110 protein-coding genes, 1 pseudogene and 1 riboswitch (2 of these 112 cut by a window edge) are annotated in these 114075 nt (G+C 53.4%); of the genes and pseudogenes, 85 read left to right on the plus strand and 26 right to left on the minus strand.

Annotated features, from left to right (window positions below):
* The 9 genes from R70331_RS02090 to R70331_RS02130 form a co-directional block, all read left to right on the plus strand.
* Positions 1 to 1317: the 3' portion of an HD-GYP domain-containing protein gene (locus tag R70331_RS02090; protein WP_042172451.1), read on the plus strand. 216 nt of this gene lie to the left of the window's left edge; only the last 1317 of its 1533 coding nucleotides appear in the window; its start codon lies off the left edge, out of view; its stop codon occupies positions 1315 to 1317.
* A 209-nt stretch (positions 1318 to 1526) separates the two neighbouring features.
* Positions 1527 to 1910, plus strand: coding sequence for a NusG domain II-containing protein (locus R70331_RS02095; protein WP_042172453.1), 384 nt, complete (start codon positions 1527 to 1529; stop codon positions 1908 to 1910).
* A complete protein-coding gene (locus R70331_RS02100; RefSeq protein WP_042172455.1) occupies positions 1894 to 2457 on the plus strand; it encodes a Gx transporter family protein in 564 nt (187 codons plus the stop codon). The genes R70331_RS02095 and R70331_RS02100 overlap by 17 nt, the downstream gene beginning before the upstream one ends.
* A gap of 19 nt (positions 2458 to 2476) precedes the next feature.
* The gene (locus R70331_RS02105; RefSeq protein ID WP_042172457.1) at positions 2477 to 3337 is read left to right on the plus strand and encodes an ATP-binding cassette domain-containing protein; all 861 of its coding nucleotides are present in this window, start codon (positions 2477 to 2479) and stop codon (positions 3335 to 3337) included.
* Positions 3313 to 4191 (plus strand): energy-coupling factor transporter ATPase, encoded by an 879-nt coding sequence (locus R70331_RS02110; RefSeq protein WP_042172459.1) that lies wholly within the window; start codon positions 3313 to 3315, stop codon positions 4189 to 4191. The genes R70331_RS02105 and R70331_RS02110 overlap by 25 nt, the downstream gene beginning before the upstream one ends.
* Positions 4184 to 4975, plus strand: coding sequence for an energy-coupling factor transporter transmembrane component T family protein (locus R70331_RS02115; protein WP_042172460.1), 792 nt, complete (start codon positions 4184 to 4186; stop codon positions 4973 to 4975). The genes R70331_RS02110 and R70331_RS02115 overlap by 8 nt, the downstream gene beginning before the upstream one ends.
* A gap of 19 nt (positions 4976 to 4994) precedes the next feature.
* Positions 4995 to 6920: a peptidase U32 family protein gene (locus R70331_RS02120; protein WP_042172462.1), complete on the plus strand. Its 1926-nt coding sequence runs from the start codon at positions 4995 to 4997 to the stop codon at positions 6918 to 6920.
* 189 nt (positions 6921 to 7109) lie between these two features.
* Positions 7110 to 8420, plus strand: coding sequence for an aspartate aminotransferase family protein (locus R70331_RS02125; protein WP_042172464.1), 1311 nt, complete (start codon positions 7110 to 7112; stop codon positions 8418 to 8420).
* Positions 8421 to 8461: 41 nt separating this feature from the next.
* The gene (locus R70331_RS02130; protein ID WP_156131063.1) at positions 8462 to 9346 is read left to right on the plus strand and encodes a UbiA-like polyprenyltransferase; all 885 of its coding nucleotides are present in this window, start codon (positions 8462 to 8464) and stop codon (positions 9344 to 9346) included.
* A gap of 1143 nt (positions 9347 to 10489) precedes the next feature.
* Here R70331_RS02130 and R70331_RS02135 read toward each other — a convergent pair.
* The 4 genes from R70331_RS02135 to R70331_RS02150 form a co-directional block, all read right to left on the minus strand.
* Complete coding sequence (locus R70331_RS02135; protein WP_042172466.1) at positions 10490 to 11470, minus strand: polyprenyl synthetase family protein; 981 nt, start codon at positions 11468 to 11470, stop codon at positions 10490 to 10492.
* An 18-nt stretch (positions 11471 to 11488) separates the two neighbouring features.
* The gene (locus tag R70331_RS02140) at positions 11489 to 11938 is read right to left on the minus strand and encodes a hypothetical protein (RefSeq protein WP_042172468.1); all 450 of its coding nucleotides are present in this window, start codon (positions 11936 to 11938) and stop codon (positions 11489 to 11491) included.
* Positions 11939 to 12126: 188 nt separating this feature from the next.
* On the minus strand, positions 12127 to 14007 hold the full coding sequence (locus tag R70331_RS02145; protein ID WP_042172470.1) for an FAD-dependent oxidoreductase: 1881 nt from the start codon (positions 14005 to 14007) through the stop codon (positions 12127 to 12129).
* Positions 14008 to 14057: 50 nt separating this feature from the next.
* Positions 14058 to 14963, minus strand: coding sequence for a hypothetical protein (locus R70331_RS02150; protein ID WP_042172472.1), 906 nt, complete (start codon positions 14961 to 14963; stop codon positions 14058 to 14060).
* Positions 14964 to 15429: 466 nt separating this feature from the next.
* Here R70331_RS02150 and R70331_RS02155 point away from each other — a divergent pair, with 466 nt between their 5' ends.
* The 6 genes from R70331_RS02155 (at position 15430) to R70331_RS02180 (ending at position 20044) form a co-directional block, all read left to right on the plus strand.
* Positions 15430 to 15633, plus strand: a complete 204-nt coding sequence (locus R70331_RS02155) for a CsbD family protein (RefSeq protein WP_042172474.1) — start codon at positions 15430 to 15432, stop codon at positions 15631 to 15633.
* Between the two features lie 61 nt (positions 15634 to 15694).
* The gene (locus R70331_RS02160; protein WP_042172476.1) at positions 15695 to 15961 is read left to right on the plus strand and encodes a hypothetical protein; all 267 of its coding nucleotides are present in this window, start codon (positions 15695 to 15697) and stop codon (positions 15959 to 15961) included.
* A 143-nt stretch (positions 15962 to 16104) separates the two neighbouring features.
* Positions 16105 to 17502, plus strand: a complete 1398-nt coding sequence (locus R70331_RS02165) for an ATP-binding protein (RefSeq protein WP_042172478.1) — start codon at positions 16105 to 16107, stop codon at positions 17500 to 17502.
* 118 nt (positions 17503 to 17620) lie between these two features.
* Entirely contained in the window at positions 17621 to 18895 is a 1275-nt protein-coding gene (locus R70331_RS02170) for an MFS transporter (RefSeq protein WP_042172479.1), read from the plus strand.
* A gap of 21 nt (positions 18896 to 18916) precedes the next feature.
* Positions 18917 to 19579 (plus strand): NAD(P)H-binding protein, encoded by a 663-nt coding sequence (locus R70331_RS02175; protein WP_042172481.1) that lies wholly within the window; start codon positions 18917 to 18919, stop codon positions 19577 to 19579.
* A gap of 84 nt (positions 19580 to 19663) precedes the next feature.
* On the plus strand, positions 19664 to 20044 hold the full coding sequence (locus R70331_RS02180) for a RidA family protein (protein ID WP_039869407.1): 381 nt from the start codon (positions 19664 to 19666) through the stop codon (positions 20042 to 20044).
* 84 nt (positions 20045 to 20128) lie between these two features.
* Here R70331_RS02180 and R70331_RS02185 read toward each other — a convergent pair whose 3' ends face one another.
* Positions 20129 to 20887 carry a TspO-related membrane protein gene (locus tag R70331_RS02185; RefSeq protein ID WP_042172483.1) on the minus strand — a complete coding sequence of 253 codons (759 nt, stop codon included), beginning with the start codon at positions 20885 to 20887 and terminating at the stop codon, positions 20129 to 20131.
* A gap of 211 nt (positions 20888 to 21098) precedes the next feature.
* Here R70331_RS02185 and R70331_RS02190 point away from each other — a divergent pair, with 211 nt between their 5' ends.
* From R70331_RS02190 to R70331_RS30250, 3 genes are all read left to right on the plus strand, one after another.
* On the plus strand, positions 21099 to 23546 hold the full coding sequence (locus tag R70331_RS02190) for a glycoside hydrolase family 31 protein (RefSeq protein ID WP_042172485.1): 2448 nt from the start codon (positions 21099 to 21101) through the stop codon (positions 23544 to 23546).
* 251 nt (positions 23547 to 23797) lie between these two features.
* Positions 23798 to 26887 (plus strand): DEAD/DEAH box helicase, encoded by a 3090-nt coding sequence (locus R70331_RS02195; RefSeq protein ID WP_042172487.1) that lies wholly within the window; start codon positions 23798 to 23800, stop codon positions 26885 to 26887.
* A 27-nt stretch (positions 26888 to 26914) separates the two neighbouring features.
* On the plus strand, positions 26915 to 27637 hold the full coding sequence (locus R70331_RS30250) for a hypothetical protein (RefSeq protein WP_052418884.1): 723 nt from the start codon (positions 26915 to 26917) through the stop codon (positions 27635 to 27637).
* Positions 27638 to 27767: 130 nt separating this feature from the next.
* Here R70331_RS30250 and R70331_RS02205 read toward each other — a convergent pair whose 3' ends face one another.
* Positions 27768 to 28502: a GTP pyrophosphokinase gene (locus R70331_RS02205; protein ID WP_442950564.1), complete on the minus strand. Its 735-nt coding sequence runs from the start codon at positions 28500 to 28502 to the stop codon at positions 27768 to 27770.
* A gap of 350 nt (positions 28503 to 28852) precedes the next feature.
* On the opposite strand from R70331_RS02205, the gene R70331_RS02210 reads away from it, so the two are divergent.
* The 4 genes from R70331_RS02210 to R70331_RS02225 all read left to right on the plus strand — a co-directional run bounded on the left by R70331_RS02210 (position 28853) and on the right by R70331_RS02225 (position 31577).
* Entirely contained in the window at positions 28853 to 29638 is a 786-nt protein-coding gene (locus R70331_RS02210; RefSeq protein WP_042172488.1) for a zinc ribbon domain-containing protein, read from the plus strand.
* Between the two features lie 82 nt (positions 29639 to 29720).
* On the plus strand, positions 29721 to 30569 hold the full coding sequence (locus R70331_RS02215; protein WP_042172491.1) for a TrmB family transcriptional regulator: 849 nt from the start codon (positions 29721 to 29723) through the stop codon (positions 30567 to 30569).
* Positions 30570 to 30611: 42 nt separating this feature from the next.
* Complete coding sequence (locus tag R70331_RS02220) at positions 30612 to 30917, plus strand: hypothetical protein (RefSeq protein ID WP_042172494.1); 306 nt, start codon at positions 30612 to 30614, stop codon at positions 30915 to 30917.
* A gap of 57 nt (positions 30918 to 30974) precedes the next feature.
* Entirely contained in the window at positions 30975 to 31577 is a 603-nt protein-coding gene (locus R70331_RS02225; protein ID WP_042172496.1) for a xanthine phosphoribosyltransferase, read from the plus strand.
* Positions 31578 to 32179: 602 nt separating this feature from the next.
* Here the strand turns inward: R70331_RS02225 and R70331_RS02230 are convergent.
* The 3 genes from R70331_RS02230 to R70331_RS30255 form a co-directional block, all read right to left on the minus strand.
* On the minus strand, positions 32180 to 33127 hold the full coding sequence (locus R70331_RS02230) for a diacylglycerol/lipid kinase family protein (RefSeq protein WP_042172498.1): 948 nt from the start codon (positions 33125 to 33127) through the stop codon (positions 32180 to 32182).
* Positions 33128 to 33236: 109 nt separating this feature from the next.
* On the minus strand, positions 33237 to 33575 hold the full coding sequence (locus tag R70331_RS02235) for a DUF4870 domain-containing protein (RefSeq protein ID WP_042172500.1): 339 nt from the start codon (positions 33573 to 33575) through the stop codon (positions 33237 to 33239).
* Positions 33576 to 33706: 131 nt separating this feature from the next.
* Positions 33707 to 34255, minus strand: coding sequence for a hypothetical protein (locus R70331_RS30255; RefSeq protein ID WP_052418885.1), 549 nt, complete (start codon positions 34253 to 34255; stop codon positions 33707 to 33709).
* A 443-nt stretch (positions 34256 to 34698) separates the two neighbouring features.
* Between R70331_RS30255 and R70331_RS02245 the strand changes: the two genes are divergently transcribed.
* From R70331_RS02245 to R70331_RS02275, 7 genes are all read left to right on the plus strand, one after another.
* Positions 34699 to 34887 carry a hypothetical protein gene (locus tag R70331_RS02245; protein WP_039869425.1) on the plus strand — a complete coding sequence of 63 codons (189 nt, stop codon included), beginning with the start codon at positions 34699 to 34701 and terminating at the stop codon, positions 34885 to 34887.
* Positions 34888 to 35290: 403 nt separating this feature from the next.
* Positions 35291 to 36334 carry a cytochrome c oxidase subunit II gene (coxB, locus tag R70331_RS02250; RefSeq protein ID WP_042172503.1) on the plus strand — a complete coding sequence of 348 codons (1044 nt, stop codon included), beginning with the start codon at positions 35291 to 35293 and terminating at the stop codon, positions 36332 to 36334.
* Between the two features lie 129 nt (positions 36335 to 36463).
* A complete protein-coding gene (gene ctaD, locus R70331_RS02255; RefSeq protein WP_042182040.1) occupies positions 36464 to 38302 on the plus strand; it encodes a cytochrome c oxidase subunit I in 1839 nt (612 codons plus the stop codon).
* Positions 38303 to 38308: 6 nt separating this feature from the next.
* Complete coding sequence (locus tag R70331_RS02260) at positions 38309 to 38935, plus strand: cytochrome (ubi)quinol oxidase subunit III (protein ID WP_042172504.1); 627 nt, start codon at positions 38309 to 38311, stop codon at positions 38933 to 38935.
* Between the two features lie 3 nt (positions 38936 to 38938).
* A complete protein-coding gene (locus R70331_RS02265) occupies positions 38939 to 39265 on the plus strand; it encodes a cytochrome C oxidase subunit IV family protein (RefSeq protein ID WP_042172506.1) in 327 nt (108 codons plus the stop codon).
* Between the two features lie 159 nt (positions 39266 to 39424).
* A complete protein-coding gene (gene ctaG / locus R70331_RS02270) occupies positions 39425 to 40345 on the plus strand; it encodes a cytochrome c oxidase assembly factor CtaG (protein ID WP_042172508.1) in 921 nt (306 codons plus the stop codon).
* Between the two features lie 25 nt (positions 40346 to 40370).
* Entirely contained in the window at positions 40371 to 40835 is a 465-nt protein-coding gene (locus R70331_RS02275) for a DUF420 domain-containing protein (RefSeq protein WP_042172510.1), read from the plus strand.
* A gap of 1045 nt (positions 40836 to 41880) precedes the next feature.
* Here R70331_RS02275 and R70331_RS02280 read toward each other — a convergent pair.
* A complete protein-coding gene (locus R70331_RS02280; RefSeq protein WP_042172512.1) occupies positions 41881 to 42663 on the minus strand; it encodes an MBL fold metallo-hydrolase in 783 nt (260 codons plus the stop codon).
* Positions 42664 to 42916: 253 nt separating this feature from the next.
* Between R70331_RS02280 and R70331_RS02285 the strand changes: the two genes are divergently transcribed.
* From R70331_RS02285 to R70331_RS02325, 9 genes are all read left to right on the plus strand, one after another.
* The gene (locus R70331_RS02285; RefSeq protein ID WP_156131064.1) at positions 42917 to 43645 is read left to right on the plus strand and encodes a hypothetical protein; all 729 of its coding nucleotides are present in this window, start codon (positions 42917 to 42919) and stop codon (positions 43643 to 43645) included.
* Between the two features lie 16 nt (positions 43646 to 43661).
* The gene (locus R70331_RS02290; RefSeq protein ID WP_042172517.1) at positions 43662 to 44057 is read left to right on the plus strand and encodes a GntR family transcriptional regulator; all 396 of its coding nucleotides are present in this window, start codon (positions 43662 to 43664) and stop codon (positions 44055 to 44057) included.
* A 16-nt stretch (positions 44058 to 44073) separates the two neighbouring features.
* Positions 44074 to 45003: an ABC transporter ATP-binding protein gene (locus tag R70331_RS02295; protein WP_042172519.1), complete on the plus strand. Its 930-nt coding sequence runs from the start codon at positions 44074 to 44076 to the stop codon at positions 45001 to 45003.
* A gap of 3 nt (positions 45004 to 45006) precedes the next feature.
* Positions 45007 to 45909 carry an ABC transporter ATP-binding protein gene (locus R70331_RS02300; protein WP_042172521.1) on the plus strand — a complete coding sequence of 301 codons (903 nt, stop codon included), beginning with the start codon at positions 45007 to 45009 and terminating at the stop codon, positions 45907 to 45909.
* Positions 45902 to 47209 (plus strand): ABC transporter permease, encoded by a 1308-nt coding sequence (locus R70331_RS02305; RefSeq protein ID WP_042172523.1) that lies wholly within the window; start codon positions 45902 to 45904, stop codon positions 47207 to 47209. The genes R70331_RS02300 and R70331_RS02305 overlap by 8 nt, the downstream gene beginning before the upstream one ends.
* Positions 47210 to 47253: 44 nt before the next feature.
* A complete protein-coding gene (locus R70331_RS02310) occupies positions 47254 to 47445 on the plus strand; it encodes a hypothetical protein (protein WP_042172525.1) in 192 nt (63 codons plus the stop codon).
* Between the two features lie 109 nt (positions 47446 to 47554).
* Positions 47555 to 48790, plus strand: a complete 1236-nt coding sequence (locus tag R70331_RS02315) for a TraB/GumN family protein (RefSeq protein ID WP_042172527.1) — start codon at positions 47555 to 47557, stop codon at positions 48788 to 48790.
* A gap of 138 nt (positions 48791 to 48928) precedes the next feature.
* Positions 48929 to 49129, plus strand: a complete 201-nt coding sequence (locus R70331_RS02320; RefSeq protein WP_156131065.1) for a hypothetical protein — start codon at positions 48929 to 48931, stop codon at positions 49127 to 49129.
* An 11-nt stretch (positions 49130 to 49140) separates the two neighbouring features.
* Positions 49141 to 49337, plus strand: a riboswitch (cyclic di-AMP (ydaO/yuaA leader).
* Positions 49338 to 49449: 112 nt separating this feature from the next.
* Positions 49450 to 49869: a hypothetical protein gene (locus R70331_RS02325; protein ID WP_231576390.1), complete on the plus strand. Its 420-nt coding sequence runs from the start codon at positions 49450 to 49452 to the stop codon at positions 49867 to 49869.
* 130 nt (positions 49870 to 49999) lie between these two features.
* Here R70331_RS02325 and R70331_RS02330 read toward each other — a convergent pair whose 3' ends face one another.
* Positions 50000 to 50239 carry a glutaredoxin family protein gene (locus R70331_RS02330; protein WP_039869454.1) on the minus strand — a complete coding sequence of 80 codons (240 nt, stop codon included), beginning with the start codon at positions 50237 to 50239 and terminating at the stop codon, positions 50000 to 50002.
* Entirely contained in the window at positions 50236 to 50562 is a 327-nt protein-coding gene (ytxJ, locus tag R70331_RS02335; RefSeq protein ID WP_042172532.1) for a bacillithiol system redox-active protein YtxJ, read from the minus strand. The genes R70331_RS02330 and ytxJ overlap by 4 nt, the downstream gene beginning before the upstream one ends.
* 165 nt (positions 50563 to 50727) lie before the next feature.
* Between ytxJ and R70331_RS02340 the strand changes: the two genes are divergently transcribed.
* Entirely contained in the window at positions 50728 to 51369 is a 642-nt protein-coding gene (locus R70331_RS02340) for a ThuA domain-containing protein (RefSeq protein WP_042172533.1), read from the plus strand.
* A 116-nt stretch (positions 51370 to 51485) separates the two neighbouring features.
* Here R70331_RS02340 and R70331_RS02345 read toward each other — a convergent pair whose 3' ends face one another.
* Positions 51486 to 52397, minus strand: coding sequence for a CHAD domain-containing protein (locus R70331_RS02345; RefSeq protein WP_042172536.1), 912 nt, complete (start codon positions 52395 to 52397; stop codon positions 51486 to 51488).
* Between the two features lie 233 nt (positions 52398 to 52630).
* Here R70331_RS02345 and R70331_RS02350 point away from each other — a divergent pair, with 233 nt between their 5' ends.
* Complete coding sequence (locus tag R70331_RS02350) at positions 52631 to 53545, plus strand: lipoate--protein ligase family protein (protein WP_052418886.1); 915 nt, start codon at positions 52631 to 52633, stop codon at positions 53543 to 53545.
* Positions 53546 to 54040: 495 nt separating this feature from the next.
* On the opposite strand, the gene R70331_RS02355 is transcribed toward R70331_RS02350, so the two are convergent.
* Entirely contained in the window at positions 54041 to 54820 is a 780-nt protein-coding gene (locus R70331_RS02355) for a carbon-nitrogen family hydrolase (protein ID WP_042172538.1), read from the minus strand.
* Between the two features lie 196 nt (positions 54821 to 55016).
* Between R70331_RS02355 and R70331_RS02360 the strand changes: the two genes are divergently transcribed.
* The 8 genes from R70331_RS02360 to R70331_RS02395 all read left to right on the plus strand — a co-directional run bounded on the left by R70331_RS02360 (position 55017) and on the right by R70331_RS02395 (position 61337).
* On the plus strand, positions 55017 to 55445 hold the full coding sequence (locus R70331_RS02360) for a MarR family winged helix-turn-helix transcriptional regulator (RefSeq protein WP_042172541.1): 429 nt from the start codon (positions 55017 to 55019) through the stop codon (positions 55443 to 55445).
* Between the two features lie 43 nt (positions 55446 to 55488).
* Positions 55489 to 56124, plus strand: a complete 636-nt coding sequence (locus R70331_RS02365; protein WP_042172543.1) for a nitroreductase family protein — start codon at positions 55489 to 55491, stop codon at positions 56122 to 56124.
* Between the two features lie 30 nt (positions 56125 to 56154).
* A complete protein-coding gene (locus tag R70331_RS02370; RefSeq protein WP_042172545.1) occupies positions 56155 to 56451 on the plus strand; it encodes a putative quinol monooxygenase in 297 nt (98 codons plus the stop codon).
* A gap of 157 nt (positions 56452 to 56608) precedes the next feature.
* Positions 56609 to 57787, plus strand: coding sequence for a pyridoxal phosphate-dependent aminotransferase (locus R70331_RS02375; protein ID WP_231576391.1), 1179 nt, complete (start codon positions 56609 to 56611; stop codon positions 57785 to 57787).
* A 22-nt stretch (positions 57788 to 57809) separates the two neighbouring features.
* Positions 57810 to 58193: a hypothetical protein gene (locus R70331_RS02380; RefSeq protein WP_042172549.1), complete on the plus strand. Its 384-nt coding sequence runs from the start codon at positions 57810 to 57812 to the stop codon at positions 58191 to 58193.
* A gap of 111 nt (positions 58194 to 58304) precedes the next feature.
* The gene (locus R70331_RS02385) at positions 58305 to 58631 is read left to right on the plus strand and encodes an ArsR/SmtB family transcription factor (protein ID WP_042172551.1); all 327 of its coding nucleotides are present in this window, start codon (positions 58305 to 58307) and stop codon (positions 58629 to 58631) included.
* A 107-nt stretch (positions 58632 to 58738) separates the two neighbouring features.
* The gene (locus R70331_RS02390; protein ID WP_042172553.1) at positions 58739 to 60514 is read left to right on the plus strand and encodes a SulP family inorganic anion transporter; all 1776 of its coding nucleotides are present in this window, start codon (positions 58739 to 58741) and stop codon (positions 60512 to 60514) included.
* 124 nt (positions 60515 to 60638) lie between these two features.
* Complete coding sequence (locus R70331_RS02395; protein ID WP_042172555.1) at positions 60639 to 61337, plus strand: DUF1361 domain-containing protein; 699 nt, start codon at positions 60639 to 60641, stop codon at positions 61335 to 61337.
* Here the strand turns inward: R70331_RS02395 and R70331_RS02400 are convergent.
* Positions 61313 to 61660 carry an MGMT family protein gene (locus R70331_RS02400; protein WP_042172557.1) on the minus strand — a complete coding sequence of 116 codons (348 nt, stop codon included), beginning with the start codon at positions 61658 to 61660 and terminating at the stop codon, positions 61313 to 61315. The two genes, R70331_RS02395 and R70331_RS02400, sit on opposite strands and share 25 nt — an antisense overlap.
* Positions 61661 to 61711: 51 nt before the next feature.
* Between R70331_RS02400 and R70331_RS02405 the strand changes: the two genes are divergently transcribed.
* From R70331_RS02405 to R70331_RS02450, 10 genes are all read left to right on the plus strand, one after another.
* The gene (locus R70331_RS02405) at positions 61712 to 62224 is read left to right on the plus strand and encodes a DUF2569 domain-containing protein (RefSeq protein WP_042172559.1); all 513 of its coding nucleotides are present in this window, start codon (positions 61712 to 61714) and stop codon (positions 62222 to 62224) included.
* Positions 62225 to 62355: 131 nt separating this feature from the next.
* A complete protein-coding gene (locus R70331_RS02410; protein WP_042172561.1) occupies positions 62356 to 63900 on the plus strand; it encodes a spore germination protein in 1545 nt (514 codons plus the stop codon).
* Entirely contained in the window at positions 63897 to 65054 is a 1158-nt protein-coding gene (locus R70331_RS02415; RefSeq protein WP_042172563.1) for a Ger(x)C family spore germination protein, read from the plus strand. Before R70331_RS02410 ends, R70331_RS02415 begins: the two co-directional genes overlap by 4 nt.
* Positions 65055 to 65059: 5 nt before the next feature.
* Positions 65060 to 65263, plus strand: coding sequence for a hypothetical protein (locus R70331_RS02420; RefSeq protein WP_042172565.1), 204 nt, complete (start codon positions 65060 to 65062; stop codon positions 65261 to 65263).
* A 24-nt stretch (positions 65264 to 65287) separates the two neighbouring features.
* Positions 65288 to 66391 (plus strand): GerAB/ArcD/ProY family transporter, encoded by a 1104-nt coding sequence (locus tag R70331_RS02425; protein ID WP_042172567.1) that lies wholly within the window; start codon positions 65288 to 65290, stop codon positions 66389 to 66391.
* A gap of 150 nt (positions 66392 to 66541) precedes the next feature.
* Positions 66542 to 67168, plus strand: a complete 627-nt coding sequence (locus R70331_RS02430) for an alpha/beta hydrolase (protein WP_042172569.1) — start codon at positions 66542 to 66544, stop codon at positions 67166 to 67168.
* Between the two features lie 29 nt (positions 67169 to 67197).
* Positions 67198 to 67494 carry an antibiotic biosynthesis monooxygenase family protein gene (locus R70331_RS02435; protein WP_042172572.1) on the plus strand — a complete coding sequence of 99 codons (297 nt, stop codon included), beginning with the start codon at positions 67198 to 67200 and terminating at the stop codon, positions 67492 to 67494.
* A 14-nt stretch (positions 67495 to 67508) separates the two neighbouring features.
* The gene (locus R70331_RS02440; RefSeq protein WP_042172574.1) at positions 67509 to 68354 is read left to right on the plus strand and encodes a phosphotransferase family protein; all 846 of its coding nucleotides are present in this window, start codon (positions 67509 to 67511) and stop codon (positions 68352 to 68354) included.
* 223 nt (positions 68355 to 68577) lie between these two features.
* The gene (locus tag R70331_RS02445) at positions 68578 to 70689 is read left to right on the plus strand and encodes a glycosyltransferase family 39 protein (RefSeq protein ID WP_052418887.1); all 2112 of its coding nucleotides are present in this window, start codon (positions 68578 to 68580) and stop codon (positions 70687 to 70689) included.
* A gap of 28 nt (positions 70690 to 70717) precedes the next feature.
* Complete coding sequence (locus R70331_RS02450; RefSeq protein WP_042172577.1) at positions 70718 to 71701, plus strand: glycosyltransferase family 2 protein; 984 nt, start codon at positions 70718 to 70720, stop codon at positions 71699 to 71701.
* A gap of 84 nt (positions 71702 to 71785) precedes the next feature.
* Here R70331_RS02450 and R70331_RS02455 read toward each other — a convergent pair whose 3' ends face one another.
* The 3 genes from R70331_RS02455 to R70331_RS02465 all read right to left on the minus strand — a co-directional run bounded on the left by R70331_RS02455 (position 71786) and on the right by R70331_RS02465 (position 74630).
* A complete protein-coding gene (locus tag R70331_RS02455; protein WP_042172578.1) occupies positions 71786 to 72352 on the minus strand; it encodes an FAD-dependent oxidoreductase in 567 nt (188 codons plus the stop codon).
* Between the two features lie 65 nt (positions 72353 to 72417).
* Positions 72418 to 73947, minus strand: coding sequence for a sensor histidine kinase (locus R70331_RS02460; protein WP_042172579.1), 1530 nt, complete (start codon positions 73945 to 73947; stop codon positions 72418 to 72420).
* Positions 73944 to 74630: a response regulator transcription factor gene (locus R70331_RS02465; protein ID WP_042172580.1), complete on the minus strand. Its 687-nt coding sequence runs from the start codon at positions 74628 to 74630 to the stop codon at positions 73944 to 73946. Before R70331_RS02465 ends, R70331_RS02460 begins: the two co-directional genes overlap by 4 nt.
* Positions 74631 to 75074: 444 nt before the next feature.
* On the opposite strand from R70331_RS02465, the gene R70331_RS02470 reads away from it, so the two are divergent.
* From R70331_RS02470 to R70331_RS02480, 3 genes are all read left to right on the plus strand, one after another.
* A complete protein-coding gene (locus R70331_RS02470; RefSeq protein ID WP_042172581.1) occupies positions 75075 to 76238 on the plus strand; it encodes a glucose-1-phosphate adenylyltransferase in 1164 nt (387 codons plus the stop codon).
* Positions 76239 to 76259: 21 nt separating this feature from the next.
* Positions 76260 to 77363, plus strand: coding sequence for a glucose-1-phosphate adenylyltransferase subunit GlgD (gene glgD, locus R70331_RS02475; RefSeq protein WP_042172583.1), 1104 nt, complete (start codon positions 76260 to 76262; stop codon positions 77361 to 77363).
* Between the two features lie 106 nt (positions 77364 to 77469).
* The gene (locus R70331_RS02480; RefSeq protein ID WP_042172584.1) at positions 77470 to 79899 is read left to right on the plus strand and encodes a glycogen/starch/alpha-glucan phosphorylase; all 2430 of its coding nucleotides are present in this window, start codon (positions 77470 to 77472) and stop codon (positions 79897 to 79899) included.
* Positions 79900 to 79992: 93 nt separating this feature from the next.
* Here the strand turns inward: R70331_RS02480 and R70331_RS02485 are convergent, their stop codons facing one another.
* Positions 79993 to 80472 (minus strand): GAF domain-containing protein, encoded by a 480-nt coding sequence (locus R70331_RS02485; protein WP_042172585.1) that lies wholly within the window; start codon positions 80470 to 80472, stop codon positions 79993 to 79995.
* Positions 80473 to 80680: 208 nt separating this feature from the next.
* On the opposite strand from R70331_RS02485, the gene R70331_RS02490 reads away from it, so the two are divergent.
* From R70331_RS02490 to R70331_RS02500, 3 genes are all read left to right on the plus strand, one after another.
* Positions 80681 to 80983, plus strand: coding sequence for a hypothetical protein (locus tag R70331_RS02490; protein ID WP_042172587.1), 303 nt, complete (start codon positions 80681 to 80683; stop codon positions 80981 to 80983).
* Positions 80984 to 81144: 161 nt separating this feature from the next.
* Positions 81145 to 81699: a GNAT family N-acetyltransferase gene (locus R70331_RS02495; protein WP_042172589.1), complete on the plus strand. Its 555-nt coding sequence runs from the start codon at positions 81145 to 81147 to the stop codon at positions 81697 to 81699.
* 17 nt (positions 81700 to 81716) lie between these two features.
* Positions 81717 to 83222: an MDR family MFS transporter gene (locus tag R70331_RS02500; RefSeq protein ID WP_042172591.1), complete on the plus strand. Its 1506-nt coding sequence runs from the start codon at positions 81717 to 81719 to the stop codon at positions 83220 to 83222.
* A 103-nt stretch (positions 83223 to 83325) separates the two neighbouring features.
* Here R70331_RS02500 and R70331_RS02505 read toward each other — a convergent pair whose 3' ends face one another.
* Complete coding sequence (locus R70331_RS02505) at positions 83326 to 83793, minus strand: MarR family winged helix-turn-helix transcriptional regulator (protein WP_042172592.1); 468 nt, start codon at positions 83791 to 83793, stop codon at positions 83326 to 83328.
* A gap of 379 nt (positions 83794 to 84172) precedes the next feature.
* Between R70331_RS02505 and R70331_RS02510 the strand changes: the two genes are divergently transcribed.
* A complete protein-coding gene (locus R70331_RS02510) occupies positions 84173 to 84904 on the plus strand; it encodes an ABC transporter ATP-binding protein (RefSeq protein ID WP_042172594.1) in 732 nt (243 codons plus the stop codon).
* Positions 84883 to 86199: an ABC transporter permease gene (locus R70331_RS02515; RefSeq protein WP_156131066.1), complete on the plus strand. Its 1317-nt coding sequence runs from the start codon at positions 84883 to 84885 to the stop codon at positions 86197 to 86199. Before R70331_RS02510 ends, R70331_RS02515 begins: the two co-directional genes overlap by 22 nt.
* Before the next feature lie 74 nt (positions 86200 to 86273).
* Here R70331_RS02515 and R70331_RS02520 read toward each other — a convergent pair whose 3' ends face one another.
* Positions 86274 to 87536 (minus strand): BaiN/RdsA family NAD(P)/FAD-dependent oxidoreductase, encoded by a 1263-nt coding sequence (locus tag R70331_RS02520; RefSeq protein WP_042172597.1) that lies wholly within the window; start codon positions 87534 to 87536, stop codon positions 86274 to 86276.
* A 186-nt stretch (positions 87537 to 87722) separates the two neighbouring features.
* Here R70331_RS02520 and R70331_RS02525 point away from each other — a divergent pair, with 186 nt between their 5' ends.
* From R70331_RS02525 to nadE, 3 genes are all read left to right on the plus strand, one after another.
* Positions 87723 to 89396, plus strand: a complete 1674-nt coding sequence (locus tag R70331_RS02525; RefSeq protein WP_052418888.1) for a two-component system sensor histidine kinase NtrB — start codon at positions 87723 to 87725, stop codon at positions 89394 to 89396.
* A gap of 119 nt (positions 89397 to 89515) precedes the next feature.
* Positions 89516 to 89950, plus strand: coding sequence for a BrxA/BrxB family bacilliredoxin (locus R70331_RS02530; RefSeq protein WP_042172598.1), 435 nt, complete (start codon positions 89516 to 89518; stop codon positions 89948 to 89950).
* 99 nt (positions 89951 to 90049) lie between these two features.
* A complete protein-coding gene (gene nadE, locus R70331_RS02535) occupies positions 90050 to 90859 on the plus strand; it encodes an NAD(+) synthase (RefSeq protein WP_042172599.1) in 810 nt (269 codons plus the stop codon).
* Between the two features lie 79 nt (positions 90860 to 90938).
* Here the strand turns inward: nadE and R70331_RS02540 are convergent, their stop codons facing one another.
* The gene (locus R70331_RS02540) at positions 90939 to 91772 is read right to left on the minus strand and encodes an alpha/beta hydrolase family protein (protein ID WP_042172601.1); all 834 of its coding nucleotides are present in this window, start codon (positions 91770 to 91772) and stop codon (positions 90939 to 90941) included.
* A 195-nt stretch (positions 91773 to 91967) separates the two neighbouring features.
* On the opposite strand from R70331_RS02540, the gene acpS reads away from it, so the two are divergent.
* Together acpS and mutY are read left to right on the plus strand one after the other, a co-directional pair.
* Positions 91968 to 92360: a holo-ACP synthase gene (gene acpS / locus R70331_RS02545; protein ID WP_042172603.1), complete on the plus strand. Its 393-nt coding sequence runs from the start codon at positions 91968 to 91970 to the stop codon at positions 92358 to 92360.
* Between the two features lie 115 nt (positions 92361 to 92475).
* Positions 92476 to 93729: an A/G-specific adenine glycosylase gene (gene mutY / locus R70331_RS02550; protein ID WP_042172605.1), complete on the plus strand. Its 1254-nt coding sequence runs from the start codon at positions 92476 to 92478 to the stop codon at positions 93727 to 93729.
* Positions 93730 to 94251: 522 nt separating this feature from the next.
* On the opposite strand, the gene R70331_RS02560 is transcribed toward mutY, so the two are convergent.
* Complete coding sequence (locus tag R70331_RS02560; RefSeq protein ID WP_042172609.1) at positions 94252 to 94860, minus strand: superoxide dismutase; 609 nt, start codon at positions 94858 to 94860, stop codon at positions 94252 to 94254.
* A gap of 595 nt (positions 94861 to 95455) precedes the next feature.
* Here R70331_RS02560 and R70331_RS02570 point away from each other — a divergent pair.
* The 5 genes and pseudogenes from R70331_RS02570 to folE all read left to right on the plus strand — a co-directional run bounded on the left by R70331_RS02570 (position 95456) and on the right by folE (position 99513).
* Complete coding sequence (locus R70331_RS02570) at positions 95456 to 95875, plus strand: GNAT family N-acetyltransferase (protein ID WP_042172613.1); 420 nt, start codon at positions 95456 to 95458, stop codon at positions 95873 to 95875.
* A 199-nt stretch (positions 95876 to 96074) separates the two neighbouring features.
* A complete protein-coding gene (lepB, locus tag R70331_RS02575; protein WP_081947439.1) occupies positions 96075 to 96692 on the plus strand; it encodes a signal peptidase I in 618 nt (205 codons plus the stop codon).
* A 65-nt stretch (positions 96693 to 96757) separates the two neighbouring features.
* Positions 96758 to 98507, plus strand: a pseudogene (gene queG / locus R70331_RS02580) (tRNA epoxyqueuosine(34) reductase QueG).
* Between the two features lie 102 nt (positions 98508 to 98609).
* The gene (locus R70331_RS02590; protein ID WP_042172618.1) at positions 98610 to 98867 is read left to right on the plus strand and encodes a YneF family protein; all 258 of its coding nucleotides are present in this window, start codon (positions 98610 to 98612) and stop codon (positions 98865 to 98867) included.
* 52 nt (positions 98868 to 98919) lie between these two features.
* On the plus strand, positions 98920 to 99513 hold the full coding sequence (folE, locus tag R70331_RS02595; protein WP_039869558.1) for a GTP cyclohydrolase I FolE: 594 nt from the start codon (positions 98920 to 98922) through the stop codon (positions 99511 to 99513).
* Positions 99514 to 99630: 117 nt separating this feature from the next.
* Here the strand turns inward: folE and R70331_RS02600 are convergent, their stop codons facing one another.
* Together R70331_RS02600 and R70331_RS02605 are read right to left on the minus strand one after the other, a co-directional pair.
* Entirely contained in the window at positions 99631 to 100815 is a 1185-nt protein-coding gene (locus R70331_RS02600) for a Fe-Mn family superoxide dismutase (RefSeq protein ID WP_042172620.1), read from the minus strand.
* A gap of 204 nt (positions 100816 to 101019) precedes the next feature.
* A complete protein-coding gene (locus tag R70331_RS02605) occupies positions 101020 to 102060 on the minus strand; it encodes an alpha/beta hydrolase (RefSeq protein ID WP_042172622.1) in 1041 nt (346 codons plus the stop codon).
* 226 nt (positions 102061 to 102286) lie between these two features.
* On the opposite strand from R70331_RS02605, the gene R70331_RS02610 reads away from it, so the two are divergent.
* Positions 102287 to 103030: an IclR family transcriptional regulator gene (locus R70331_RS02610; RefSeq protein WP_042172623.1), complete on the plus strand. Its 744-nt coding sequence runs from the start codon at positions 102287 to 102289 to the stop codon at positions 103028 to 103030.
* Positions 103031 to 103297: 267 nt separating this feature from the next.
* The gene (locus R70331_RS32270; protein WP_052418889.1) at positions 103298 to 105067 is read left to right on the plus strand and encodes a response regulator transcription factor; all 1770 of its coding nucleotides are present in this window, start codon (positions 103298 to 103300) and stop codon (positions 105065 to 105067) included.
* A 96-nt stretch (positions 105068 to 105163) separates the two neighbouring features.
* On the opposite strand, the gene acnA is transcribed toward R70331_RS32270, so the two are convergent.
* Positions 105164 to 107908: an aconitate hydratase AcnA gene (acnA, locus tag R70331_RS02620; RefSeq protein WP_042172624.1), complete on the minus strand. Its 2745-nt coding sequence runs from the start codon at positions 107906 to 107908 to the stop codon at positions 105164 to 105166.
* Between the two features lie 332 nt (positions 107909 to 108240).
* Here acnA and R70331_RS02625 point away from each other — a divergent pair, with 332 nt between their 5' ends.
* The 7 genes from R70331_RS02625 to R70331_RS02655 all read left to right on the plus strand — a co-directional run.
* The gene (locus R70331_RS02625; protein WP_042172625.1) at positions 108241 to 109269 is read left to right on the plus strand and encodes an amidase domain-containing protein; all 1029 of its coding nucleotides are present in this window, start codon (positions 108241 to 108243) and stop codon (positions 109267 to 109269) included.
* Between the two features lie 19 nt (positions 109270 to 109288).
* Positions 109289 to 110383, plus strand: coding sequence for a D-alanine--D-alanine ligase (locus R70331_RS02630; RefSeq protein WP_042172626.1), 1095 nt, complete (start codon positions 109289 to 109291; stop codon positions 110381 to 110383).
* 53 nt (positions 110384 to 110436) lie between these two features.
* Entirely contained in the window at positions 110437 to 110754 is a 318-nt protein-coding gene (locus tag R70331_RS02635; protein ID WP_039869572.1) for a hypothetical protein, read from the plus strand.
* A complete protein-coding gene (uvsE, locus tag R70331_RS02640) occupies positions 110751 to 111758 on the plus strand; it encodes a UV DNA damage repair endonuclease UvsE (RefSeq protein WP_042172627.1) in 1008 nt (335 codons plus the stop codon). Before R70331_RS02635 ends, uvsE begins: the two co-directional genes overlap by 4 nt.
* Before the next feature lie 124 nt (positions 111759 to 111882).
* On the plus strand, positions 111883 to 112767 hold the full coding sequence (locus R70331_RS02645) for an inositol monophosphatase family protein (RefSeq protein ID WP_052380594.1): 885 nt from the start codon (positions 111883 to 111885) through the stop codon (positions 112765 to 112767).
* A 15-nt stretch (positions 112768 to 112782) separates the two neighbouring features.
* Positions 112783 to 113061: a hypothetical protein gene (locus tag R70331_RS02650; RefSeq protein ID WP_042172628.1), complete on the plus strand. Its 279-nt coding sequence runs from the start codon at positions 112783 to 112785 to the stop codon at positions 113059 to 113061.
* A gap of 113 nt (positions 113062 to 113174) precedes the next feature.
* Positions 113175 to 114075 carry the 5' portion of a stalk domain-containing protein gene (locus tag R70331_RS02655; RefSeq protein ID WP_042172629.1) on the plus strand. It continues 401 nt past the right edge of the window, so only the first 901 of its 1302 coding nucleotides appear in the window; it begins with the start codon at positions 113175 to 113177; its stop codon lies beyond the right edge, outside the window.

The following is a 114075-nucleotide window of genomic DNA, read 5'->3' on the forward strand; positions in this document are numbered from 1 at the left end:
GCGGCTCTGCTGGACCCGCAGCCTGCACTGGCCGTGCTGGAGAAAGCCTATCTGTACACGCATCAGCTGCCCAGGCATGCGGTCATACGGATTCTCGGGCCGCATCTTATGGGACTCTCTGTGCCGGCGGCTCTGATGACGAGCTGGATGATTCATGCCGGTCTGCTTACTATTCCTTACTTTTATCTGGTAATGGCCTTAGCCGGGGCCGTTCTGGTTGCCAGTATGCATGCACTGATTGAATTTTATCTCACTTGTTCAGCTATCATTCCGCTAATTAAGGAATTCAGAAACCGGGCAATGGAGCTGCACAATGTCGATTTTTCGCTGGAGGGGCATGTCTTTGTGCCAATACGTCCGAAATTTCTGATTAGCTGTATGCTGATTGGAACGTTTCCGCTGTTTTTGTTTATTATGGCAACCCATATCCGCATGAACAATACTGGAACTGGCATGCTGGTCGGGTTTCAGAACTACTGGGCCTGGGCTGGAATGGTGCTGCTGATCGGAACCTTCTTCTCCTCAGTAGCGGCCTGGCTTCTTACCAATAGTGTGCAGCATCCGATTAACGAGCTGTACAAGGCTATGAATAATATCAAAGAAGGACGTCTTTTGCAGGTGCAGGATGAATATTCTGATGAATTCTCAAAGCTCGTAGCCGGCTTCAATATGATGGTGCGCGGACTGCAGGACCGTGAGCAGCAGAGCCGGCAGCTGCTGGACAGCTATTTTACAACACTCGCCGTTGCACTGGATGCACGGGATTCTTATACAGCCGGACATTCGCTGAGGGTAGCTGAATATTCGGTTATAATCGGACAGCTTGCCGGTCTGACCGGCCAGCGCCTGGATGATCTGCGCAAATCGGCGCTGCTGCATGATATCGGCAAAATCGGCGTACCCGACAATGTCCTGTTCAAAGAGGGCAATCTGACAGATGAAGAGTTTGACCAGATCAAAAGCCACCCGGTGCTTGGAGAAAATATTCTGCGGCAGATTGAGCCGATGGAGAAGATGGCACCCTATCTGGAAGGGGTACGCTCCCACCATGAACGCTATGACGGCAAAGGCTATCCAGACGGGCTGGCGGGGACCAGCATTCCGCTGCACGGGCGGATTATTGCTGTGGCTGATGCCTATGATGCGATGACCTCAGACCGGCCGTACCGGAAAGGGATGGATCATGAGCAGGCGCTGGCTATTCTGGAGAAGGGCCGGGGTAGCCAGTGGGATCCGCAATTCGCCGGGTTATTCCTGGCATACTTCGGGAAAAATGTAACTGCGGACAAGAGAGAGTGTCCGGGCCGTACCGGATAGCAGCAGGCGGCGGGGCCGGCCTTGTACCGTGTATTTGAAACGTAAGCGGATACCATCCAGATTCTGGGGGTATCCGTTTCTCCTTTGCGTGCCTATTTTGTGAACGTCTGCTTAAAACCGACAATTAACGACTACATTCATTGAAGGTTTAAGGGGAGACCGTTATAATTATTAAGTCTGGTTTTTAATTAAAAAATAAGGAGAATTTTATGAAACGCGCAGATGTGTGGCTTATTTCCATCGTGCTGATTGCTGCGCTTGCTTTTCTCGTTCCAAGATGGCTTGGCGATGATAAGGGCGGGCCGGGCAAGAATCTCGTGGCCAATATAACAGTGGACGGCAAGCTGTTTAAGACCGTGCAGCTTACAGAGGAAGAACAGAGTATTGAGATCCGTACCGAGCGCGGCTATAACCTGCTCAAGGTGCATGATTACGGCATTGAAATGTATGAAGCGGATTGCCCCGATCAGGTGTGCCTCGGCTTCGGCCGGATTACCCAGCCTAAACAGACCATTGTCTGTCTGCCGCACCGGGTGCTGGTAGAGATTGCAGGGGATTCGGGAGGAGATGAAATCGATGGCTATGTCCAGTAAGGAATCGGCTACAGCCTTGAAGCGGACAGTAATTATTTCAATCTTTGCAGCTGTTGCTGTTGTGCTCAGTATAGTAGAGGCCCAGATTCCTCTTGCCGGAATGGGCCTGATGCCCGGCGCGAAGCTGGGCTTTGCCAACATTATGATTTTGACCTGTATTTACTTCTTGCGCGGGCGCGATGCATTCGTACTGGTGATTCTGAAGACCCTGCTTACTGCATTTCTGTTAGGTACTTTTTCCAGTCTGCTGTTCAGCCTGTTCGGTTCCCTGCTCAGCTTCGTGGTTATGTTCCTGCTTGTCCGCTTCAGCGGCAAAAGACTGAGTGTCATCGGAATCAGCATTGCCGGCGGACTTGCCCACAATACCGGACAGCTGCTGGCTGCATCCATGGTATTCAATTCAGCAAGTATTCTGTATTACCTGCCGATTCTGCTGGTTACCGGGATCGTAACCGGAATTCTGGTCGGCTTTGCAGTGCGTTATCTGGTGGCTTCGCTGTCTAAGATTTCGCTGTTTGAAGAGTTTTTGGACGGACGGAGCCACTAGCTGCGGAAGGATGACGAACATGAAGGAATTGTACAATACAAATGAAGCCGCAGATGAAGCAGTCATTTCTCTGGAAGGGGTAGCATTCGGGTATGATCCTGAGCACCCTATTCTGCATGATATCACGCTGTCGGTTCCCCGGGGCCAATGGGTAAGCATTGTCGGCCCGAACGGCTGCGGCAAATCAACACTCGTTAAGCTGCTGAATGCGCTGCTTCCCAAGAGTGCCGGGGAGATTATGATCAGCGGGCAGCGTTTGGAAGAAGATACGATCGGCTCCATCCGTGAGGGCATCGGCATGGTCTTTCAGAATCCCGATAACCAGTTTATCGGGGCTACGGTAGAGGAGGATATTCTCTTTGGTCTGGAAGGGCAGTGCTTAACCTACGAAGAAATGGACGTACGCCTGAAGCAGTATACAGAGAAGCTGGGAATCAGCGGGCTGCTGTCCAAGCATCCGGGTGAGCTGTCCGGCGGACAGAAGCAGCGGGTGGCGATTGCCTCTATTCTTGCCATGAAGCCAGGCATCGTCATATTTGACGAGGCCTCTTCCATGTTAGATGAGGGCAGCCGGAATGAGCTGCTGCATATTCTGCAGGGCTTGCGTAACGAAGGCTACACGATCCTGATGATTACGCATGATGCCGACGAGATTCTGGCGTCTGACCGGGTGCTGGTCCTTCACGGGGGCAGCGTGGCGGCCGATCTGAAGCCGGAGGAGCTGTTTCTCGATCACGAGCTTCTGGCAAAGTGCCATTTGCGCGAGCCGTATCCCTGGCAGCTTGCCCGTGAATTGCGGCGCTTAGGGATCGAAGCGGATGTTCCCGCCAGTGAAAAGGAGCTTATAGAGACATTATGGCCATACAACTACAGCAAGTAAGCTATACCTACGCTGACCGGAGCCTGTGGAGGCAGACGGCGCTGCATGATATTAATCTCAATATTGCCAAAGGGTCGATGGTAGGCATTGCCGGAGCCACGGGCTCCGGTAAGTCCACTCTGCTGCAGCTGTTCAACGGGATTCTCAAGCCGTCCCAGGGGACTGTCAAAGTGCTGGATGTGACCATTCAAGCGGGCGAAAAAGCGCCGAGGCTGCTGCCTTTGCGCCGCAGGGTCGGCCTGGTTTTTCAGTTCCCCGAGCAGCAGATGTTTGAAGAAACAGTAGAGAAGGATCTGATCTTCGGGCCGCTCAATTTCGGAATGAGCCCGGAGGAGGCTAAAGTGCGCGCCCGCCAGTCTATGACCGATATGGGGCTGGATCATGCGCTGCTGGAGCGTAACCCCTTCCGGCTAAGCGGCGGGCAGATGCGTAAGGCTGCTATCGCTTCCGTACTGGCGATGGACCCGGAGATTATTGTTCTGGATGAACCGACAGCCACACTGGACCCGCTCAGCCGTGCTGAGCTGATCGGTCTGCTGGAGCGGCTCTGCCGTGAGCAGGGCCGGACTATTGTTATTGTAACCCACCGGATGGACGAGCTGCTGCCTTATGCCGATCACTGGGCGCTGCTTAAGGAAGGCCGGCTGGCCTTTCAGGGGAGCGGGCAGGAGCTTGCGGCTGACCCGGACATTCTGGAGAGCTGCGGTCTGAGTGTGCCGCATTCGCTCCGGTATTGGCACGCGGTTGCCCGGCGGTTCGGCCTGGAGGGCGAGAAGCCCTGCCTGACTGCAGAAAGCCTGGCTGATCGGATCGCTTTGCTGCAGGCTGAAGGAATGAGGGATCGACATGAATGAACGTCTGCTGCTCGGACGCAGCATAGAGACCGGCTCTTGGGTACATAAGCTGGACGCAAGGTCCAAAATAACCGGAATGCTGCTCTATCTGGCTATTATTCTAATCTCGCATTCATGGGCAGCGATGGGGCTGCTGGCAGTATTCTCGGTAACAGTGATGCTGTCAACGCGTATCCCGCTCAAATATTTCATTAAATCGGCGAAGCCGTTGCGTTTTTTGATGCTGTTTATTTTTATTGTACAGATGCTTTCGGTAAAAGAAGGTGAAGCCTGGCTGACCCTTGGCTCCTTTTCCCTGTATGAGGGCGGTTTGCGGCTGGGTGCTTTTTCTGTAATCCGGATGCTGTTCCTGGTTACCTTTACCTCGCTGCTGACGTTTACGACGACTCCGGGTAAGCTGAATCAGGGGCTGGAGGGCATTCTTTCCCCGTTCAAGAAGCTGGGGCTGAAGCCTGACCGGCTGACGATGATGATCGGACTTGCCCTGCGCTTTATTCCGACGATTCTGGATGAATCGCAGATTATCCTGAAGGCACAGGCCTCACGGGGGGCGGATCTGAAGGAGCTGCCGCTCAAGGAAAAGGGACGGATGCTGGTATCGCTGCTTGTACCTGTAATCACAAGCGCCTTCCGCCGGGCGCAGGATCTGGTCTATTCCATGGAAGCGAGAGGCTTCCGTATGGATGCCCCGCGCACCCGGTATCACCGCCTGAGGTGGGGCACAGCTGATACTTTATTTGTCATTATGTTCATCATCATGGGAGTTGCAGTAGCTGTACTGTAATATTTAGGAGGAAGCGAGCATGGCACGTTTTTTTAATGGCAGGGAAATTGAATTATTGGCACCGGCAGGAACGTTTGAAATCTTCAAGGAGGTTGTTCAGTCAGCCTGTGATGCGGTTTATTTTGGCGGACCGGTCCTGAATATGCGGATGATGCGCAAGGGCTACAACCTGTCGCATGAGGAGATTGCCCAGGCGCTGGTGATGGCTCACAATCTTGATAAAAAAGTTTATGTTACCGTTAATAATCTGTTCAGTGAAGAAGACGTGGAGGAAGCAAGAGAGTATCTCAGATTCCTGGATGAGGTTCAGCCGGATGCGCTGATTGTGCAGGATATGGCTGTGCTGGAGCTGATCCGCGAAATGGGCCTGACCGTTCCGATCCATGCTTCCGTTATGATGAATGTCCACAATCTGGAGATGATCTACGCGCTGCGTGATCTCGGGGTCAGCCGGGTGGTTACTTCCCGTGAGATGGACCTCCAGACAGCGAAGCTGCTGGGGCAGAGAAGCGGAATGGAGCTGGAGTATTTCATTCACGGCGATATGTGCTCGGTCCACGGGGCCAACTGTTATTTCAGCTCCCAGGTGTTCGGAATGAGCAGCAACCGGGGCAAATGCATGAAGCCTTGCCGCTGGGATTACCGGATCAAGAAGGACGGCTATGTGTTCCCGGCTGAATATCCGCTGGCAGTCAAAGATATGTTCATGTATGAGCATCTGCCGGAGCTGATCGAATCGGGAATTACCTCTTTCAAAATTGAAGGCCGGATGCGCGATAAGGAATTCATGGTTATGCTGGCTAACAGCTACGGCGAGGCGCTTGACCGCTATATTGATGATCCGATCGGCTTTGACCGCAATGTAGATTCCAAAATGCTGCACAACAACCGCAAACGTGACTTTTCCACTGCTTATGCTTTTGGCAAACCGGGATTATCCAATATCAACCGCCGTTATGAGGGCACAGGCAAGTTCTATAGTACAGGTAAGGTATTCAGTACGCCTACGGCAGAGCGTGAGCTGTCGGAGAGCCGGGTTGTGGAGCTGCGCGAACGGATGGCAGAATTGAAAAAATCGCAATCCGCCAAGCCTGAGCTGGCAGTGCGTGTTAACAATATGGAGCAGGCGAAGCTGGTGCTTGAGCTGGGAGTAGAGCATCTGTATCTGCCGGGTGATGTGTTTGAGCCGGATCTGCCGTTTACCAAGCAGGATATTAAAGAGCTGGGCGCCATTAAAGGACAGACCAAGCTGTACCTGGGGATGCCGCGGATGATGACGGAGCTGCATTTTGACCAGTTCAGCCAGCTGCTGGGCGGAGAACGTCTGCCGGTTGACGGTCTGCTGGTTACGAATTTAGGTGCGATCCGCCGCTTTAAGGATATGGGCTACCCGATGATCGGGGATGTTAACCTTAACGTATACAACCATCTGGCCGCAGAGCTATACACAGAGCTAGGCTTGCAGAAGCTGACGGTTTCACCGGAAATGACAATGGAGCATTTTGCCGCGTTCACCTCCCGGAGCAATCTGCCGCTTGAAGTTGTCGTACACGGTACGCCGGCACTGATGTATATGGAGCATGACCTGTTTGAGAATACAGAGGTGATGGAGCCGATCGGTGAAGAGGATAACCTGCATGTAAACAATAGTGTACTGGTGCTCAAGACAGATAAAGGTGAAAATCCGGTCTACCGTGACCAATACGGACGCTGCCATCTGCTGTTCGCCAAAGAGCTGTGTTATCTGCCGGTGCTGGATGAAATGAAGGGCCTGGGAATTTCCACGTTCCGGATTGAGGCCGCTACTTATAGTGCAGAGGCGCTGCGGGCTATTATTACAGCCTATCAGGCTGCTATTGGCGGAAACGGGAATAAAGAGGACCTGCTGGGCGGGCTGAAGCCGGTATATGCAGGCTACACCCTGGGATCACTTCAGTTTAATTAATATTTCAAATTTAAAATCATACGCGGATGCAGTGTAATGAACCAACGCATGATTGTATAAGTGGCATTTTTCACAAGGGCAGGTCCGGATTAAAAAAAGGGTCAGCATTCTTTTCTTTTCCCCCTAAGCTTAGTTACACACGATATAATAGTAAGTAGACTTTTACCGAAGGAAAGCGAGGGCATCTTCATGGAACCAACATCATTTATCGGCAGAGAGGCTGTCGCCGCCAAGCGCAAGCAATATTTCTATCCTTGTACCGCACATTTTTACCGGGATGCCCCGCAGATTGTCCGCGGAAGCATGCAGTATGTCTATGATGAGAACGGCAAGGAGTATACGGATTTCTTCGCCGGTGTCTCTGTGGTGGCCTGCGGTCACTGCAATCCGGCTATTACAAGCCGTACCGTTGAGCAGCTACTGCAGCTCCAGCATACGTCAACTGTGTATTTGACCCAGCCGAGCGTTGATCTCGCTGAGCGGCTTGAAGCGGTGCTTCCAGGGAATCTGCGGCGCAGCTTTTTCGTAAACAGCGGCTCAGAAGCAAATGAAGGTGCGCTGCTGCTGGCCAGAATGCATACCGGACGCAAAGGATTTATTGCGCTGGAGAGCGGCCTGCATGGCCGCACCAATCTGACGATGAGTGTGACTGGCCTGCAGATGTGGCGGACTGATAACTATCTGGATGAGGATGTTACTTTTATTGAGCGGCCGTATCATCCTGATTTGACTCTGGAAGAGGCGGCAGCCTTGTCCATTAAGAGCCTGAAGCGGGTCCTGGAAGAAAAGGGTGATACGATCGCTGCGATGATTGTTGAACCGATTCAGGGCAACGGCGGCATGATTATGCCGGCGGCTTCGTATTTCCGCGAGGTCAAGGCGCTGCTGGAGCAATACGGCGTGCTGTTGATTGATGATGAGATTCAGACCGGATACGGCCGTACCGGCGCCATGTTTGCTATAGAGCATTTCGGAGTCGTTCCGGACATTATCAGTATGGCAAAAGCGCTCGGCAACGGCGTGCCGGTAGCAGCCTTCGCCACAACAGACGAAATTGCTGCTTCGTTGAACCGTCCATCGGCATCCACCTTCGGCGGTAATCCGGTCTCAGCAGCTACGGCGCTGGCTGTGCTTGATTATATCGAGGCTGAGCAGCTGGCTGCCCGGGCAGCGGAGCTTGGCGGGCGTCTAAAAGCCGGGCTGGAGCAGCTGCGTGAAAGCTATCCTGCGCTGGTCACTGATGTGCGCGGGGCCGGCTTCATGCTTGGTGCCGAGCTGGCCGGCAATGCGGCAGTCAGTGCTGCTGAGCTGACCGATGATGTGCTGGAGGAGATGAAGGACCGCGGCTATCTGATCGGGAAGAACGGCGTAGGCCGCAATGTTCTCGCCTTCCAGCCGCCGCTAATTGTTACAGCGGAGAATATTGACGGTATGCTGAAAGCGCTGGATGAGGCGCTGCTGCAGGCCTCACGCCGCTTGTCTGCAGCTAGGCAGGCTTAAGCAGCCGCCGGGGACGGAATCAAAGGTAAAGGACGAATACTATGGTAATTATGAATGCTTTTAAAACGACAGCCCTTAAGCTGAAAATGTTCAGTGAGCTGGTCATGTTCTCACATACTCTTTTTTCTCTGCCGTTTGCAGTCATCTCAATGGTCTGGGCTGCCGGAGGCTGGCCCTCCGGGCATATGATGCTGTGGGGGCTGATCGCCCTGATTGGAGCGCGTAATGGCGCCAATGCTTTTAACCGGCTGGTTGACCGGACCTTTGACAAGCAGAACCCGCGGACGGCACACCGGCATCTGCCGCAGCAGCTGCTGGCGGAGAAGGAAGTTGTCCTGTTTATTATTATTAACTATGCTGTCTTTATTGTTGCCTCAGGTATGCTGAATCTGCTCTGCCTGATCTTGTCGCCAGTGGCGATTGTCCTGATCTCCAGCTACTCTTACACTAAACGGTTCACATTCCTGAGCCATTTGTATCTGGGCTTCGTGATTGCCTCTGCACCAATCGGGGCATGGTTCGCTGTGACCGGGAACATTGCCTTTACACCGTTCGTTATCGGCACGGTCGTTATGCTCTGGATTGCCGGGTTTGACATCATCTATGGTACCCAGGACATCGAGTTTGATCGGCGGCATGGCCTCTGGTCAATCCCGAGCTTCTTCGGATTGAAAAATGCGCTCCTGATCTCAAAAGGCCTGCATTTCATCATGGTCATGCTTCTGCTCTTCCTGTACCTCTGGCGCGATCTGGGCTGGATGTATCTGGTGGGCATCGGCATAGCGACCCTGCTCCTGATGACAGAGCATCAGATTATCAAGCCGGCGAACCGCAAGCTGATGAAGGTGGCTTCTTATAATTTGAATCAGGTAATCAGTATGGTGATAGTACTGTGCACGCTGATTGATTATTTTTATATTAGCTAGGGGGGGCTTGCGTTCGCGCTGGCGCTCGGTAGGGGAGGCTCTGCTGCGAGGAATGTTTGGACTTCCGGCCGCTGTTATGTTTGGATTTCCTCATTTAACCCGCTGTCCGCGGTAGAAATCCAAACATACCATATGCTTCTGAGGCGAGCTTTCCTTCGGAAAGCTATCTGGCGGACGCTCCCGCTCCGTAAGGCTCAAAATTCCTCTCCGCTCGCTCTCACCTCGCTTGGCTAACAACAAAAAGACAACAGGCCTGCCCAGTTTTTGGGGCAGCAAGGGCGCGTAAAGGCTGGCTACGCGGCCTTTTTGCTGTATAACAACTGCTAAAGGCAAAGGCAAAGGCAAAGGCAAAGGCAAAGGCAAACAGCAACCGCCACCCCGCAAACCGCAAACCGCAAACCGCAAACCGCAAACCGCAAACCGCAAACCGCAAACCGCAAACCGCAAACCGCAAACCGCAAACCGCAAACCGCAAACCGCAAACCGCAAACCGAAACCGCGAACCGCAAACCGAAACCGCGAACCGCAAACCGAAACCGCGAACCGCAAACCGAAACCGCAAACCGCACCCCACACCCCACACCCCACACCCCACACCCCACACCCCACACCCCACACCCCACACCCCACCCCACACCCCACACCCCACACCCCACACCCCACACCCCGCACCCCACACCCCACACCCCGCACCCGCACCCCGCAACACACCTGACTAAACAATGCTCGCGGACGCTTTGCTGCGTTCACCTGGTTTAGCAAACGCAGCATTTAGTTCGATTTTCGCCAGCTAAATCCCTTATTTCGCAATAAATATAGCTACTAATTGGAAAATATCCACCTAATCCAGCATATAACTTCCTTTGACCGCAAAAATGGTAAAATTAACTGGACTTTTTCCCACTAACACTCCTTTCCTGATGGTTTACTGAGAATTAGGTAGCAAAATTCCACCTAAATAGTTTGCGTAATCCCAGTTAGCGCAATCCAAATTGGCGTGATCCGAATTAGCAGAATCCACAATTGCCGGAAGGCAATAGGCACTGAAATGCAAAAAAAAAGAGCCCGAAGGCTCTTTAATAAATAGTTAAAATTTTACACGTTTAAAAGCTGGCTTAAAGTGTTTATACATACCTTAATATCTCAGTAGTCACGGCCGGCAAAATACTGAAGCAGCGTCTCCAGATCGGCGTGAGCCGGGTACTCAGAGAGCTGCTGCACAATCGCTGCAGCCTGATCCAGATAGCTCTGGCTAACCCCGGCAGTGCGGGTAAGGGCATCACTGGCGGTGATGAGGCCGAGTACGTGAGAGATTTCTTCCTCTGAGGAGTCAGGACCAATCCTGCGGATCTCAGGATCGAGCGCAGGGTTCTGAAGCGCAAACAGCACAGGAAGGGTTACCTGGCCGTGCCGCAGATCACTGCCGGCAGGCTTACCCAGCTTCTCAGCAGACTGGGTGAAGTCAAGCAGATCATCCTGGATCTGAAATGACATGCCCAGCGCTTCGCCGAAACGGTAGAGAAGCTGCGCGACTTCACCGGGGCTCTCTGTGGAGAGTGCGCCGACCCGGAGGCAGGTAGCCATTAGCATTGCTGTCTTGTTGAGTGATTTCTCCAGGTATTGCTCGAGCGTCATATCATAATTGAAGGCATGCTCCATCTGCTGGTACTCACCGAGGCAGAGCTGAGCGGTAGCTACGGATGACAGGTCATGGACGTAGCGGTTTTTGTCCCCGGTATATTTGCTTAGCAGCTCGATAACTCTGGCTGACATGTAATTGCCGATGTGGACAGCAGACAGGACGCCTGTCTTTACATGTAAGGCAGCTTCGCCGCGCCGCAGCCCGGCATCGTCGATAATATCATCATGGATCAAAGAGGCGGCGTGAATAAATTCCGCAGCCGCAGAGAGCTGCAGCGTTCGGCGTCCGGGAGGCTTACGGCCGAACCGGCCGCCGACAATTACCATCAGCGGACGCAACCGTTTACCACCTGAGCCGATCAGCTGCAGAATACTCTGGGCGAGCTGCGATTTTTTGGGTACATCCTTATCACGGGCCACTAAATTTTCGATTTCACGGTTAATTTGGTTCAGGTCAATGTGTAAGGCTTCATGCAGCTTCATCTATCGGATTCCCACCTGTCAAATGGCTTTGCTTGTGCGGCTTCGCTGCCTGCTCTCCTGGAGAAGGAACTCATCGATTCCAGCCGCCGGATCATACGCTGCGAAGTCTCCATTTGAACGTCTGATCTGCATTTTCTTTAGGGTTGGAGCCATGTAAGCGACCAGGTCCAGCTCACGGCATTGCACGGCGAACTGCAGATAGAAGCTGTATAAATAATCTCCGTCCAAAATGTTGCGGGTAAGGCGGTGATGATGCGGGACACATTCCATATGGCGCTGTGCAGCCACGGTAAGAATAGTATAAATACCGAGTAAATGGACCTTGCGGTCATATTCCAGATCATGGCGTTCCAGTACCGCGAGCATCCGCTCACATTCCGCCGGAGAGAGGTCCAATTGAATACCGGCGACGCCAGACATTTCAGTCTGCAATTGCCGGAAGGTATCTTCAATGAGTTGTCTGTTCATTTAGCTTCTCTCCTTCATGCCGGTTTTGACGGAAGCATCCGTTACCCTGAATATCCCAACAAAACCAGTCTTTAAAACCTTGTTAAACAAGGAGAGTAATGTGTCGCAGGGACACATTACTCCTTGGAATACCTTATTCAAATGTAGCACAGATGCGCTATGAATTGCTAAAAAGAGATTGATTTACATCAGTCCGTGTACACATACCAGCGTCGTACGAGCGGGATTCTCTTCCACTGCTTCTTGAGCCAAGGCAGAACGTAGTAGTCAAGACCGAAGATGCTGCCGGATCCGCCGATAGTGGCAATTGCTGCCGCGATGTACCAGAGCATTTCCGTCGAGGCCATCTGGCTCGACCAGATCATAGCTGCCATAGCTATTGTTCCTAATGAAGCAAGAGCTGTGAACAGACCAACAATAAGCATAATACCGAAGACGATCTCGGCACAAACCATGCCGATTTGGAACCATTTAGCCAGGAACGTGTAAGTTCCATCGTTGTTGTAGAACATCAGATCCATGAACCAGTTCGTTGTATTGTGTACAAAGTCTGGAACCCAGAGAGCCTCTACCGCTTCTTTGGCTGTAGATACCGCCGAAGCTGCCGACTGTGCATCTACGGTCTCTTTAACTGCATCAACAGCTACACTGGCCGATGAAGCAGCGTCTGTAGCGAATGGAGCAGCAGGAATCAGGAAGATTTTATCCGGATCAACCCAGATTTTCTTGATCTTATCGATACCTTCATACAGCCACATACCCCCGAGGAGCATACGCAGCGGCACGAGCCAGAAGTTAGGCGAACGCTTGGAGAAGTGGCCGCCTAGGAAGCTCTTGCGGTTTTCTACATGGAAGAATTCGTGCATCATATAAGTCCATACTTTATTGAAGCCCACAACCTGGGACAGGTAGAACATATTAATAAAGTGTTTGGACAGCATAGCCATAAAGCCGGTAAGCATGAACATCTTGCTTGGAAGTCCAACGTTTGCTACACCATAGCGGCTGCCGATAGAAACCATCGTGCCGTGGAATCCTGGTTTGTAGGCTTTCTTAGCTGTGCCTTTGATGTCCGCTGTAATATTTCCGGCAATGATTGGAGCAGCTTGCTCAGCATTCTCAACCATTTGCGGTACTGGGCGGGTTTCGCCTTCAGGAATGAAGAAGATGTTATCTCCGACAACATAAACGTTCTTGTGGTCAACACTTTCCAGATGTTCATTAGTAACAATACGCTTGCGGCCTTCTTGTTTAACATCAAGGGTGCCTACGATTTCGGAGCCTTCAACGCCGGCAGTCCAGACAATAGTCTGAGCTTCGACAACGTTCTTCTCGCCGAGGGCAACACTGCCTTTGCCTACTTCGGTAATCTTGGCGCCAGTGACGATTTCTACTTTCAGCTTCCGCAGATGCGCTTCGGCCTTCTGGATCAGCTTATCAGGCAGAATTGGCAGAACCTTAGGAGCCATATCGGCAACAACCAGACGAACTTCAGAAGGGTCGATATAGAACTCTCTGCACAATTCATCGCGCTGTTCAGCCATTTCACCAACGAGCTCGACACCGGTAAAGCCGGCACCAATGATCACGAAGGTCAGCATTGCACGGCGTACAGCCGGATTTTTTTCCTTGGCCGCTTTGGTGTACATATCGCGGATTTGACGTTTCAGCGCTACCGCGTCGTCATAGGACCAGAAGGAGAAGGTATTCTCTTCAGCTCCAGGAATTCCGAAGAAGGTCGGTTTGCTTCCTGTGCCGATAACCAGGTAATCATAAGCATAAGTAGCTTTATCTGATTTAAGCTTCTTGTTCTTGAAATCAATGTTGCTGATCTCGTCAAGAACAACATCAACTTTAAGACCTGCAAAGATTTTCTTCAAATCGATCTTGATTGAATCCTCAGGCGCGCGGTTCGCTGAAACCTCATGCAGCTCAGTCAAAAGAGTGTGATAGGGATTCCGGTCGATAAGTTTAATTTCTACATCTTTGTCGTTCTTAAATTTCTTTGCCAGTTTCTTAGCCGTGAGTACGCCGCCGTAGCCGCCGCCCAAAATGACTATTTTCTTCAAGAGAAATTCACCTCATTCGTCTGATTAGCTGCAAGAGGAGAGCGAATTACTTATTTCGCGCCTTCGAGTGCTTTTTCTGCAAGTGTAAAGTATTCGCCTACGTGGATCGATACGCCGGAAATAGCGTCAGTTTTGCCTTCAGCATCCAGGGCAGGAGCTGCACCTTTGTTTTCAAGGAAATACTTTTCAGCCTGGGCAATCTGCTCATGCCATTCGGATTGGGCACCGCCGGCTTTCATGCCGTATTTGCCGTCAACGGAATATTGCTTCTTGTCGTCGCCAGCAGCATTCACGCCGCTGAATTTAACAGCTACAACATTACCGTTAGCAACAGTCAGGGCAACAGTGGATTTCCAGCCGGAAGTAGCATCCATTTCGCCTTCAGCAGTGTAGCCGCCGTCTTTGTAAGAACCGGCTTCTGCAGGACCGGCAGCAAGAGCAGCCTGTGCAGCAGCAGTAAAGTCGTTAACGTGTACGGATACGCCGGAGATAGCATCAGTATGTCCTTCAGCATCAGTAGTGATTGCAGCAGGATCTTGTTTTTCGATCAGGTATGCTTCAGCCTTAGCAGCCTGTTCATGCCATTCTGCTTGAGCGCCGCCCTTAGCAACAAGACCGTAGTTACCGTCTTCGGAAACTTTCTTCTTCAGATCGCCTGCATTTTTAACGTTGAACGCATTCCAGTCAGCCTTGGTGATTTTTCCGCCTTCAACTGTCAAAAGCGCGTAAGTCTGCCAGCCGGTTTCAGCATCTGCTTCAATAGTACCAAAGTAAGTGCCGTCCTGATATTGTCCTGCTTCAGCCGGAGCGTTGGTTGCCGCATCCGTTGCTGCTGGTGCAGTTGTTTCTGCAGGAGCATTGGTAGGAGCAGTGTTCGCAGCGTTGTTGTTTCCGCAGCCTGCAAGCAAAGTACCGAGAACCAGAGCGCTTGACAAAATTACAGAAGCTTTTTTCATTTGTGATGACCTCCAAATTAGTTTAAAATATATATATTAAAATGTAAAACATTTTAATAGACTTGGAAGTGATATTTATCACGTTATAAATGACAAATGTCACTCTTATTATCGGTAATAGATCTGTTTTGTTGCAGTCCTTTGACACTTATCAGTAAACATTGTGTAAAATTTAAAACATCTTCTTTCTGCTCCGAAGGCATTTTAGCATAATAAAACGGTGATACATGTGAAAATAATCACTTAAACCTAAAATAATTTATCTGTATCTAATTTATCTATATTCGGATTATATCAAATTTTAAAAGATTTGAATACCTTAATTAATAGACTATTATGTGACAAAATCCGACGCCGGCTCGCAGCCGTCCAGATTCACCGGAAGCAGCGGCGGGTAATACATCCATAGCACGTGAAACTCTGAATATACCTAACTACCAAAGGGAAACTAAGGAGATGAACATGTATGGACAGCAACGTATTTAAAGGAAAATGGCTTCAAATCAAAGGTGAGGCCAAGAAGCAATGGGGCCAGCTAACCGATGACGATCTTAATGTAATTGATGGTGAAAAAGATAAATTAATCGGCAAGCTGCAGGAACGGTACGGCCACACCAAGGATCAGGCTGAGCAAGAGTACCGCAACTGGGAGCAGTCTGTCCGCAAATAACGGGTTAATACCCGGGATAAGATAATACGCTAGTCACATTCGCATGAAGAGGCGGTGTCCCATGTACAAACCGACCGTCGTCGCAGGCAGGATTATCGAAGTACAGGCTGACAGGGTGCTTACGCAGCAAGGGGATATGTTCTGTACTTACAATCCCCGGTATTATAAGCTTCCTGATGCAGAGCTATGGACACAGGCGGAAGGTGAGCCGGATGAGGTGCATGAACCTGTTATTGAAAAAAACAGGGGATACCAGGTGCCTAAAAGGCGCTGGAACAGGATGCTGCCTTTGTTTTCGCCTCAGAAGAAGAGCGCAAATCGTATATGATTTGTGCTCTTCTTCTTTTTATATGCATTTATTATTACTATACATATATACAGCACGGTAGAACTGTGGTTTTATGGATTCAATACTAGTATGATAGTATGGATTGAAGGGTTTTTATTTTCTTGAGCTGTGGGAGTGGGGCTATGGAATATCTTAAGATCTTTTTTGTTAATACAGCACTGCTGATAACATTGGCTTATCTTGGTAATTTAATATATAAGCATACCATTACATACGCCCCGGAGCGGGTAAAAAAGATATGCTGGGTGCTGGTAGCTATTTTTGCCGGCTGGATCAGCTCCTTTTTCGGATATAGGCTGGATGAGAATGTCATCTTTGATTTGCGCATTGTGCCGCTTATTATTTCAACGCTGGCGTACCCTCACCCGTTCATTCTTATCATAATCGGTGTAGGAACTGCTATTACCCGCCTGACCTTTGGCATTAATGAAGCAGCAATGGCTGGTGTAATTAATCTGTCCATACTCGGCTTTGTCTGTGCCGGCCTCAGCCTGTGGGTGAGCCGCTCTGCCGCTTCACTGCGGTTCAAAAGGCTGACAGTAATTCTCATCGTTAACCTGATCAATACAGTTAACATCCTTATCTTCGGTGTTATTCCCGACAAGATCTATCTCACAGAGATTATGCCTGTGACCTTGGCCGGCGGCCTGGTGCTCAGCCTGCTGTTTGCCCTGATTATCCGCGACTTTCAGCTGGAGCTTATGCGCAACGGCCAGATTGTCCGGGCGAATGAACTGCTATACACCCAGACTGAGGAGCTGCACAAGAACAAGATTGCTCTGGAGGAACGGGCTAAACAGCTGATGCTGGCCTCCCAGTACAAATCGGAATTTCTCGCTACGATGTCCCATGAGCTGCGCACGCCGCTGAACAGCATTATCAACCTGTCACAATTAATAGAAGAAAGCAGCGATTCCCTGAGCCCCGAGGAGGCCCGCGAATATGCAGGAATTATCCACCGCTCGGGCGGGGATCTGCTTATGCTTATTAATGATATTCTTGATTTGTCCAAGGTTGAGGCCGGAAAGCTTGATATCAGCAAAGAAGATTTGAGTGTCAGTGAAATTTCGGAGCTGCTGTCCTTGCAGTTCAGTGTGGCTGCGAAGCTGAAAGGGCTGAACTTCGAAGTTGCGCGGGATGATGAGGTTCCGGATATTATTCATTCCGATCCCCAGCGGGTACAGCAGATTCTGCGCAATCTGCTTGCTAATGCGGTTAAGTTCACTGCGGAAGGGGGCATTACCCTTCATATCCGTACAGTGGAGCATAAGGAAGGGGCCCTGTCCCGGCGCTGGATCGTATTTGATGTGCAGGATACCGGCATTGGAATTGCCGCCGAGAAGCATGACCTCATCTTTGAAGCTTTTCAGCAGGCTGATGTGACAATCGGCCGCAGGTATGGGGGAACGGGGCTTGGCCTGTCCATCAGCAATGATCTTGCAAGACTTCTGGGCGGATTCATCACGCTGCACAGTGAAGAGCAGCAGGGAAGCCGCTTCTCCCTCTTTCTTCCCCTGTAGCTGCAGATGCTGTGATTTCTTAAGCCTCCAACTTTCTTTGTGACTTTGCTGTATTGACTTGGGGTTGATGCTGAGTAGAATGAAGCCAATGCCGCATCAAAGGAGTGTCTACCGCCCCATGAACATCATGAGAAACAGGCTGCCCGGTACCCGTCCCAAACGAATCCGCAAAGCTTCAGTCAACCGCAACAATTTGAAAATTGCTACAATTGAAGGAATTCCCTCGACGATCTTCCAGGTACTGCTGCAAGGGCAGTTTTTGACGGGATTTCTGCTGTACTTGGGAGCAAGCTCCAGCCAGATCGGATTTGTGCTGGCGCTTACCACACTGGTCAATGTTGCGCAGATTGGTGTTGCTTTCCTGATCCAGAAGCTGCCAAGCCGCAAGTGGGCCATGGTTATTTTTACGGGCCTGCACAGGCTGCTGTGGGGTGCAACCGGACTGGTGCCATTCCTGTTTCCGAAGGAGCACTGGGTTACTGCCTTTATTATTTTATATACAACCGCTTTTATTTCCAGTACAGCAGGCGGAATGCTGTGGAACTCTGTTATCAGTGACCTTGTTCCGGCACGGGTGAGAGGGCGTTATTTCGGGATCCGCAATACCTTTTTGAATGCGCTGGGCAGTCTGGTGATGTACGGCGGAGGCGTTATGCTGGACCGTTATCCCGGAAGCCAGGGCTTTCTCATTATTTATATTGTGGTGTGGGTCTGTGCAATTGCCAACATCATCGTGTTCTGCTTTTATCCGGATGTGCCGTTTGAGAAGTCGGAGGAAAAGTCATTTCTGCCGATGTTCAGAAAGCCGCTCCACGACAAGCTGTTTATGAAATCGACGCTGTTTCTTGCGGCCTGGCTGCTGCTGCAGAACCTGACGGTTCCACTCTATTCCTACGTTATGCTGCAGCTGCTGAATATAAACTATGAGACACTTTCGCTGCTCAATGTGTCGCAGACCGTGTTCATGATGGCCAGCTTCTATGTATGGGGCAATCTGAATGCCAAGTACAGTAATAAACGGCTGCTGCTCTGGACACTGCCAATCATTGCGTTATCCTCATTGATGTGGGGAATGCTGTCCGTGCTGCCGATGCTGCCGGTTCTGTTCGCGGCACATATTATTTTTGGTATGGGCGTCGGAGGCTTTAACCAGCTGGCCTTTAACTTTATTATCGGAGATACCCCGAAGAAGGAACGGCCGATGTACATGGCGATGTATGCGGCGCTTACCGGGCTGGCAGCTTTTTTTGGGCCGCTGCTCGGGGGCAGAATATACGAATGGATCGTTGACTGGCCGGAGTGGACGCAAATCTACGGAATGCAGATTATTGTCGGGGTGCTGATGCTAACCCTTGCTCTGCTGCTTGGACGCCGGATACTTCGGGACGAATAACTGGGAAGGTGAGGGATCTGAATGACAAGGATAGCGGTAGTACTGGGAGCTACAGGTCTGGTCGGTGAGGCAGTGACACGAGAGCTGCTGGCTGGTGATTGGGATGAGGTGCGTGTACTGGTCCGCCGCGAGCTTGCGCTGAAGGATTCCAGGCTTAAGCAGACGCTAGTAGACTGGGAGCAGCTCGGACAGTATAAAGAGCAATTCGCCGGAGCTTATGCCGTCTTCTGCTGTCTGGGCACGACCATCAAGAAAGCGGGCTCCCGGGAGAAGTTCGAGCGGGTGGACCTGCATTATCCGCTGGAGGCTGCTGCACTCGCCCAATCAAGCGGTGTGCAGCAGTTTCTGGTGGTATCCTCGATAGGGGCAAACGCCAAATCAGGTAACTTTTACATCCGGACCAAAGGTCTGGCTGAAGATGGACTGGCTGCTGCCGGCTTCCGCGGCCTGCATATTTTCCGTCCTTCACTGCTGCTGGGGGAGCGGCCCGAATTCAGGCTGGGCGAACGCGCTGCTGCTGTGCTCATTAAGGCGCTGGATTTCGCAATGACCGGCAGGCTGGCCCGTTACCGGGCCATTTCGGGTGCTAAGGTCGCCAAGGCTATGGTGAATATTGCACTCGCGGATACAGGCGGGACGCATATTTACACCAATGAGGTTATTCACGTGATCGGCGGACGGTAAATAGGATGAAAGTTTGCAATAAGCAGAGCCGAAGCCGTACAATGGGACATAATCATCTGTACATAATGACAGGAGGAATATGTGATGAGTAAAAAGCAAATCGCCACAACAGCGGCACCGGGCGCCATCGGACCGTACAGCCAGGCTATTGCCGCAGGCAATTGGGTATATACTTCCGGACAGCTCGGCCTGAACCCGGAGACGGGGGAGCTTGCTGAAGGGGTGCAGGAGCAGGCCCGCCAGTCGCTCAATAATGTGAAGGCAATTCTTGAGGAAGCCGGCGCTTCGATGGAGCATATCGTGAAGACGACCGTATATCTGAAGGACATGAACGATTTTGCAGCAGTTAATGAGGTGTACAGCTCCTTCTTTACCGAGCCTTATCCGGCCCGCAGTGCGGTTGAGGTAGCGCGACTGCCGAAGGATGGTCTGGTTGAGATTGAAGCGGTAGCACGCAAAAAATAGAAATACAGACAAGCCCGCTGAACCGGTCTAACCCGGTCAGCGGGCTTTTTGTGCTGCTGTTAAGGCTTTATTCTGATTAATGCCTCAGGCTCTCCTGCGCATTGGTGTAAGCTTCAGCCACAGGCTGTACAACAGAAGTAAGGCGGCGGCAATGGAAGCGGTGATAAAGATGTTCTCTGTTTCCCGCTGCTCCAGTGCGATAGCAATAAAGGCCCATACAAACACCAGCGGGAAGATGCTGTCACGGTAAGGGTAGCTGACCAGTACGGCGAGCAGTGTGCCGACAACAAGCATGATGACCGCCCACACTGTACCGTCCAGGCCAAAGCCGCCCCAGTCATTCTTTTGCAGCACAATAGATACATTAACAATGGTGGCGACACAAATCCAGCCCAGGTAAATGCTGAACGGCAGACGGATCAGCCAGCTTTCACCCGTGGTCGGACGGTCAATCATTCTGGTCTTGCGGTAAATGACGATCAGGGAGATCAGCAGCAGCACCATGGCGGCCAGTGACAGCTCGATGTATAAATAATGCCACAGAATCAGCCAGCTCATATTAAAGACACAGCTAAGGATGAACCAGATGCCGATGGACTGAACCGAATCTCTGGAGCCCGTAGCGGAGCGGAACTGGTAGATCACAAACCCGGCCAGCAGCAGATAAATGAGTGACCAGATGGAAAAAGCATAGCCGGCCGGAGTAAGGTAAGTATGATACTTGTCAGAAATTTCACGGGTGCTGTTCCCGCCCAGCGGCAGCGTTACAGACAGGGTGTTAACCAGGATAACCCCAAGGAAGAACAGCAGGTTCCCCCACTTAAAAGGATTGTTGCGCGTCATAATGAATTCACTCCCTAAGCTTTGTATTGTAGCATGTCAGTTCCTGACCTGCTTCTTGACCTACATAGAATATACCCGCTTTATTTGCTATTCAGACTAACTCCGGTAAAAAAATGACCTGCAGGTCATAAAATTCACGGATAGCACGCCGTCAAGTCGGGGTAATATGTATTTATTACTAAAGGTGCACGCAAGGAGGGAGAAAGCGAAGATGGAGAGCAGTGAGGCAATTCGCCCTGAAAAAATGGGCCCGATCGTCATGACCGAAACCTGGAATACCCCGGGGAGTGTGGAGTCCTGGGAACGCTCAGAGAGTATTTATATTGTCAGGGGCGAGCGGGCAGGCATTGTGTTTGTCTTTTTAAATGACGAGATCTTCCGGATGAAGCTGTTCCACGGCAAGGCTCCTGATCTGACTACATCGCCGGCTGTACTGGCAGAGAGCTGCATACCGCACCTCTTCCCGGTGGAGGAGACGGAGGAGCAGCTGATTTTTACGACTAGCAGCATTCGTCTGATTATAGAAAAGGCCTCCTTTCTGATCCGGGTGGAGAACATGGCAGGCCAAATTGTAATGCAGCAGAACCTGACGAGCTGGAATCCGCGCGGGGCAAGCCATGCCGAGTATGATATGCAGCCGGATTCGCATTTCTACGGGCTGGGTGAGAAGTCAAGCTTCCTGGATAAGCGCGGCGAGCGCTATACGAACTGGAATACCGATGTATTCGCTCCCCATCTTCCGGAGATTGAGGCGCTGTATGAGTCCATTCCATTGCTGATCCATATGCACGGCGAGCTGACCTACGGCTTGTTCCTCGACAATACGGGCCGGAGTGACTTTGATATGCGCTCGCACGGGGTGGCGTTTACGATCGGCTGCTCAACAGGCGAGTATGATATTTATTTTATTAACGGGCCAGAGATGAAGGATGTTGTCAAAAAATATACCTCCCTCACGGGAAGGATTGCGCTCCCGCCTAAATGGTCGATCGGCTACCACCAGTCTCGCTACAGCTATATGAATCAGCAGGAGGTGCTGCAGCTGGCCCGGACCTTCCGCGAAAAGAACATCCCTTGCGATGTAATTTATCTGGATATTCATTATATGGACGAGTACCGGGTGTTTACGTTCGATCCGGTTAACTTTCCCGAGCCGCAGAAGATGATTGCCGAGCTGGGTGAGCTTGGTGTGCGGATTGTGCCGATCGTTGATCCCGGCGTCAAAAAAGACCCGAAATACGAGGTGTACAAGGAAGGTGTGCTGAACAAGCATTTCTGCCGCAGGCTGGAGGGGGATATCTTTTTCGGTGAGGTGTGGCCGGGTATCAGCGCCTTTCCGGATTTCAGTGACAGCCGGACGTCCGAGTGGTGGGGCGATCTGCACAAATATTACACGGACCTCGGCATCCAGGGCATCTGGAATGATATGAATGAGCCGGCGGTTTTTAATGAGTCCAAGACGATGGATCTCGATGTCATGCATTTCAATGACGGGCGTCCGGTTACCCATGAGGAGTACCACAATCTGTACGGGATGATGATGTCAAAAGCAACCTATGAGGGGCTGGCGGAGCATATGGCAGGTGAGCGCCCCTTTGTACTGACCAGAGCCGGGTATGCCGGTATTCAGCGGTATGCCGCTGTGTGGACCGGGGACAACCGCAGCTTCTGGGAGCATATGGCGATGGCGATTCCGATGGTGCTTAACATGGGGCTGTCGGGGTTAGCTTTTGCCGGTCCGGATATCGGCGGCTTTGCCCATCACACCTCGGCGCAGCTGCTGGTACGCTGGACACAGATGGGTGTATTCTTCCCTTACTGCCGCAACCACTCCTCAATTGGAACAATGCGCCAGGAGCCCTGGTCGTTCGGTGAGGAGGTCGAGGATATTCTGCGTGAATTCATCGGCCTGCGCTACCGCTGGATGCCGCATATCTATAACCTTTTCCATGAAGCAGAAATATGCGGCCTGCCGGTTATCCGTCCGCTGATCCTGGAATATCCGCGCGATCCGCATGTAACCAATCTGTGTGACCAGTTCCTGCTGGGTGAGAATGTGCTGATTGCCCCGGTCTACCGTCCGGATACAGACCATCGCTCAGTGTATCTGCCGGAAGGCTGCTGGCTGGATTACTGGGACGGTGAGGTGCACGAGGGCGGACAGCATATCCTTGCGGCTGCACCGCTGCATATCATGCCGATGTATGTGAAGGCGGGAACCTTTACAGCAGAGGGGCCGCTTAAACAGTATGCCCAGGAGGAAACGCCGGAGACGGTTATTTTCCACTTGTACGGTGGTAAGGCGGAGAAGGATTTCGCAGCAGCATTTACGCTGTATGAGGATGACGGGCACAGCTTTGCTTACCGGAAGGGGACTTATTCCCAGATTGCTGTGGAGGCTAAGGGTACTGGAGACGGCCTGCTGTTGAACTGGTCCTATACAGCCGATGCCTACCAGTCTCCGCGGGAGATGCTGCGCTTTGCGCTCTGCTATCCGTTTTTTGCTGCAGATGATGTGGACGGGCTGCCGGAGATCAGTCTGGATGAGCTGAAGGAAGGACGCCAAGGCTGGGCCCGTAACGGCAAAAGCGGCGCCATTATCATTCAGGTTCCGGATGAGCGCAGCGGCGGGGAACTGCGGATCAGAGCGGGAAATTAAAAGAATGGATGAGGGCTGCCTTTTATCAGGCAGCTCTTTTGTTGCTTGTGCGGGGAACAGTGATGCGGGCTGCCATTTGGCGGACTCCTTTTAATCCCAAATTATCCAATCCTGACTTGGCCGGTGCCTCATTAGACACGCTATGTTTCAATTTCTAATTAAAATTGCAGAAAATATGCAGAAACGTTTTTAAATCAGGCCTTTTTCGTATAAGATGAAGGGATGAAGAAAAAGTAGACAGGAGATCACCAATGATTAAGCATCTGTATGCAATATGGCTAGGGGACGTTTTGTTTTGCTTCTCCGGTGAAACCTCGGAGCCCAAGGTCGACGCGTGGACACGCGTGGTCAAGAAGCTGGAATTCCGGGGCGGGGGGCGTCCTTTTGCGGGTGCTGCACTGCGGCTGGCAGAAGTGAAATACCCGGTGACGGCTGCGGCCGAAGGAAGAACGGCGCGGCGCGGACTGCCGGGGCGTACACTCGAAGGGCTGGCGCTGGGGCCGAAGGAAGCCTTTGATCTGCTGCTTGCCTGGGACGACGAGCTGTGCCGTACCCAGGGGATTGAAGCCGGCGGCGAGATGCGCTACTGGGCGGTTGCCGCGCGGTTCGCACTGGAGCTGATGGCGACAGGAGGGATCGTGCCCGGCGCAATGCCGCCGCGGCCGATCGGCTCACGCCGCCGCGGCGGGGAGCAGGCGGCTTCCGCCTGCTGGTCCCCGGCTTTCCGCCGGGAGGCAGATAAGGAGTTTTTCCTGCAGCTGGCAGCGTCAATGCCGGTGCTAGCGCTCGGGGCCCATGTTGCTGAGGAGAGTGACTTGTCATCGCGTGAAGATGCAGGCGGATATGTACTGTATTCCTTCCTGCAGGCAGTCATGACTGCAGAGATCAAAAAAATCATCGCCGGCGCAGAAGGGGAGCTTAGCCCTTATAAGGCGAATTACCGCCGTGGTTATTCTCCGCTGACCGAGCTGTGGTGGAACAGCCTGCTCACCGGCAGCCGGGAGATTCCGGTTCAGGGAACCCCTGCGGAAGTGTCAGAGCTGCTGGCTGAGGTGAATACGGCTGCGGCGGGTGGAATGCCGCGGGCCGCTGCGGAGGAAGAACAGACGGGCCAGCTTAGTCTTGGCCTGCGGCTGGAGCCGCCGGCAGACGAGAGCGAGCTGTGGCAGCTGACCTTCTGGGCGGAGAGCCGGGAGGAAGGGGAATTCTGGCTTCCGGCAGCAGCCGTCTGGAGCAGCCCGGAGCGCGAGTTCACCCTCTGGGGCAAGCGTTACCGTAATATCCAGCAGCAGCTGCTGGATGCGCTGGGCCGGGCTGCGGGAATATCGCCCGACATCCGGCGGGCGCTGAACGTCCCTGCACCGACAGGGGCCGAGCTTGAGCCGGAGCGCCTGTACTTCTTCTTGAAGGAGAGCGTGCAGCAGCTGCGTGAACGGGGAATTACGGTGCAGATGCCGTCACGCTGGAGCCGCGAAGGGCGGCGCCGGATCGGGATGAGGATGAAGATGCAGCCGCCTCAGGGCGGGATGGACGGACCTGTACAGCCGTCACTGGGGATGGAGGAGCTGATCTCCTTCCGGATTGAGGCTTCGCTTGGCGACAACCCGATCAGTGAAGAGGAGCTGAATGCCCTGGTGGAGGCGGGAGTGCCTTTTGTACGCTTCCGGGGCGAGTGGATTGAAGTTGATCCGAAGGAAATCCGCCAGGTGCTGAGATATATGAAACGCCATGAGGGCGGCGAAATGCCGGCCGCAGACTGGATGCGTCTGGAGGCTGAGGACGGGGAAGAACGGCTCTGGAAGGGCATGTCGGTTACTGGTATGGAAACGTCCGGACTGCTGGCTTCGCTCATGCACGGTGATATTCTGCGGAATATACCGCCGCGTACAGTACCGGATGGCTTGCATGGAACGCTGAGGCCTTATCAGGAGCGGGGCTATCAATGGCTGGCAGCACTCAGCGGTCTAGGCTTTGGGGTCTGCCTCGCAGATGATATGGGGCTGGGTAAGACGATTCAGGTCATTGCCTGCCTGATGGAACGGGCATTAACGGCTCCTGCTGAAGTGAAGCATGAGCCGGCGCTGATTCTTTGCCCGACCTCTCTGCTGGGCAACTGGCAGCGTGAGCTGCAGCGCTTTGCACCGTCGCTGAGTGTGCATATTCACCACGGGGGCAGGCGGATACGCGGAGAAGGGTTCGCCGAGCTTGCTGACAGCCATGAGATTGTCTTGACCACTTATCATCTGGCCGGAAGGGACAGCGAGGATCTGGCAGCAGTGCGCTGGTCTACAGTTGTGCTGGATGAAGCGCAATATATCAAGAATCACCGCACCAAGCAGGCGCAGAGTGTGATGAAGCTGTCTGCACCTCACCGGATTGCCATGACAGGCACACCTGTCGAGAACCGGCTTGGCGAGCTTTGGTCGATTTTTCACTTTTTGAATCCGGGGTATCTCGGTTCCTACCACTCCTTCCGCCAGCGTTATGTATCGGGGGAAGGCGGGGAGCGGCTGCAGGAGCTGCACCGGCTCGTCTCGCCGTTTCTGCTGCGCAGGCTCAAAAGCGACCCGGATATTTCCAAGGATCTGCCGGAGAAGCTGGAGCTGAAATCCTACTGTCCGCTGACCGAGACGCAGGCAGCGCTATATCAGGGCGTGGTGGACGAGATGCTCGGTGTCATCGGCGAGCGCTCCGGCATGGCCCGCCGCGGGCTGGTTCTCTCCTCGCTGACCAAGCTGAAGCAGATCTGCAACCATCCGCAGCTGTTCCGTAAGGAAGAGGGACGCAGCGGGCGCAGCGAGCAGTCCGGCAAGATGGAAGTCATGTTCGAGGTGCTGGACAGTATTGCCGAGCTAGGGGAATCCGCGCTGATCTTCACCCAGTACGTAGCGATGGGGGAGCTGCTCGTAAACAGGCTGGCCAAGCGATACGGTGAGACACCGCTGTTCCTGCACGGGGGTATTCCCAAGCGGGAGCGTGATGAGATGGTACATGCGTTCCAGGAGGGCGAAGGGCCGGCCTTCTTCGTACTGTCGCTCAAGGCAGGCGGGGTAGGCCTAAACCTCACGAGGGCCAATCATGTGGTGCATTATGACCGCTGGTGGAATCCGGCGGTAGAGAATCAGGCGACGGACCGGGCTTTCCGGATCGGCCAGCACAAAAATGTGCAGGTGCATAAGCTGATCTGCCAGGGCACCCTGGAGGAACGGATTGACGAGCTCATTGAGCGCAAAAAAAACCTTTCGGAGCAGGTAGTCGGCTCCGGGGAGAATTGGCTGACGGAAATGTCCAACCATGAGCTGCAGGAGCTGATTGAGCTTCAGGGCCAGGACTGGATGTAGAGTACGGTAAGTATAGGGGGATTAACAATGGGCAAGCTGCCGGAATTACGGCTTATTATAGAACCTGGAATCCTGAAGACGGCAGCGTTACAGGGGAGCAGTATAGGCGTGGCCGAAGCGGCTCCAGAGCAGGCTTTTTCCTGTGAGGTTCCGCAGTGGTCAGCAGCACGGAAGACGGAGGTGCTGCGGCAGCTTGCCGAGCATCCCGGAGAGCTGTATGACCTGCTGCTGGGCAAAAGAAAAGGCATTGCAGCGGGGATCCAGCTCCTTCCCCTGGAGCTGGATCAGGCTGATTCCGGCTCCGGGCAGCTGCCCGGATGGGCAAGGAGGCAGCTTGAGGAGGAGCCGCTGCTTGCCTTCAAGCTGCGCGGAATGAGCAAGGAGGAGCTGCTGGGCGGAGTGTTCGCCCTCTGGGCCGAGGAGGAATATCCCCCGCAGGAGGACGGCGCTACAGCTCCGGCCAGCATGCTGGCTGCGGAGCTGGCCAAGCTGGAACGGAAGGGGCCGGCGGTAACGACCGGTGAATGGCTGGCCGAAGCGGCTGCCGAGGGCTCGCTGCATCAGCCGGGACCCTTATTCCATGAGCTGGCCGCAAAGCCCTTTCCGGCTTCTCCGGCAGTAGCCCCGCCTGCTGAGAACTGGAGGGAGCTGCTGCCGAATACTCCCAAGGCAGGCGAAGGCCTGGCCCTGATTATGCGCAAGGCGGCTGAATCAGCTGTGCGCCGGGCGTCTGAGCTGGGCAGGCTGTAGCGCCTTCCCTGAGTGTAGCTGCAGCCAGACAATAAACAAGGCAGTGCCGTAACAGCTTTTTTGCTGCCGGGCACTGCCTTATTTAGTGTCTGTTAACCTTACTCCGCAGGTGCGGAAATGTCTGCTGTCCCTACTCTTCCGCCTGCTTATCCGCAGAGCGGCTTCCTTCAGACAGCTCAAGAATCTCGCGGCGCAGGCGGAGCATCTTCTGATCCAGCTCATCTGCGGCCCGCGCGGCCTCCTTCAGCTCCTCGGCCACATGCGGCGGCAGCTGCTTGTCGAATTTGTAATAGAGAATATGCTCCATACTGGCCCAAAAATCCATCGCCAGCGTCCGCAGCTGTATTTCGGCCTTGACCCAGCGTGTCCCTTCGAGCAGGACGAGCGGGATGGCCACAATGATGTGCAGGCTCTGGTACCCGTTCGGCTTCGGCTGGGCAATATAATCCTTAATCTCGAGCACCTTGAGATCCTCGCGGACGCACAGATGATCGACCAGCCGGTAAATATCCTTCACAAAAGCACAGACGATCCGCATGCCTGCGATATCGTGAATGTGTTGCTCCATATTATCGAGAGTGAAGGTATGACCTTTGCGTTCCATCTTGCGCAGGATACTCTTCGGTTCTTTTATCCGTGATTTGACATGCTCGATCGGGCTGTAGCCGTCACGGACCTGCCATTCTGTCTTGACTACATCAATTTTATTCTCAAGCTCGTTCAAGGCATGGCGGTATAGTGCAGGCAATGACTTGAAATCCTCCAGCCTTCTGGCAAAATCCTCACTGCTCTGCCACTGCTGCATATCCTTTACATGCACCTGCAGCTGATTCAGCGTAACTTGCGTACTGTCGTCTTCTTTCACTGAGACTCTCCCGGGTTTCATTATTTGTGACTGTTTTATTTTAACCGATTTTATGCCCCGGAAGCAAAATAAAGCCCGCTTCCGGGCATACCGCTGACAGATGCGGGCGGAGGCTTCAGGAAACAGGCTATGTGAAAAAAGAAACATTTCTGCCGGAGAAGCGTATTAGCACACATAGATAAGTTGAACGTGAGTTTAGCAATATACACAGAACGACAAATAATGAATCTATTCGAGACATTTGGTATGATAGAAGCACGTTTTAAGGTTATAGAGCTTTATACAGGCTTCATATGAATCATTATGGCTATTAATCAGCCCTGTTCTCATCTGGAGAAGGAGGAACTACTATGAATTTTCTGCAACGCATCAAAGACAGTGCCAGCCGGGTGAGTGAAAAAGCGCAAAGCTCGGTGGAAATCGGCAAGCTAAACGGGCATATTTCCGATATTGAACGCGAAATGGAACTCGAATTTATGAAGATGGGACAGCTGTTCTATGAAGGCTACCGTTCCCGGGACATGTCGGTGGCTGAGGGAAAGATGGTTGAGCTGTCGAAGGGGTGCCTGAAGCATCAGGAGCAGATTGATGAGCTGCGCTACAGAATTGCTGAACTCAAAAACGAACGGCTCTGTGTATGCGGCAACGTAGTCGCGCTCGATGCTAATTTCTGTCCGAAATGCGGACATAAGCTGGAGGAGCCCGTAAAAAAAGAAGCGCCGGCGGTAACCATCCGCACGATTCATGAGGACGAGGAAGATGAGTTCTACGGCGAAGATGAATTAACCGAGGAAGAAAAAGAGCTTGCGCTCCGGTCAGAGCCGCGGGGTGTATACAATGAAGTGCTGTATGATTCAAAAGAATCCGGGCAGCAGGAGCCTGAGCCGCAGGATTATGAGAGTAAAGTCCATGACAGCGGGCGGGACCGCAGGGATGCGGATGAGCTGGAGCGTGAGCGCGAACGGCAGCTTGAGCTGGACCGCCGTATCCGGGACTGGAAATCGGGCGGGACCCCGGAGGAAGCGGCAGCCTACAGCGAAGAAGGCGTGCGTGATATGGTCAAGTGCCAGATCTGCCGGGCTGATCTGCCAAAGGGCTCGATGTGGTGTCCGCGCTGCGGCTCGGAACAGATCTGATATAGAAGCAGCGTGTTAACATGTAACGCCGAACCGCAGATTCACAGAATAAGTTTATAGGCATACTAGGAGGACAACATAGATGGAACAGTTGCTGCTGCATCTGCGCAATTTGGGGTTCACAGAGATGGAGTCCAAGATTATGGTCGAGCTGGCTACCAAAGGCGAGGCTTCGGGCTACGAAGTGGCAAAGCAGCTGGGCGTATCCAGATCCAATGTGTACGCGGCGCTTCAGCGTCTCACACAGCAGGGTTATGTACGATGCGGGGAAGGGGAGCCTGCCCGTTACAGCGTGCTTGATCCGGAAGAGCTGGCTACCATGATTTCCGGCCGGGTTCAGGCTTCGCTGGCTTTTGTGGAGAGTGAAATGCCGCGGGGCGGCCCGGTCAGTCCGTCCTTTTACAATATTGAAGGGGACCGGAATATGCTGGGGGCGCTGATCCGCCAGCTGAATCTGGCCGAGAAGGAAATTGTGGTCGATGTATGGCGGGAGGAAGCTTCGCTGCTGCGCAATGAGCTGGAACAGGCGGAGCTGCGCGGCGTGAAGCTGCTGTGGGCTTTTGACGGCGGCAATGAGGCTGCTGCGCCTTACCCGGTATGGCCGCCGCTTGGCGGCAAGCCGCGCCGCAGCGGAGGGAGAAAGTTCTCCTTTGTCATCGACCGGAGCTGGTGTATGCTGGGCATGCGTTATGAGGACGGTACGGCTCAGGCGGTGGTTACGGAACATGAGGTGCTGGTAGGCCTGCTGTTGAACCATTTCTCACAGGAGATGGTACTCTTCGAGCTTGAGGAGGATATGGGCGCTGAGTTGAACCGGCGTTACGGTGAACGGTACAGCCGTATTTACAGCAAGTATGTCATGCATGATAAGGATACAGATGCCAATAAGGATACGAACGCTGAAGAGCCCGGTAATGTCCGTGAGGAGTAGCGGGTTCAGGTTGGGCTAGACTAAGCCGGGGAGGTGAAAAAAATGGAATGTATTGTTCATTTTGACGTGCAACATCCGGAAGGCCCTAAGCCGCTTCGGGGGCTGCTGTTCCTGGATGAAGGTAAGGTGCCGGGTGAGAATGAGCTGGTGGAGATGTTCAGGGACATGAAGTTTAATGTGCGGCTGGCTGACCGGGAGAAGCTGATCTTCAAGCCGGTAAATGCCGGTGAGAAATATTCGGAGATCCGGATTACCAGCTATGACGGCGGCAAGTCAGGCAGCAAGGAGGATCATGACCTGAAGTCGATTGTCGGCAACCTGCTGCCGCAGAAGCCGTCCGGCCTGTAATATGAGTAAAGGGAAGGCGGGGTCCAAGGGAATCTGAGGAGAAAAGAGGGAGCACAGATGGAGTTATTGAGACGCAAGGTTTTGGATGAAGGAATCGTTCTCGGTCAGGGCGTGCTCAAGGTGGATTCTTTTCTGAATCACCAGATGGACCCATTTCTGATGCGGGAGGTCGGCCGTGAGTTTACCCGCCGGTTTGCCGGGGAGACAATCACGAAAGTGCTGACGATTGAATCCTCGGGGATTGCCCCGGGTATCATGACTGCACTTACGCTTGAGGTGCCGCTGATTTTTGCCCGCAAGCAGAAATCGCTGACCCTGACGGAGGACATTTACGTGGAGACCGTCTATTCTTTTACCAAGAAAGAAAGCAATGACATCACCGTATCCAAAAAATTCATCGCTCCGGGCGAGCGCGTGCTGATCGTGGACGATTTTCTGGCCAACGGTGAGGCGGCCTTCGGGCTGGCCCGGATTGTCGAACAGGCCGGCGGCACTGTCGCCGGTATCGGCATCGTGATCGAAAAAGCCTTCCAGCCGGGCAACCGTCTGCTGAAGGAAGCGGGCTACCGCGTGGAATCACTGGTGCGCATTGCTTCGCTGGAGGATGGCGTCATTTCGTTTGTAGAGGAAGAGGACGGACAGCCGGGCCAGATCACATAAGCTGTATTGTAGAACACATACTCAGTATTTAAAGCCCAAAGCAGGGACTCCGGCAACCAGCCGGAGTCCCTGCTTTGGGCTTTTCTTTAGTTGCCGGTGTAGTCTGCGGGCAGCTGTGCAGGCCGGTTGCTCTGCCATATGAGGGGTGTGCCGTGGGGCGACAATTTAGGTGGATTCACGGCAACTAATGGAGCATCGGCGTTGTGTTCCAGGAGATTAGTGGGAATAAATCCATTTAATTTGAGCCGTTATGTCCAAAAAGGGTCAATTGGCCTGATATAGGTGAACCTTTATCCAATTAAATATTGAAAATAAGCATTAGAGACGGAATTAGGTGGGGGAAATCCACCTAGATGCCTGGGCGGATTGCTGTACGATGGCTGGCTTGACCGCTTAATCGGCTGTAACAGTGCAATGGGCGAATCGTCTGTCGCCATATCGGAGTATAGGCCATAAGCGGTATGGCTCGTACTGATGCAATGGATAAACCGGCGGCTGTCGTCCGGCAGCCGGCCATGCCGCTGCGAGGCTGAAGCAAGGCCGGCTATCTGCCGCAGCGGCCAGTATCTGCCCCGCAGCTGCCGGCAAGCTCGTCCCCGGAGTTAGCCGCTCGCCTGGCAGGAGCCGGCGGCTCTGCCGTGCGCCGCGGCGGCCAGCGGCGTCAGCACGCGCAGCGCGCCGGGCTCGCAGCGCACCGCCAGCGGCGCCGTGCCGAGCGGCTCGCCGTCGCCGATGGCGTGCCGCGGCTGCGCGAAGCGGACCGCTACGCTGCGTCCGCGCAGCATTGTCACGAAGGGCAGCGCCACATGCGTGCCCTTCAGCAGCGTAGGGAACAGCCGCAGCACCTGCGCGCGGCTGCACCCGTGCACGACGCAGACGTCGAGCCGGCCGTCGCCCGTCTCCGCCTGCGGGCAGATCAGCAGCCCGCCGCCATAGCTTGGCAGGTTGCAGACCGAGACGAGCCAGGCCTGGTCAAAGGCCTGCTCCTTGCCGTCGAGGGTCACGCTCACGCGGCAGGGCTTGAAGGTAATCAGCGTATGCAGAATGCCGATGATATAAGCCAGCTGCCCGGCGCCTACGGCATTGCACAGCCGCTTGTACCGGCTGTTGTTCACGTTCACGGCTACCTGGGCATCGAAGCCGCTTGCGACGGCGGTCAGCGTCAGGCCGCCCGTCCCGGCAAGCAGATCCGCCTCCAGGCATTGGTCCTGCAGCGCAGTGTCCAGTGCGGCTTCCGTGTCCAGCGGGATGCCGAAGCCGCGCGCCGTATCATTGCCCGAGCCGGCGGGAATTACCGCGAGCGGGACACCCCTGCGCCGCAGTGCGCCAAGCACGCTGTGGATCGTGCCGTCGCCGCCGATCAGTATGGCGGCTCGCCAGTCGTCACGGCGGGCAAGCGCGTGAAGCACCTGCGCCTCTGCCTGGTCTGCGTTATTGGTGAACAAGGCTTCGTGGGCAATGCCGCGCGCCTTCAGCATACCCTCGACGCTCTGCCAGGTCCGCTGCCCGGCACCGCCGCCGGAACGGGGGTTTATAATCAATAAATACATGAATGCTCCTCCAGCCTGCAGATTCCTGAATGTACTGATCTCATTGTAAGGAGTAGACAGGCAAAAGGGAATCACTATTACAAAGGCTGAGGCGGCGGTGAATTCCTGATTACAGCTGTCGGAGCTGGCTTTCCGCGAGATCACCTGCGAAAGGAAGCTTATACCACCTGCCGCCGAGGGAATGAAAGAGCATCAGCAGCCAGACAGAGAAGCCGAGCAGCGAGAGGATCGCTCCAATAAAACCGCCCATTAGCGGAATGAATCCGCTGATGACATGGGCGACCATCAGCACGCCGAAGGCAATCAGCGACTGCAGCGCGTGGAAGAGCACAAACCGGCTGCGTTTTTCCAGGGCAAGAAACACAATGGGGCCGACAAAAGGAATAAAATAACAAACAGCAGCAGCGATATTCTCGGGCAGTCCGGTGGACGATTTGAATGGGGACATAGTGCTCACTCTCCTTGTACTTGGAGAAGAAGGCGGAGATCTGGCGCCCTGCACACAGGCTGGGGCGGATTCCCTGCTCTTTCCTTACTAGGAGCCTATGATTTGGAGATACAAAGTATGTGAAGCAGACTTTACGGATTCATCGCCGGAATAATGTGCTGCTCAAGCAGCCTGCGCGGATTCCGCCAGCGGCTAACCGCGCTTTCGGCAGTAAAAACAATGGCAGCATCTAGCTCCGGCAGCAGCCAGAGCTGCTGGTCCCCGCGCCCGTGAGCGAGCACGTAAGGCTGCCCGCTTATGCGTCCGTTCCAGAACCGGTACCCGTAGTCCCCATAAGCAGGGTAGCTGTCCTTCTGTTTCCTGAAGGCCTGTTCCAGCCAGCTCTGTGGAATCAGCTGCCGCTCCTCATTAAGGCCTCCGCCGAGCAGCGACACAAGGCTTTTGGTCGCGGACCACAGATCATTCAGCATGCCGGCATGATAATTTCCGTAATACCGTTCAAATATCAGTTTCCCGTTGCGTACGACAAGCATACTATGCATTTTAGGATAGTCTTTAAGTATGGCCTTATGAGCCTGCTCCAGCTGCCTGCTTCCGGTTCCGTGCATCTCCAGTTCAGCCTGAGCCATCACGGGGGCTGTATTATAAGCTGGTCCGGGCCAGGAAATCCGATTGTCCATAAAGTCTCCCTTCGGTATTAAGGCGGAGGATATTTCAGCTGCATCCCGTTTATTTTAACCAGAAGTCTGCAATCTCACCTGCCATGGGAGACATAAATTTTCACAAAATTCCATACGCATATTTTACAAGGAAAGGTGGAACTTGGCCTTGAATATGATACAATAAGACGATAAGGCCCGAAAGGAGTGATTCAGCAAGTGGCTCTTCGGGTAAGTAAAGTGTCAAGATGTCTATACCTTAAGGCGTCTTACTCTCAGCCCAAATCACGACGAACCTGCTTCACCGGCAAGGCGGACCTCCAGAACTCTGGAATGACAGTCTAGGCGGATAATGCAAGCTACGTATGTGTACGGTTCTTATCTTGCATTTAGGTTACGGCGGACTTTTCATCATGCATTCTCAACGGAGCATTCATTTTCAATGTTTTGGGAGGGAACTGATCATGGCAAGTAAAGGTCATAACGAAGTCAAGGAAAGTCTTAGGGAAATGACACGCATTTTCCGGCCCAAAGATCCCAAGAAATTTGTAAAGGAGTACGTCCGGAAATATCGGATCACAGGAGGCTATGAAGAAGAGCTGACTATGGTCGTGGAACATGAGATGGGCAGGATTAATTCATCTGTCTCTTGATCTGCACAGAGGATAGTGTTCTTAATTGATGACATGTAATCTGCAACCACATCCATGAGGATTCTCATAAACCGTGCCCGGCTGAACGATGCTGCTGGATACGGTTTTTTTTGCTTATTTTTATGCTGGGATTATTGTCCATGAAATTGCCGGATAGTCAAGCGGATCATGAGGTTGTTTTGTTATGTATGCGCTTACCGAATAGTATACTCTATTTAAAAGAAATTTGTAAGCGCTATTAAAGGTGATAGTGACAAGCTTTTTTGCTTGAAAAAAAGAATTTGTGAACTTGCTGTGAACGATTGACAAAACACCCCCTCAAACTTATATTAATAGTGATTGTTATAATTGACAGGAAAATCCTCTGATCTACGAATCCGGGAAAAGCGGGGGTTGATCGAAGATGATAACGTGGCAGGGCGGAAAGCGGCTTCTTCCCATGACTGCAGCGCTTGGACTCATTCTGTCCGGCTGCGGTCGGGAGGACCTGTCGGTGCTTAGACCGCAGGGACCAGCAGCCGAAAGCTCGTTTGATCTGATGAAGCTGTCGATTACGATTATGATTGCTGTATTGCTGATCGTTTTTTCGATTGCCGCCTATGTGCTTGTCAAGTTCCGGCGTAAGCCCGGCCGGCGTGAAATCCCTGTGCAGGTGGAGGGGAACTTCAAGCTTGAGGTCATCTGGACGGTCATCCCCCTGATCCTGGTAGTCATTCTTGCTGTGCCGACAGTCAAGGCGGTATTTGCCGCCGGCAACGATCACGCGGACGATCCGGATGCGGTCAAGGTAAAGGTTACCGGCCATCAATACTGGTGGGAATTCGAGTATACCGATTACGGTGTGAAGACAGCGCAGGATCTGGTGATTCCTGCCGGCAAGGATATTGCCTTTGAGCTGAGGACTGCAGATGTGCTGCATTCCTTCTGGGTCCCGTCCCTGTCCGGCAAAATCGATACGAACCCCGACGGTACCGTGAACCGCTTCAGCTTCAGTGCGCCGAATGAAGGCGTTTACCGCGGCAAATGCGCCGAGCTGTGCGGACCGTCCCACGGGTTCATGGAATTCAAGGTTAAGTCGGTCAGTGAGGCGGAATTTGAGCAGTGGCTTGCCTCGATGAAGGCTCCTGCTGTGCTGCCGGAAGATCCGCAGCTTGCCGAGACCTTCAGATCAGCCTGCCTGCGCTGCCATGCTGTCGGCGATCAGGGCCTGGCAGTTGGTCCGGATCTGACGGGGTTCGGCTCCCGGGAATCCGTTGCGGGCATCCTGCTGAATGATGATACAGGCGCGGACGGGGCTCCCATTCTCGATAATCTCCAGACCTGGCTGCGTGACCCGGAAAGCGTCAAGCCGGGCAACACCATGCCCGATCCCAAAGCAGACTTAGGATTGACAGATGCAGAGATTGACGGCATCGCCGAATATCTGGCCGGTTACACGCTGGAATAGGGCGGAATAGTGAATAGCGGAAGCAGCAACCTTGAAAAGGGGGTACAAACCTTGGCTCAAACAGCGCAATCCTTGAATTCCGCCCGGCCGCCGGCGACCGGTCACCGTGTCAAACGCCATACCGGTCTGATGGACTGGATCACCACCGTCGATCACAAAAAAATCGCCATCCTCTACCTGTGGGCCGGGGGCTTCTTTTTCGGCATCGGCGGGCTTGAGGCCATTCTGATCCGCATTCAGCTGATCAAGCCGATGAACACCTTTCTCGATGCCCAGACGTTCAATGAACTGATTACGATGCACGGGACTACAATGATTTTCCTCGGAGTTATGCCGGTCATCTTCGCACTGATGAATGCAGTCATTCCGCTGCAGATCGGCGCGCGCGATGTTGCTTTTCCTTTTCTGAATGCGCTGGGCTTCTGGACCTTCCTGTTCGGCGGCCTGCTGCTCAATCTCAGCTGGGTTATGGGCGGTGCGCCTGATGCCGGCTGGACGGCCTATACTCCTCTATCCAGTACAACCTACAGCGCCACCCACGGAGTAGATTTCTACACTATAGGCCTGCAGATTGCCGGGCTTGGCACGCTGATCGGGGGCATTAATTTTCTCGCTACGATCATTACGATGCGTGCCCCGGGGATGTCCTATATGCGGATGCCCATGTTCGCCTGGGCTACCTTTATCACCTCCGCAATTATTCTATTCGCTTTTCCCGCTATTACTGTAGGGCTTGTTCTCCTCACCTTTGACCGGATTCTCGGAGCTAACTTTTTTAATCCTGAGACGGGCGGCAATCCGGTGCTCTGGCAGCATATTTTCTGGATTTTCGGCCACCCCGAAGTGTATATTCTCATTCTGCCGGCCTTCGGCATCATTTCCGAGGTTATTCCGACCTTTTCACGCAAAAGATTGTTCGGCTACAGCTCGATGGTGTTCGCCACTCTGCTGATTGCCTTTCTAGGCTTTATGGTCTGGGCGCATCATATGTTTACAACAGGCCTTGGCCCGGTAGCAAATGCGCTGTTCTCTGTGTCCACGATGCTGATTGCCGTTCCGACCGGGATCAAAATCTTCAACTGGCTGTTTACAATGTGGGGCGGGCAGGTGCGCTTTACTACTCCTAACCTTTTCGCTGTGGGCTTTATTCCAACCTTCACGATGGGCGGGGTGACCGGGGTTATGCTGGCTTCGGCTCCGGCGGACTTCCAGTTTCATGACACTTATTTTGTCGTAGCCCATTTCCACTATGTTATCGTCGGCGGTCTGGTGCTGGGATTGTTTGCCGGTCTGCATTACTGGTGGCCCAAAATGTTCGGGCGGATGCTAAGTGAAACACTGGGCAAATGGACCTTCTGGACCTTCATTATCGGCTTCCATCTGACGTTCTTCGTGCAGCACTTCCTGGGACTTATGGGGATGCAGCGCCGTGTGTTTACATACCTGCCGAACCAGCAGTTCGATACGCTGAATCTGGTCAGTACGGTCGGGGCCGGGCTGATGGGGGTGGGGATGCTGATCTTCCTGTGGAATATCTTCATCACTTCCCGTAAGTCTGCAGATGCCGCAGATGATCCTTGGGAGGACGGGCGCACCCTGGAGTGGACGATTCCTTCGCCGCCGCCGGAATACAACTTCAAGCAGACACCGCTGGTACGCGGAATAGATGCCTTTTGGAAGGAAAAGCGTGCGGGTCATACCAGTATGACACCGTCTGAGCCGGTAGGCTCCATCCACATGCCGTCTGCGACGATTCTGCCGTTCCTGATGTCGGCGGGCATTTTCATTGCCGGGCTCGGCTTTATGTTCAGCCGCGATACTTTCGGGAGTGACCTGCTCAGCTTCCTGTTCAACAACTATATCGTGACCGGGCTCGGACTGGTTATTACCTTCGGATCGATGCTGATGCGTTCGCTGTTTGATGACCACGGCTGGCATATTGAGCCTGAAGAGCTGGAAGGAAGGTGAGCAGGGATGACGACCGTACATGCTGAAGCCGGAAAAAGCACCCTCCCGCACGAGCCGGAAAAAGCGACGCTGGAGGGACGTAACAAGGTGCTGGCCTTCTGGCTGTTCCTCGGCGGTGAAGCCGTGCTCTTCGGAACGCTGTTCGCCACCTTTCTGGCGCTGCGCAACTCGACGAACGACGGCCCTTCTGCGGCTGAGCTGTTCCACCTGCCGCTGGTGGCGGCTGCGACATTTCTGCTGCTGGCCAGCAGTCTGACCAGCGTGTTCGCCATCCAGGCGATGCACCGGAACAAGCCGGCAGAGCTGCGTAACTGGCTGCTCGTTACCGTGCTGCTGGGAGCGGCTTTCCTTGGACTGGAGATCTACGAGTTCAGTGTATATGTAAGGCATGAGGAGTTCGGGATGACCACCAGCGCCTTCAGCTCAGCTTTTTACACCTTGGTTGGCTTCCACGGGGCACACGTTGCGTTCGGGATTGTGTGGATTGCCATTCTGATCGGGCAGCTCGCCCGAAAAGGCCTGACCGTAGTTACCGCTCCCAAAATATACGTATCGGCGATGTACTGGCATTTCATTGACGTCGTGTGGGTGTTTATTTTTACCGTTGTATACCTGCTGGGAAAGGTGGGCTGAGCCATGGCGACGGAACAGCATCCGCAGGAGAGCGGCAGTGTGAAGCGGCGTCACCGGCCTGAAGGGCCGCAGCGGCATATTGTGGTGTTTATCTTTTCGGTTGCGTTGACGCTGATTGCTTTTGCGGCTGTGGCAGCCGGAGGAGTCAATGCTACCTTTGCTGTTATTCTGCTGCTGGTAATGGCTGTGCTGCAGGTGGTGCTGCAGATGGGCTTCTGGATGCATCTGAAGGACAAAGGGCATCTGCTGCCGGTTGTGTTCATGCTGGGCGGTTTTTTTATCGCCGGTACCTGTATTGTCATGGCGCTGTACTGGGTGTGGTGGGATTAAGCGAAAGAGCGGGAGGCGGGCGGGAGCTGCTGCCTCTTTTTGCTGTCGGGGATCTCAGCAGAGGCCGGAGATGACGTACAGAGCTTCCTGAAGCAGCCGGTCTGTTCATGAATTCATCATCAAGCCTTACAAAATAACTGCCGGAGGGGGAAGTGGCCTATGCTTGGCTTGCAATACTTTAGCTTCGCGGACCTGTGGAGCCCGCTGCTGCTGGCGGGAACTCTTGTGCTTGCTGCTGGCTATCTGGTGCTGATCGGGCCGCTGGCGCAGCAGTTCCCCGCCCCGGCGGAGGTTCCGCTCCGGCAGAGAGCGCTGTTTATGGGCGGACTGCTGGTGCTCTATCTGGCCCAGGGCGGCCCGGTCAGCCTGCTGGGGCATATCCTGTTTTCTTTTCATATGGTCAGTATGGCGCTGTCTTATCTGATTGCGGTGCCGCTGATGATGCTGGGCATTCCGGAGTGGTGCTGGCGCGCCCTGGTGAGGGCCAACCCCCTGCGCAGGTTATCCTTTCTGGCTCATCCGGTAGTGGCCGCACTGCTGTTCAACGGGCTGTTCTCGCTGTATCATATCCCGGCAATTCATGACTATGTCATGCTGCATTTTACAGTACACCGGTTGTATTATGCCGCGCTCTTTGTGACGGCTGCGCTGATGTGGTGGACGCTGATTAATCCGCTGCCGGAGAGCCGGCGGGCCGGAGGACCCGTCAAAATCGGCTTTATTTTTCTCAATATGGTGCTGCTGACACCAGCCTGCGGGCTGATTATTTTCGCGGCTGAGCCGCTTTATGCGACTTATAGTGATCCGGCTGTCTGGGCGCGGGCGATGGGCTATTGTGTGTCCGGTAATCCGGCTGCGCTGCTGCAGGCTTTTGGCGGTCCGGCTTTCTTTGGGGGGCTGTCACCTAAGGCGGATCAGCAGGTCGGCGGAATCGTGATGAAGTTCATCCAGGAATTTATTTTTGCCTCGATGCTTGCTTATGTGTTCTATCATTGGTATAAAAAAGAGAACGGGCAAGACGATCCGGAACCTTCCGGTCCATCCGGCGAGCTGGGGGATGGTGCGTTAACCCGGGTATAGCTGGTAAGTGCCGAGGAGGACAATCATGGATATCTTTACAGTGTTTCCAACGATCAGCACATCGTTCATCGTAATCAGTGCGGTGCTGGTGGCGATCGGCTGGAGACAGATCATCGTGGGCAAACGCGAAGCGCATAAGAAAACAATGTTCGCCGCCGCTGTAGCTGCTACCCTATTTTTCATTGTGTACATGTCTAGAACGATATTTGTAGGAAATACATCCTGGGGCGGGCCGGATCACCTGTCGACGCTGTATCACGTCTTTCTGATCTTCCATATCGTGCTTGCTACGGTAGCCGCAGTGTTCGGGATTACCACACTGGTGTGGGGCTATCAGGCTAAATACGCGAAGCACCGCAAGCTGGGCAGGATCACGGCTGTGACCTGGTTTATTACAGCTATCACTGGAGTTGCGGTATATGTGCTGCTGTATATATTTTATCCGGGCGGCCACACCAAGCCGGTCTGGGATGCCATCTGGGGCTTCTAAATCTATATGTTAGGCGAATCGGCCTGCGCACAGTTACTTCCTTAGGGAGCTGGCTGCTGTGCGGGCTCTTTTTGTGCGGTGGCGGCTGTTGGGTGGACTGGGGGAGGGCGGAGCGGGCAGACCAACGGTAAAAATCCCGTTGATCGAGCTCGCAGGAGGATGGATTGGACGAAATAGAGGGAAAAATCCCTTTGATGGTGCACGTTGGAGGGTGGAATGGACGAAATAGAGGGAAAAATCCCTTTGATGGTGCTCGGAGGAGGATGAATTAGACGAAATAGAGGGAAAATTCCCTTTGATGGTGCCCGCAGGAGGTGAATTGGACGAAATAGAGGGAAAAATCCCTTTGATCGTGCCCGTAGGAGGGTGGATTGGACGAAATAGAGGGAAAAATCCCTTTGATCGAGCTCGCAGGAGGTGGATTGGACGAAATAAAGGGAAAAATCCCTTTGATCGTGCACGTTGGAGGGTGAATTGGACGAAATAAAGGGAAAAATCCCTTTGATCGAGCTCGCAGGAGGGCGGATTGGACGAAATAAAGGGAAAAATCCCTTTGATCGAGCTCGTCGGAGGGTGAATTGGACGAAATAAAGGGAAAAATCCCTTTAGTGGTCCTCTCTAAATTCAGCTTTAACAGCGACGTCCACCAACCCAAGCATTCGAACCGCCCGTCCCCTTGTAGCCTATAATTACGAAGCGCATCTGCCAACCCTGCAGTCCGACCAATCAGCACCCGCCAACCCTACGCTTCTATTAGCCGCGTCCGCCAACACAGCCCGCGAATCGCCGCCAACACAGCCCGCGAATCGCCGCCAACACAGCCCGCGAATCGCCGCCAACACAGAATCCTAGTCGCCAGTCCCCCTTTAACCTGTCTTTAAGTAGAGCATCCGCCAAATCTCAATCCGACCAATCAGCACACGCTAATCCCCCTAATCGCAGTTAAGCCCTTCTAATCTCCGCCCGCCACCCCGCCTCTCCAGCCACCCCCGCCAACATGCTCTAACGCCCGCCATCACCCTCTTAGCCTTCCTGCTCCATCCTCCTAGAACCGGACATTAAACCCGTTAAAATAGTGTGTGCCCGTGCCAAACGATACCAGGTTGTTCTCCCGCAGCGTTTTAACCGCCTGCTCTACGTCAGCCATAATGCTGGGGGCCAGTCCCAGCGTATTGTGCGAGCCGTAGATTTTAGTGACACCAGGTATTTGTGCGATCCGCTCCCACGAACGGACCAGATCCGAAGGGCTTGTCGACGGATAAAAGGCGTAGACCGGTGTTTCATCGTACAGCAGGTCCCCAGTGAACAAATAACCGGAGGTCTTCTCATAAAAGCACACATGTCCCGGTGAATGGCCCGGCGTATGTATCACCTCCAGGCTTCTCCCGCCCAGATCAATCATCTGGCCATCACTCAGCAGCCCGGCCGGCTTGCCGCGATAAGGTGTGTAGGTGTCTGCATTAAAGCCTTCCGGCAGCGGCAAGCTCAAATCCCGCACGAGATCTGCTCTAATCTGTTCAATAGATAAGCCCTGTATGCCATCTATAAGCCAGCTGCAATCACCCTCATGTACATATATATCGCTGAACAGCCCGTGACCCCCGATATGATCGGTGTGGAAATGGGTAGTGAGGACAGAGACCGGAAGCGGAGTCAGCCGCCTGGTTACTTCCGAGATATTGCTGATGCCGAGCCCCGTATCAATCAGGACAGCCTTTTGCTGTCCGAGCAGCAGGAAGGAATGGACCTTCTCCCAGTGCCCGTATTCGCTGATGGCAAAGGTCTGCCCGTCTATACGCTGCACCGTAAACCAAGGATGATTTAACATATATGCCTCCCCTGAATAAGCTTGTTCCAAGCCGTATCCTCACAGTAGCATAAACGGGCGCAGGACAAAATCCCGGGATTTTCTTAGAAAAACTATTGACGTTGGAAAATACAGGACATATACTGTGTATATAGATATACACAGTAAGCACACAGTAAGCACACTGAACATTAACAGCATATCAAATGATTTAGTGAACTCCTGTAATGCAATGTGCCGTATATCTGCTGAATTAAAGCGAGGTTAAAGCGATATGACAAATTTTAGACAGGCTTGGATCATTGTAAGAAGTGACTTCGACGGCGACAGGCTAAAGCTATTATGGATGCTGCTGTGGTCACTGCTGTTCATGGGTTACATGGGCGGGCTGTCCAGTATGATCATCCAGGATACGCTGGATAACGGTGACGGGAAGATTCTGGCCGACATCATGTTCATGACAGTCATTCCGATGCTGGGGTTCACCTTTTCCAAGCGGACGATGAAGTACCTAACAGAAGATTCTTATACCCGGATGCTGGCCTATATGCGCGCCTTGCCTATTCCAACTGCTGTGATTCTCTGCAAAAGAAAGCTGAATGCAGTCAGCTCTATCGGGCTGAACGGAACGATTTTTTTCGGCCTCATCTATGCCTTCAGCAGTAATATGCGTAAGGAACTGCCGTTTACGGATTACCTGGCCTTTACGCTAACCTGGATCGGGCTGGGGCTGATTGTTTCAGGGCTTTACATTTTTATCGAGCTGCTGGCAAGCGGTAAAGCTTATTTTATCTACGTAATGCTCTTTACGTTCATTTACATCGGGACGGCAGTGCTGACCTGGCTGGCAGGCGGAAATCTTATTTTGTACACCGTCAGCTGTTCGAAAGAGTGGGGGCTGCTCTCCCCGCTGATGTGGGGAACACTGGTGCTCGGAACCCTGTCGGTACAGCTGTTCTCCGCATGGACGATACACCGGCTTAAGAGCCGCGATCTCGTATGAGAGGGCGGGGGTAAGGATGTGGATACCTATTCAAATCAACGAAAACAGTGCCGAGCCGCTGTACCATCAGATTGAGACTCAGCTGCGCTCACTGATCATCAGCGGTAATATTACAGAAGGAACGCTGCTTCCATCTATCCGTGAATTTGCGGGTGAACTGAAATGCAGCGTGATTACAGTCCGCCGGGTCTATCAGGATCTGGAGAATGAGGGGCTGCTGCGGACCAGACAGGGAACCGGTACGTTCGTCTCCCATGTCGGAGCAGGAGCGATGGAGGAGTACAAACGGGAAGCGATCCGTAAAGCGCTGGAGGGTGCAGTCGATGTTGGATTGTCTGTACAGTGCAGCGCAGAGGAGCTGGCCCGGATGTTTACAGAAATTGTAGCGGATAAATATAACACACAGTCATGAAGGGTGGGGGCGTTTCATGGTACAGCAGGCCATAGAGCTGCGGGATGTAAGCAAGAAGCGGCACAAGCGGACAATCGGGCCGCTTAATCTTAGCCTTCCGCAAGGCTACATTACCGCGCTGGTGGGTCAGAACGGCTCTGGTAAGAGCACGCTGCTGCATATGCTGCTGCAGCTGAGCTTCCCGGAGGAAGGCGAGATCCGCTGGTTTGAACAGGAGCATCCCGGGGGGCTGCCGCTGGAGATCCGCCAGCGTATGGCCTATGTGCCGGAGACTTCACAGGCCGAGGAGAATTTCTGGACGGCAGAGGAGGCGGCAGGCTTCCGCAGGCAGTGGTATCCTTCCTGGGACCAGAAGTATTATGAGGAGCTGGCCCGGAAATTCGAAATTCCGCAGGATGCCCGGCTGGGCAAGATGTCCAAGGGCGAGCGGCGCAAATTCGAGATCGCCGCGGCATTGGCCGTACGGCCCCGCCTGCTGCTGCTGGATGAGCCTTCTTCCGGACTGGACCCGTTCGCCTGGAAGATCATGATTGAAACGCTGCGCAAGTTTATGGATGAGACGGATGCAACAGTACTGATCTGTACCCATATCGTCGAAGAAGTAAGACGGCTGGCCGATTATATTGTGCTTATGCATCAGGGACAGCTGCTCGGCATGGCCGAGAAAGACAGCCTGTTCGGTTTATGGAATGAGGTATGGGTGAATGCAGCGGATGAAGAGGAGCTGCAGGCGCTGGCGGCAGAGCTGCCGGAAGCCTTGCATTTTGGCTGGGAGCAGCCTGGAGTGGCTTCATTTATAACCCGGGAATTTTCCCGGAATGAGAAACGCATCCTGGATCTGGGCGTAAAGGTACTCAAGAGCCGGGCTCTGGAACTGGATGAAATACTTAGCCTATGGACACAAGGACATCGTCCGGTCCTGTTAGACCAGAAGAGAGGGGATTAACCAATGGAAGCTTTGAAGCTGGAACAGGTAGTGAAGCAGTACGGCGATAAGACAGCGGTTAACGGAATTAATCTGAAGGTGGAGCAAGGCGAGATTTACGGGCTGCTCGGAGCAAACGGGGCAGGCAAAACGACTACAATGCGTATGGTGCTTGGCCTGATTTATCCCGATGAGGGAAAAATCCTCTACAACGGCAAGGAGTTCAGCAACGAGCTGCAGCATCTGATGGGCTATCTGCCCGAAGAGCGGGGTCTATATCCGAAGGTGAAGGTCAGCGACCAGATTATCTATCTTGCCCGGCTGCGCGGGATGGCCGCAGGCGATGCAGACAAGAGCCTGCGCTACTGGCTGGACCGTTTCGAGGTTCCTGAGTACTACAACAAGAAAATTGAAGAGTTGTCGAAGGGTAATCAGCAAAAAATGGGCTTTATCGCCGCCGTTGTCCATAAGCCGAAGATTCTTGTGCTTGATGAAGCGTTTAGCGGACTGGACCCGGTCAATGTGGAGCTGCTGAAAGACACGGTCAAAGAGCTGCGTGACCAGGGAACAAGCATCCTGTTCTCCACTCACCGGATGGAGCATGTGGAGGAGCTGTGCCGGCACATTACGATTCTCGACCGTTCCAATACGGTGGTGCAGGGCGATATCCGCGAGATCAAAAAGAGTTATCCGCGCGAAGAGGTTATTCTGCGTACAGCCGGCGAGGTTGCCGGACTGGAGAGTATTGCCGGAGTAACCGCAGTGAAGCGGCAGGAACGCGGCTATGTACTGTCGATCAGCGATATCAGTGCAGCACAGCGTATTTTGCAGCAGGCCATTCTTGCCGGTGAGGTCGAGCATTTCGAGATTAAAGAACCGACGCTAAACCAAATCTTTATCAGAGCGGTGGGTGATTCGAATGAATAAGATGGGGACCATTATTGGATTTACTTTTAAGAATAAGGTGAAGACTAAAGCTTTTCTTATAACAACGCTTATTATGGTTATTCTGCTAAGCATTGGGATGAATATTCCTTATTTTATCAAGGTTTTCAAGGGCGAAGATAAGGCTGGCGATACCGGCAACCGCAGCCAGATTGCAGTAATCGCAGAGACCGGTAACCCGGCAGCCGAGCTGCTCCTGGCATCATCAGCTCCTGCTAATCCGGACAGCGATACGTTTGCAGTAACCTTCACGGCATTTGCTTCAGCTGATGATGCAGCGTTGAAGGAAGGTCTGGATAAGGGTACTATCGAAGGCTATCTCACTTTTGGTGAAGCAGCTGGTGAAGGACTTCCGCCTGTAACCTACTACAACGAGGACGGTGAGCTTGGCGGAGACGTGCAGACTTATCTGCAGAGCGCTCTGCAGGCGGTCAACACACAGCTGATTGTCGGTGACAAGCTGACAGACAGCCAGGTCGCCGCTATGTACGCCCCGGTAACGATTGATACACAGGAGCTCAGCGCCGATGGTTCCCAGGCCGGGGAAGAGACTGAACGGACAGCGGCAACGATCAACTATGTAGTTGTCTATGTCCTTCTGATCCTGTTCTTCATGTCCATTATGATGACCGGTAATATGATTTCGGCAGAAGTTACCTCAGAGAAAAGCTCCCGCATCATGGAGATTCTGATTACGAGCGCATCGCCGTTAACCCAGATGTTCGGCAAGGTCATCGGTATTTTCCTGGTCGGACTGATGCAGATTGCCATCATTGCACTCAGTGTGACTGCCAATCTCCTGCTGCCGCATAACTCCGGCATACTGGCTGATTTCGAGCTGGATCTGAGCCAGCTAAGCATCGGGCTGCTGGTCTACGGGCTGATCCTGTATATTCTCGGCTACTTCCTGTATGCCCTGATCTACGCGGCGGTCGGATCGATTGTCAGCCGTACAGAGGATCTTGGCCAGGCGGTAATGCCGATTATGATGATCGGCTTCGTGAACTTCTACGTTCCTTTATTCAGCATTTGGGCTCCTGATACTATGCTGGTCAAGGTAGCGAGCTACATTCCGTTCACCTCACCGCTCAGTATGCTGCTGCGTATCGGAGTCGGCCAGGTCGCTTTCTGGGAGATTATCGTCTCGCTGGTTATTCTGCTGGCAACCACATTTGTGTTCGGCTGGCTGGCGGCGAAGATCTATCGCACAGGCGTACTGATGTACGGCAAGCGCCCGAGTATTAAGGAAATCAGAAAAGCAATGAAGGCTTACAAAATCTAATGCAAACAATTATAAAAAATCTAAAATAAGAGGAGAAATTCACAATGAGTAAAAAAAATCAGAACTTCCTGTTTCTTGCAGTGTGCGTGTTGAACATGGTTATGTTTGGTCTTGTGATAGATACGAACGGTTCCCCGGTGCGTGATTTCATACAAGGATTAAGCGTGGGATTGAGTGCTGCAGCAGTATTTGCAATGCTGTGGGTAATGGCTAAGGAACGCAGAAGCAGAGCGTAAATGTATATCCGTACTTGAATAGTAAATTTTGTAACCCGAGTGTCTCAAGCATCCTGATTTTGCTTAATTATTATATGTGGACTATATGAAGCTGAAGGAGACTAAGTAAATGAGAAACTGGAAGCAAATGCTATTATCTCTTACCTTATCGGCAGGATTGCTTACTGCAACAGCAGTTCCGGCCATGGCTGCCCCGCAGCAGCCGGCAGTAAAAGTAAACAATCAGACCGTCGAATACAAGACGGGAGCTCCGGTCAACAATCAGGGCACCACGCTTGTTCCGCTCAGAGCTACGCTTGAAGCAATGGATGTGCAGCTGCAGAATGCGGCAGGTGACACAATCTATGCCATTGTAGACGGTAAAGCCATTACACTGAAGAGCAAGCTTACTGTAATCAACGGCGTGACCTACGCACCTATCCGGGTTCTTGGTGATGCAGCGGGTTACGAGGTAGGCTGGGATGCACAGACCCGTACGGTAGTTCTGAAGACCAAGGCAGCGGGTGACGGAAGCCAGAGTGCTGTAAGTACGCAAGGCGGACGCGGCTTCATGTGGGAAGTCGAGAGCAACGGCAATACCGTGTATCTGGTCGGCTCGATGCATATTGCAGATGACAGCTTCTATCCGCTGAGCAAGGAATTTGAAGAAGCCTTTGCCGGGTCCGATTATCTGGGCGTAGAAATTGATATCAGCAAGGCAGCTGATGAGGCATCACAAAAGCTGGTTCTGAACATGGGCATGTACCAGGACGGCACGACGCTGAAGGATCATATTTCCGGTGAGACGTATGCGAAGCTGGGTGAGGTGCTCAAGGAGGCAGGCCTTAAGACTAATGCGCTGGACCAGTTTAAGCCGTGGGTAGCGGAAACGACACTGAGCAGCCTAAAAGCAGCGACGGCCGGCTATGAGGCTTCTGCCGGAATTGACCTGTACTTCATACAGAAGGCGATTGAACGGAAAATTCCGGTTATGGAGCTGGAGTCTTATGAGTCCCAGCTGGGAATGTTCAATAACTTCTCCAAGAAGCTGCAGGAAGAGAACCTTCTTGCAGCGATTGAAAACTACGATGTAATTGATCAAAGCGTGGATATGATGGCCGAGATTTGGAAGACTGGCGATGATGAGCAGCTGCTGCTGCTGACGAACAGCTTTGCCGGAGACGCGGAATACTACAAGGCGATGCTGGTTGACCGTAATATCGGTATGGCTGACAAAATCGACGGCTATCTTAAGAACGGCAAGAATGAAGAGTATTTCATCGTAGTCGGCGCGGCACATTATCTGGGCGAGCATGGCATTATCAAGCTGCTCCAGGATAAGGGATATACTGTGGTGCGTAAATAATATAACAACAGAAAAAAAGTGCCCCTCCAGGATAGGAGAGGCACCTTTTTTCTGCCCGGCGGCGGCAGAATTTGCTAAGGGCTGGTGATCCGTCCGCCGATAGTGTACCCTTAGTACTAAGGAGTGGTAGGCTTGAACATGAATCTAAAAACCCCGGTATTAGTCGCGGGTTCCGTCCTGCTGATTGCGATTAGCAGTCTGCTTCAGCCGGATGGCAGCACCCTGCTAGGTGCGGTACAGACACTGCTGCTGGGTGTGGGAATCCTGGGCTGCCTGATGGCTGCCCTGCGGTTCGTGAAGAGCAGCAAGAACAGCAGCGGCAAAAAGAAAAAGAGATAAAAGATAACTACATATGAAATCCGCTTAATTTCCGTTACGGAAAGCGGGGGAACCAACAACCGGAGGACGCGGGTAAGCAGGCGGTGCCGGTTATGGGGTGAATCCTTGAGTCTGTGAGAAGCTTAAGCTTCTCACAGAGGGAAGGTAGGGCGACTCTCAACGCCCGAATCCGGCAGCTAACCTCGTAAGCGTATTGCAGAGAGGATCAGTATATTGTGACCGTTAACCGGACCGCAAAGGGCATCCTTTGCGGTTTTTTTGCTGTTCATTTAGAGATAAATAAATCCACATATAGAAGTAAGGCGGAAGGGGAGACGAAGATGGAGACAGCTATGGACACTCAGGAAGAGTATATACTCATTTGTGCGCCGACCAAGGCGGGAGAGCATTTTATTAAGCTGCTGATCATGAAGGGTGCACGGTTTGCGGGGCTTGCCAATAATCCGGCTGAGAAGCAGCGGCTGGCGGAGCTGGGGGTAGAGGTGATTTTTGAGGTGGATACCCGGCATCTGAATACCTGGCTCAGACCGCCGTTTCCGGTAGGCCGGATCTATCTGTTTGAGAGCAGTGTCGCTTTATGCTGCCGGTATGTGCAGATGTGCCGGACATGGACGTCAGGGCCGATTTCAGTGATTACGACCTCGATGAGGCCGAGGCTGGTCTATAAGGGGCTTGGAGCCGATAATGTCATCTACAGCCACAGCGGACATGTCAGCCATTTGGCTGCAGAGTGTGAATAAGGGGCATTGGATGTAGCGGGCCAACCGAGTGCAGATGCTGCTATATGTTTTAACCATAAAAAAAAGTATTCCCCGGGCTTCGGACCAGGGAATACTTTTTTTTGCTAATTATACTGAGTATAGAATGCTGTTATCTTGCAGCGGCAATCAGTTCCTCAAGCTCCGGCAGGTTAAAGCCTTTGACGGCCCGGTCACCGGATACCGTAACAGGGATACCCATAAAACCAAGCTTTTCAACTTCCTCCTGATAGACGGCGCTTGCCATAATATCGCGCACTTCAAAAGGAATGCCCTGATTGGTGAGCAGTTGTTTAACCTGATTGCAGTCACTGCAGCCTGCGGTAGAGTAGACAATTACAGGCTGGCTCATTTATCAACGGCCTCCTTGATGGCAGAACGGGTGATTTTCCAGTGGGAGGTGTTCCAGCTTACATCGCTGCCGTCCAGCAGAAAGATCTGCGGGGATTCATGCTTGATGCCGAACTCTTCGGCAATCTGATTGGAGACCGGACGGTCTTCAATGACATGGACAATGGCCGCCGGTGTATCCGAGCTTTGTACATAAGCCTGGAATTCCTCATGCGCCTTAGCGCTGATCGGGCAGGTAGTGCTGTGCTTGAACAGCAGCTTTTTGCCGGGCTGGCCGACATATTGGTGCAGTTCATCAGAAGTATGCAGCTGTTGAATAGACATCGTATATCACCCTCCTGTAAATATGAAATAGAACCTGTAATGATGATTGTAACATAGTTCAAAATTAAAGCAAAAGCCGTTTGTATTAACCTGGCGGAAGTGCTAAGGTGAAGGAGAAATACCTGGAAATGAAACAGTTTAATGGATGGAGAGGTGTCATTATTCATGTCTGAATTGAAAGCCCTTGCAATCGGCAGCTATACAGCGGTAAAATATCATCCGTTTGCCGGTGTGGATCAGGAGCTCCGGCAGATCCTGTCACCGGAATTTACAGTTGATGCATCTGAGGATTTCGGGCTGCTGAGCCCGCAGAGTCTTAAAGAGTATTCCCTGGTGGTCTCTTATACGGAGTTTTCCGATCATACCATCGCGCCTGCCCACAGCGGGGCACTGCTGGCTTATGTTGCCGGGGGCGGCGGCCTGCTGGTGGTTCATAACGGAATATCCATGCAGCGCAATCCGGAGCTCGGTGCAATGCTGGGCGGGCATTTCACCCATCATCCGGACTACACAGCTCTCGGAATCAATATACCGGCAGCCGTACGGGAGCATCCGATTGTGCAGGGAATCGACGATTTTGTGATTGAGGACGAGCCTTATTATTTCGATATGCACCCTTATTTTGAGACCACGGTGCTCGCAGAATATCTGCACGGCGGAGCGATGCGGCAGGCGGCCTGGTGCCATGAGTTCGGACTTGGCCGGGTGGTCTATCTGATGCCGGGACATCATCTGCCGTCCTTTTCGGTTGAGCCGTTCCGCAAGCTGGTTGCAAGAAGCGCGATGTGGGCCGGCAGGCTGATCTGATCGCAAGACCGGAGGAGGCGTTGCTGAAGCAGAACGCTTATGAGGGGCAGAACAAAAGGCGGGAAGCGGCATGACTGGCATGCGCTTCCCGCCTCCTTTATATTTATGGATCAGGACTACTGTTCAGCGGGGAGAGCACGGGGCTTCCCGGCTACCGGTACAACCTCGTTATGATATAGCGCTTCCAGAACCTCATTCTTAAGGCTGTCTGTGAAGGCGCTCCAGGTCTTTTTGCCGACACCGAGCTCGTCACGCCCTATGGACTGCAGAGTGTCCAGCCAGACCCGCTTATCGTTGATGATGCCGAGCTGCTCCTGAATATTCTTATAGTATTCCTCATGGGTATGAAATTTCTGATTAAGTGCAAAAGAAGCGGCATTCGCCGTATAGCGCAGCTCCTTGGCGGCAATTCTCAGGTTGTGCAGCGCTTCAAAAGCCTCCTCAGATTCCGACTCGGGTCCCTTAAACAGCGCTTTGCAGGTTTTTTTCTGCTGATCAAAGGCGACTTCCAGCTCGCGCATGACCACATTGGCATCCTTTTTTTGGGTCAAGGACTCAAGCGGTCCGGTAATAAAAGCCTCCCAGAGCAGGTCCAGCTCCTTCCCGGCAAGCTGCGGAAGCTCGGCTTCCAGCTTTTTGCGGTATTTTTTGCGCTGGTCCTGCTGATGCTTAATGACGGATTTGAGCAGTGCGGCTGTTTTGTCATCGCCGTCCTTTTTGGCTATTTTCCGCCGTTCCTTAAAGGATTCGATCAGCACATCGGCATCTCTGACCTTTCCGAGACGCTTTTGGGCTTTTTTGAACCGGGTGTAGAGCTCTCCGGCAGCAGAATGATCCGGGTCCAGTATGGACAGCAGTGTAAGCAGCTTACGGCTGTTCACCCTCGACTGATGAATATCCTCCTCGCCGAACCCCTTCAGTGCATCCTTGCTGTAATCACGGAAATTGACATAGAGCTTGATCATAGCCTGTTCCCATTGCCTTGTTTTGCTGATCTGCCTGTCCTTTGTCAGCTGTTCAGTGGTCATGCGGCATCACTCCTATACGTTGTGTACTGCTGTTGCATGAACGATCTTCCTTGATATAAGGATAACGGTTACCGGAGCTGATTTCAAATGATGTTGCCTGTCTTTTTTAGGCAAGGGGGAGGGGATGGGTTACAATAGAACAATATCTGTTATTACGGTAAAAAAGGACAGCAGACTGCTGCCGTGCATGCGGTTTGCTCCATATTATCCGGGGAAGAAGGGGAGCATCAGTGGTGGCTTATGAAGATTCAGGGTTGCTGGACAACCTGTTTGAGGGGCAGGAGCGTAGAACAGTAAGTGAGATTCCTGCAAAAATGGTGCTGTTCGAGCACCTGGCCGAAGACCTGACAGCTGCGGAGGTGCAGGATATGCTGCTTCCGTTCGCGTTCGAAGAAGCGCTGTGCCGTGACATCGGCGCCGGGCTGCTCCCGCCGTGCCTTCACATCTGGAGCCATCCCGGCGGGGTGGCGCTGGGACTGCGTGACAGCAGGCTGCCCCATGCGGCCGAGGGGATGGCCGGGCTTGAACGGGCCGGCTACCGCGCGGCTGTCCGCCATTCCGGCGGGGCGGCTGTGCCGCTCGACACAGGTGTAGTAAATGTGTCGCTCATTCTTCCGAAAGCCCCGGGCAAGCTGGACTTTCACGATGATTTCCGGCTGCTGGCTTCGCTCATTGCCGAAGCCGCAGCCGTGAGCCATCCGCAGGCGGCTGCACGGATCAGGGCAGGCGAAATCACCGGCTCGTACTGCCCCGGTGATTTCGACCTGGCAATCGGCGGCCGCAAGTTCTGCGGCATCGCCCAGCGCAGGCAGAGCGGCGCGTACTTCGTGCACGCGTTCGTGGTGGTCTCCGGCTCCGGGCGGGAGCGCGGAGAGCTGATCCGCGGATTCTACAGGGCTGCGTCCGGAGGGGACGAGTCACTGGACTATCCGCGGGTCCGCCCGGAGACGCTCGCCGCGCTCGGCGAGCTGGGCGGCCCGGCTGCGGCGGCGGTGTACGCCGCTGGCATCCGGCAGGCTGCAGTCCGCCGGGGTGTGCAGCTGACTCCTGCCGGCAGGCTGCGGCAGGAGTCGGGCTATGATCTCCAGTACAGCGATCCGCGCGTACTGGAGACAGCGGCGATGCTGCGGCAGCGCTATGCCCGCTGAGCAAGCGGGCGGCCGGCTCAGGCTGCTGCCAGCTTGGGCTACTACCAGCTGAGCTGCTGCTGGGTCTTTATGTTGCCGTGTCTGTATGCCGGTGTGCCGCCAGCTCAGCATGCAGCCGGGTCAGGCTGCTAACAGCTTGGGCTACTACCAACTCGTGCTACTAACAGCTCAGTATGCCGCCGCTTGCAGGCCAGACCGCTAAGCCGCCAGCACAAGCGATCGGCAGATTCTAACTCAGACATTAGGTGGAAATTCGCCGCTTAATTTTCCAATGAACCCTGCTGTAGGCGGGTTAATTGGAAAAAGGAAACCTAATTTTACTAAAATGACCTCCGGAGGGATGAATGGACCGAAATAGGTGGCGTTTTTACAACTAATGGTCATATTCATCAAGAAATACTTCATTTAGTTGGCGAAAATCCATCTAAATGACGGGCCGGGTCTGGAATTTCATATTCCCGGCACCATACATGCAGCATCCCCTGATATCACGCGCTACGTATACAGCTCCGGCCGGCGGTCGGTAAATATCGGAATCTGCTGCCGGACCTCACGGACCTTGCCGAGGTCGATTTCGCCGGTTAGGATCTCTTCCTCCTCTGCCGCCTCACATATTACGTCTCCCCAAGGGTCAATAATCATTGAATGCCCGGCAAAGCGGTTCGCCGGATCAGCTCCGGCACGGTTACAGGCAATTACATAACACTGGTTCTCGATGGCCCGGCTGATCAGCAGGGCGCGCCAGTGGGCAAGCCGCGGCTTGGGCCATTCGGCGCTGACGAACAGGATTTCAGCACCGCTGGCTGTATGGGCGCGGACCCATTCCGGGAAACGGATATCGTAGCAGATCAGCCCGGCGCATAGGGCATTGTCCAGGGTGAACAGCCCCTTTGCTTCCCCCGGCTGCAGATAGAGATGCTCATCCATCAGCCGGAACAGATGGAGCTTGCTGTATTCTCCGGCTTGTACACCGCTGCGGTCAAAAACGTACATGCTGTTGGTGACCCCGGCAGTCTGCCTGCTGGCTACAGAGCCGGCAACAATATGGATGCCGAGCTCCCGTGCCAGGCTGGACATCAGTGCTTTGGTCTCCTGCCCGCCGGGATCGGCGATGCTGTCCAGCCGGGTCAGATCATAGCCGGTAGTCCAGAGCTCCGGCAGGATCACGCAGTCTGTCCCGGCGGACGCTGCTTCACGGATGCGCTGCTCTGCCGCCGCATAATTTGCGGCAGGATTGCCGAATGCTATATCAAGCTGAATAAGGGATATTCTCATGCGTTAGCCTCCTGTATAGAACGTGAACGTAATAGTTAGAGATTAAGGCGCATTTATCCATAAATCAACCTCTGCGGTGGAGTTATGTGGAGTTGAAAGAAAAATAAGCCTTAATGGTTGACGGGTCAATTAAATAGGTGTAAACTAATTTTCATCAAGAAGATTTTGCACAATCTATTTTCAGGGGAGGCTGCCATTGACAGAACATCAGTCAGAGGAAGATCAGATTCTTGAACTGCTGCAGGCACTGAACAAAGGGGTCAGCCCGAAGTTCGAACGGTGCGCAGGCATCAGCCCCACGAGGCTCCGCCTGCTTCATGAGCTGTATCAGGTAGAGGAGATCAGCCAGATTTCGCTGCAGCGTGAAATCGATATTGATGCCGCCGCCATTACCCGCCATCTGAAGGGTCTTGAGGAGAGCGGAACCATTACAAGGCGCAACAATCCTGCCGATAACAGGGTTACCCTGGTCTCACTGACCTCTCAGGGCCGGGACCGGATGCATTGCTACAGGGAAGAGAAGAACCGTTTCATCAACGGCCTGCTTGACGGCTTTGACGATGCGGAGCGGAAGAGGCTTACGGACATGCTTATCCGGCTGCAGCATAACATCAATGTGATGTAGCCTTGAATCATATACCAACATATACAAAGGAGATTTTTTTAAAATGAACACTACAAAAACCAATGATTTTAATTCTATTATTACTGGCCGCCGCTCGGTACGCCAGTATGATACCAGCGTCAAGATCAGCAAAGAGGAAATGACAGAAATTCTTACAGAAGCTACACTGGCACCTTCTTCTGTTAACATGCAGCCTTGGCGTTTCCTCGTGATCGAGAGCCCGGAGGCCAAGTCCAAGCTGGCTACCATCGCCAAGTTCAATCAGCTTCAGGTAGAAACCTCTGCGGCGATGATCGCTGTATTCGGAGACCTGAACAACTTTGATTATGCCGAAGATATCTACGGCGCTGCTGTTGAGCGCGGACTTATGCCGCAGGAAGTTAAGGAAGGCCAATTATCCCGCCTGGCAGTACACTTCGCCAATCTTCCAGCAGACATCAACCGTGAGACGGTAATGATTGACGGCGGTCTGGTTTCGATGCAGCTGATGCTGGCGGCCCGTGCCCACGGCTATGACACCAATGCTATCGGCGGCTTCGAAAAGGACCAGATCGCCGAATTATTCGGAATGGATAAAGAGCGTTATATTCCGGTTATGCTGATCTCCATCGGTAAAGCCGCAGCTGAAGGCTACCAGTCTGTACGTCTGCCGGTCGACAAGATTGCTGAGTGGAAATAATAAATTTTTCATAATACAGGAGGAAGAACAATGATTATTATTCATGCTACACTGCAAGTGAATCCCGAACGCGAAGCACAGTTTCTGGCTGAAGCTGAGACGCTGATCGCCGCCACGCATCAGGAAGAGGGTAATGTTTCTTACGAGCTGTACAGACATGCCTCCCGCAGTAATGTATTCATTATGGTCGAGGAATGGCGTGATGCCGAGGCTGTAGCCGGCCATAATACAAGCCCGCACTTCACCGGCTTTGCCGGAAAGGCAGGCGAATTCCTGACCGCACCGCTTGATGTTAAGGTATATCAGGGCGAGCCGCTGGGCAAGTAATACGGTCCGCATGATTACAATGGTATGAAGATTAAAGGCCATCCCTGCAGGGGCGGCCTTTTTTTTGTCTATAGGAGTTGCCGAGCTACTGGCGAACCGCTAGAATAAATGCAATATGCAGCATGACAAACGATTAGCGGAGAGGATGAGCCGGACAGTGAGCAGTTTTGAACCGTCGCACTTGCTGAATGCGTTGCCCAAGCAGTTTTTTGCTGCACTGGTTGCCAGGGCTGCACAGGCGGCAGCGGAAGGGCATGATGTCATTAATCTCGGACAAGGCAACCCGGATATGCCGACTTCGCCCCATATTGTAGAAGCGCTGCAGAATGCGGCATCAGATCCGCTGAATCATAGATATCCGCCGTTCCGCGGCCACGGTTATCTTAAGGATGCAGCGGCTGCTTTTTACAAAAGAGAGTATGGAGTAGAGCTCGATCCGCAGCGTGAGATCGCTATTCTGCCCGGAGGCAAAACCGGCCTGGTTGAAGTGGTGCAGTGCCTGCTGAATCCCGGCGATACTGCGCTTGTGCCGGACCCGGGCTACCCCGATTACTGGTCAGGCATTGAGCTGGCCCGGGTGGTTATGGAGCTGATGCCGCTCAAGGAGGCACGAGGCTTCCTGCCGGATTACGGGGCTGTTAGCCCGGAAACCGCCGCTAAGGCGAAGCTGATGTTCCTCAATTATCCTAACAATCCGACCGGTGCGGTAGCTGATGAGGAATTCTTCCGGAAGACAGTAGCATTTGCTGCAGAGAACAGAATTTGTGTGGTGCATGATTTTGCCTATGCGGCAATCGGGTATGAGGGCCGGCGGCCGGTAAGTTATTTGCAGACACCCGGGGCCAAGGAGACAGGGATTGAAATCTATACATTGTCCAAAACCTATAATATGGCTGGCTGGCGTGTAGCTTTTGCCGCAGGGAACGCCAGTGTGATCGAGAGCCTGAATCTGCTGCAGGATCACATGTATGTCAGCCTGTTCGGAGCGGTCCAGGAGGCTGCGGCAGCTGCCCTGCTCGGCCCGCAGGACGGCGTCCGGGCAAATGTAGCGCGGTACGAAGCCCGGCGCAACACGCTGATCTCCGGGCTTAGGGAAATCGGCTGGCAGGCGGAGGCGCCGCGGGGGTCCTTTTTTGCCTGGCTGCCAGTGCCGGCAGGGTTTACTTCACAGAGCTTTGCCGATCTGCTGCTGGATGAGGCACATGTGGTCGTCGCTCCGGGAATCGGCTTTGGCGCTTACGGTGAAGGATATGTGCGGATCGGGCTTGTGAGTGATGAGGTGCGGCTGGCAGAGGCCGTGAAACGGATTGCCGGGCTGAAGCTGTTTAAGACTTAGCACAGAATAGCGGGGCATAGAGATGAAGATAACGATAGTAAGACAGGGCATCAGAACAAATGAAATGTACTTTTCGTCAGACTTCGGCGAAGGAAAGGGAATCTGGTGCGGCGGCGGCCCGGCTCTGCCCGGAGAAGTGCGGGAGGCCGAATTCGAGCTGCCTGCGCTGCTTATGCGATGGGTGGATATTATTCCGGCACCAGCTGCAGACGGCAGCGGCATCCGTATGGACGGAGAGCACATTGTCTTAACCGGTATTCTGGAGAATATTGAAGAGGACGGGACTGCCTGTCTGCAGCTGGGCTCCGATCTGATCATGTTCGAATGCCTGGGGGAACCGATGGCGCTTGGCGGACAGGTGGAGCTGAGAACGCGGGAGCTGATGATTTATCCTGTGAATCTTTAGGCGACCGCTGCTGCTGCGGGAGGGGGAGCCGGGATATCCATAGCCACTCCTGATCAATTAATGCTAAGATAAGGTTAGATTTGAAGTAAAGCTATAAGGAGCAGAAGTTCTATGAACAGCGATATTCAGCAATTCAAGACGGAGTTTTTCAAGGCGCTGGCTCATCCGATGCGGATCCGCATCCTGGAACTGCTGAGCGAAGGCGAGAAGAATGTGAATGAGCTGCAGGCTATTCTCGGGTCGGAAGGCTCTGCGGTCTCCCAGCAGCTGGCTGTCCTCCGCGCCAAGAATGTGGTTGCCAGTGTCAAAGACGGCACAACAGTCATTTACTCTCTGCGCGATCCCCTGATCAAGGATTTGCTGGCTGTAGCCAGGCAGATATTCGATAATCATCTCGTAAGTGCCATTTCTATTCTTGAAGGTATCCGCAGTGAATAAAATCCGCCCTCTCCAGGGCGGATTTCCCGTTGACAAGAGCGGCAGGCAGGAGTAATGTTTCTCATATATTCAAATAATCAGATATTCAAAGAAAAGAAGGTTAGATGATGACAGGGTGGGGCCGTTTTCAAGGCTACAGCATTGCTTCGCTGCGCAAGGATATCATTTCAGGGACAATCGTCGGCGTTATTGCCATTCCGCTCGGGATGGCATTTGCTATTGCTTCCGGCGTGAAGCCGGAGTACGGGATCTATACGACCATTGTAGCGGGAATTCTCATTTCCCTGTTCGGCGGTTCAAAATTTCAGATCGGCGGGCCAACCGGCGCGTTCATTCCGATTCTGTTCGCCATTGCAATGGAATACGGTTATGAGAATCTGCTGATTGCCGGAATGATGGCTGGAGTCATTCTGGTGGTTATGGGCCTGTTAAGGCTGGGAGTACTGATTAAATTTATACCGAGGCCGGTAACGATCGGCTTTACCGCAGGAATAGCCGTTATTATCTTTACCGGGCAAATCGGGAATTTCCTCGGACTGCAGGGGGTCAAACGGCATGAAGCCTTCATCGACAATATGAAGGAGCTTGGCTTGCACATCTCCACAGTGAATCTGTACAGTGTACTTACGGCAGTAATTTGTCTGGCCGTCGTTATGCTGGGCTTGCGCTTTGCACCCAAAGTACCCGGATCGCTGGTAGGGCTGCTGTGCGCTACACTGCTTGCAGCACTGTTCTTCAGCGGCAAGGTTACGACCATCGGTTCCGCATACGGAGATATCCCGAATACGCTGCCGAGCTTCCATTTCCCGGTAATCACCTGGGAGCGGATCAGGCTGCTGCTGCGCCCGGCGTTTGTTATTGCCATGCTGGGGGCCATTGAGTCGCTGCTGTCGGCAGTTGTAGCCGACGGAATGTCCGGCAGCCGCCACAACAGCAACCGCGAGCTGGTCGGCCAGGGAATCGCCAATATCGCGGCCCCGTTGTTCGGAGGGATACCGGCTACGGGGGCTATCGCCAGAACAGCTACGAATATCCGCAGCGGGGCGGCTTCTCCGCTGTCAGGCGTGATCCACGGTGTCGTAGTCTTCCTGATCCTGCTGTTATTTGCACCTTATGCTTCCAGCATTCCGCTTGCGGCTATGGCGCCGATCCTTATGGTGGTGGCCTGGAATATGAGTGAGCGCAAGCAGTTCCTTAAGCTGCTGAAGCTTAAGACCGGGGATTCCCTGGTGATGTTCATTACCTTCCTGCTGACCATCTTCGCTGATCTTACGGTTGCTGTGGAGGCCGGACTGGTGCTTGCCGTCATCCTGTTCGTGAAGCGGATGGGAGAGACCCATCTGGTCGCCAAGGTGCTGCCCGATCCGGAGTCTGTGAAGGTAGCTGCACACATGGTAACGGACAGCCATGACTGCCCGCAGATCGGAATTTATAATGTGGAAGGCCCGCTCTTCTTCGGGGCGGCTTACCGGTTCGATAATACGATGCCTGAATCCGGCCCCGGCAAGCCGAAGCTGATTATTCTGCGTATGGGCAAGGTGCCGTTCATGGATACGACCGGTGAGGAGAATCTTTCAGAGCTTGTGAAGCAGCTGCAGGCTGACGGGGGCAGGCTGATGATCTCCGGCATAGAGCCGCAGCCGCTGGAGCTGCTGAAGCGAACTGGCCTGTACGGCACAATCGGAGCAGGGCAGTTCTACGCACACACCGGAGATGCGATAAATGCTGCATTGTCCATGATTCAAACCAGCCACTGTGCAGGGTGTAAGCATGCTGCTTTCCGTGAATGTGCAGCACTGGCCGGGGTTCAGGAAGCGCCGGGCAGAACAGGCTTTAAGAGTCATAAGCCTGCTATTAACGGCAAGCTCAGCGGCGGTATCTGACGGGAATGCCTTTTCTTGCTCCTGCATCTTAAATAAAATATAACAGCCCGGGTGCATCCTGACGCCCGGGCTGTTATATTTATTATGGTTGTCCCATTCTAACGGATAAGGAGAACATACCCTGATGAAGGAACTGAATTATACAAAGGTATTCATACTGTTAGCCGGCCTGTCCCTGGCTACGCTGGGGGTGTACCGGGTAGTTTCGCTGCGGACCGATACATACTTTGATTTCCTGCTGTGGAATTTGTTTCTGGCGTGGATTCCTTTTTTGTTCTCAAGTGCTGCATACATGCTGGATAAACAGAAATTCAGCGGCATGCTGCTGCTGCCGCTGGGCATTGCCTGGCTGCTGTTTTTTCCGAATGCGCCGTATCTGATGACCGATCTGCTGCATCTGACCGCACGCAAGGGCATCTATATCGTCAGCGGAGAGGTTCAGAGCCGGTTCTGGTATGACCTCGTTACGCTGCTGCTGTTCACCTGGAGCGGCTGGCTGACAGGCTTCTTCTCGCTGTACCAGTTCCAGAGTGTCATTACCCGCAAAAGCAATCTGTTCTTCTCTTGGATCTTCGTGCTATTCGCCTGCGCATTGGGCGGGTACGGGGTGCTGCTGGGCCGGGTCTACCGGCTGAACAGCTGGGATGTGCTGACAGACTGGCACCAGCTGGTTCAGCTGGTCAAGGACAGCCTGAACCAGCAGTCGCTGTTCTTCAGCCTGTTCACAGCGGTCGTGCTGCTGGTCATTTATGCTACGCTGTACTTCCTGCTAAACGGGCTGATCAGCGGCGGGAGGAGCTATTCGAAAGGCGGCAAAAGGTAGTCTGCCAGCTCTGGCTCAGGCCCGGGTACAAACTGGAACAGCTCCAGATTGACTGCCCCGTCTGCCGTAAATTCTATGCCTTCGCCGAGCAGGTACAGCTTCTGGAGCGAGCCGGATTCATCCTCCAGGGCAATTCTTCCTTTGGCGTTGACAACCCTGTGCCAGGGAAGCTTGTACTTCCGGCTCATGGAATGCAGTATCCGCACAACCTGTCTGGCTGCCCGGGGGCTTCCGGCAGCTCTGGCTACCCCGCCATAGGTCATGATCTTTCCTTCAGGGATGGATTGGATAACGGCAATAACCCTTGCAGTAAATGGTGTCATAGATTCTCCTTAAAATGTGTTGGCTAAATGATAACAGAGGATGTGCTGTTGTTGGGATCACTTATCCCCGCTAAAAAAGGCATGAGGCTGTCGCCTGACCACCCTAAAGGGCTGGGCGGCTGGCTGGTGCTTGTCCAGATTGGACTGTATGTTACGTTAATCAGATCCTTCCTTATGGTCTATGATTTCTTCCTTAACTCGCACGGCAGTGAAGGCTGGAATGCGTTAACTTCTCCGGGTTCGGCAGATTATCATACATTATGGAAGCCTACGCTGGTTTTCGAGGTGAGTGCAAACATTATTCTGCTGCTGCTTACTGTATATTTGCTTATTTTGCTGTATAACAAAAGGGCTGTTTTTCCGCGCTGGCTGATTCTATATTATATCATCGGTCTGGGGATGCAGATCATCCTGATTATATTGGTCTCTAACATTCCACAGTCCGCTGAGCTGACTGCCGGCAGCAGCCTGCTGTCGGGCATTGCGCGGGGGCTTGTGAACAGCCTCATCTGGACTGCCTACATTCTGCGCTCCAAGAGAGTGCGTAATACCTTCGTGAATTGAATCAGCAGAACAGCAAATAAAGCCGCAGCCGCGGCTTTTTTGCTGTTCTCTTATAGCAGACGGACGAATAGGAGTGCAGGCGGCGGGGGATAATCAACTCAAAAGAAGAATAGACAGGAGTGACGGCTGTGATGAATGCGGGAATAACGGCAAACAGCGAACATTCTGCCCAGAAGATTGATTCCTCCCGTCCTATGAGCTGCTCTATGGATGACACGCTGGCTTGGTTCCGGCAGGTATTTTGTAATGACGGCACCCTTAGAATACGTGTAATAGAAAATGACCATGGCGAGCGTATCCGCTGCGCAGTCGTCTATGTTGACGGAATGATTGACCGTGAGCTGATTCAGAGCGGCGTGATGAGGCCGGTTATGGCCTATGAATTCACGGACGGGGATATGGGAAATCCGGCCAGGCTGATGGAACTGGTCCGTACCAGAGTGATTACGATCAGCGACGTGACCGTTTCGGAGCAGCTGGACGAGCTGATTGGCGCCGTGGTCAGCGGTAAAACTGTCTTTTTGCTGGACGGCTATGCCGGTTCACTGACTATCAATGCCCAGAGCTGGGAGACACGCTCTATAGAAGAACCTATGACAGAGAAGGCGGTACGCGGGCCGCGGGACGGTTTTAATGAATCGCTTTTGACCAATCTGACGCTGATCCGCCGCAGAGTGCAGAATTCCGACCTGAAATTTGTGTTCACCGACATCGGCACCCGGACCAAAACCCAGACCTGCATCTGCTACATGGAAAGCCTCGCCTCGCCGGATATTCTGAAGGAGCTGCAAGGCAGGCTGGCCCGGGTCGAAATCGACCATCTGCTGGATACAGGCTACCTTGCGGAGCTGATCCGTGATGAGCCCTATTCCCCCTTTGAAATGATTGGAAGCACAGAACGTCCGGACTCGGTGGTAGGTAAAATAATGGAAGGCCGCTTTGCCGTACTTATTGAAGGAAGCCCGTTTGCCTTGACGCTGCCGTATGTATTTGTGGAGAATTTCCAGGCCAGCGAGGATTACTATATCAGCTATTTTTTCGCTTCGTTTAACCGGCTGCTCCGGGTGCTTGGCGCTTTTCTGTCAATCAGTATTCCGGCCGGGTATCTGGCACTGGTCACATACAGCCAAGAGATGGTGCCGACTCTGCTGCTGCTCAGCATCGCGTCCGCACGTATGTCCGTACCGTTTCCTACAGTCGTTGAGGCAGTGCTCATGCTGACGATCTTTGAGATTCTGCGTGAAGCCGGAGCGCGGATTCCCAATTCCATCGGGCAGGCTGTCAGCATCGTAGGCGCGCTGGTGCTGGGTCAGGCTGCAGTGGATGCGCGGATTGTCAGCGCTCCGATGGTGATTGTTGTGGGGCTGACAGGAATTACTACCCTGCTCAATCCGCGGCTTACCGGGCCGCTGATTATCGTACGGATGATTCTGCTGCTGAGTGCTTTTTTATTTGGTATCTTCGGGTACTTTTTCGGGCTGCTCGGGCTGGTAATTCATCTGATGAGTCTGCGCTCCTTCGGCGTTCCTTATATGCTTGGGGTGGGCTCGATCCGGCCACAGGATATTAAGGATACTGCGATCCGTGCGCCCTGGTGGGATATGTATCTGCGTCCCGCGGTTATCGGGGCACGCAATATGAAGCGGAAGGATTCGGCGAAGCGGGGCAGACGATGAAAAGACTCCTTTCCCGGTATTTATCACTCCTGCTTGCCGCTTGCATGCTTGTCAGCCTGTCAGGCTGCTGGAACTATACAGAGGTTGATGATATGTCGATTGTGGCCGGTGTAGCCCTTGATAAGAACAAAGCGGATAACAATATTCAGCTGACGGTGGAGATGGTCGATACCCAGGGCGGGCTGCAGCAGAATCAGACCGGGTTCAAAATGCTGAGTCTGACCGGTGATACGATCTTTAGTATCGTCCGCAATATGATTTCAGTGACCGGGCGGAAGCTGTTTTGGAGCCATGCCAAGGTCATTATTGTCAGCGAGGAGCTGGCACGGGAGGGGCTGGTCAAGGTCATCGATTGGTACAGCAGAGATACGGAGACCCGGGCGGATGTATATATTTTTGTATCGAATGAAAAAAATGCCCGTGAAGTGCTTGAGTTGAACAGCACAACGAAGACCATCATGTCCTTTGAGCTGGCGCAGATGATGAAGGATGAGCCGTTTACGAGCACTGCGCCGGTGGTGGAAATCTGGGATTTTATCGACAAACTGGAGACCCCCGGGAAAAATGCGATAGCGCCGCTAATTAACGTCAGTGAAGTAAACGGACAGAAGAATGAACGCGTTAACGGGACTGCGATATTTGTGAAGGACAGGATGGTCGGCAAATTGGACGGGGAAGAGACAAAATATACTCTTTTTGCTAAAAATGACGTGAAGGGCGGGGTGCTGACTGTAGACAACGAGCGCGGAATCCCTACCTACTCGCTGGAAATATTATCGAGCCGGACAAAAGTGAAGCCTGTCTGGGCAGGCGGCAAGCTGCAGATCCAGATTAGTACCCTCACCCATACCGGACTGGATGAGGTAATGAGCACAGTGGATCTTACCGGCAAAGAAAGCATCAAGGCTATTGAGGACCGGGCAAGCGCAGACCTGCAGGAGCACATTCTCGCTGTAATCAGCAAGCTGCAGCGGGAATATCAGTCGGATATTTTCGGATTCGGCAAGGCTGTGCATGATGCTATGCCGCACGACTGGCACAGACTGGAGGAGAGATGGCCGCAGGAATTCAAGGAGCTGGATGTGAAGGTCACTTCAAAGGTAGTGATACAGAGCACAGCCAAATCATCCAGAACGATCAAGTTAGGAGATTAATAACCGTGCCCATTCTAATTGTACTGATCTACGCGTTTATCGTGTGGCTGGATCCCTACGGCCTGCTTAAGCAGGGGAAAAAGCGGGATTTTTACATGTGCTCTGCGCTATGCCTGATCTCCTTCTCACTTGCCTTCAGCCTGGCGATGCATTGGGAGATTCCCAGCCCGTCAACGCCGATAGTCTATTTCATTAAACAGCTATTCTAAGGCTGCACAGGAAGGAGGGAGGTTATGGGCAAAGAGATCATACCGGCCGGACAGTCGATCAGCATAGTCATATTGTTCATCATCGGCAGCTCGCTGTTTATGGGCACTTCGGGCGAATCGGGCAACAGCAGCTGGATTGCGATTATTCTGGCAGTTTTGCTGACCATTCCGCTGATGCTGATTTACGCGCGGCTGCATGTGCTTTTTCCGGGCAAAAATCTGTATGACATGCTGATTGCCGTCTTCGGGGGATTCATTGGGCGGATGTTCTCCTGTCTCTATATCTGGTATACGCTCCATCTGGGTTCGCTGGTGCTGCGTAACTACGGGGAGTTCAGTAAGACCGTGGCCCTGACCTCTACTCCAATGCTGGCTCCGATGCTGATTGTCGGCCTGCTCTGCATCTGGGTGGTCAATGCAGGGCTGGAGGTGGTTGGACGGAGTGCAAAGTTTCTGCTGCTGTTTACTTTAGCCGTGATCATCGTGGTTCAGCTGCTGTCTATTCCTAAATTTGAATATCAGCATATGAAGCCGCTGCTGGACAGCGGCTGGGGACCCGTAATGCAGGATGTGGCAGGCTCCTTTACGTTTCCGTTTGCAGAGATTGTGGTGTTTCTGGGAGCCTTTACGGTTCTTCCGCGAAAAGGATCGGCAGCACGGGTGCTGATCAGCGGAGTGACCATTTCGGGAGTCATCATCATTGGCGTCACCGTGCGGAATCTGCTCGTGCTCGGTCCGGAAATTCTCTCATCCCTCTATTTCCCCGCTTATGTGGCGGTCAGCCGGATCAATGTCGGTGATTTCCTGACCCGGATTGAGGGCTCCTCGGCGATTATTTTTATAACCTCGCTGTTCATCAAGGTAAGTCTCTGCCTGTATGTTACCTGCCAGGGCATTGCCAGGGTGTTCAAGCTGGAGAGCTACCGCTCTGTGGTGCTGCAAACGGGACTGATTATGGTCTGTATGGCGGATTTTATCTATAAAGATATTACGCAGATGCAGTATTTTGCCTACCATATCTACAAAATTTATGCGCTTCCCTTCCAGGTGTTTATTCCGCTGCTGCTCTGGATTACAGCTGAGATTATGGCACACAGGGCCGCCGGCAGGGAGGAGGACGTACAGTGACAATTATGAGCGTCAGATGAATTCCCGTTCTTTTCCAGCGGGAGTTTTTTTGTCATTTCCAACTGTCAGCGAAGATCGTTATAATGAGAGTCATAGAAAACGCCCTCGCAGGCGGTTACCTGAGAGGTATGTTACAAAAGGAGGAAGCTTATGAGCGTTTCAAGTATCATGATGTCCTCCCATTGGGGCAGAGAGGTCAGACATAAGTATGCTGCGCTGGGCTCCAAGGCGCTGGCTGTTGTTTTTCCGGGGCAGAACTACTCGGCTGAACGCTCTCTGCTGGACTATGCAGGCAAAGCGGCGGCTGAGCACGGCTGTGATCTGCTGATTCTGGAGTACGGCTACCAGAGCGCACGGGCGGGCTTCAAGCGGGAAGAGATAGATATTGTCATTGAGGAATGTAAAGCGGCAATGGGCGCGGTTCCCGAATATGAGCAGCTGTTGTTTATCAGCAAAAGCATGGGCACCGTCATTGCCGGACGGGTGGCGGCAGAGCTGGGCCTGCAGGCGAAAACAGCGCATCTGTACCTGACTCCGGTCGCTGAGACGGTCCCCTTGATCCAGAAAAGCCGGGGCAGTGTTATCTACGGCGGCAGCGACCCGATGTTCAGCGGGCAGCATCCCGCCGAAATCAGCGGATTGCCGAATGTCAGAGTGTACCGGATTGATGATGCCAACCATGCGCTTGAAGTAGGCAGTGTCAACGAATCGCTGGCAGTGCTGCTGGTCATTATCAATTTTTATCATGAATTTTTCCGCGATGCGCTTGATGCGTAACGCTTAATACAGAAAAGGCGGGGGATCAGATGATATTGGAAGCGGCTATGCTGCAGATAAAACAGGGGCTAACCGCGGAGTTCGAAGCCAGCTTCAGACAGGCCTCTCCGCTGATAGCTTCCATTGAAGGATACCAGGGGCATGAGCTCCAGCATTGTCTGGAGGATGAACATAAATATCTGCTGCTTGTAAAGTGGCGGACACTTGAGGATCACACCATCGGATTCAGAGAATCAGCCCAGTACCAGGAATGGAAGGCATTACTACATAGATTTTACGAACCGTTCCCGGCAGTTGAACATTTCACCGGTGTAAATCTGGAATAGGCGGGAGGAAGAATATGAAGGGCAAGCAGATCGGGGCAGGCCGGACTGCAGAAGTACGGGAATATGGAGAGGGCACGATTGTTAAGCTTTATCTGGAGGATTTTCCGGCAGAGCCGATTCGGCAGGAGTTCAAGGTTAGTACATATGTGTATAATCAGGGTGGTGTGTCCACACCAAGGCCGGTTGGGCAGGTTGAAGCGGAAGGACGCAGCGGGATTGTCTTTCAGCAGATTCATGGACGCTCGCTGCTGAGCCTGATCAGCGGACAGCCATGGCGCTTGCCTGTGTATGCCAGGCAGCTGGCTGCCCTGCATCATCAGCTCCATCAGCTGGAGGGCAGTCCGGAGATCGGCCGGCATAAGGAGCTGCTGGAGAGACAGATTGTAGCCGCACCTATGCTTACCATGGAAGAGAAAACAGCTGTTCTGGAGCATCTGCGGCCGCTGCCTGAAGGCAACAGGCTGTGTCATGGTGATTTTCACCCGGATAATGTACTGATCGATGCTGAAGGGGCCTGGATCATTGACTGGATGAACGGGACTTCCGGGAATCCGGCGGCAGATGCGGCAAGGTCGATTCTGCTGTTCAGCATGGGCTCAATGCCTCCGGGCAGCTCACTGGCTGCACGGGTAGTCACCGGCTTTATCCGGCAGAAGCTTACGAAGATCTACATCCGCGAATATCTAAGCTTATCGGGTTATAGCTATACCGAGATTAAAGCCTGGATTCTCCCCGTAGCTGCAGCCCGATTAACCGAAGGGGTTCCGGCGGGAGAAAAAGAAAATCTTGCCAAAGAAATCCGCAGGCGTCTGAGTGCTTTGCGGAAGCACCAGATCAGTCCAGGTGTACATGACAAATAGATGAAAGGGTCAGCCAGAGCTTCTGGCTGGCTTTTTTTTGATTTTGGGGAACGGCTTGAGTTACCGGAACGGCTTTTACAGGCTCCCGAACGTTCAGCAAACTTTCAGCTTGGACTCATTGACGGTTAAGGTAGGGATGCAATAATACCACTAAGCAAAGCTTGACATTGGGGAGAGAGCACTGCCGAATAGGGTTTTATTGAATGATGGGAGTGGACCAAAGATGATATGGATTAAAAGAATGGCTTCAGATGTTGTATTGCTGTTTATCCTGCTGCTCGCTGCATTTCTATACGGTTACGGGATCTGGAATGACCATTATGTGAATACGTACTATACAACCGCAGTCGGAAGCATGCTGCAGAGCTTTCATAATTTCTTTTTTGCTTCACTGGACTCTGCAGGCTCAGTGACAGTAGATAAGCCGCCGGTGGCGTTCTGGATTCAGACACTCAGCGCCTGGATCTTCGGGCTGCACGGCTGGAGCGTCATCCTGCCCCAGACAATGGCCGGCGTAGGCTCAGTATTGCTTGTGTATTTGCTGGTTAAGCCAAGCTTCGGCAGAACAGCTGCGCGCCTGGCTGCCCTGGCAATGGCTGCCACACCCGTTGCGGCGGCGGTCAGCCGGACGAACAATATTGATGCCATGCTGGTGTTTACGCTGCTGCTGGCAGCCTGGTTTTTATTCAAGGGGACCCGAAATCACAAAACAGGCAGCCTGCTCATTGCCTTTGGGCTGATCGGGGTTGCTTTTAATGAAAAAATGCTGCAGGCCTATATGGTTGTGCCGGCCTTTTACCTGTTCTATATTCTTGCAGCCAAAGTGAGCTGGAAGAAAAAAACCGGAGTGCTGGCTGCCTGCACTGCTGTAATGCTGGTGATCTCGCTCTCCTGGGCAGTAATCGTAGATTCCATTCCGGCAGACAAGCGGCCGTATATGGGGAGCAGCGGCACTAACTCGGTGCTTAATCTGGCCTTCGGGTACAACGGGGTATCCCGTCTGACCGGCGACCGCAGTACCGGTGGCGGCAGCGGTATGCCGGGCGGCGGCTTCGGGGGCGGACAGATGCCGGAAATGAACGGCGGAATGCCTGCAATGGGCGGAGCCGGCGGGCAGGGTACAGCCGGGGACGGACGGGGCCAAGGCAGCGGCGGCGGAGTGCGCGGCGGTGACAGAGGAACGGCACCGCAAGGCCAAAACGAAGGCAGCGGCGAAATGCCGGGGAGCGGATCTGATGACGGAGGCCGCCAGTTCGGCGGTGCTGACGGCGGGCAAGGCGGCCGTGGCGGCAATTTTGGCAGCAGCGGCGGGATGTTCAACACCGGAACCGCCGGACCGCTGCGGCTGTTCCAGCAGGAGCTGTCCGGCCAGGCCAGCTGGCTGCTGCCCTTTGTCTTATTCGGCATAATCGGTATATTCGCCGGCCTGCGCCGCAGGAACTTTACGATGCAGCACAAAGAAGCCCTGTTCTGGCTGGCCTGGCTGGTGCCGGCAATGGGATTCTTCAGCATCGCAGGGTTCTTCCACCAGTATTATCTGATTATGATGGCGCCGCCGGTTGCGGCACTGGCCGGAGCAGGCTGGTTCAAGCTCTGGCAATACTATGAAGAGCGTTCAAGCTGGCTGTCCTGGCTGCTGCCTGTGGCCGTTCCGGCTACAGCTGGCTTCCAGTGGTACATTATTCATCCGTATAACGATACGATCGGCAGCGGCTGGTCGGTCGGGGTTCTTGCAGCCGGTATTGCAGCTGCCTTGCTTCTGATTATGCTGCGGGTGTTAAAAGGCAGGGCGAAGCCAGCCCTTGTCCGCGTAGCAGCTGTAGCCGGGCTGCTGGTACTGCTGGTCGGCCCGCTGTACTGGGCGTTTACGCCGATTACGTACGGTCTTAACAGTATGACTCCGGCCGCAGGTCCTGACAGCAGCGACAGCGGCGGATTCGGAGGCGGCGGCAGAAACAGCAGCACCGGCGTGGACGAAAAACTGCTGGCTTATCTGAAGGAGCATAACAGCGGAGAAGAGTATTTGTTCGCCGCCATGGACTATGGGACAGCAGGCCCTTACATTATCGACGAAGGTGAAAAAGTAGTCATTCTGAACGGCTTCAATAACTCGGATGTGCCGTACACCGCTGAGACCCTGCAGGCACTGGTAGAAAGCGGCAAGGTCAAATATTTCCTTGTTACCAGTGGCGGTATGGGAGGCGGACGCGGCGGCGGTAACTCTGACATTACCAGCTGGATTACAGAGAATGGTACAGAGGTACCGTCAGCAGACTGGCAGGGAACCGCAGCAGGAGGAGCCGGAGGCACCCTTTATGAAATCATTTTAGACTAAGATTATTCAATTTAAGGAGGAGCTGCCCATGAGTATCAACGTGCGCTATTCCGTCATTATACCGATGTACAATGAAGAGGCTGTAATTCAGGAGACGTACCGGCGGATCAAAAAAGTAATGGGCACAACCGGTGAATGCTATGAGCTGCTGTTTGTAAATGACGGCAGTACGGATAACTGTGCTCAGATGATAGAGGAGTACAGCTACTGGGATGAGAGTGTGAAGCTGATCGACCTGTCCCGTAATTTCGGGCACCAGATTGCTATCACTGCCGGGATGGACTACTCGCAGGGGGATGCGGTCATTATTATTGATGCTGACCTGCAGGACCCGCCGGAGCTGATTCTGACGATGATTGAGGAATGGAAGAAGGGCTACGAGGTTGTATACGCCAAGCGCATCAAGAGAAACGGGGAATCCTTGTTCAAAAAATGGACGGCTAGCGCCTTTTACCGCATCCTGCGCTATTCCACCGACATCTCTATCCCGGTCGATACCGGCGATTTCCGGCTGATTGACCGTAAGGTGTGTGAAGAGCTCAAACGGCTGCCGGAGAAAAACCGTTTTGTCCGCGGCCTGGTCAGCTGGGTCGGCTTCCGCCAGAAGGCTATAGAGTATGAACGTGATGAGCGCCTGGCCGGAGAAACCAAATATCCGCTGAAGCGTATGATCAAGCTGTCGCTGGACGGCATTACCTCCTTCTCGTATAAACCGCTGAAGCTCGCTGGTTACCTGGGAGCCCTGCTGTCGGCCAGCGGATTTCTGTATCTGATGTATGTGCTGTATCTTGCGCTTTTTACGGATGCTGCCGTTAAAGGCTGGGCATCAATGATTGGCATTACCCTGACGTTTAACGGATTCGTGCTGATTATGCTGGGCATTCTCGGTGAGTATGTCGGCCGGATCTACGATGAGACCAAAGGACGTCCGCTCTACATTGTGCAGGAGTTCTATGAAGGCAGGCCGCAGCAGGCAGTACAGGAACCCAGAGTAGCGCAGCTTAATAAGTAGTAATGCAAGAGGCCAGCCGGATTACCGGCTGGCCTCTTGCTGCTCAGACTGCTGAGCTGTATATCATTCTGCGCATCAAAGGGACTAAGCCTTCAGCAAATCATGGTCCACATATCTTGTACCATTCAGCTCGCTGATAATGTTGATGGCAACCTTTGCTCCGTCTCCGGCAGTAATAATAGCGTGTACACTGACACCGGCAGCTGTTCCGGCTGCCCAGATTCCGTCAACATTGGTTTTGCCCTCTGCATTAACCGCTACTACCGTTTTGATTCTCGGCTCTGTGCCGTCCTTTGTTGCCACACCGGCTTTGGCGGCAAGATCGGTTAGCACGCCTGTTGCCAGAATGACATGCTTCGCTTCGTAAGTAGCGCCGCTTTCCGTTTCAATGGTAAATCCTTCACTGCCGGCTGTGAGGTTAACCGCCTGATCAGCAACCAGCTCCGCTCCGAATTTAACCGCCTGCTTATGTCCGGTTTCAACAAGATCAGGGCCGCCGATTTCAGCAATGCCATAATAGTTCTCATACCAGCCTCTGCGGGTCATGCCCTTATCATTATCAATCAGCAGTGTCTGCTTGCCTGCCTTGGCAGTGAACAGGGCGGCACTTGCACCGGCGGGGCCGGCTCCGATAACAGCAACTTCATACATAACGTTAACCTCCTGAAAATGATGTAGTGCTTACTATTATAACGTTAATTACAGCTTATAAGCTACTATTCTGCCAGACAGGGGAGAGTGATTCTGAAGAAGGTTCCCTTACCGGGCGTACTCTCTGCACGGATGGCTCCGCCGTGTGCCTCAACAAGCGACTTGGTGATGGATAATCCCAGGCCCGATCCGCCGTATTTGCGTGTGCGCGATGAATCGCTGCGGTAAAAGCGGTCAAAGACATGCGGCAGATGCTCGGCTGAAATTCCTGAGCCGTTATCGCTCACTGTAAGCTCTGCCTCAGCATTTCTCGCATGGAGAGAGAGATGAATGGCGCCTTTTTCGCTATCCGTATGCTGCACGGCATTATGGAACAGATTGAGAATAACCTGCTTGATTTTGTCAGGATCAGCCATCCCGCGGATGCCGCAGGCAATATCAAAGGTTACCTTGCGGCCGCCGGCAAGCACCAGCAGCTGGGGCTGCATTTCCCCGATAATCCCGTCAAGCTGAAGCTCTTTAACTCTAAGCTGGGGCGCCCAGTCCATCCGGGCCAGCAGCAGCAGGTCCTCCACCAGCTTGTTGATCCGTTTAGATTCACCATGCATGCTGTTCAGCGCATTATAGAGCTGCTCTTTATTGTCTGCTGCTCCGCGCAGCAGCACTTCCAGAAAGCCGTGGATGGAGGTGAGCGGTGTCCGCAGCTCATGGGAGGCATCGGCGGCAAAACGCCGCATCTGCTCCTTGGCTTCACGCTCACTGCGGAAGGAGACCTCCAGCCGTTCCAGCATTCCGTTGAAGGAATGGGACAGCTTGTCAATTTCCGTCTGCCCCTGATCTACAGGGAAACGCACATCCAGATTGCCGGCATCAATACGCTGGGCGGCTTCACCCATATTAGATAACGGTACCAGTGTCTTGCGCAGTGCAGGCAGGTAGAGGAACAGGCCCGCCAGCAGGGCGACTACCGCCAGTGCAGCGAAAATCAGCAGCTGCTGCACGATTACATCCCTGAGCGGACCCGTCCCGACACTCATCTGCAGCAAAATTTTATTGCTGCCGGGCCGGCCCAGATCCATGAACACTGCAAGATGCTGGCTGCCGTCCGAGGCTGTGATGAGCCTATAGCTTCCGGTTGCCTTCTCTGTCGTATGGGTTAGCAGCTCATTATACTGCTCATTAGTCAGCTGCGGAGCGGCAGAATCAGAGAGGGTATCCTTCTGCAAATCGGTAAAGGTGCCGTCTGAGCTGTATGCGGCAATGGTCGTATGCGCATCCAGCAGCAGCGGGCGCCCTCCCTCGCCGTTGCGCTGGCTTGACGGACTGTTCCCCGGCAGGCTGCCGCCGCCGCCAAAAGGATTCGAAAAATCTCCGGAGATAAGCCGGTAAAAAAAATCCCGCGGCACAGACCGCAGCTGGGCCTCCATTGATTCCGCCCTGTTGCTGTAGATGAAGTTGCGCATCAGCACGTATTGCAGGACTCCGATGAGCAGCAGGAGGCCTGAGAGAATAAGCAGGGAGGTTGCCAGCAGCTGCTTGCGCAGGGAGCGCGGTGAGCGGAGCCGGCGGAAGAATCCGGACATGTTTCTTCTCATAACAGGTCTACCCGGTAACCCGCTCCGCGCAGGGTACGGATAATCCGGTGCTCCTTATCGCCCAGCTTCTCGCGGAGGGAACGGATATAGACTTCAACGATATTTTCTTCACCGCCAAAGTCATAGCCCCATACCTTGTCCAGAATCATCGGCTTGCTCAGCACCAGGCCGTGGTTGATCACCAGATACTGCAGCAGCTCATATTCGGTCGGGGAAAGCTCCAGCACCTCGTCCCTGAACCGGAGTTCCTTGCGCCTGCTGTCGATCCGGAACGGGCCGCAGCGGACCTCGCCGAGCAGGCCGGGGAACTGATTGCGCAGCCGGGCCTGAATCCGGGCCAGCAGCTCATCGAAGCTGAACGGCTTGATCATGTAGTCATCCGCTCCGATAGACAGGCCTTTAACCCGGTCATCGACTTCGTCCTTGGCCGTAAGCATAATAACGGCGATTTCCGCCTCCTCCGAACGGAGGTAGCGGCATACCTCAAAACCGTCCATCCCGGGCATCATCACATCAAGAATAGCCACATGCGGCTTGAAATCAGCAGCAGCAGCGATGGCGCTTGCCCCGTCAGGTGCGGTTTTCACTTCAAAGCCTTCATTGGTTAAGCCAAGTTCCAGAAACTGGAGTATATGAGGCTCGTCATCAACGAGCAACAGGCGTACGCCTTGGGCAGCTTTCATGGTTAATTCCTCCGTTTACGTATAGAGATGGCTATATTATGACACATCAGGTTGAACGTTTGCTGAATATCACGCACAAAACGATTCGGAAATGCAGTTCAGGGTTAATCATTATGGTTAATTTATATATACATGCTGTAAATGTCAGTATTGAAAGAAAATAGCGGAAAAATTAACTTTTGCTGGTCATATAAAAGGGTTTTGACGACGGGCCTAGAACACTTTACAATAAGGATACCCACCGGATGATTAGCTGTTTTTTTATCATTCCGGCAGTGTGATACATATCCTTGTGTTTTCCCCGTTTGTCATCTAATCAAATTTCCTTTTCTGGCACATTTCTTTTCATTTACTTCTTTTAATGCACTCTTCTTTTTGGAATCAGATGTACCCAAACCTCATTTATTTCATGTTTTATTACCCATATGTCAAGGAGGCTCTTCCATGAAGAAAAAAGAAATGGTAGCTATGCTATTGGCGGGAGGCCAAGGGAAAAGGCTGAAGGGATTGACCAAATCACTTGCCAAGCCCGCTGTGTATTTTGGAGGAACCTACCGGATTATTGATTTTCCCCTGAGCAACTGCTCTAATTCGGGAATTGATACGGTTGGCGTGCTGACGCAATATGAGCCGCTGGTTCTGCATTCATACATTGGAGTAGGCAGTGACTGGGATTTGAACCGTAAGGATGGCGGTGTATTCGTATTGCCGCCGCATGAACGGGAAAACGGAAGCAGCTGGTACCGCGGAACGGCTGACGCGATCTACCGGAATCTGAAATTTGTAGACCAGTTCGATCCCGAGCATGTACTTATTTTGTCGGGCGACCATATTTACAAAATGGATTACAACGCCATGCTGCAGTATCACAAGACAAGAAATGCGGACTGCACGATCTCCGTTATTGACGTTCCTCTGGAGGAGGCCAGCCGTTTTGGCATTCTTAATACCGAGGAAGACCTCAAAATCTACGAGTTTGATGAAAAACCCGCCAAACCGAAGAGCACACTGGCTTCGATGGGTGTATATATTTTTAAATGGGATGCTCTGCGCAAGCATCTGCTGGAGGACGGCGAGAAGCCGGATTCCTCACATGATTTCGGGAAAGATATCATTCCGCTGATGCTGGAGGACGGCAACTCCCTGTATGCTTATCCTTTTGAAGGATACTGGAGAGACGTAGGTACGGTAACCAGCCTCTGGGAAGCCAACATGGATCTGCTGAGTGATCATCCGCCGCTGAATCTGAATGATCCGAACTGGCGCATCTTTACCCGCAACCCTAACCAGCCTGCACAATATGTGGCCCCGGAAGCCAAAGTGTCCAGCTGCATTATTAATGAGGGCTGCATTGTGCGCGGAGAAGTGAAGCATTCTGTGCTGTTCTATGGTGTGGAAGTGGGCGAAGGCAGCGTCATTACGGACTCTGTTATTATGCCCAAGGTGAAGATCGGGAAGAACGTACGTATTCATAAAGCTATCATCAGCGAAAATACGGTTATCGAAGATTATATGGAGATCGGCAATGACCGGGAGAATGAGGATGAGATTCTGCTGATCGACAATCGTAGCAAAAAACGCAAATCAGTTGCAGCCAAAACCATATAAATACAGAGGACGGTGACCGCGATGAAAGAGCTTATGGGCGTAATTAATCTTGATCATGAACTGGACAAATTGAACGAATTAACCTATTTCCGCTGCGGGGCGGCCGTGCCTTTTGCCAGCCGTTACCGGCTGATTGATTTCGTTCTGTCCAATATGATGAGAGCGGAGCTGGAGAGTGTCGGGCTGTTCGTCCGCCGCAAATACCGTTCACTGATGGACCATCTCGGAGACGGCAAGTCCTGGGATATGAACCGCAAGCATGGGGGGCTGTTCATTCTGCCTCCTGACTGGAACGATCCGACGGATACCTCAATCGGGGACCTCCAGCATTACCATAACAATCTTGATTTTTTCAAAAGAGCATCGGCTAAATACATCGTTTTCTCGGGAAGCCAGCATATTAATACCGTTGATCTGCAGGATGTCTTCCAGTACCATCTGGAAAAAGGAGCCGACATCACGCTTGTCTACAAAGCTATTGACCAGCTTCAGCCTGAGCATGATGCCTGCCTGCGGGTTGAAATGAACGATGACAGCTTCGTTACTGAGATTCATCAGGAGAAGCATCATCCTAACGTGTATCTGGATATTTTTATCATGGAAAAGAAATTATTCCTTGAGCAGGTGGAATACTGCATTGCACACGGGGAGAGCTTTTTCTTCCGTGATGTGATTCAGAAGAACCGGGCCAACTTCAAAATTGCCGGCTATGAGTATACGGGCTATCATGCCGTTATCAATTCACTGGAGAGCTATTATAAGAATAGCCTTGAGCTTCTTAAACAGGAGAATTATCTTGGTTTGTTTAAGGAAAATCCGGTACAGACCAAGATTAAATATGAAGCCCCCACCCGTTATCTGGACAGCGCGAACGTAACCAATTCCCTGGTGGCCAACGGCTGCATCATCGGCGGAACCGTCGAGAACAGCGTGATTTTCCGGGGCGTGCAGATCCGTGAGGGAGCAAGAATCGTCAATTCCGTCATTATGCAGAAATGTGTGATTGAGGCGAATGCGGTCATTGAGAATGTTATTATGGATAAAGACGTACATCTCAGCAAGGACAGGATACTCGTCGGGGATAGCAAACGTCCGTTTGTCATCGCCAAGAGCAGCAAAATTTAACCCCAGGATCAGCCGGGCTGTGTGCTACAGCAGCCCGGCTGGTCCTGACTTTCCATAGAGGCCATGTATCTCATACAAATACACATCCGACTGGAGGAACCTGCTGTTGTTTAACAACAAAGAAAGCTTCAAGAAAGTATTCCGTGAGACATTGATCAGTAAACTCGGCAAGCCGCTGGAAGAAGCATCGAATGGTGACGTGTACAAGATTCTAGGTAATATGATCCGTGAGAATGCAGGGATGAATTGGGCAGAGACCAATCAGAAATACAAGGTTAGCCAGCAGAAGCAGGTCTATTACTTCTCAATGGAATTTTTGATCGGCCGCCTGCTGGGCAATAATCTGCTCAATATGGGTGTTCTGGAGGTAGTGCGGGACGGCCTTGAAGAGCTGGGCTTCAATCTGCGTGATGTGGAGGAGGAAGAAGCGGATGCAGGACTTGGCAACGGCGGTCTCGGCCGGCTGGCTGCCTGCTTCCTTGATTCACTTGCTTCCCTGCAGTATGCAGGCCACGGCTGCGGCATCCGTTATAAATACGGTTTGTTTGAGCAAAAGATTGTCGACGGCTATCAGGTAGAGCTGCCTGACTACTGGCTGCAGAACGATAATGTGTGGGAGGTTCGCCGGGAAGATAAGCAGGTTGAGGTCCATTTCTGGGGCCGGATCGAAACCCGTGAGGAGAACGGCGAGCTGAAGTTTGAGCACAAGGATTATGAGGCCGTACGTGCGGTCCCTTATGATGTGCCGGTTATAGGCGCTGACCGCAAGCATGTTAATACACTGCGTAACTGGAGTGCTGAATCGATTACTCCGGCATCCCGGATGTCAGGATCACTTGCCGGATCGGATTATCACAAATTCCTGGAATACAAACGCTCGGTGGAATCCATATCCGAATTCCTGTATCCCGATGATTCACAGTACGAGGGCAAGCTTCTCCGCCTGAAGCAGCAGTACTTCCTGTGTAGTGCTGGTGTTCAAAGTATTATGCGCACCTTCAGCAAGACCGGAGCACCGATTGAAGCGCTCCCGGACAAAGTGGCGCTTCATATCAATGATACGCACCCGACCCTGCTGATTCCCGAGCTGATGCGGATTCTGATGGATGTGCACGGCCTCGGCTGGAACACGGCCTGGGATATGACAACCCGCATGGTTTCATATACGAATCATACGATTCTCAGCGAAGCGCTTGAGAAATGGCCGATGAATATGGTCAAGGAGCTGCTGCCGCGGATTTACCTGATCATTGAGGAGATCAATGCCCGGTTCTGCGGTGAGCTGATGAGCAAATACCCGGGCGATCAGAACCGGATTAACCAGATGGCGATCATTCATGATGATCAGGTGCGTATGGCGAACCTTGCGATTGTAGCCAGCCACAGTGTTAACGGGGTAGCCGCACTGCATACTGAAATTTTGCAGAAGCGTGAAATGCGCTTATTCAATGAGATGTATCCGCACCGGTTCAATAACAAAACGAATGGCATTACACACCGCCGCTGGCTGATGCACGCCAATCCTGAGCTGACCCGTCTGATCAATGATTCAATCGGTACACGCTGGATTCATCAGCCGCAGGAAATGATCGGCCTGATTAAATATAGTGAGGATGCCTCCTTCCAGGAGCAGGTAGCGGCCATCAAACGGCGCAATAAGCTGCGGCTGGCTGAGTATATCACGAAGAAGCACGGGGTTCAGGTTGACCCGGATTCAATCTTTGACGTGCAGGTCAAACGGCTGCATGCCTACAAGCGCCAGCTGCTGAACATTCTGCATATTATGCACCTGTATAATCAGCTGAAGGATAACCCGTCCATGGATATGGTACCGCGTACCTTTATCTTCGGGGCGAAGGCGGCGCCGAGCTATCATCTTGCCAAGCGGATCATCAAGCTGATTAACACAGTAGCAGACGTAGTGAATAATGACCCGGACATTAAGGGAAAGATCCGCATCTTCTTCCTGGAGAACTATTCGGTCTCACTGGCTGAGAAGATTATTCCGGCCGCTGATGTCAGTGAACAGATCTCTACAGCCAGTAAGGAAGCCTCCGGTACCGGGAATATGAAGTTTATGATGAACGGTGCACTGACTATCGGTACGATGGACGGGGCAAACGTGGAGATGCATGAAATGGTCGGTGACAACAATATGTTCCTGTTCGGGCTGCGGGCGGAGCAGGTAATGGATTATCATCAGTTCGGCGGCTATCATTCCCGCGATATCTATTACGGCGACGGGCGTGTTAAGGAAGTGCTGGATCAGCTGGTGACGCCCGGACCGATCTGCTGCAATACCCAGGAATTTGATACACTGTATCAGTCGCTGATTGATAATAATGATGAATTCTTTGTGCTTAAGGATTTTGCAGGCTATGTAGAGACTCATGTCAAAATCGACCTTGCCTACCGCAATCAGCGTGAATGGCTGAAGAAGTCGATCGTCAATATCGGCCACTCCGGCAAATTCTCCAGCGATAATACGATTAGCCGCTATGCGGCTGAAATCTGGAGAATCAATCCGGTCAGATAATTAGCATTCCCGGGAACAAAAGAGGCCGCCGCAGATCAGGGAGTTACCTGAATCTGCGGCGGCCTTATCTGTGCTGCACCGTCTACATTACTTTTACATTACTTCGGTAATCATGGCCGCAAAACGCTCCAGAAAACGCCGCTCCTCGTCATCGAAGCGGTGCTTGAGCGGACTGTCAATATCAAGCACTCCCAGCAGCCGGTCTTCCTTGACAAGAGGAACCACAATCTCACTGTTCGATGCGGCATCGCAGGCGATATGGCCGGGGAAGGCATGAACATCGTCTACTACAAGAGTCCGGCGCTCAGACGCAGAGGTGCCGCAGACCCCGCGGCCCAGCGGAATACGAATACAGGCCGGAAGCCCCTGGAAAGGTCCAAGAACAAGCTCTTTACCGTCAAATAAGTAGAATCCGGTCCAGTTCGTATCCGGCATCGAATATTTTAGCAGCGCAGAAGCATTTGCCAGATTGGCAACCACACTCGGTTCTCCGTCAATCAGTGCTGCAAGCTGTGACAGCACAGCTTCAAACCGTTCGCTGCGTGTCCCGTCATAGGGCATTGCCTGAAACATGAAGCATCACCTTCCTGTACCTTAAATCAGTAATGAAATATAACTGTAATTAAGAACATAGTACACGCATACTCACCCCGTCAAGCATTACCGTAATTTTGCATTGCTCACAATAGACACCTTATCTGGAGCAGCAACCGTGTTTCCGCTCCCTCCTGTCAGGGTAATGCATTATATATCACAGGCTCTTGGCCGGAAGGAGTAGAATATGCGCGCCGATGTACAGAACTTGTTCATAGGAATCCATATGCTTTATATCGCACATGAGAAGGACCTAACATTATCAGATACTTTGCCCGAACTTGAGAAGCTGGGATACCGGGTGGCGGAACGCGAGGTGAAGCAGGAACTGGAGCGGCTCACTCAGGAAAACTTCCTTACAGCCCATGGCGATGCGTTCAGTATCACTGGTACAGGGATAGAAGAGTTCAAGGATATTCAGGTGAAGCTTCAGGTATTGTGCTCTGAGGTGCTCACTCCTGCCCAGGCAGCAGCGAAGGCTTCAGGCTAATTCCGGCTTTTGGCTAAGTAAAGCAATGAACGCGTCAGTATCAGGATGAAATCATGCCTGGTGCAGGCGCTTTTTTTATTAGCGGCGAGTCTCCTGGAAATGATAAGGAGCATTCCTGACATTTGATGTATACTTAATAGAAATGAAGGGGGACGAGGCAGGTGTACAAAAGCGCCGGGATCATACCGACACTGTACGGGGCAAGAGTCAGCCTGCGTCCGCTCTCAGCTGCTCACGCAGCGGTGCTGTATGAGATATGGACGCATCCGGCAGTCGGCCTGTGGCTGGATGCCCCGCCGCTGGCCTCAGCCGCTGAAGCAGAGCAGCTGATTGAGCTGCTGCTGCAGATGTCCCGGGAGGAAGAGAGCCTGCGCTGGAGCATTGTTCTTCCGGGCGGAGAGATTATCGGCAGCTGCGGTTTTAATCAATGGCAGCTGGCGGGGGCTTACCGGGGGGAGCTGGGGTGTGAGCTGTCTCCTTCCTGCTGGGGGCAGGGATATATGCGGGAGGCGCTTGCGCTCCTGCTGGAATTCGGCTTCGTCACAATGGGACTGAACCGGATTGAGGCCTTGTGCCATCCTGACAATCTCCGGGCAGCGGGGCTGTTCCGCGCGCTGGGCTTCTCAGAGGAAGGGATAATGCGGCAGTACCGGCACACAGCCTCCGGTTTTCAGGATACCGCGCTGTTTGCCCTGCTGCGCAGTGACAGAATATAGAGAGGATATGAATTTCATTGAATACACCAGGAGAAACAGAGCGCAAGCTTATTTTAACAGGGGTTCTGCTGGCCACTTTTCTGGCTGCCATAGAGGGGACTGTTACAGGGCCGGCGGGGCCGGCGATAGTCGGTGATTTTCAGGGCATCCAGTGGCTGAGCTGGATTTTTACCGCTTATCTGCTGACGATGGCTGTGACTACGCCGATCTTCGGCAAGCTGAGTGACCTGATCGGCCGCAAACCGGTATTCATGGGCGGAGCGGTTGTCTTTCTGCTGGGCTCTTTACTGTGCGGTCTTTCACAGAGCATGGGGCAGCTGATCCTGTTCCGGGCTATTCAAGGGATTGGGGCTGGAGCACTCATTCCCATGACCTTTACCATTATCGGTGATATTTACAGCATTAAAGAACGGGCCAAGACACAGGGGCTGCTGAGCTCTGTATGGGGAATATCATCGCTCGCCGGACCGCTGCTTGGCGGCTATGTGGTCGATTATCTGAGCTGGCGGTGGGTATTTGTGTTTAACCTGCCGTTTGGTCTGCTGTCGATTCTGTTTATTGCCCGTTACCTGAAGGAAGAGAAGATAAGACGGGCAGCGAAGATTGATGTAGCCGGGGTGCTGCTGTTCGCGGCAGGTGTAGGTGCACTGCTGTTCGGCCTTACGGCCGGCGGGCAGAATCTGGCCTGGACCTCTCCGCTGCTGCTTGGCCTGCTGGGAACCGCGGTTATTCTGCTGGTGATATTCCTGTTCGTAGAACGGCGTGCGCCGGAGCCGATGCTGCCGCTGTCGCTGTTCTCTATCCGTAATATTGCAGTATCCACAGGCGCTAATCTGCTCGTCAGTACATTGATTATCGGCCTGTCCACCTATGTGCCGCTGTGGGTACAGGGCGTATTCGGTGGGAGTGCAGCGCTATCCGGCCTGCTGCTGGCTCCGATGTCCGTAGGCTGGACACTCGGCTCCATCGCCGGCGGCCGCTTGATTCTCCGTGCCGGAGCGCGCCGGACAGGCATGCTGGGACTATCCCTGATTACCGCAGGTGCGGTAGGACTTATATTTATGACGGCCGCTTCTTCACAGCTGCTGCTCCTGTGCCTGATGCTGTTCTGCGGTGTGGGCTTCGGCTATGCCTCTACCGTATTTACGATTATCGCCCAGTCATCGGTTACGCATGAACAGCGCGGCGCCTCAACGGCGCTGAATACGTTCACCCGCTCACTCGGCCAGACAGTCGGAGTGGCGCTGTTCGGGTCCTGGCTTAACCTCAGTATTAACCGCCAGCTGGCGGATCAGACCGGTGCGGTCAGCGGGGCGGATATTAATAAGCTGCTGAACCCGCACGGCGGCAGCACCCTGAGCGGGGATGCCTGGAGCAGCCTGCACGGGGCACTGGAGGGCGGACTGCACTCCCTGTTCATTGTGATGGCCGTATTTGCCGTCCTGTCCCTGATTATTTCTTCGGGCCTGCACAGCGGCGTGCCTTCACTGGGGGAAGAAACAACGAAGCTGAAGGAAGCATGAAAAGACGGCTGCATCCGTCCGTCAGGACAATGCAGCCGTTTCTCTAAGGTTATAGGCAAGCTTAAATAGTGAATTGATTCACAATATCTGATTTGCCTATAGGTTATTTGCGGGGCAGCGGTGATAGCTTCTCGGCCTGCAGGCCCATCTTCTTGAGCAGAACAATCATTTGTTCCTTCTCTTCATCATTCAGTCCGCTGAAAGCCAGGTGCAGCCGTTCCGAGTACTTTGGATACATCTCGCTCATCAGCTGTTCGCCTTCTGTAGTCAGCTCAGCAAAAATCACACGGCGGTCGTTGGCGCAAGGCTTACGCTGCAGGTATCCGCGTTCCTCGAGCTTGTCAATTACGTAAGTGACGTTCCCGCTCTGCAGCAGCAGCTTGGCTCCGATCTGCTGGATCGGCTGAGGCCCCTTATAATACAGAACCTCCATAACAGCAAAAGCTGTCGGATTGAAGCCCTCAATCTTGCTTCCGGTAACGGCATGCTCATTGATGCTCTTGAACGACTTGGCAAAAACCCGGTACAAGTGCAGTGTTAATTGGGTATCGCGTTCATAGGATTGTATCATGCTTCTCCACCTCTATTGTTATCGTTAATCGTACAGGTTGCCCCGTACGTAAGGAATCATTGCTCCGTTTGCAGTCATCAGTCTGCAAGTGAAATTTAAGATACCCTTACAATACGTCAAACATTAGATCAAGAACATGTGATTTGTCACAATGAGCACACTTTTAATTATTAAAAATCAAACAATTTTTTGACGGTGACACTTTTTTGGGCAAAAGAGTGTCATTTTCGCGATTTGTCCCCGGCAGGAGCGGATTTTTGGCTCCGGACGGCAGCCCTCAAGTAATATTTGATGTGTCTCCGCCGTTGTACGTATAATGGTAGAAAGCCCGGAACATCCGGGATAACGTTGTATTTAACATTAGGAGATGGAGAGCGGTATGGAAGAGTTACAAGAGATTGGGGAAGAGCGGGAGATCGTCCTGGATGTAGATATTGAGGAGGCAGGCTACGAGGCGGGGGATAAACGGATTTCCGATATTTCCTTTCAGGTCCGCCGGGGGGAACTGCTTGGTCTGATCGGCCCGAACGGTGCCGGTAAAAGCACGACGATCAAGACACTGCTTGGCCTGCTCAAGCACGCTAAAGCCAAAGTGACGATCGGCGGGGAGAATAAATCGTATGCTTATGTCCCTGAGCAGCCGGTGTTCTATGAGGATCTGACACTCTGGGAGCATTTGGATCTGGCTGCTGCGGCCTACGGCCTGCCGTATGAGCAGTTTGAACCGGCAGCAGAGAAGCTGCTGGTACAATTCGGAATGGGCCATGTGCGCGATGATCTTCCGGCGGGATTCTCCAAAGGCATGAAGCAAAAGATGATGCTGATGCTGGGCTTTCTTGTTCAGCCTGACGTATATATCGTGGACGAGCCGTTTATCGGGCTGGACCCCCGGGCAACTAAGGATTTCCTGCGGCTGCTGGAGGCGGAGCGCCAGCGGGGGGCAGGGGTGCTTATGTCAACGCATGTTCTGGATACGGCGGAGAAAATCTGCGACAGCTTTGTACTGATCTCCGGCGGTGAAATAGCGGCATCAGGGACGCTGGAGGAAATCCGCGACATTGCAGATCTGCCGGAGGGGTCGTTGTTTGATTGCTTCGACGAGTTGACATGAGGGGGCAGGAGCGTAAGGCTGCTAAGGCTCAGGGGGGGCGTGCGGCAGGTGCCGGCTACGCTTTCCCTACCGGGCCGCGGCTGTTCCGGCGGCGGCTGTTCTCACATTGGCGCGAGCAGACAGCCATTATCCGGACAGCAGTGGACTGGACAGTCCTGCTCTACTTAATCATCCCGGGCGGCCTGCTCGGCGGCCGTTTCTATTACGGCTACTGGTCAGGAGAGATGCCTGGCTGGGTGTCGGTAATTCCATTCCTGTTCATTCTGCTTGTACTGGCAATCCTGCTGCTGACCGGCGGAATGGTCCTGCTGCTGCAGGAAGGTGATCTGTTATTCCTCAGACAGCGGCAGAACTGGATAGGAAGTATCCTGCTGCGCGGAACAATCTACAGCCTGACCGTGACTGCGCTCAAAATAGCCGCTGTGTATGCCGTTCTGCTGCCCTTTATCATCCGCGGCTACGGGCTCAGCCCGGCAGCAGCCGGAGCGCTGCTGCTGCTGAGTGTCACTGCCGGCTGGAGCATCAAGCTGCTGGGGCATATCGTCAGGGTGCAGCGTCAGGGCTTCCGCCGCTGGCTGTGGCTGCTTCCGGCCGTTACGGTGCCGTCCGGGCTGTATGTATGGCTGGCTTCGCAGTGGCAGAACAGCCCCCTGCTGCTGCTGGCTGCCGCCGCTGTATACGCAGGAGTAACCGCCTGGGCTCTACGTTACCGTCTCCGGCTGCGGGGAACCTTTCTCAGCGATGTGCGTGAAGACTATAAGCAGCGGATGAGAATCGCCGGCCTGCTGCTCCGCGGCGTACTGGATAAACCGCGTCCTACCAGGTACAAGCCATGGATCTTCCGCAGGTCACAGCCGCTGCTGTCCTCAAAACGCCCGGAGGGCCGGTTCGCTGCGGCGGGGTTGAAGGCGCTTGTCCGCAATCCTGCTCATCTGAAGCTGTACTTATCGTTCACAGGCGTATCCATGACTGCACTCCTTATTTCTCCGGCCTTTTTAAAGTGGATCCTGTTAGCTGTTCTGGCGCTTTTAATGTGCTACTGGCTAAGCTCCTTCTGGCTGCTCTTTGCCGGAGATGATTACATTGGCATTTTGCCTTTCAGCAAGGTGCAAAAAGCTGAGGCCGGAGCGAAGGCTATGCAGATCATGGCTGTTCCCTATACGGTGTTATGCTCTGCAGCAGTATGTGTTCCGCTGTACGGCTGGTGGGGGCTGCTGCTGTTTGCACCGCTTGGCTACGGCATCGGAACATTCATCGCCCGGATTTACACGACCATCCGCCTGACGGAGCATTAAGATTCCTGATGAAAAAGCGTTGCCCCCGCACATCCGGGGGCAACGCTTTTTGGCTTCCATAGAGAAGAATTCCTTTATTCAGGCCGTGAAGCGGCATTTTCCCCGGCCATATAGCCTGTAGAGAAGGCTGCTGTAATATTATAGCCTCCGGTATAACCGTGAATATCAAGAATCTCCCCGCAGAAATAGAGTCCCTCCATCAGCTTCGACTGCATTGTTTTGGGATCAACCTCCTTGAGGTTAATGCCTCCGCCTGTAACAAAGGCTTCCTCAATCGATAAAGTGCCGTACACTCTGATCGGAAAGCGCTTGATCAGCTGGGCGAACTGCTGCCAGTCCTGCTTAGGAATGTTATCGTAGGTAAGCGTCTCGGGCAGGCCCGCTTTCTGCAGCAGGATCGGAATAATACGTTCAGGCAGATAACCCTTCAGCACATTTTTGACCGATTTTTTGGATTCCTGCTCTGCAAGCTTCAGAGTCTCGCTGTATACCTCTTCTCTGCTCTTGCCCGGCAAAAAATCGATCGAGACTTCAATGTTACCGGTGCCGAACTGTTTCAGCGCCTTAACGACAAACTGGCTGCAGCGCAGGGCAATCGGCCCGGAAATACCGAAATGGGTGAACAGCATGTCCCCCTGATGCTCAATAAGCTTCTTGCCTTTGGGGTTCCAGACGGAAAGGGATACCTCTCTTAAAGAGAGACCCTGCAATTCTTTGCTCTGAATAAAAGGTTCATTGGAGGTAAGCGGTACCTCGGTCGGGAAAAGCTCCGTAATGGTGTGGCCGGCCTGCTCAGCCCAAGGGTAGCCGTCCCCGGTTGAGCCGGTCTGAGGTACGGATTTGCCGCCGGACGCAACGATGACATTGCGGGCCCTGATAACCTCGCCGCTGTGCAGACGGACCCCTTCCACCCTATCCTCGTTATAAAGGAGTTCGCGCACCGGAGCATGCAGCCGGATCTCGACTCCCTGCCCGCGCACCTGTTTGACCAGGGTATCCACCACCGTTTTTGCTTTGTCGCTGACCGGAAACATCCGTCCATTGTCCTCTTCCTTCAGCCGGATGCCCAGATTCTCGAAAAACGCGATGATATCCTTATTATTGAACTGGGAAAAAGCGCTGTACAGAAAACGGCCGTTTCCCGGAATATACTTGATCAGCTCATCGATCTCTTTGTTATTGGTTACATTACATCTGCCGCCCCCGGAGATCCCCAGCTTCCGCCCGAGCTTGTCCCCTTTTTCCAGTAAAAGCACTTTTCCGCCCTTGCTGCTTGCGGCAATACCGGCCATCAGCCCGGCGGAGCCTCCGCCGATTATAATCACATCGTATCTCATTTAATTAACTCCCAAACTGTTTGATTGCTTTAATTTTACCATGACCGCCGGTTTGATGCAGCGCCTTGTTCCAGGGGGGAATGTCGTTGTAAGAAAACCCGGGCTATGCTTTAATCTAAATGGGAAAGGGTATTTTGTCTAACTCAGGGAGTGATTGCAATTAATAACGAAATAAAGGATATTCTATTGCAAATATCGGCAGCCTGCTCCTTTTTGTTTTTGTTTCAATGGTGGCTGGACAAGGGACACTTAACCCGCAGAAACCGGCGTCTCCCGGATGATCTGTCCTTTCTTGTAATCGGCTGTGCGCTCAGCATTGCCGCCTGCACGATCCTGTCATCCACACTGGCCGGAGGGGTCTATTTAAATATGGCGGTGCTGCCCGCTTTCATCGGAATCCTGTACGCCTCTTTCCGTTCGGGGCTGAGTCTTTGCGCTTACTTTCTGCTCTGCACGGTTTTATTCTCAGAGCCGCCGGGGCTGAGTGCCATCATCATTAATTCCGGTATCCTGCTCTATCCGCTGCTGTTCGGGTTAGCGCGTCCGTTTAAGCAGGCGAAGTGGATGGAAAAGGTTATGCTGCTGTCTGCTGTACTGTTCCCGTACATGTTTTTTGTTGTCATGCTTCCCAATATGAGAACAATCCGGGAGGCGCAGACCGTAAGCACCCAAGTTGCGCTCCTTACGTTATACCTGTTCATCACAGTGCTGATCGGCGGCCTGCTGGTCTTTTTGATCGAGACGGCATGGGATAAGGTTCAGGTTAAAGAGAAAATGAAGGGCCTATCGGAGCGGTTTATGTGGGAATCCAAAAAAATGGAGCAGGTCACCGATATTGTCCAGCTTAATATTATGTCCATGAATGAACGCGGGTATATCACAGAGCTTAATGAATTTATGCTGAAGCTGATCCGCCGGCATTACCCTGACTATACAAGGGAAAAAATTTTTTCCCGGCCGGCTGCGGTGCTGTTCGCTGACATTGTGGACAAGCAGACCTTTACGCAGCTGCAGGCTGTTTTTTATAACAAGCAGCGCTCCAACGCCAAGATCACCTGCGAACAATACACCTATCAGATTTATACAGCCCCGGTTCAGCAGGGAGCGGGCTACCCGGACGGGGTGGTTATGATTGTCCAGGACGTTACGGAGGAGGAAAAAATCCGGACGGAGCTGGACCATGTGGAACGTCTGACGCTGGTAGGCCAGATGGCAGCCGGCATCACGCATGAGATTCGTAATCCGATGGCGGTAGTCCGCGGCTTTCTGCAGCTGATGCGTGAGAAAAGCCCGGGAGAGCTTGATTCCTATTACCAGATTGTCATGGACGAGCTGGACCGGGCCAACGGAATCATCAATGATTTTCTGTCTCTGGCCCAGAGCCGGGTCTCCGATAAAGAGGTGGTGCAGCTCCATCATATAATAGAAGAGCTGTCTCCGCTGCTCTGGGCAGATGCCAATCTGCGCGGCCAGAGTGTGGAGCTGAGCAGATGTCCTGCGCTGCCGCTGCTGAAGCTGAATGTCCGGGAGATCAAGCAGCTTATCCTGAACCTGTCCCGTAATGCGATGGAGGCGATGGATGCCAAAGGCATACTCACACTGGAGACCCGGGTTAACAGCTGTACTGTTGAGCTGACAATCAGGGATACCGGCAGCGGAATCGCACAGGATAAGCTTGCCGACCTGTTTACTCCCTTCTTTACTACCAAGAGCCAGGGGACGGGCCTCGGGCTGCCGCTGTGCTTAAGTATTGTCGAGCGTCATAACGGGACCATCAGGGTAGATTCGGCAGTGGGGGAAGGGTCTGCTTTTACAATAGCCATACCTTATGAAGCCTCTGAAGAAAACCTTGCAGGGTGAGGGAGAGTCCGCCGGCATTCCTTGCTTTCACAGGGTATGTATGTATAATAAAGTTAGTGATTGCTGCGGTTATGCAGCCTAATTCAACCGCTGTAAAAGGCAAAGGAGAGTGCTTGAGAATGTCCATGTCATTTAATCAATATATGCGTGATTCAATTCAGCCTATGCGCGACGATCTAACAGGTATCGGGTTCCAGGAACTGCTGACTCCGGAAGAAGTAGAGGCTGCCCTTCCATCTTCAAAGGGTACCGCGCTTGTTGTTGTTAATTCCGTCTGCGGCTGTGCAGCCGGCCAGTGCCGTCCCGGCGTAGCTCAGGCTCTGCAGAACGAGCTGCTCCCGGATCACCTGTTTACGGTGTTCGCAGGCCAGGAGAAGGAAGCAACTGCCAAAGCACGTGAATACTTTGCCCCATATCCGCCTTCTTCACCTTCCATCGCCTTGATGAAGGACGGGGAGCTCGTACATTTCATTGAACGGCATGGTGTTGAGGACCGTTCGGCAAGTGAAATTGCTGCTGAGCTGAAAGAAGTATTTGACCGTTATTGCCAGTAAATTACGGGTAATGGTTCAGAGGAATCTCGCGGCAGCCGAAGCCCGGCTCTGCGGGATTTTTTTTCGAATAGAAGGATATGCAGAAACGGAGGAATGGTTATGAGCCTGCAAGAAGAGATTATTGCTGCCCTTGGTGTCAAGCCGGCCATTGATGTGGAAGCAGAGGTGCAGAAACGGGTGGATTTTTTGAAAGCTTATATCCGCCAGGCCGGCGCACAGGGTCTGCTGATTGCGATTAGCGGCGGCGTTGACAGCGCTGTGGCAGCAGGGCTATGCAAACGGGCAACGGACGAGCTGTCTGCCGGGGAAGGCAAGGAATATATCACACTTGGTGTGTTCCAGCCCTATGGTGAACAGGAGGATATTGAGCACAGCTATGCGGTAGCGGAGGCTTTCGGGCTTACCCATAAGGTCGAAACCAATATCGAGGAAGCTGTTAATGAGATTGCACTCGAAGTGGAGCACAGCCTTAAGGCGCTGGGACAGCACCGCCACATCACGCACCAGGGCAAAGGGAATGTGAAGGCCAGAACGCGGATGGTGATGCAGTATGCGCTTGCTTTTGAGAATAACCTGCTGGTAGTGGGGACGGATCATGCCTCTGAGGCGATTACCGGCTTCTATACCAAGTGGGGGGACGGTGCGGTTGATATCACGCCGCTGAGTACGCTTAACAAACGTCAGGTCCGCCAGCTTGCCGTCTATCTGGGAGTGCCGGATGAGGTTGTGACCAAGGCGCCGACAGCGGGTCTGTGGCCCGGCCAAACGGATGAAACCGAGCTTGGTTTAACGTATGATGAGAACAGTGACTATCTGGAAGGTAAGCGGGTCAGTCCGGAGGCTGCAGAGAAGCTGGAGCGTTATTACAAAAGAACAGCGCATAAACGCAATGTTATCCCGGGGATATAGCAGAGGGTAAGATTCATTTGGTCAGAAAAAACCGCCGGAGTGTACCAGTACCGTCTCTCCGGCGGTTTTGCTGTGCAGTTTAAAGGGGGCTGCGCCGGCTCTCCAGTGTCTCATGGATGAAGGCGTCAGAAGCGATGATAGCCTGCTCCAGCTGCGGGGTTGTCCCGGCAAAGGGATGAACCGTGCAAAAGGTATGGTCTCCGCCTTCAATCTGAACCCAGCGGATATCGGGACGGAGCCCGGTTAGCTGCTCAGAGCCCTTCCGCAGCCGCGCGCTGTCTTCTGTTCCCTGAATCAGGATGGCAGGGAAGCGGGCAGTCTTCATCCGTTCAAGAATATTATAACGTTCGGCCTGGCGTTCCAGATCCTCAAGAATTACAGCATCCAGCGGCATCTGCTGGCCGGTACGGCCGTTAAGCACATGGCTGCGGCCTGCCGTTCTCATCTCGTGCTTCTGCTCCTCCGTGAACAGATCAAGGTCGGTGATCCCGTTCCAGGAGATGACTCCGGCAATTTCATCCGGATGGTCCAGCGCATAGAGCAGACTGTCCCCGGCTCCGCGGCTGTGTCCCAGCAGGAACAGGGGGAGCGCCCCGAATTTATGATGCTGGCTGAGATAGGAGAGCAGGATCTCCAGATCCCTGATTTCCCTGCTGTAAGTATTGCGGGCGAACTTCTCCAGCTCGGTGAAATTCTGCGGGTCCTCACCGATTCCGCTGTGGGAGAAGTTAAAAGAGATGACTTCATGGTCACGGCTCAGCTCGGCGGCGAGGTAGGGGAACATTCCCCAATCCTTGAATCCTTTATAGCCGTGTGCAATGACTATCAGGCTCGTGGCCTTGGTGCGGGCCGGGAAATGGGAGCAGCGCAGTACGGCATCCTCACCAGCGGGCAATTGGAAGTTACGGTTCATCGGGTGAATCCCCTCTCTTTGGTTCAGAGATAATATGACAGATAATAAATCCCGGACTATAATGATTCCAGAATACCAAGAATGTATATGAAGATAATACCATTAATAAAGCGTTCATTGAAAGACAGCAGATAGAAGACCGGGGATTGAAGACTAAGCATTATCAGGCGGCACTTTTATAAGGAGTGTGGAATTGTGATTTATGGAATTGGACATGATGTGCTGGAGATCCGGCGCATGAAGGATATATTATCTAAGGCATCCGGCAGCAAGTTCATCAGGCGTATCCTTACTCCGTCTGAGCTTGAGCTGGCGGACGGACGGGCAGGCAGACTGCCTGAATTCGCCTCGGGCCGGTTTGCTGCGAAGGAGGCGGTGGTTAAGGCGCTGGGCTGCGGAATCGGCAGCGTAGCGGGCTTTCAGGATATTGAGATTCTGCCCGATGCCTCCGGCAAACCGTCCGTGACACTTTCAGAGCAGGCCTGGTTCAGGCTGGGGCTGAACGGGGAAGAGCATATTATCCATCTTACTATAACCCACAGCCAGGAGCTGGCTTCAACCTTTGCGGTTGTGGAGCGGCGAGGCTGAGACAGGCTGTGCTGGATGCGGATAGCAGTGAGAGAGTTGCGGTCAGGGCAAGAGAACGTTAAGTGCTGCAGAGCACTTCCCTGAGGAAGAGAATTTACAGGCAAGGAGCAAAAGAATGACAACGGATAAACAACAAGAGCAGGAGCAGCAGGTTAAGTTGTTTTTTAGTACAAATCTGCTGGAGTGGTATAAGGTGCAGAAGCGGAATCTGCCGTGGCGGCGCCACCGCAATCCGTATTATATCTGGATATCGGAGATTATGCTGCAGCAGACAAGAGTGGATACGGTCATTCCTTATTTCAACCGGTTCATCGAGCGGTTTCCGACCGTGGAGTCACTTGCGGATGCGCCGGAGGAAGATGTGCTGAAATGCTGGGAGGGGCTGGGCTACTATTCACGTGCGCGGAACCTGCAGCATGCGGCAAAGCAGGTTAAGGACCAGTACGGCGGGGAGGTCCCTAACGACCGCGATGCTGTCTTCAGCCTGAAGGGTGTCGGCCCTTATACGGCTGGTGCGATCCTCAGCATCGCCTTCAACCGGCCTGAACCGGCGGTGGACGGCAATGTGATGCGGGTGTTATCCCGCTATTTCCTGCTGGAGGATGACATCGCTAAGGTGCCCACCCGGGTGAAGATGGAGCGTCTGGCGGCTGAGCTGATCCCGGAGGGGGAGGCTTCGCATTTCAATCAGGCGCTGATGGAGCTGGGCGCGCTGATCTGCACGCCGAAATCCCCGCGCTGCCTCATCTGCCCGGTGATGGAGCACTGCGCGGCGCGCCTGGCGGGCTGCGAGACCTCGCTGCCCGTCAAGACCAAGGCCAAGCCGCCGCGTCCGGAGGAGCGGCTGGCGGCTCTCATCACCGGCAGCGGTGAGCATGCCGGTAAGGTGCTGATCCGGCAGCGGCCACAGAGCGGGCTGTTAGCCCGCATGTGGGAGCTGCCGCACTGGCCTGCGCCGCCTGCTGCGGGCGGCGCCACCGGGGCGCTGCTGCCGGAAGCGGCAGCGCTGGACCGGCTGCGCCGGTCCCTGCGTCAGGCCGGGATCTTCGCCCGGCCTGAGGGGCACTGGACGGCTGCGGAGCATACGTTCAGCCATATTGTGTGGACCCTGCAGGTGTACATCTGCAGGGAAGAGGACGGCCTTGCTCTGCCGCTGGCGGCAGAAGCGCGGGCGTCCTATGGGACGGCGGCGGCTGAGCCGGCCGCCGGGCTGCTGCCGGCGGAGCCCTTCGCGGATGGGGACCATCCGGAGGACGCCGGCGCGGTGCGCTGGATCTGCCGTGAGGACATGGCGGACTACGCCTTCCCGAACGTCTTTCTCAAGCTGCTCAACAGCTACTTCGATGAGGCGGAGAAGGAGCAGGTGTAGCTGCACCGCAAGAAACAGCCTTGCCGGCAATATGGCAAGGCTGTTTTTCTTACAGAATTACGGAGGCGGGCTGCAGCCTGGCTAATGCGCCTCAGCAGCTGCACTCTATAACTAGCTAATCAATTTAGCTGCACTCTCTACACTTAAAACCTGCGTATCTCAGCCTTTTCACCGTATAGCTGCAGTTTGTACAGCTAAATCAGCCTGAAACAGCTGAAAATCAGCAATGCCCGTTTTTTAATTGCACAGAGTGCAGCTAAGCGGCAGATATGGCCAAAAACGGGGGTTTTAGTTGCACATTCTACACTTAAAGCAAAGCGTACGCACCCAGCCTCCGTCCGGCCACGTTCAGAGTCCGCAATCAGCCCCGTCCGGCCACGTTCAGAGCCCGCAATCAGCCTCGATCCAGCCTCCATCCAGCCCATGTTCAAAGCCCCCGCCCAGTCCGCAACACACAAAAACGGATACCGCCCGGGGGCAGTATCCGTTATGTTCACCCTGTCCGCTTAGGCGGCAGGAGTCTTATTTTGCGCTTTCGTAGCGTTTGCCGACTTCTTCCCAGTTCACTACGTTCCAGAACGCTTTGATGTAATCAGGGCGTTTGTTCTGGTAGTTCAGGTAGTAAGCATGCTCCCATACATCCAGACCAAGGATTGGTGTAGCACCTTCGCTGATTGGATTGTCCTGGTTAGGTGTGCTTGTTACAGCCAGCTTGCCGTCTTTAACAACGAGCCAAGCCCAGCCGCTGCCGAAACGGGTAGTTGCCGCCGCAGCAAAATCTTCTTTGAACTTGTCCAAGCCGCCGAGCTCGCTGTCGATAGCTGCCGCAAGTGCGCCAGCCGGAGCGCCGCCGCCGTTAGGTCCGATAACTTCCCAGAACAGCGTGTGGTTAGCATGGCCGCCGCCGTTGTTGCGGACAGCAGTGCGGATAGCTTCAGGTACTGCGTTCAGGTCAGTGAGCAGCTCTTCGATGCTCTTGTCCTGCAGTTCAGGCGCCTTTTCCAGAGCAGCGTTCAGGTTCGTCACATAAGTGTTGTGGTGTCTGTCATGGTGAATTTCCATCGTCAAAGCGTCGATGTGTGGTTCAAGTGCGTTGTTCGGGTAAGGAAGTGCCGGTAATTGAAATGCCATGGAAAAATCCCTCCTGAGTTTATGAGAATTTGTATAGATAAAGAATTTTGGCGGTCTTGACGTCAAAACCCCTTATTTCCAATGTGCCCTATAGGGTATGTAACCAATAAGATACTATTATTAAACCGTATCTGGAACAAGAATGCAACATTAAACAAACATTTATGTTTAGAAAGTGTGAGGCCCGATTAACTTACCGGCTATGTTAAGGCTATGTTAAAAGTTTAGAATCTCCCGGAAAAGAAACTTTATTCGCTTAAAATTACCTTAAACATGTAAATGTGTAAAGTTGTTCAATGAAAGCGTTTGATATAAAGCGCTTTCTAAAGAAAAATGGTGATATCGCCAGAAAAGTGTGCTTTAATAGAGTTAAAAGCAGGTAATCCTCGGTTTTTGAACATTGAAGATGCTATCAGCCGTTTACATACGGTTAATACTTCTTTGACCACGAGAAAAGCTTCCAATGTCATGATGGATTCGGCGACTTCTTCGAGATAGCATCCATTCGTTTTTCCATGCTTTTTTTCTTTGTCTACTGTTGCGGGAACTCCTTCTTTTTGTAAAATCCAAGCCATAGAAAAGGGAGATTTAAAGAATGCACGTTCGTTCCTTTCAATTAAGCGACGTTACCCCTGTGACTGAATTGCTGCAGAACGCATTATCGGAAGAATGTTTTGAGAGCACGATGGAGCCTTTCTCCAGGCAGCTTTCCTGGGATTCCGATCTCATTGTAGTTGCTGAAGAAGATGGTGAGATTGTCGGTGCACTGATCGGTACGATTGAAAAGAATCACGGCTGTTATTTCCGTATTGCCATTCATCCCGAATACCGCCGCAGAGGAATCGGCAGAAGTCTGGTATCGGCGATGGAGAACAGATTCCAGGCCCGTAAGGTTAGCGGCATCTTTGTAGCCGTTGACGAGCACAACTCGTTTGCTTTGCCGCTGTATGAAGCTATGGGCTATAACGAGAATCAGATTTTCAAATCCGTACGTAAGCTTAGCATTGTCGGTTAAGAATTATTTCTTCCGGTATACGTAAGCGGAAACATTTACTAGAATAGAGAACTATGACGATTTGCATAGTCTGTTCCATTATACTAAAGCATATCTCCCCGTTGTCGTTGCAAATGGCCGGGAGATATGCTTTTCTATTGTTATGGGCCAAAGCACAAGCGGCGTCGCCTTAATAATTATCAGAGCAAGAAGGTGGCATATGAACGGTGTACCGGAAAAAGCATTCATGCGCAGCCGCAAACAAAGATACCGCTCGGTTACCCATAACGGCTCCAGAAGAGGGCCGGCACATAAATGGGCACGGGAATTGCGGGACTGGATGTTCACTGCTGCAATTGTATTTGTAATCATGTCGCTGCTTAATCTGTTTGTATTCAATGTCTCAACCGTAATCGGACAGTCTATGCAGCCCACGCTGTATGAGGGTGAGAAGCTGATTATCAACAAAATAACCTTAAGCTTTGCTGACCCGGGGCGGGGGGATGTTGTTGTGCTTCATGATCCGAGTCTGGGACCGGACCGCAAGGAATATCTGGTTAAACGCGTAATCGGCGTACCGGGTGATGTAATAGAAGTGAAAGAGCATCAGCTTTATGTCAACGGCGTATTGGCTGATGAGCCTTATGTAGATACAGCTGTGCAGGATTCGGATTTTGAGGCATTGACGGTTGAAGCCGGAACCTACTTTGTGATGGGGGATAACCGCCATGCCGGCGCGAGCAAGGACAGCCGTTATTTCGGGGCTGTGCCGCAGTCCTTCATCGTCGGAAAGGCCATGTATATCTGGTGGCCTCTGTCCAAACTTAATGCTCTATAAGCGGCGGATCCGGCAAGAATGAAGTTTATTTATGAGCAAATACAGAGCAGAAGGAGAAGGCGGAAATGAATATCAAGGCCCAATCAGCGTATGCCCCGCCGGCTTCCAGGTGGGAGCAGCTGAAGGCTGACATTAAAGAGGCTGCCCCGCAGCTAGGCATTGATGATGTCGGGTTCACTACGGCTGAGCCCTTTTTATATTTGAAGAACATTCTTCAGGATCACCGGGATAAAGGCTATGAGTCCGGCTTTGAGGAGCAGGATCTGGATAAGCGGACGGTACCGGCGCTGAAGGACGGTACGGCTATGTCCATTATTGCCATATCTGTAGCTTATCCCTCCAAAATGGTGAATCCGCCAAAATCGGAGCCGGGGGAGCGCCGGGGCATTCTTGCCCGGGCCTCCTGGGGACGTGACTATCATCTGGTCCTCCGTGAAGCGCTGGCTAAGCTTGAAGCCTTTATTCTTGAACGCGTACCGGATGCGTTGCTTGAGAGCATGGTCGATACCGGTGTTCTGGTAGACCGTGCGGTGGCGGAGCGGGCCGGCATCGGCTTCAGCGGCAAAAACTGTGCGATTATATCCCCGGAATGGGGGTCATGGATCTACCTGGGAGAGATGGTGACGAATATTCCGTTTCCTCCGGATAAGCCGGTTGAGGACGGCTGCGGAGACTGCACGAAGTGTATTGATGCCTGTCCTACAGGAGCGCTCGTCGGTCCGGGCCAGCTGAATGCGCAGGCCTGTATTTCTTTCCTTACACAGACCAAGGGCTTCCTGAGTGAGGAATATATGACGAAGATCGGGAACCGGCTGTACGGCTGCGATACCTGCCAGATTGTCTGCCCCAAGAACCGGGGCAAGAACTGGAACCACCGGCCGGAGCTGCAGCCTGATCCGGAGGTGGTCAAGCCGCTGCTGCTGCCGATTCTTGACTTAAGCAACCGTGAGTTCAAGGAGAGATTCGGCCTGAGCTCAGCAGCCTGGCGCGGCAAGAAGCCGATTCAGCGTAATGCGGTTATTGCGCTGGGCAATTTCAAGGAGGCGGCTGCAGTACCGAGGCTGACGGAGATCGTCCTTAAGGAGACCCGTCCGGAGATGCGCGGTACGGCGGCCTGGGCTTTGGGCAAAATCGGCGGCGCTGAGGCGCTGGCGGCTGTAGAGCAGGCGCTTCAGCGTGAAGAGGACGACGTAGTGCGGGAAATGCTGGACCGGGCACACAGCAGACTGCTGAAGCAGGGGGATGCAGGCAATGAATAAGCATGGTGCAGGAGCAGAAGCGGTATACTACAGCGCGATGGAATCGCTGATCGGCCCTTTGACTCTGTGTGCAACAGAACAGGGGCTGTGCCTGATTGAATTCGGCCCGTTTGAAGAGACGCGCGAGCAAGCGGAGAAATGGCTCGCTGCACAGCTTGGCCGCGTGGAGCTGCTGCCGGGGGAGGAGCAGCTTGCCGGGGTGAGACTTCAGCTTACGGAGTATTTTGAAGGGCGCCGCCGGGACTTCGCTCTGCCGCTTGATATGCGCGGAACACCGTTTCAGCTGCAGGTATGGGCAGCACTGCGCAACATCCCTTACGGCGCATCTGCTTCCTACAAGGAAATCGCGCAGGCAGTAGGGAATGTAAAGGCAGTCCGGGCAGTCGGCGGTGCGAACAACCGCAATCCGGTTCCTGTGATTGTTCCCTGTCACCGTGTCATTGGTGCAGCCGGTGCGCTTGTGGGCTATGCCGGAGGACTGGGGATTAAGAGCCGTCTGCTGGAGCTGGAGGCAGGGGAATCAGCCCGGGATGGAGCAGGAATTTATCTCTTTTAATTTAAGGGATTTTCCAATTGCTGTGCAGATGTTGAAATGCTATGATAGAATCGCGTGCCCTTGGCGGGTATGCAGACAATTGAGCACAAAGGTGGACTTAAGATGGATATTGCATTACCTATTATTACGCTTGTCGTAGGTCTGATTGGCGGATTTGCTATTGGTGTATTCTATCTGCGCAGACAAATGTCAACGATGCAGAATGATCCTGAAATGCTTCAGAAAGTGGCTAAGCAAATGGGCTACAACCTTAACGGCAAACAAATGCAGCGTGCCCAGCAGATGCTGAAGAATAACGGCGGACAGCCGGGACGGCCTGCTCCGGCAGCCAGACAGAAACCGGGCCGCAAAGGCAGATAATAGGTTCTCGTTATAAATAATTATAGATACGGGGACGAAAGGGGGAGGCTTCATGGGGGGCATCAAGGAATATGTGAACGGTAAGGTATCTGTGAACCGTGAGCAGATCGAGTACCACGTTGCGAAAATATTGGAGTTAATCGGTGAAGACACCGGCCGTGAAGGGTTGCTGGAAACGCCGGCGCGCGTCACGCGGATGTACGAGGAGATCTTTGGCGGTTATTCAATAGATCCCCGCGAGGCGCTCGGCGTTACATTTGATGAGTCTCATGAAGAGCTGGTTATTGTAAAAGATATCGTCTATTACAGCCAGTGCGAGCATCACATGGCCCCTTTCTTCGGCAAGGTGCATATCGGCTACGTGCCGAGCGGGCGGATTGCCGGGCTTAGCAAGCTGGCCAGACTGGTGGAAGCAGTGAGCCGGCGCCTGCAGGTACAGGAGCGTATCACAGCACAAATTGCTGATATTATGGCAGAGGTGCTGAGTCCGCACGGCGTGATGGTTGTGGTAGAGGGAGAGCATCTGTGCATGTGCGCCCGCGGGGTGAAGAAGCCCGGCAGCAAGACGGTGACCATGGCGACCAGAGGCAGCTTCCGTGAAGATGCTGCAGCCCGCGCAGAATTCCTGGCCTTAATCAAAGAATAGAACGGAGCAGGCTGTAAGCCTCTCCGAATATATGCAAATCCCGTCCAGCACTCCGGTGATGGACGGGATTTTTTTAGTTCTGCCGTGCGGCAGGAGCGGCCAGCTGTGCTTTCCGGGTTAAAAAGGCTGCCACATCAGCTTGCGTGCGGCCGCGTAACGCTGGGATACATACGGCCAGTTGACCACCTTCCACCAGTCTTTTATATAATCAGCCCGGTTATTCTGGTGTTTAAGGTAATAGGCATGCTCCCAGACGTCCAGCACCAACAGAGGTACGACATCCCACTGTGACAGATTCTGGTGCTTCTCAGCGGTCAGTATCTCCAGCCTGCGGCTGCGCGGGCTCCAGACCAGGAGGGCCCAGCCGCCGCCTTCCACCTTGTTGGCCGCCTCAGTAAACTGGCTCTTGAAGGCGTCGTAGCTGCCGAAGCTGCGTTCTATGGCATCCAGCAAGGCTCCTGTCGGCCGTCCCCCGCCCTGCGGAGACATGACATTCCAGAAAATGGTGTGAAGATAATGTCCTGCCCCATTAAAGGCAAGCTCCCGCTCCCAGTGCTTAACCAGCTCGAAATCGCCGCTCTTGCGGGCCTCAGCCAGCTTGAGCTCCGCCTTGTTCAGCCCGTCTACATAGCTCTGGTGGTGTTTATCATGGTGAATAATCATCGTCTTCTCGTCAATGTAAGGCTCCAGCGCATTATAGGAGTAGGGAAGCGGCGGAAGAGTATGGCCGCCGACCGGGACCGAGCCCGGCTCATGCAGCTCCGGCAAGGAGGCTCCGAGGGCCTCCAGTCCGGGAACCTCCCGGGTCTCAGGCCAGTATACCGGATCTTGCTGCTCGGGCTGGTCTATAGCCGCTTCCCGCATCATTCCAGTGATTTGTCCCGGAGCGCTGAGCGTTCCCAGTACAGCAAGGAAGTACTCCGATTCGCGGATAATATGCAGAATCACTATGCCGGCCAAAGGCTGGACCTTAACGGCCGGGCTGGTCTCCCGCAGAGCGTACAGCTGGCGGATGAATTCGCGGGACTGCCCGCACGCGGTGTGAACAAGCTGCCCGGTATCGTCAGCAAGCCCGGAGTGTCCGCCCGGGACAGGAACCAGTGAGACTTCGAGCAGCCTACGTGCAGTCTGCTCTGCGGCGCCAAAAACAACAGCCCACTCTTCCAGCAGTTTAAGGTAGGGCTCCTCCAGAGCGGGAACAATTCCTTTGATAACCCCGGTATGCTCCTTCTCCTGGGTTTTCCAGACAATAATCTCCTCAAGAATACGCACAGGCAGCAGCGGCCCGTATATATACAGCATGGCTGGAAGACCTCCTGTCTTAGCTCAATAACGGTTCATTATATGAACTGTGAAAGGAGAATATGAGAAGGATTCCAAGAACAGATGGGGATTCTTTGTCTGCACCGTAGGGGGCTTTTTCCGGAAAAACCGGCAGCCTGACGCCAAAAAAGCGTGCAGGCCGGTATAATAACGGCGCTGCACGCTTTCTTAAGTGCTGGTTGTTTATTTGCTTGCAGCCCTGATTCCGCTGCCCTCCTGCGACTCCGCCAGCTGCACATTGCCGAGGAAAGCGGAGACACGGCGCAGATATTCACGGGGATGCTCGCGGAACAGCAGCTCATGATGGCTGTCCTCTATAATCCATGAATCGGAATAGGGATTGCTCTGATTGGCTGCCAGCTCCTCGGCAATCGGATAAGGCGCCTTATCATCCTTCGTGCCGTGCATGAACAGGATCGGGAACGGATAATCCTCCTTTTTGACTTGGCTGTAAGGAATCTGATTCAGTCCCGTACCGTTCAGCACCGGGAACAGAAGCTCCATAATTTCCAGGGAGGGCTGGCGGGGCAGGTCAATATTCTGCTTGATATTATGATAAAGCGTATCCGGCTCCAGCAGGAACGTGCTGTCCAGAATCATGGCATCGACGTCTTCTGTGACAAGCCCGGCCTGAAGCGCAGTGCCTGCACCCATGGAGAAGCCCCAGACGACAATCTCCCGGGCCCCCCGTTCTTTGGCGAAATTAATCGCACCGAGCAGCTGCTGGGACTCTTTTTTGCCGCCGGTAGCAATATCCTTGTTAACCTGGGCGGCAAAGCCGTAATCGAACATGACGACATTAAAGTTCAGGCTGTGCGCATAATGGGCCAGATCATACATGGGAACCCAGGTTTCCTCGCGGTTCGCGCCGTAGCCGTGGCTGAACACGATTGTCTTGGTGGAGCCTTCAGACGGGATGTACCAGCCCTGCATCGTACGGCTGCCGTCGAGTGCCGGGAAGTTCACATCCTCATATTCCAGCCCCTTGGCAATCATGGGTGTGGAATAGAGGGGGGCTACTGTCGGGTTAGACAGCACCCAGGCGATATAGGCATGAAGTGCAATAAAACAGAAGACAAAAAAGAAAAAGACCGATAACAGCAAGGCTACAATAATATGCTTGAAACGGATCATCCGCAGAGAAATCTGATGTGCTGCATCCGGCTTCTGCTTATCAGGCTTGTGTGAGACCGGCGGGCCGGTACGGAGAGTTGCCAGATCCATAATGTCCACTCCTAAAATAATAATTCATATATTTAATCGTAGGTTCCAGGCCATGCAAAGTCAATGAATTCGCCGCTTTTGTAATGTAAATGTAAACTGCGCCCCAGGCTTTTCCGGTGCCTTAATTATGCTGGACTTTCCCCGGACTTTTGCTCTAAGATAGAGTTGACTATGTAGAATAATGTAACCGGGTTTCATTTAATGAAACAGGTAAGGGGAGAATAATGTGGAGGACCGGAAGCTGACTGTTCGCGCTGTAGAAAGGGCGCTGGATATATTACTGTGCTTTACCCAGGAGAGCGATTTGAGCCTTACAGAGATTGCGGGGAAAATCAGTCTGCATAAAAGCACAGTGCACCGCCTGCTGACGACGCTTGAGGAAAAAGGATTTCTGCTGCGTAATGAAGGGACGGATAAATACCGGCTTGGCATCCGGATCTGGGAGCTGTCCACCCACCTGCCGACCCTTGATGAGCCGGCGGTGCTGCTGCTTCCGGCAATGGAGCGGCTGCGTGACCGGCTTGGAGAGACCGTCAGCCTGTACCTGCGTGATGATCTGGAGCGTGTACGGATCCAGGCCGTCCAGAGTCATCAGGCTATCCGGCGTGTAGCCCAGATCGGCGCCCGTCTGCCGCTGTCTGTAGGTGCTTCCAGCAAGGTGCTGGCTGCCTATGCGCCATCTGAGATTCAGGTGCGGCTGCTGGCTGATCCCTCCTGGCCGGAGAGCGTCGACCGCAGTCTTTATCTGGAGCAGCTGAGAGAGATTACACGCCGCGGATACGCGACCAGCTTCGAGGAGCGTGAGCCGGGGGCAGCTGCGGTAGCTGTTCCGATTGTCGGGCGCACCGGCAAGGTTGCAGCGGCGCTGTCCCTTTCAGGCCCCGTCAGCAGGCTGTCACAGGAGACGCTGCAGCAGTATGCTGTCATTCTTGCAGAAAGTGCCGCGGAGATGGGTCTTATGATCGGATAACCGTAAATTATTTTACAGGGCCGGAATTTCCGTTAGGGAAGCGTTTAATTAGGGTATATAGAAAGTAAACGTCAGACAAAACCGGAGTGATATGCCAATTGGGTATAATATCTATCCGATTTAGCACTGGCGTTCTTTTTTATAATTGATGAAAAATTGTATCTGCGCCCAAAATGGACTATGATAAAAAGCTATATATAGGAAAGTAGGAAGTGGCGATTTGCGCATGTATATGTTCTTTGTTAATTCCGGGCATGGGGTGATTCTATGATTGCGGCAGTACCAGACACGTTAATGGAAGAGATTCAGCAGCTGCAGGATACGTTCGGCGCTGCTGCGGATCAGGCTATCGTGCTGACCGACAAGGACGGTTGCATCATTACTTCTCCGGCAACTCCCGGTACGCTTTTCAAGGAGATGCTGGATTCGCTGCAAGACACTTCCTGCGGCTGTGAACGGCTGCTGCACCGGCTGGGGGACTCACAAGATCCTGCCGTCATGGAATGGGTTCCCGGATTAAAGTATGCTGTTACTCCGCTCGCTGCAGGTTACGGCCGGGTCTATTATTTATGGTCTGGGCTCTATATGGAGCAGGGGACCAAGGAGCAGGTGCTGGCCGTGTTCGAAGCAAGGATGCAGAAGCACCCTGCCTACGGCCGGCTGATATCCACTCTCCGTGCTATGCCGGAAATCAGCGGGGAGCGGATAACGGAAATCGGGAAAAGCATTTCGGTGCTTGCCCGCATTATATGTAAGCTGCTGGCCGGATGGGTGTTGAAACCGCAGAAAGAGCGGAACGGCCGGCCTTTTAGCGGTGTCCTGGAGCAGCTGGGCATGGAAGGGGTACTGCGCCTTAAGGAAGCAGCTGAGGACCTCCAGCGTGCCGGATCGCTACAGGAGCTTGGGAAGCAGCTGCTGGATGTGGTGACGGGTCTGCCCTTTCCTCTGTCTTCGGTGCTGGTGCTTTTCCAGAACGGGGATCATGCCGCCCATACATACTACGCAAGAGGCTGGACGCCGGAATCCGGTGATTATTATGTAAGGGATCTGGAATCCCGCTATTCCCCGCAGTCTTTTCTGTCCTCTGCAATTATTCATGAAGCAGCGGGGGGACTTATTCTGCTGGAGTGCCCGCTGCTGGCCGGTAATGAATTTAGAGGGGTTCTCTCTGTCGGTTTCAGGCAGCGCAGGGAAGCCGAGCAATGGATAATACAGCTGGAAACGGTGGCGGGACTGGCCGGGTGGGCCATCCGTCTGATTGAGAAGGACAGCAGATACTGGAAGCAGTCCGAGGTATTCCTGGCGAGCTTCCGGGAATATCTGCAGAATAACAATATTCCGCTCCAGTATTTGTCACTGGATGCTTCAGAGCTGGCCCGTGATTTTGCCCGCTATCTGGAGCGCCCGGAGGCTGAAGCAGAGCTGGTGAGCCGCGCTTGTCTGCTTGCTCCTTTCCGCAGTGATCTTCTTGGAGAGTACGGATTTTTTGCAAAGGAGCTTGAACTGCTGAAACAGGTGGACCGGCTGCGCTTACCCGAATGTTCACAGGAACGGACAGTTCTGCCGCTGGCAGTCCAGCTTTTGGCTCTGGTCCTGCACCATATGAGCGGACAGGCAGACCGCAAGCATCCTGCCGGACCGCCGCTGAAATGGATCGACTATTCCCGCTTCAGTCCGGAGCCTAGCATGACAACGGCGGTTGAAGATGAGCCGCGCTCATCGTTTGAGCGCTTTCTGCAGAGCCGTGCCTATTCCAGGCCTAAGAAGCGGGCGGTTACAGGATCAAGGCTGCTGGACAGTGCTGCGCTGACGCTTCCGAAGGAGGAATGGGGCATCTCGCCGCGCGAGGAAGAGGTGCTGGAGCTGATTGTGCACGGCAAGACGAACAAAGAGATTGCCGGCGCCCTGTTTATCAGTGAGCATACCGTCAAAAACCATCTAAGCCGTATCTTCAATAAAATGAATGTGACCGACCGCTCACAGATTATTGCCCTCATCTATAAACGTATCCTGAATTCGGAACGGATTGAGATCTGACAGGTCCGATAAATAAACAGCCCCCGCTGCTTCCTCAGGAAGCAGCGGGGGCTGTTATTATCTGGTCCGGCCGGCAGGCCGGATTATTCAAGCTGTTTATTCTACAGGCAGAGCTGTTTCTGAAGCGGTAGCGTCAGCCAGCATCTGGCGGAGTACCGTTTGCAGAATACCTCCATTGCGGTAGTAGTCAATATCCACCGTGCTGTCCAGCCGCGCGATGACCGGGAACTCGAACTGTGTACCGTCTTCGCGGGTAGCTGTAACAGTCAGCTCCTGACCCGGAAGCACATAGTTGTCGAGACCGGTAATATTGAAGGTCTCGCGTCCGGTCAGCCCCATGCTGCTCCAGCCGTGGCCTTCCTGGAACTGCAGCGGCAGTACGCCCATGCCGACCAGATTGCTGCGGTGAATCCGCTCGAAGCTCTCGGCGATAACCGCCTTGACGCCCAGCAGCAATGTGCCTTTGGCTGCCCAGTCACGCGAGCTGCCTGTGCCGTATTCCTTGCCGGCAATGACGACCAGATTCTGGCCGGCCGACTGGTACAGCATGGAAGCATCGTAGATGGACATGACTTCTTCGCTTGGCAGGAAGGTGGTCACGCCGCCCTCTGTTCCCGGAGCAACTGCATTACGGATCCGGATGTTGGCGAATGTGCCGCGCATCATCACTTCGTGATTCCCGCGGCGTGAGCCGTAGGAGTTGAAGTCAGCCCGTTCCACACCGTGACTGCGCAGATATTCTCCGGCAGGTCCGGAAGTGGAGATGTTGCCCGCCGGCGAGATATGGTCTGTTGTGACGGAATCGCCCAGCAGAGCCAGCACGCGTGCATTGGTAACGTCCTTAATATCGCCGATGCCGTCAGCAAGGTTCTCGAAGAACGGCGGATTCTGGATGTAGGTGGAGTTGTCATCCCACTCATACAGCTCGCCTTCAGGTACAGGGATAGCATTCCAGCGTTCATTGGCGGTGAACACATTCTCATATTTACGGCGGAACATTTCCGGACTTAGTGAGACTCCGATGGCTTCGCGGATCTCGGCAGATGTCGGCCAGATATCCTTCAGGAACACAGGCTCTCCCTGCGGGTCGTAGCCGAGCGGTTCTGTCTGCAGGTCAATATTAACCGTGCCGGCCAGGGCATAAGCCACAACGAGCGGCGGTGAAGCCAGATAGTTGGCCTTGACCTGGGCATGCACGCGGCCTTCGAAGTTACGGTTACCGGATATTACAGCGGCTACCGTCATATCATTGTCAGTGATAGCCTGGCTGACTTCATCCGGCAGCGGGCCGGAGTTGCCGATGCAGGTCGCGCAGCCGTAGCCGGCCAGATAGAAGCCGAGTGCCTCCAGCGGCTTCAGCAGATCGGCCTTCTCCAGATATTCGGTAACGACGAGGGAGCCCGGGGTCAAGCTGCTTTTCACATAACCCGGTTTGGTCAGACCGCGTTCTACAGCCTTCTTCGCCAGCAGCCCCGCACCCAGCATTACGCTTGGGTTAGAAGTGTTCGTACAGCTGGTGATTGCGGCAATAACTACGGCTCCGGTGCCCATCTTGCTGGTGCTTCCGTTCTTGTGCTGCACTTCTACCACTTCGGCGATCTTCTCATCGCTGAGGCCGTAGCCGCCTTTATCGACAGGTGTGCGGATGATGCCTTCAAAATTCTCTTTCATGTGCGACAGCTCGACACGGTCCTGCGGACGTTTAGGTCCGGCCAGGGATGGAACCACAGATGCCAGATCAAGCTCGATCACATCGCTGAACTGCGGATCAGGGGTGTCGGCAGTACGGAACATGCCCTGTGCCTTATAGTAATCACTGACCAGCTCAACCAGTTCATCCGGACGGCCGGTGCTGCGCAGGTAGGCCAGCGTTTCTTCGTCTACAGGGAAGAAGCCGATGGTTGCCCCGTATTCAGGCGCCATGTTAGCGACAGTAGCGCGGTCAGCCAGGCTGATGTTAGCCAGACCCGGGCCGTAGAATTCGACGAACTTGCCGACTACGCCTTTCTTGCGGAGCATCTGGGTAACGGTCAGTGCAAGGTCAGTTGCCGTAGCCCCTTCCATCAGACTGCCGGTAAGCTTGAAGCCTACAACCTCAGGTGTGACAAAATACAGCGGCTGTCCCAGCATCCCTGCTTCTGCCTCAATCCCGCCGACACCCCATCCGACAACGCCGAGGCCGTTGATCATGGTAGTGTGGGAGTCCGTACCGACCAGGGAATCCGGATAGACTACAGTCTCACCGTCAACAGTTTTGGTGGCAGCTACTGAAGCCAGGTATTCCAGGTTGACCTGGTGCACGATTCCGGTTGCCGGAGGAACGGCGCGGAAGTTGTTGAATGCCGTCTGCGCCCAGCGCAGGAAGCGGTAGCGCTCCTCATTGCGTTCAAATTCGACATTCATATTATATTCAAGTGCATCGGCTGTGCCGAATGCATCAACCATGACGGAATGGTCAATAACAAGATCAACCGGAACGAGCGGATTGATCTTCTTCGGATCTCCGCCGGCCTTCTTGACGGTATCGCGCATAGCCGCCAGATCGACTACCACCGGGACACCGGTGAAATCCTGCAGCACGATTCGCGCCGGGATAAACGGAATTTCCTTGTTGCGGTCAATGCCGCCGGACCATCCGGCCAGCTGCTTCACATGCTCTTCTGTGATTGCCCGTCCGTCATACTGGCGGACAGCAGCCTCCAGCAGCACTTTGATGGAAAAGGGCAGGGAGGATATGTCGCCCACACCTTGTTGTTCAAGGGAATTCAGATCATAGTAGCGGTAGAATTTGCCGCCTGATTTCAGGCTCTTGGACAGTGAAAAATGGTCCTTGCTTGGCATATATGCGCCTCCTTGTTTCATCTGTTGAAACTCCATTTCAAATTTCGTATATATAAAGTATAACGGTTACATAGATGAGAGTAAAGTTTTTTTTGCTGCTTAATTCGCCCAATTTTACCTGCGCTTTCGCTTCATTTCCCCGGCTTGTACTATGTGAAATCATACACATTAGCAGGAGTCCGCTGATTGCCTGAAGCCGGCCGAAATAACGGAATTAGCAGCCGCCTTCCCCTGGCGATTTTCCCGCCCCTCTGCCTGTTTCCGCCTGTATAGCATTACCTTTCCGCACATATACATAGGACAGCAGCCAAACAGGGAAAGGCGGTTATGAGATGGAGCAGGTGTGGAAAAAAAGTCTGTATGCTTATGTCGATCTGTTGAATAAAGGACGGGTCGCTCCGGCCTATGCACAGGGGCAGGGTTCAGTGAAGGACATGCGGTTTCACAAAATGCAGGGTGAGCGCTCGCGCCGTCTTGCACAGTGGTATGAAGGCCGGAGCATTACACCGCTGCGCGGAGAGACCGGTGTCCGGACGCTGCGGACGGTGCGGCAGAACCCCGGTGAGATTATAGCAGATGTAGCCCTGCACAGTGCGCTGTATTATGAAAAGGGCGGTATCACGCACCGTGAGGATAAAATTGAAACCGAGCGGCTTACCTTTGTGCAGGCAGGAGCCGGCTGGGAGATTATTAACATCGAGCGCAGTGTCCCTGAGCGAAGCTCCCAGCGCGGGGCGGGAGAGGCGGAGCCGGCACTGCGGCTGTCCAAATGGGGAGAGGTGCTGCCGGCCCCGCAGCCGTCACAGCCGCTGCTGAACCGCAGGATTCTGCGCGGAACCGCAGGTTCAAGAGAGGTGCGTTACCGCCGTGAGGAGGCGGCAGCCTATGCTGACCGCTGGTGGAAGGACGGCAACCCGGAATTTGAGGTTTTTGACGTCGACTGCACCAATTACGTCTCCCAATGTCTCTTTGCAGGGGGAGCGCCTATCAACTATACTGGTAAAAGAGAAACGGGCTGGTGGTACAAAGGCTACAATGGAGCCCAGGAATGGTGGAGCTTCAGCTGGGCTGTGTCGGACAGTCTTGGGCGGTATCTGGGCGGACAGCGCAGCAGCGGACTCCGCGCCGAAGCTGTAGAGCGTCCGGACCAGCTTAGTCTGGGTGATGTCATCCTGTATGACTGGGACGGCAACGGCCACTATCAGCACAGCACCGTTGTTACCGCCTTTGATGCGGATGGAATGCCGCTTGTGAACGCAAGAACGGTATCAAGCCGTCACCGCTATTGGGATTATCGCGATTCCTATGCATGGACCGACAGAACGGCCTACCGTTTTTTTCATATTAATGACTACTTATAATTCAGAAAGAGGTTAGGGCATGGGGAACACGAAATGTACCGTAGGACTGGTGTACGGAGGCAAATCCGGGGAGCATGAAGTATCGCTGCAGACGGCATTTGCGGTCATGAACGCTTTTGACTACGATAAATATGAGATTATTCCGTTTTATATTTCCAAGCAGGGATTATGGAAGGTCGGAGAGACCCTTGGCGCCCCTTACAGCAGAATTGAGCAGCTGAAGCTGGACGGCCCGGCGGGCGATATGGGCATGGCGCTTAATACTGTATTCAGCGGGCTGAGCGGGGAGGGTGCAATCGTCGATGTCATGTTCCCGCTGCTCCATGGCACGAACGGGGAAGACGGTACGATTCAGGGACTGTTCGAAATGGCCAACATTCCATACATCGGGGCCGGTGTTCTGGCTTCTGCAGCAGGTATGGATAAGGTTGTGATGAAGAAGCTGTTTGGTGAAGCAGGGCTTGAACAATGCGGGTATTGCTATTTCAGCGCAGCAGCCTGGAAGCAGAAGAGCCATGAGCTGATTGTCGGAGTAGAGGATAAGCTGGGTTACCCTGTATTCGTCAAGCCGGCCAACCTGGGTTCAAGCGTCGGTATTTCCAAAGCAGCAGATAAGGAAAGTCTGATCAAGGCTGTAGAATTCGCCCTCCGCTATGATACGAAGGTGATCATTGAAGAATTTGTGGATGCCCGTGAGGTAGAAGTGGCTGTACTGGGAAATGAAGAGCCTGAGGCTTCGGTTCCGGGTGAAATCGTCTCTTCCGGTGAATATTATGATTATGCAGCCAAGTATATCGACGGCAAGTCGCAGATGCTGATTCCTGCTCCGCTGGACCCGGAAGTGGCAGACCGTCTGCGTGAAGCAGCGCTTCAGGCCTTTCGGGCGATCGAGGGCAGCGGCATCACGCGTGCGGATTTTTTCCTGCGCAGGTCTGACAACAAGATTCTGATTAATGAAGTCAATACAATGCCGGGCTTTACGCCATTCAGCATGTATCCGCTGCTGTGGCGTGAAACCGGCGTCTCTTATCAGACGCTGCTGGACCGCATGGTTGAGCTGGCGCTGGAGCGGTATCAGTTCAGACAGGGCCTCAAGTACGACAACGAATCATAAAATCCAAAGCGTAACGGCGGATCAGATCCGGCCGGGAAGGAGAATCGTAGGCAATGGGATTTCTATCGGAATTCAATTCAGTCTGCAAGTTCAAGAACGAGCAGGAGCTATACGAGCTGCTGGAGTACGGGCGCACCAAGATGGTAAAACAGGGCTTCCGCGTCTACCCGACCGGCCAGAAGGTTATTGCATATACACCCGAGAACGTGGCAGTGGCGATAGTGAAAATTTCAGCCTCCATCGCGGAGATAAATTTTCAGGGCAATGAGGTTACCGCAGTGGAGATGGACCTGGTACGCAGGCTGAATGAGGAAGAGTCGCGTGTGCAGACTGCACTGGCCTATGAGATGTTTTTCGGGGAAGAAAAATGATTGTCCGCTTCGGTTATGTGGCCATGTCAACCGTCATCAAAGACTGCTCGCCCTCCAAGACCATGACCATGGCCAGCTTTAATAAGCTGGGCGACCGCGAGGCGGGGCTGCGGCGGCTGGAGCAGATTGCCAGGATGAATCTGCACAACACGCTGCGGCTCCTGAAGCATAATGTCGGCTCGGAGATTGAGGTATACCGGCTGACCTCCAAGCTGATTCCGCTTTCGACACATCCCGACTTGCAGGACTGGAACCCTTTTGCGGCGCTCGCCGGGGAGTTTGCCGAGGTCGGAGAATATATTAAAAAGCACGGACTCAGGGTCTCGTTTCATCCGGATCACTTCACGGTGCTGAGCACGCCCCGCCCGGAGGTGCTGGCCAGCTCCGTCCGTGACCTTCAGTATCATACGGACATGCTGGATGCCCTGGGGCTTCCGGCAACGGCCAAGAACAACATCCATATCGGCGGAGCCTATGGGGACAAGCCTGCCGCGGCGGAACGCTTTAAGGCGCATTTTGCCGAGCTGCCGGCAAGGCTGCAGGAGCGGATGACGCTGGAGAATGATGACAAGACGTTCAATGCGGCGGAGACCCTTGCCGTCTGCCGCAGTCTGGGTCTGCCGATGGTGCTGGATATTCATCACCAGTGGGTGAACAACGAAGGCGAGCTTCCTTGGGAGCTGTGGCCGGATATTCTGGATACGTGGAAAAGCAGGCTGGCGCTGGCCGATGTGGCTCCCGGAGAGGTGCTGCCGCCCAAAATCCACGTCTCCAGCCCGCGCAGCCCGTCTGATCCGCGCAGTCATGCCGACGGGGTGGAGCCGGCGCCTCTGCTTGCTTTTCTAAAGCGGATTGCAGCTGATACGCCTGCTGTTGATGTGATGATTGAAGCTAAGCATAAGGATGGTGCGCTGTTCGGCCTGATGGATGCCATGAAGGAGCTGGCGGAAGCAGGCAATGGAATTACGGTCCTGAACGGAGCCAGTATTCATGTCGAGCCATAGTTTTGACTTGATAAGTGTTTTGAAATAGGGTACGTTGAATGAAACTTAAGCGGCAGGAGTGTGCCTGCTTAGAAGGCAGTGTTTCACGGGAGAGCGATCAAGTTCAAGAAAGCGGAGTGAAGAGATGAATCCTTTAAATTCTGACAAGCGGAATGAACGGGAGCCCTATGTGGTGACTAGTAAAGGTTACACGGCGGCGGCAATTAACGCTGCGGCTAAAGCGGGGGAATGGATCAAGAGCAGACAGGGACAGGTGAAGGAGCTGGGCAGCAAGACGTCGGCGCAGGATCTCGTAACTGAAGTTGATAAAGGTGTGGAGCAGATGATCCGGCGGCTGATCCTGACCCATTATCCCGACCATGCTATCCTTGGAGAAGAAGGGGTCACCCCCGGTGCGGAGGCAGTTACCGCTGCCCTGGAGGAAGGAATCAAGCATGAGCATTTATGGATTGTTGACCCGATTGACGGGACAACCAATTACGTGCACGGATTTCCTTTCTACTGTGTATCTATCGCGCTTGCCATTAACGGACAGCTGGCGGTTGGAGTCATCTATGATCCGATCCGTGACGAAATGTTCGTGGCTGAAAAGGGCAAAGGCGCCTATATGCACGGGATACCGACCGCCGTATCCAAAGAGACGGACCCTGGCAGCAGCCTGATAGCCATGGGCTTTCCGCCGGACCGGACCTTTGCCCAGCCGGCGAATATGGCCGGCCTGCAGCAGGTTCTGCCGCAGATTCGCGGTGTCCGCGCCGGCGGCTCGGCTGCACTGCATCTGGCTTATGTTGCAGCAGGCCGGGTCGACGGCTACTGGGAGGTTGGCTTAAGCCCTTGGGACTGCGCTGCCGGTGTGCTGCTGGTGCTTGAATCCGGAGGCCAGGTGACGGATACGCTGGGCAATCCGTACGATGTTGGGTCCCGCCATATTGTGGCGAGTAACGGAAAGATCCACGAGTTCCTGGTATCCTCTTTGAAAGAAGCGGATGCAACGGGGTTTAAGCTCTAAGGGGGCGGCAGAGGCATGGAAGATCATGATTTGGAGCGTAAGCTGAGCGAAATGCTGCAGGAAGGCGAGATGGAGCAGGGCGACCGTACAGCCAAAGAGATACGGCAGATTTCGCCCAAATACGAAATCCGGATTCAGACTGCACACGACCCGATTGTAGCAGAGACGCTGCGTTACCGCACAATCGCCCATGAGCTGGATGACCGCTATGACAAATATCTGAAGCGGGCCGGATTAGGCGGTCAGCAGCAGGATAAAGGCGTTAAGCCGGCTGACGGACCCGTAAGCGGGTAACAATAGAACGGAGTTTTACCACAGGAGCGGTTTCTCAAATAACGGGAAGCCGCTCCTTTGCTGCGGGCGGGCCAGATGTTAGAATGGAATTATATTAATCTGGGAGGGGTACGATGCTGATGGCATGGAAAAAATTATGGGCGGCCGGAACAAGCGGCATGCTTCTGTTCACGCTGCTGCTTGGTGCAGGGAATACACAGGCTGATGCGGCTGGGACAGCAGCTGGACAAGAAACCGGTCAGGATGTCTTTCGCATCGTGGCACTGGGGGATTCAATCACTGCCGGTTATGAGCCGGGGATGACGGACCCGAATACACAACCATACGGATACGCGGAGCGGCTGCTGGAACAGGGCTGGTACCACGGAAGAAGTGCCCTGAATAATTATGGCATTCTCGGATTAACCTCAGCAGGATTACTTAACTATACGGGAGCCATTAAGGCCGGTACCGTGATTACGCCTGACGGAATACAAACAGGGCTGCGCGATCCGCGGATCAGCCAGTTTGCGGCACTTGCACCGGCGATCCATACAGAGCTTGCGGATGCAGACCTCATTACGATAACAATCGGCGGAAATGATGTCAGCAGCCTGTTCCTGAATGTTAAGTCCATTGCTTCTGCTGATTTCGAAGTCCAGCTGGAGCAGCTTTTGACCCTTTACGGCAGTAATGTGAAGGCAGCACTGGAGAATATCCGCGCAGTCAATCCTGCAGCGACGATTCTGCTGGCCGACCAATACCAGCCGGCACCCAAAATTGCGCTCGGTGCAAATTATACAACCCTTATGAGTGCGGCTGAGCGGTTCACGGCAGTTGCAGATAGTGTTACAGCCAGCCTGAATACGGCAGCGGCTCCGGTAGTGACGGCCCATGTTGCTGCACAGTTCGCCGGAGTAGAGGCATCGCTGACCCACATCATTGGTGCAGGTGCGGCAGATTTTCATCCGACCCAGCTGGGATACGAAAAAATAGCCAGAGTCTTTGCCGAGCTGGAGTGGGGACAGTACCGCA

The sequence above is a fragment of the Paenibacillus sp. FSL R7-0331 genome, from assembly GCF_000758645.1.
In the GTDB taxonomy this organism is placed as follows: Bacteria; Bacillota; Bacilli; order Paenibacillales; family Paenibacillaceae; genus Paenibacillus_AQ; species Paenibacillus_AQ camerounensis.

What these genes read in the sequence shown, in the direction of transcription:
- R70331_RS02435 (WP_042172572.1), top strand. Translation starts at nt 67,198, where the DNA reads ATGATATTGGAAGCGGCTATGCTGCAGATAAAACAGGGGCTAACCGCG.
- R70331_RS02300 (WP_042172521.1), top strand. Translation starts at nt 45,007, where the DNA reads ATGGAAGCTTTGAAGCTGGAACAGGTAGTGAAGCAGTACGGCGATAAG.
- R70331_RS02165 (WP_042172478.1), top strand. Translation starts at nt 16,105, where the DNA reads ATGGAATATCTTAAGATCTTTTTTGTTAATACAGCACTGCTGATAACA.
- R70331_RS02185 (WP_042172483.1), bottom strand. Translation starts at nt 20,887, where the DNA reads ATGACGCGCAACAATCCTTTTAAGTGGGGGAACCTGCTGTTCTTCCTT.
- R70331_RS02430 (WP_042172569.1), top strand. Translation starts at nt 66,542, where the DNA reads ATGAGCGTTTCAAGTATCATGATGTCCTCCCATTGGGGCAGAGAGGTC.
- R70331_RS02355 (WP_042172538.1), bottom strand. Translation starts at nt 54,820, where the DNA reads ATGAGAATATCCCTTATTCAGCTTGATATAGCATTCGGCAATCCTGCC.
- R70331_RS02195 (WP_042172487.1), top strand. Translation starts at nt 23,798, where the DNA reads ATGATTAAGCATCTGTATGCAATATGGCTAGGGGACGTTTTGTTTTGC.
- R70331_RS02470 (WP_042172581.1), top strand. Translation starts at nt 75,075, where the DNA reads ATGAAGAAAAAAGAAATGGTAGCTATGCTATTGGCGGGAGGCCAAGGG.
- R70331_RS02285 (WP_156131064.1), top strand. Translation starts at nt 42,917, where the DNA reads ATGACAAATTTTAGACAGGCTTGGATCATTGTAAGAAGTGACTTCGAC.
- R70331_RS02225 (WP_042172496.1), top strand. Translation starts at nt 30,975, where the DNA reads ATGGAGTTATTGAGACGCAAGGTTTTGGATGAAGGAATCGTTCTCGGT.
- R70331_RS02630 (WP_042172626.1), top strand. Translation starts at nt 109,289, where the DNA reads ATGGGGAACACGAAATGTACCGTAGGACTGGTGTACGGAGGCAAATCC.
- R70331_RS02590 (WP_042172618.1), top strand. Translation starts at nt 98,610, where the DNA reads ATGGATATTGCATTACCTATTATTACGCTTGTCGTAGGTCTGATTGGC.
- R70331_RS02235 (WP_042172500.1), bottom strand. Translation starts at nt 33,575, where the DNA reads ATGTCCCCATTCAAATCGTCCACCGGACTGCCCGAGAATATCGCTGCT.
- folE (WP_039869558.1), top strand. Translation starts at nt 98,920, where the DNA reads ATGGGGGGCATCAAGGAATATGTGAACGGTAAGGTATCTGTGAACCGT.
- R70331_RS02125 (WP_042172464.1), top strand. Translation starts at nt 7,110, where the DNA reads ATGGAACCAACATCATTTATCGGCAGAGAGGCTGTCGCCGCCAAGCGC.
- R70331_RS02460 (WP_042172579.1), bottom strand. Translation starts at nt 73,947, where the DNA reads ATGAGAAGAAACATGTCCGGATTCTTCCGCCGGCTCCGCTCACCGCGC.
- ytxJ (WP_042172532.1), bottom strand. Translation starts at nt 50,562, where the DNA reads ATGTCTATTCAACAGCTGCATACTTCTGATGAACTGCACCAATATGTC.
- R70331_RS02380 (WP_042172549.1), top strand. Translation starts at nt 57,810, where the DNA reads ATGAAGATAACGATAGTAAGACAGGGCATCAGAACAAATGAAATGTAC.
- R70331_RS02275 (WP_042172510.1), top strand. Translation starts at nt 40,371, where the DNA reads ATGGATATCTTTACAGTGTTTCCAACGATCAGCACATCGTTCATCGTA.
- R70331_RS02600 (WP_042172620.1), bottom strand. Translation starts at nt 100,815, where the DNA reads ATGCTGTATATATACGGGCCGCTGCTGCCTGTGCGTATTCTTGAGGAG.
- R70331_RS02110 (WP_042172459.1), top strand. Translation starts at nt 3,313, where the DNA reads ATGGCCATACAACTACAGCAAGTAAGCTATACCTACGCTGACCGGAGC.
- R70331_RS02330 (WP_039869454.1), bottom strand. Translation starts at nt 50,239, where the DNA reads ATGAGCCAGCCTGTAATTGTCTACTCTACCGCAGGCTGCAGTGACTGC.
- R70331_RS02485 (WP_042172585.1), bottom strand. Translation starts at nt 80,472, where the DNA reads ATGTTTCAGGCAATGCCCTATGACGGGACACGCAGCGAACGGTTTGAA.
- R70331_RS02245 (WP_039869425.1), top strand. Translation starts at nt 34,699, where the DNA reads ATGGCAAGTAAAGGTCATAACGAAGTCAAGGAAAGTCTTAGGGAAATG.
- R70331_RS02190 (WP_042172485.1), top strand. Translation starts at nt 21,099, where the DNA reads ATGGAGAGCAGTGAGGCAATTCGCCCTGAAAAAATGGGCCCGATCGTC.
- R70331_RS02175 (WP_042172481.1), top strand. Translation starts at nt 18,917, where the DNA reads ATGACAAGGATAGCGGTAGTACTGGGAGCTACAGGTCTGGTCGGTGAG.
- R70331_RS02345 (WP_042172536.1), bottom strand. Translation starts at nt 52,397, where the DNA reads ATGACCACTGAACAGCTGACAAAGGACAGGCAGATCAGCAAAACAAGG.
- R70331_RS02455 (WP_042172578.1), bottom strand. Translation starts at nt 72,352, where the DNA reads ATGTATGAAGTTGCTGTTATCGGAGCCGGCCCCGCCGGTGCAAGTGCC.
- R70331_RS02385 (WP_042172551.1), top strand. Translation starts at nt 58,305, where the DNA reads ATGAACAGCGATATTCAGCAATTCAAGACGGAGTTTTTCAAGGCGCTG.
- acnA (WP_042172624.1), bottom strand. Translation starts at nt 107,908, where the DNA reads ATGCCAAGCAAGGACCATTTTTCACTGTCCAAGAGCCTGAAATCAGGC.
- R70331_RS02280 (WP_042172512.1), bottom strand. Translation starts at nt 42,663, where the DNA reads ATGTTAAATCATCCTTGGTTTACGGTGCAGCGTATAGACGGGCAGACC.
- R70331_RS02645 (WP_052380594.1), top strand. Translation starts at nt 111,883, where the DNA reads ATGAATCCTTTAAATTCTGACAAGCGGAATGAACGGGAGCCCTATGTG.
- R70331_RS02450 (WP_042172577.1), top strand. Translation starts at nt 70,718, where the DNA reads ATGAGTATCAACGTGCGCTATTCCGTCATTATACCGATGTACAATGAA.
- R70331_RS02140 (WP_042172468.1), bottom strand. Translation starts at nt 11,938, where the DNA reads ATGAACAGACAACTCATTGAAGATACCTTCCGGCAATTGCAGACTGAA.
- R70331_RS02120 (WP_042172462.1), top strand. Translation starts at nt 4,995, where the DNA reads ATGGCACGTTTTTTTAATGGCAGGGAAATTGAATTATTGGCACCGGCA.
- R70331_RS02425 (WP_042172567.1), top strand. Translation starts at nt 65,288, where the DNA reads ATGGGCAAAGAGATCATACCGGCCGGACAGTCGATCAGCATAGTCATA.
- R70331_RS02440 (WP_042172574.1), top strand. Translation starts at nt 67,509, where the DNA reads ATGAAGGGCAAGCAGATCGGGGCAGGCCGGACTGCAGAAGTACGGGAA.
- R70331_RS02265 (WP_042172506.1), top strand. Translation starts at nt 38,939, where the DNA reads ATGGCGACGGAACAGCATCCGCAGGAGAGCGGCAGTGTGAAGCGGCGT.
- R70331_RS02105 (WP_042172457.1), top strand. Translation starts at nt 2,477, where the DNA reads ATGAAGGAATTGTACAATACAAATGAAGCCGCAGATGAAGCAGTCATT.
- R70331_RS02530 (WP_042172598.1), top strand. Translation starts at nt 89,516, where the DNA reads ATGTCCATGTCATTTAATCAATATATGCGTGATTCAATTCAGCCTATG.
- R70331_RS02290 (WP_042172517.1), top strand. Translation starts at nt 43,662, where the DNA reads ATGTGGATACCTATTCAAATCAACGAAAACAGTGCCGAGCCGCTGTAC.
- R70331_RS02295 (WP_042172519.1), top strand. Translation starts at nt 44,074, where the DNA reads ATGGTACAGCAGGCCATAGAGCTGCGGGATGTAAGCAAGAAGCGGCAC.
- R70331_RS02520 (WP_042172597.1), bottom strand. Translation starts at nt 87,536, where the DNA reads ATGAGATACGATGTGATTATAATCGGCGGAGGCTCCGCCGGGCTGATG.
- R70331_RS02340 (WP_042172533.1), top strand. Translation starts at nt 50,728, where the DNA reads ATGTCTGAATTGAAAGCCCTTGCAATCGGCAGCTATACAGCGGTAAAA.
- mutY (WP_042172605.1), top strand. Translation starts at nt 92,476, where the DNA reads ATGACAACGGATAAACAACAAGAGCAGGAGCAGCAGGTTAAGTTGTTT.
- R70331_RS02315 (WP_042172527.1), top strand. Translation starts at nt 47,555, where the DNA reads ATGAGAAACTGGAAGCAAATGCTATTATCTCTTACCTTATCGGCAGGA.
- nadE (WP_042172599.1), top strand. Translation starts at nt 90,050, where the DNA reads ATGAGCCTGCAAGAAGAGATTATTGCTGCCCTTGGTGTCAAGCCGGCC.
- R70331_RS30255 (WP_052418885.1), bottom strand. Translation starts at nt 34,255, where the DNA reads ATGGACAATCGGATTTCCTGGCCCGGACCAGCTTATAATACAGCCCCC.
- R70331_RS32270 (WP_052418889.1), top strand. Translation starts at nt 103,298, where the DNA reads ATGATTGCGGCAGTACCAGACACGTTAATGGAAGAGATTCAGCAGCTG.
- R70331_RS02095 (WP_042172453.1), top strand. Translation starts at nt 1,527, where the DNA reads ATGAAACGCGCAGATGTGTGGCTTATTTCCATCGTGCTGATTGCTGCG.
- R70331_RS02625 (WP_042172625.1), top strand. Translation starts at nt 108,241, where the DNA reads ATGGAGCAGGTGTGGAAAAAAAGTCTGTATGCTTATGTCGATCTGTTG.
- ctaD (WP_042182040.1), top strand. Translation starts at nt 36,464, where the DNA reads ATGGACTGGATCACCACCGTCGATCACAAAAAAATCGCCATCCTCTAC.
- R70331_RS02160 (WP_042172476.1), top strand. Translation starts at nt 15,695, where the DNA reads ATGTACAAACCGACCGTCGTCGCAGGCAGGATTATCGAAGTACAGGCT.
- R70331_RS02490 (WP_042172587.1), top strand. Translation starts at nt 80,681, where the DNA reads ATGCGCGCCGATGTACAGAACTTGTTCATAGGAATCCATATGCTTTAT.
- uvsE (WP_042172627.1), top strand. Translation starts at nt 110,751, where the DNA reads ATGATTGTCCGCTTCGGTTATGTGGCCATGTCAACCGTCATCAAAGAC.
- R70331_RS02180 (WP_039869407.1), top strand. Translation starts at nt 19,664, where the DNA reads ATGAGTAAAAAGCAAATCGCCACAACAGCGGCACCGGGCGCCATCGGA.
- R70331_RS02415 (WP_042172563.1), top strand. Translation starts at nt 63,897, where the DNA reads ATGAAAAGACTCCTTTCCCGGTATTTATCACTCCTGCTTGCCGCTTGC.
- R70331_RS02650 (WP_042172628.1), top strand. Translation starts at nt 112,783, where the DNA reads ATGGAAGATCATGATTTGGAGCGTAAGCTGAGCGAAATGCTGCAGGAA.
- R70331_RS02325 (WP_231576390.1), top strand. Translation starts at nt 49,450, where the DNA reads ATGGAGACAGCTATGGACACTCAGGAAGAGTATATACTCATTTGTGCG.
- R70331_RS02400 (WP_042172557.1), bottom strand. Translation starts at nt 61,660, where the DNA reads ATGACACCATTTACTGCAAGGGTTATTGCCGTTATCCAATCCATCCCT.
- R70331_RS02320 (WP_156131065.1), top strand. Translation starts at nt 48,929, where the DNA reads ATGAATCTAAAAACCCCGGTATTAGTCGCGGGTTCCGTCCTGCTGATT.
- R70331_RS02605 (WP_042172622.1), bottom strand. Translation starts at nt 102,060, where the DNA reads ATGGATCTGGCAACTCTCCGTACCGGCCCGCCGGTCTCACACAAGCCT.
- R70331_RS02115 (WP_042172460.1), top strand. Translation starts at nt 4,184, where the DNA reads ATGAATGAACGTCTGCTGCTCGGACGCAGCATAGAGACCGGCTCTTGG.
- glgD (WP_042172583.1), top strand. Translation starts at nt 76,260, where the DNA reads ATGAAAGAGCTTATGGGCGTAATTAATCTTGATCATGAACTGGACAAA.
- R70331_RS02370 (WP_042172545.1), top strand. Translation starts at nt 56,155, where the DNA reads ATGATTATTATTCATGCTACACTGCAAGTGAATCCCGAACGCGAAGCA.
- R70331_RS02215 (WP_042172491.1), top strand. Translation starts at nt 29,721, where the DNA reads ATGGAACAGTTGCTGCTGCATCTGCGCAATTTGGGGTTCACAGAGATG.
- R70331_RS02150 (WP_042172472.1), bottom strand. Translation starts at nt 14,963, where the DNA reads ATGAAAAAAGCTTCTGTAATTTTGTCAAGCGCTCTGGTTCTCGGTACT.
- R70331_RS02445 (WP_052418887.1), top strand. Translation starts at nt 68,578, where the DNA reads ATGATATGGATTAAAAGAATGGCTTCAGATGTTGTATTGCTGTTTATC.
- ctaG (WP_042172508.1), top strand. Translation starts at nt 39,425, where the DNA reads ATGCTTGGCTTGCAATACTTTAGCTTCGCGGACCTGTGGAGCCCGCTG.
- R70331_RS02260 (WP_042172504.1), top strand. Translation starts at nt 38,309, where the DNA reads ATGACGACCGTACATGCTGAAGCCGGAAAAAGCACCCTCCCGCACGAG.
- R70331_RS02305 (WP_042172523.1), top strand. Translation starts at nt 45,902, where the DNA reads ATGAATAAGATGGGGACCATTATTGGATTTACTTTTAAGAATAAGGTG.
- R70331_RS02170 (WP_042172479.1), top strand. Translation starts at nt 17,621, where the DNA reads ATGAACATCATGAGAAACAGGCTGCCCGGTACCCGTCCCAAACGAATC.
- R70331_RS02220 (WP_042172494.1), top strand. Translation starts at nt 30,612, where the DNA reads ATGGAATGTATTGTTCATTTTGACGTGCAACATCCGGAAGGCCCTAAG.
- R70331_RS02310 (WP_042172525.1), top strand. Translation starts at nt 47,254, where the DNA reads ATGAGTAAAAAAAATCAGAACTTCCTGTTTCTTGCAGTGTGCGTGTTG.
- R70331_RS02560 (WP_042172609.1), bottom strand. Translation starts at nt 94,860, where the DNA reads ATGGCATTTCAATTACCGGCACTTCCTTACCCGAACAACGCACTTGAA.
- R70331_RS02635 (WP_039869572.1), top strand. Translation starts at nt 110,437, where the DNA reads ATGGGATTTCTATCGGAATTCAATTCAGTCTGCAAGTTCAAGAACGAG.
- R70331_RS02465 (WP_042172580.1), bottom strand. Translation starts at nt 74,630, where the DNA reads ATGAAAGCTGCCCAAGGCGTACGCCTGTTGCTCGTTGATGACGAGCCT.
- coxB (WP_042172503.1), top strand. Translation starts at nt 35,291, where the DNA reads ATGATAACGTGGCAGGGCGGAAAGCGGCTTCTTCCCATGACTGCAGCG.
- R70331_RS02510 (WP_042172594.1), top strand. Translation starts at nt 84,173, where the DNA reads ATGGAAGAGTTACAAGAGATTGGGGAAGAGCGGGAGATCGTCCTGGAT.
- R70331_RS02230 (WP_042172498.1), bottom strand. Translation starts at nt 33,127, where the DNA reads ATGTATTTATTGATTATAAACCCCCGTTCCGGCGGCGGTGCCGGGCAG.
- R70331_RS02395 (WP_042172555.1), top strand. Translation starts at nt 60,639, where the DNA reads ATGAAGGAACTGAATTATACAAAGGTATTCATACTGTTAGCCGGCCTG.
- R70331_RS02390 (WP_042172553.1), top strand. Translation starts at nt 58,739, where the DNA reads ATGACAGGGTGGGGCCGTTTTCAAGGCTACAGCATTGCTTCGCTGCGC.
- R70331_RS30250 (WP_052418884.1), top strand. Translation starts at nt 26,915, where the DNA reads ATGGGCAAGCTGCCGGAATTACGGCTTATTATAGAACCTGGAATCCTG.
- R70331_RS02540 (WP_042172601.1), bottom strand. Translation starts at nt 91,772, where the DNA reads ATGAACCGTAACTTCCAATTGCCCGCTGGTGAGGATGCCGTACTGCGC.
- R70331_RS02505 (WP_042172592.1), bottom strand. Translation starts at nt 83,793, where the DNA reads ATGATACAATCCTATGAACGCGATACCCAATTAACACTGCACTTGTAC.
- R70331_RS02210 (WP_042172488.1), top strand. Translation starts at nt 28,853, where the DNA reads ATGAATTTTCTGCAACGCATCAAAGACAGTGCCAGCCGGGTGAGTGAA.
- R70331_RS02135 (WP_042172466.1), bottom strand. Translation starts at nt 11,470, where the DNA reads ATGAAGCTGCATGAAGCCTTACACATTGACCTGAACCAAATTAACCGT.
- R70331_RS02410 (WP_042172561.1), top strand. Translation starts at nt 62,356, where the DNA reads ATGAATGCGGGAATAACGGCAAACAGCGAACATTCTGCCCAGAAGATT.
- R70331_RS02100 (WP_042172455.1), top strand. Translation starts at nt 1,894, where the DNA reads ATGGCTATGTCCAGTAAGGAATCGGCTACAGCCTTGAAGCGGACAGTA.
- lepB (WP_081947439.1), top strand. Translation starts at nt 96,075, where the DNA reads ATGAACGGTGTACCGGAAAAAGCATTCATGCGCAGCCGCAAACAAAGA.
- R70331_RS02365 (WP_042172543.1), top strand. Translation starts at nt 55,489, where the DNA reads ATGAACACTACAAAAACCAATGATTTTAATTCTATTATTACTGGCCGC.
- R70331_RS02155 (WP_042172474.1), top strand. Translation starts at nt 15,430, where the DNA reads ATGGACAGCAACGTATTTAAAGGAAAATGGCTTCAAATCAAAGGTGAG.
- R70331_RS02570 (WP_042172613.1), top strand. Translation starts at nt 95,456, where the DNA reads ATGCACGTTCGTTCCTTTCAATTAAGCGACGTTACCCCTGTGACTGAA.
- R70331_RS02130 (WP_156131063.1), top strand. Translation starts at nt 8,462, where the DNA reads ATGGTAATTATGAATGCTTTTAAAACGACAGCCCTTAAGCTGAAAATG.